Genomic DNA, 112,445 nt, shown 5'->3' with positions numbered 1-112,445 from the left:
CTGAGGTTTTTCTATGCTAATGGCATTTGGCGCAATCATCGCCGGCCTGGTTCTGCTGGTCTGGAGTGCTGACAAGTTCGTGGAGGGCGCTGCGGCAACCGCCAAACACCTGGGCATGCCAACCCTGCTGATCGGCATGGTGATCATCGGTTTCGGAACCTCAGCCCCGGAACTGGCGGTTTCCGCCATGGCTGCCGCGGACGGTAATCCCGGCCTGGCCCTGGGTAATGGTTACGGCTCCAACATTACCAATATCGCCCTGATTGTCGGCCTGACCGCGATTATCGCGCCGATTGCCGTGCACTCTCAGGTCATTCGCAAGGAGTTGCCCCTGCTGGTGGTGTTGACGCTGATTGCCGGCGCCCAACTGCTCGACGGCGAACTATCGCGCCTGGACGGCTGGGTACTTCTGGGTGTCTTTGCTGCGGTAATGGGCTGGTCCATCTATCAGGGTATGAAAGGCAAGGCCGACGCGCTGGCCGGTGAGATCGATACCGAAATCGTCACCCACCCCATGCCTCTTAAGACAGCTGTCATCTGGCTGGTTATCGGCCTGATCCTGCTGGTCGTCAGCTCCCGTCTGCTGGTATGGGGCGCGGTGTTCATTGCCCAGAGCCTGGGCGTCAGCGATCTGGTGATCGGCCTGACCATCGTCGCCGTTGGTACATCACTGCCGGAACTCGCCTCGGCCCTCGCAGCCGTCAAGAAGAACGAGCACGACCTGATTCTTGGCAACATTCTGGGCTCGGGCATTTTCAACACCCTGGCCGTCGTCGGCCTGGCTGCGGTGATCCAGCCACTGGCTGTTGATCCGGAGGTCCTCTACCGGGACTGGACACTGATGCTGGCGTTAACGGTTGGCCTGTTCCTGATGGGCTATGGTCTGACCGGCTGGCGCAAACTGGTCAGCCGGGCTGATGGTACCATCCTGGTGCTGGTTTATGTCGCGTACACTGGCTACCTGCTCTCCACGGTGGTCGCCGCCGGAATCGCCTGAGCCGCCAAAAGTGAAGCCGGGCTGCCCGGCTTCACCAATACTCTAACTTCCCACTCTCAAGGTCCTCAGTCTCGCCAGCAGTACCTCCTGTCCCGAAAAACCCACAAAAATATTGCTCAATTATTGATCAGGATCTATAAATAATAAGGATATTCCCTGCTCATGTCAGCCGAGCAGATCATCACCGTCTAACGACAGGTCCAACAAGGAGAGAGGGATCATGAACCCCAAAACAGCCTTACAGCGAGGCCCGAATGATCCGGGCCTTGAGAACTCGACCCGTCGAAGCCTCCTTCTCGGGAGTGCCGGCGCCATGGCCGCCGTAAGCCTGCTCGGCTTCACGCCGCTGGCCAGGGCCGAAGAGCCGAAATCGCTACCCGATTACGCCGCGTGGAAAGAACGCAACGCCCTGATAGTGCACAGCGCAAACACCATGGAAACCCAGCGAGGCGCCATCGGAAACGGCATCATTACCTCCAGCAATCGCCTGTTCGTCCGCAATAACCTACCTGCGCCGCCGGCTTCGATAACCGAAAACCCGGACGCCTGGGAAGTCCGCATCGAAGGCGTCAAAAATCCTCGCACCCTGACGGTCGGGGATCTCAAAAAGCTGGGGGTAACCACCGTCGCGTCCGTTCTCCAATGCTCCGGTAACGGCCGCGCCTTCTTCCCGCACGGTGCCAGCGGCACCCAATGGTCTGTTGGCGCTGCAGGCTGCATCATGTGGACCGGCGTACCGCTGAAAGATGTAGTGGACGCCCTGGGGGGGCCGGCAGAAGGTACTCGCTATATCACCAGCACCGGCGGTGAATCACTGCCTGACGGGATTGACCCCAAGACAATCGTTGTGGAGCGCTCAGTTCCCACCCGGGCCATGCAAACTGCGTTGTTGGCCTGGGAGATGAATGACGAACCACTGCCCCGAACCCATGGCGGTCCACTGCGCATGGTGGTGCCGGGCTACTACGGCGTGAACAACGTCAAGTATGTCAAGAACATAACCTTTACCGAGAATCAGACCGATGCCAAGATCCAGGCCTCCGGCTACCGGATACGTGACGTCGGCGTAAAAGGCGCGCCGGACCAGCCGTCCATGTGGGAGATGAATGTCAAATCCTGGGTCACGGCGCCGCTGGAAACCGCCCGGGCTGGCCGGAACATGATCTACGGGGTGGCCTTTGGCGGCAACGCAGCCGTGGAAAAAGTGGACGTTTCCCTGGACGGCGGCGAAACCTGGAAACAGGCCCGCTTCCTGGGCCCGGATCTGGGCCCCTACGCTTGGCGCCCTTTCGTTCTGGCGGCAGACCTGTCATCCGGCGAACATCGCATTGTCAGCCGGGCAACGGATACCCAGGGCAACAGCCAGCCTGAAGGCCGGACTGATAACGAACGAGGCTATGGCCACAATGGCTGGAGTGACCACGGGGTGACGGTCGCCGTCAGTTGAGCGCCCACGGGGCTGGCCGGAAGAACGGCCACCCCAATTCTCCCGGAAGACAAGAAAATGAGAAAGGCGGCAGTACTGTTGGTGGTTTCCCTGGCTGGACTTTCGTGTCTGGCACAGGCCGATGATATAGAGAAGGGGAAAAAGGTTTTCACCCAGGAGGCCCAGCCTTCCTGCACTGTGTGTCACACCCTTTCAGACGCAAACTCTGCCGGCGCTATCGGCCCAAATCTGGACGAACTGAAACCGTCCCGGGAACGGGTTATCAAAGCGGTCAGCGGCGGCGTTGGCATCATGCCAGCGTTCAACGAATCTCTGTCGTCAGAACAAATTGAAGCAGTGGCAGATTATGTCGCCAGGGTTACCGGTGGGGATAAGTAACATCCCGGGACGGGACCGCCCCGGGATGTAAGGTTTAGCCGTTTTCCTTGAACACCATCGCGACCGAGTTCAGGCAGTAGCGCTGGCCGGTCGGTGGCGGGCCGTCCGGGAAGACGTGTCCCAGATGACTGTCGCACCGCGGGCACCGGATTTCAGTGCGGGTCATACCCATACTGTTGTCTTCGATGTAGCGTATGTGGTCAGAATCAAAAGGCTGAAAGAAACTTGGCCAGCCGGTTCCTGAATCAAACTTGGAGTTGGAACTGAACAGCGGCAGGTCACAGAGCCGGCAGTGGTAAACCCCGGCTTTCTTGTTGTCCAGCAAGGTGCCGCAGAACGGATGCTCAGTCCCATGGTCCAGCAGCACACGTCTTTCATCAGCCGTCAGATCCGCGGCTTTCTCCTCAACTTGAGCTTTGGTCAGTGGTGTCAGGTCATAACCTGCAGCGGAAACTCCCATTTGTGCCTCCTCAGGCCATGCTGTCTGTGTCGTTGTCCGTGAATTCCGGTTTCAGGCGGTCACCATAACTGTCTGCCAGTTTTTCCATCTTCGGCGCGGCAACGGCCATGATGTAGGGCTGGTACGGGTTCCGGGCGGCAAAATTCTGGTGGTACTCCTCCGCCGGGTAAAACGCCTCCAGCGGTTCCAGCGTGGTCACAATCGGGTCCGGATAGACGCCGGCCTGATTGAGCTGGTGGATATAGGCCTCGGTTACCTGTCTCTGTTCCGGCGTTTCGTAGAAAACGGCTGAACGGTACTGGGTGCCACGGTCATTGCCCTGACGGTTCAGCTGGGTAGGGTCATGGGCCACGGAGAAAAACACTTTGAGCAGCTCACCAAAACCGACCTTTGCCGGATCGTAGTGAACATCCACCACCTCGGCGTGCCCCGTGGTGCCGGTACACACGGCCTCGTAGTTGGCTGAGCTGGAATGCCCTCCGGCATAACCGGACTGCACGCTGGTTACCCCATCGATGGCCAGAAATACCGCTTCGACGCACCAGAAACAGCCGCCAGCCAGAACGATTCGCTGCTCACCCTCTGCCGCAGGCAGATCCCGCTCAGGATCCGGAAAACGGCTTCGGGGTACTTTCAGACCCGGGATACTGCACGATGTCGTCATGGTGACCTCTCCGTTCGGATTTGTCTGCCTGTAGGAAGTCGATTGTGGCTGGAAAACGGCCAGTTTGCCAACCATAATGACAACCAGGGTTTGCCATTTTGCGCCCCGGCCATGCCCGGCTCGGCATACAAAGGAAGAAAAATGACGGCAAGGGCTCGCACACCGGAAAATCAGGACCAACTCCTGGAATACCGCCTGAGCCTCAGACTTGGCCCCGTTCATGCCCGCCAGAGACTCGGTATCGAACGGGAGGCTGAAGCGAAGGTATTCGGGCAGGATCACAGCTCGTTCCATCTGGAAAACTGGACCACAGCGCCCGGTTTTATCCGCACCTGCCTGAGATCGGTGGGCATGTGGGGTCGTGGCCAGAGCAACAGCCGGCGCATTAGCACCGCATACAATCGCTTTCACCTGCCCAGCCTGCCTGACTCCTTTGAGGGTTACCGAATTCTGCACCTGACGGATCTGCATGTGGATATGGACGAAGCCAATCTGCAGGCCGTTCTGCGCGTGGTCGAGTCCCTGGAGTACGATCTTTGCGTGCTGACCGGTGACTACCGAAAACTCACTTGGGGACCCATTGAAGACGCTCTCGACGGCATGGCCCGACTACGCGATAGCATCAGAGGCAACGCTTACGCCGTGCTCGGCAATCACGACAGTGTGCGCATGGTGCCAGCGCTAGAGGACATGGGTTATCAGCTGCTAATGAACGAAATGGTCCCTCTTGAGCGTGAGGGGCAAAGCTTATATCTTGCGGGCGTGGACGACGCCCATTTCTACAAAGCGCACAATCTGCACCGGGCCGGCGATAACATTCCGGCGGGGGGAGCCAGCATTCTGCTCAGTCATACCCCGGAGATATGGCGGGAAGCCGCTCACGCCGGTTATGACGTCTTTCTGTGCGGCCACACCCATGGCGGCCAGATCTGCCTGCCAGGCGGCATTCCCATTACCTTGGATGCCGATTGCCCCCGCAGTCTCGGGCGCGGCTACTGGAGAATGAATGGCATGCAGGGTTACACCTCACCGGGTGCGGGTACCTCGGTGGTGAACGCCCGGTTGAATTGCCCTCCGGAGGTCACCCTCCACACCCTTACGCGAGGCCCGGACTGACAATGCAATTAGTGAGGGTGCCGGCGGATACCGATGCGATAGAGCAGCGGTGAGGCGAGAATGTTCGACAGGGTAAAGAATACCACCACACCAAGAACGACCCAGCCACTGACAGACAACCACCACATTGCCAGCAACATGGGCAATAGCGCCTCAGGGATTTGATCCAGACCAACCGCCCTGGCGCTCGAAGCCAGGCCCAGACGGCGCTTGATGAAGCTGCTCAGCATATCGCCTATGAGCCCGAGAACCCCGAACACCATCCCGAAAGTGAATCCCAGCCCGGTAATCAGTGAAAACAGCCCACAGACCAGGGTCCCGGACACCACCCCTCGCCAGGTCTTGCTGTTACCGAGAATGGGGCGGCCGTCTTTCCACAAGCGGCCACCATCAACCGGCGCCGACCAAAGTCCCTTGAGCAGACCAGCAGCAACTACTGGCGCGCCATTGGCAAGCACCAGCATGACAAACAGCTCCATGGATATCAGCAAGCGCGCGGGCTCCCTTTCATGCAATTGGCAATACCAACGGTCAGGCGATTCCGCCCCGGGTCAGCTTCAACGGATCCATGAGTTCTTCCAGTCTGTCGCGGCTCAAGCCGCTACGCTCCTCGGCAACGTCGATTACAGGGCGCCCGCTGCGGTAAGCCTCCTTCGCAATATCCGCCGCCAGGCTGTAACCGATTTCCGGATTCAGCGCTGTTACGAGCACCGGATTCCGGCCTACCCCGGCATTCAGGTTGTCAGCGTTGACTGTAAAATCGCGGATCGCCTTGTCCGCCAGCGTAATCGAGGCGTTGGCGAGAAGGTCTGTCATGTCCAGCAAGTTGCCGGCCACCAGTGGCAACATTACGTTGAGTTGAAAGTTTCCGGACTGGCCTGCAATGGCCACTGCACTGTCCAGGCCCACTACCTGGGCACTGACCATGGCCACCGCTTCCGGAATCACCGGGTTGACCTTGCCAGGCATGATGCTGCTACCCGGCTGCAGGGCCGGGAGACTGATTTCAGCCAGGCCATGAATAGGTCCGCTATTCATCCAGCGCAGGTCGTTGGCGATCTTGGTAAGCACAATCGCCAAACCCCGCAACTGAGCAGACAGAGCCACCGGACCATCCACCGCACTCTGGCCGGTAAACTTGTGTTCCAATGACGTAAAAGCGTAGCCGGTATTGGCCCGCAGGAACTTGATGAACTGGCCGGCAAATTCTGGCAACGCGTTGATCCCTGTACCTACCGCGGTACCGCCCTGGGGCACCGCCAGCAGCTCCTCCGCCGCCGCTTCCACCCGCTTTTCCGCAGCGAGCAGCTGTTGCCGCCAGGTTTTCAACTCCTGGCCGAGCGTAACCGGCATGGCATCCATGAGGTGGGTGCGGCCGGTTTTAACCTGGTTCGAAAAAGCGGCCTCCTGCTCATAGATCACGCCACGCAGGTGCGAGAGTGACGGCAACAGCTTTTCATGCACGGCGGTAATCGCGCTAACATGAATCGCGGTGGGTATCACATCATTGGAGCTCTGGCTCATGTTGACGTGATCGTTCGGGTGAACCTCCTCACCGGCATTGCTGGCGATGGTCGCAATCACCTCATTCACATTCATGTTTGTGCTGGTACCTGAACCGGTCTGGTACCGGTCGACCGGAAACTGGTCCGCGTAGTCACCGTCCACCAGACTTTGACAAGCCTCGGCAATCGCATCCCGAAGATCGTTATCCAGAAGCCCAAGACTGGTATTGGCCTCCGCTGCCGCACGTTTAATCTGCGCTACGGCGGCAATAAATGCCTGGGGCATCGGCTGGCCGCTGATCGGGAAATTTTCGACCGCGCGCTGGGTTTGTGCGCCCCAGAGTGCGGTTGCAGGAACCTGTACATCTCCGAGACTGTCGGATTCCGTTCTGTATTCGCTCATGCTCCCTCCTGTCCATCCGTTTACATTGTGAGCTCTCAAGCTTTTACGTAACGCTGCCGGCTGTGTCTCAGCCGCCGGTATGGGATCTCAGCCGGACATGGTCGCAAATGCCCGTTACCTGTTCAAAATTCAGAATCAGGGTGTGAACGGTATTGGTATAGGTATCGTGCAGGTGAAACTTGTACCGGCGCTGTTTTTCGCCCTGAAGGAAGCCATCATATTCACGTACCAGCTCTCGCACATCGCCCCCGGAATCCTGGCTCCAGGTGGCGTTGAACGGGCCCAGAACGGCGCCGCCGGCCAGGCATATGGTGACTTCGTGGTTGGTAAGGCTGTTCTCCGGAACACTCATGGCTAATCTCCCTTCAGATTTGCCTCAGGTAAGTTTAGTTAAGTGTAGTCCGGAGGATCTTTCTTTGTGTGGTAATGCCCTTCTTTGCAAGGAAGATGATCAGGCAGAGGTAAGCAGGCTGGTCATCAGGGCTCTGAGCCGGTTCGGCTTGACCGGTTTGTTCAGGATCGGAAGGTACTGGGCGCGCAGCAACTTGCGGGTGTCGTCACTGCGGTCTGCGGTGATGATGGCAGCGGGGATATCCTTGCCGAGGTAACGGCGAACGGCGTGCACCGCGTCGTAGCCGGTCAGCCCGCTGTCCAGATGGCAATCAGCAAGGATAATGGCCGGAATCTGGCCTGCGTGTTCCAGTACTTCAAGTGCTTGAACCTTACTGCCGGCGGTCAGTACCTCACAGCCCCAGCGTTCCAGCAATAGCTGCATGCTTTCGAGGACCGCCGGCTCATTGTCGATGACCAGAATGGAGATTCCGTCGAAGCCATCGGAGAATCCCTGAAACGCACCCCCACGGGGCATTTCCAGCCGGGTTTGCGCAGGCTCCAGTGGCAGAGTCAGTGCAAACCGGGAACCGCGCGCGGGTCTGGAGGACACATCAATGTTATAACCCAGAATCCGGACCATACGCTCAACGATCGCAAGCCCCAGGCCCACGCCCTGGCGGCCGCCGGTACCCTGGGGCAGCAACTGGTGAAATTCCGTGAAAATCTCCCTGAGCTTGTCTTCCTCTATACCCACCCCGGTATCCCAGACCTCAATCCGCAACTGGTTACCCCGTACTCTCAAGGCCATCACGACACCACCCGTTCGGGTGTAACGGAAGGCATTGCTTAGCAGGTTTCGCAGAATGCGCGTAAGCATTCGCTGGTCGGTTTTGACCACGACCGGAACAGTCCGGATCCGGAAGGCCAGTCCTTCACTGGTGGCGACCGCCTGAAATTCCTCTGCCAGGGACCGGGCCAGGGCGGCCACATCGGTATACGCCAGATCCGGCTTCATGGCTTGCTGATCGAGTTTCGAGATGTCCAGCAAGTCTGCCAGCAGGTCCTCAGCGCCCTCGAGCGCCCGGTGCACCTGATGCACCATACGGGTCTCCTGCTCCGGCAACTTGCTCTCCTGGAGCGCGGAAACCATCAACCGGGCGGCATTCAGCGGTTGCAGCAGGTCGTGGCTGGCCGCTGCCAGGTATTTATCCTTGCCACGGTTGGCTTCCTTGGCAGCTTCCATGGCCACCACCAGCTCCCGTTCGACCTTTTCGCGCTCCTCAATCTGGTAGCGCAGGCCGACGTTGGCGTTTTGAAGCGCCTCGGTGCGCTCTTCCACCCGCCGCTCAAGAGTGGCGTTCAGCTGCTCCAGTTTCTGCCGTGCCAACACCCGCTCAGTGATGTCCGCCACGAAGGCTTCCACCACTTCCGGCCCGAGGTCCGGGCGGCGCAACAGGGTGACGGCAACGTGCACCGGCTTGCGGTCCGCCCGCTGAAAGCGGGTTTCCCGGGCGCTCAGGCTGCCTTCATTCAAAAGCTCCTGACGAATAGCATCGAACTCACTGGCACTGCAGAACAGCTGTTCCCGCAATCGGATAACCCGCTGCGTCAGGGTCTCAGCATTGTCATAACCGCAAATTCGCGCCATGGCGGGGTTGCAGGCCAGAAAGCCACCCCGCAGGTTGGCCTGAAAGATGCCATGCAGAGCGTTCTCGAATAGCCACTTGTAGCGATTGCGTTCCTGCTCCAGCTCCTCAATCCGCTCTTGCAATGCCGGGTAATAGTTTTTGCGGACCGACTGGCTGCCGAGGCCCAGAAGATCGCCAATTCCGTAGCCACTGTCGTGTTCGTCGTCGTGAACGTCAGAGCGCTTCTTCATAGACAACCTGAACGTCCCGGAGCGATGACTTGCGGGGATTGGTGAGGATGCAGGGGTCCTGCAGGGCAAAACCGGACAGATGGGGAATATCGGAAACGCTGACGCCCAGCTGGGCCAGACGTGCTTCCAGACCCACTTTGCGTTTCAGCTCAACGATTCGCTGCATCAGCCGTTTTTTGATCTCTGGCTTGCTCATTCCCCGGGTGTCGATGTCCATGGCTTCGGCCACCCGGCGGAAACGGTCCTCTGCAGACTGGAAGTTGTAGGCCACCACATGCTCCAGCAACAGCGCGTTGCACAACCCGTGCGGCAAATCCAGAAACCCGCCGAGGCTGTGGGACATGGCATGTACCGCCCCCAGAATGGCATTGGAGAACGCCAGCCCGGCCTGCATTGAGGCCAGCATGATTTGCTCCCGGAGGTAAGGATTGGCGATGTTTTCCACCAGGGGCTCCAGGTTCCGGTTGATCAGCCGGATGGCTTCCAGAGCATGGGTGTCGGTCAGCGGTCCGCTGCCGGTGGACACGAACGCCTCAATGGCGTGAACCAGGGCATCCACACCGGTACAGGCGGTCAAGTAGGCGTCCATGGTTTCCGTGACTTCCGGATCAATCAGGGACACATCCGGCACCACGGCCTTGCTGATGATGGAAAACTTGAAACGGCGGTTCGGGTCGGAAATGATCGCGAACTGGGAAACATCGGCCGAGGTGCCGGCCGTGGTCGGGATCAGGATCAGGGGGGGTGACGGGTTGGTGATGGTGTCCACACCCTCGAACTCCAGAATGTTGCGGCCGTGCGTGGCCACGATGCCAATACCCTTGGCGCAGTCCATGGGGCTGCCGCCACCGATGGCAACAATGACGTCACACTCACTGGATTTGTATAGCTCGGCGCCGGTCATGACCTCATCGACCTTGGGATTTGGGGATACACCGGTAAATACGGTGGAGCGGATGCCTGCATCGGTCAGGAGCGTCACGATCTCGCTGACCCAACCTGCAGCAGCCACACCTGGATCAGACACCAGAAGGACATGCCGGGCACCAAAGTTACTGGCGAAGTTGGGCACCGACTTACGGGAGCCGGCGCCGAAGACAATTTCCGGTGAGACAAACTTTCGCAGGGTAGAGATATCGTGACTCATCAGGCTGCACTCGACCGCTTGTTGTTATAGGAATAGCCGAGAGTTTAACTCAAGTTCTCCGCCCGTTCATTGGCCTTTCGACTATGCTTCCGATAAAAGCTGAACATCCATTCAAGCATGCCCGCCTGGTTGGCCTGATGCCGGAAACCGTGGCCTTCCTGCTCAAACCAGTGCAGTTCGGGCGCTCGGCCTGCGGCCTTCATCGCATCAATCATCGCGCGGGTCTGTTCCGGCACCACGACCTTGTCCTGCCCCCCCTGAAAAAAGATCATGGGCGCGGCAATACGGTCGGCATGGTATAGCGGCGTTCGTTCCCGCCAGCGCTCGGGGTAAGTGTCTGGTGGCCCCAGCAACCAATCCAGATACCCGGATTCGAAACGGTGGGTGATGGCCCTCAATCGTAGCGGGTCCGTCACCCCGAACATGCTGGCGCCGGCGGCAAATTTCTGGCTCCGGATCATGGCCATCAAGGCGGTGTAACCTCCGGAGCTCCGCCCCTGGACAAACACCCGCTGGCCATCCACCAGGCCAAACGAAGCCAGATGATCTGCGGCCTGCTCCATATCCTCGACATCCACCTCACCCCAGCGACCCTCCAGGGCCAGGCGGAAGGCTCGCCCAAAACCGCTGCTGCCACGGTAGTTCACTTCCGCAACGGCGAAACCCCGCTGACACCAGTACTGTACCTGGGGATTGAATACCGGATAGGCGGCAGAGGTTGGCCCACCGTGAGCCACCAGAATCAGCGGCGGCAATTCGGAAGTGGCCAACCTTGGCGTGTACAAAAACCCATGGATGGGCTGTTCACCATGGTTGAAAGCCGGCACTTCGATATCCAGCGGCAGCGAGACACGGAGACCCGGCATGGGCTCTTCGCCGCCAGCCATGATCCGTTCCTGTCCGGTTTTCGGATCAATTTCCAGGACCGTATCCAGACGGGTTGCGGATCGAGCAATGCAATAGAAATAACCACCGGAGGCCCTGAGATAACGGAAGTCGCTGAAGTCCCGGGCAATACGCATGCCCTCATCGCCCAGAGATGGCACCAGCCATAGCTCTCCGGTTCCGTTGCAGTAACGCACTCTGGCCCAGGCACCTTTCCCCAGCGGGCAGTGGTGGGACTCTCCCAGTTGCCAGGGCGCATTGGCATGGTCCAGGTCCGGTGACTCGCAGGAATGCCATTGACCCTCATCAACTGTGGTATTGAGAGACCACGGCTGCCACCAGCCAGCGTGATCGGACAACACCCACAACCGGTTACCATCAAACAGCGGCTGTTGAACGGAGGCTTCTGCAGGTGTTGGCCAGCTCCGGCATTGGTAAAGGCTGCCATCTTCGTCGAGGCTCGCTGTCCAAAGCAGACTGCTTACCCAAGGCATATCGGGCAGCTGCCAGCTTGTCCAGGCCACCTCGCCGCCGTCCGCAGACACTGCCGGTGCGCTGTAAAAGTCCAGGCCGCAATGGAGCACACGGAGTTCACCGTCTGGCGAGATCGCCACCAGTTGCTGCTGGCCATCGGCTTCACGAACCGCCAGCACCCGCTTCCGGGTTGTGTCGGCAACCAAACCGCCAAAGGCCGCGTCGGGGTCGTCAGTAAGCCGGGTACAGGCGCCGGCGCCCAGGGTAATAAACCGGATCTGCTGATCATCCCCGACAACGAAAACGCCGTGGCCAGAAGCCGCCAACGCGCCACCACCATAGCCGTTCACCCGGCTGCGAATGCTCAGTCCCTCAGGTCCCAGCCGAACGGGTCCCTGATCGGAAAGGTGCCAGAGGGTGTTGAAGCCTTCAGCCGGATCGGTCTGCAACCAGTAAATGCCAGCTTCAGAAACCGCCAATTCGCACCGTTGGGTATGAGCAGCGCAAGCCTCGTAGGCACTCAACAGGGGGGTGTCAGGCGCAGACGTTGCCAGTAGGGGTTTCTGAGAGGGGCCTTCAGCCCCGAAAGAACAGCCGGGAGTTGTTCGCATTTCGATACACGAGTCCAGTAAGGCCGGCCGTGGCGTGATCCGCAGCTTTCCTGGCTGCCAATATTCGATCATGATACGACGATTTGCTGCATACTGGATCTGCGTTATCGGCATTGCCGGTCAAAAGATAGGCCTGACAGCGGCAACCGCCAAAGTCTTTTTCCTTCTCATCGCATGAGCGACAGGGCTCTGGCATCCAGCCATCACCCCGGTAGTGATTGAAGCCGGGGCTGTCATACCAGACGCTTTGCAGATCCATGTCTCGGACATTAGGGAAGTCGATAGGCAGTAGCCGGGCGCTGTGGCATGGCAGTGCGGTGCCGTCCGGGGCGACGGTCAGGAACAGGTTGCCCCAGCCATTCATACAGGCTTTCGGGCGCTCTTCGTAGTAATCCGGGGTGACAAAGATCAGCTTCATGGCGGAGCCGGATTTCTGCAGCCGTTCGCGGTACTGGTTCACTTCCAGCTCCGCCTGCACCAGCTGGGCTTTGGAGGGCATCAGCCCTTCCCGGTTCTCGAACGCCCAACCATAGTACTGGCAGGTGGCCAGCTCGACGTAGTCCGCCCCCAGCCGCTCACACAGGGCCATGATATCGTTCATCTGGTGGATGTTGTGGCGGTGAATCACGAAGTTGAGCACCATCGGGTAACCCGCTTCCTTAACCGCCCGGGCCATGGCCAATTTCTGGTCAAAGGCCTTGCGGGAGCCGGCCACCGCGTTGTTCAACTCGGGGTCGGAGGCCTGGAAGCTCACCTGAATATGGTCCAGCCCGGCCTTGGCAAAGGCATCCACCTTGGCCTCGGTCAGCCCCAGGCCGGACGTAATCAGGTTGGTGTAGTAACCCAGCTGCCGCGCCTCGGCGATCAGCACCGGCAGGTCCTGGCGTACCAGCGGCTCGCCCCCGGAAAAGCCCAGCTGGGCCGCACCCATTTTCCGGCCCTGACACAGCACACTCACCCACTCCTCGGTGGTCAGCTCCTGTTCGGTCTGGGCAAAGTCCAGCGGATTGGAACAGTACGGGCACTGCAGCGGGCACCGGTAGGTCAGCTCCGCCAACAGCCAGAGGGGCGGTCCCGCCTTATGGGGGTTGACCGGGTTGATCTGAGCGGGGGCTTCAGGGCGGCTCATGACAGTTCGATCCAGTGTTGTTGCTGGGCCTCCTGGAGGAAGTCACTCACGTCTTTCTCCAACGGGCCAGCGTTCGGGAATTGCTGTTCCAGGTTGCTAATAATCTCCGCGACACTGCGCTGACCATCCACCTCATTGAGAATGGCGCCGGCGCTGCCGTTCAGTTTCACCATACCTTCAGGATACAGCAGGACGTAACTTTCCTGCGCCGGTTCCCACTGGAAACGGAAGCCGCGGCGAAAACGCGGGATCTGGCACATGGCAACCTCCATTACAGTCCCCGATGCCAGACCGGCTGGTCGGTTACGGTATGGTACGGCGGCGTGCGGTGGCTGTAGGCCATGGTCATGGCATCCAGCATGGCCCAGAGGATGTCCAGCTTGAACTGCAGGATCTCCAGAGCCCGAGCCTGCTGGCTTTCGGTGGTGAAGTGATCGAGCGTAATGGTCAGGCCGTGCTCCACGTCTCTTCTGGCTTCCGACAGGCGCTTGCGGAAGTAGCTGTAGCCACCCTCTTCAATCCAGGGATAGTGGGCGGGCCAGCTGTCCAGGCGGGATTGGTGGATCTCCGGGGCAAACAGTTCGGTCAGCGAGGAGCAGGCCGCTTCCTGCCAGGTCGCCCGCCGCGCAAAATTCAGGTAGGCGTCGACCGCAAACCGGACACCCGGCAGCACGTGGCGCTGGTCAATCACTTCGTCCCGGGTCAGGCCTACCGCTTCGGCCAGGGACAGCCAGGCTTCAATGCCACCGACATCGCCATCATGACCGTCATGATCAAGAATACGCTGCAGCCAGAGCCGGCGGACGCTGGCGTCCGGGCAGTTGGCCATGATGGCGGCGTCCTTTTGGGGAATCTTGATCTGGTAATAATACCGGTTGGCCACCCAGCCACGGATCTGTTCCTGCGTACATTGCCCGCCGTACATGGCTTTATGGTAAGGATGATGGATGTGGTAGTACTGCCCCTTATTCCGCAGGGCCTGCTCAAAATCCGTTCGGTTCATGGCGGTGTTGGCTTTGGCGTTCATGGCGGCCCCGACAGGTCGATGTGCATTCCGTCCCAGGACACCTCAATACCGTGGCGGGTCAGTTCCGCCCGCTCCGGCGAGTCCTCGTTCAGGATCGGGTTGGTGTTGTTGATGTGAATCAGGATCTTGCGTTTCGCCTTCATCGTATCGAGCACGTCGATCATGCCACCCGGTCCGCTCTGGGCCAGATGGCCCATGGCCTGGCCGGTCTTGGTACCCACTTCCTGGCGGATCATTTCGTCGTCGTGCCAGACGGTACCGTCCACCAGTAACACATCGGCCTTTTGCATCCAGTCCAGAACACGCTGGTCGGGCCTGCCCAGACCCGGCGCATAGAGCACATTTTGCCCGCTGCGGGTGTCTCTCAGAAAGATACCAATGTTATCCCCCGGGTGCGGGTTGTCCCTGCGCGGTGAATAAGGGGGGGCGTTGCTCAGCAGCGGAATGGCCGTCAGTTCGATGGACGGCGCGCAGGGAATGACAAACGACCTCTGTTCTGACGCTTCCAGGCAGCGCCAGTTCAGGCCACCGTTCCAGTGCTTGAGCATGGTAAACAAAGGGAATCCCCCACTGAGATCCTCGTGCACCTGCTCGGTACACCAGACGTCCAGGGGCAACCCCTCACGAAGCGATAACAGACCGGTGGTGTGATCCACCTGGCTGTCCATCAGCAAAATGGCATCTATTCCGGTATCCCGTAGCGTTCTGGCCGGCTGCATGGCGTGAAAGGAGGCCAACTGCGCACGAATGTCCGGGGAGGCATTAAACAGAATCCAGTGTTCGCCGTCTTCGCTTACCGCAATCGACGACTGAGTGCGGGCCTGTGCGTTCAGGGTTCCCTTACGGAAGCCGTCGCAGTTGGCGCAGTTGCAGTTCCACTGAGGAAAGCCACCGCCAGCGGCGGAGCCCAGAACGTGAATAAACATGGCGGGTAACTCCGGAAGTAAAACGGCCAGCCTCTGGAGCTGGCCGCTTCAGCTCTCAGCGGTTGGCGAAGTACATAGTGACTTCGAAACCGATGCGCAGATCTTCGTAGGCTGGTTTGGTCCACATAATGCTTTCCTCTGTTGTCGTAATTGTTAGCGCATTGTTGGGTCATCAACGATATTGCCGATGACCCACTTCTCATCCTAGTCGACGGGGGTAGGAGGTCAATATGGTACTTTGGAACTGTTTTGGTGCCTCCCCAAGTTGTAGGAATTTCGCTGTCGAACTTAGCCATTGCCTGGAACGAAAAAAGGCCCTGGGAAGGGCCAAAAAATCAAGGTGCACATCCTGTGTGCTGACTCACAGGCGGGCCCGTGTGGAGAGGCCCGCTTACCGCTCAAGAAATCAGAAGAAACCCAGCGGGTTAATGTCGTAGCTGACCAACAGGTTCTTGGTCTGCTGGTAGTGGTCCAGCGCCATCTTGTGGTTTTCGCGACCAACACCTGATTTTTTGTAACCACCGAAGGCGGCGTGAGCCGGGTATTGGTGGTAACAGTTGGTCCACACACGGCCTGCCTCGATGGCACGCCCCATGCGATAGGCACGGTTGATGTCACGGGTCCAAAGGCCGGCGCCCAGGCCGAACTCGGTGTCGTTGGCGATAGCCAGAGCTTCTGCCTCATCCTTGAAGGTCGTTACACCCACTACCGGACCAAAGATCTCTTCCTGGAACACACGCATATCATTCCGGCCCTTCAGCAGCGTGGGCTGGACATAGAAACCGTTGTTATACTGACCTTCCATTTCCTCTCGGCCACCGCCGGTCAGCACTTCCGCACCTTCCTGCTTGCCGATTTCCAGGTACGACATGATCTTGTCGAACTGCTCCTTGCTGGCCTGGGCGCCCACCTGAACCTCGGTATCCAGAGGGTTGCCCCGCTTGATGGCCTTGGTACGTTCAATGACTTTAGCCATGAATTCGTCGTACATGTCTTCCTGAATCAGGGCTCGGGACGGACAGGTGCACACCTCACCCTGGTTGAAGAATGCCAGCACCAGGCCTTCCACACACTTGTCGATGAATTCCGGTTCAGCCTGCATCACGTCAGAGAAGTAGATGTTGGGGGACTTGCCACCCAGCTCGACGGTGGACGGGATGATGTTCTCGGCGGCACACTTGAGGATGTGCGAGCCCACCGGCGTAGAGCCAGTGAAGGCAATTTTGGCGATGCGCTTGCTGGTGGCCAGGGCCTGGCCGGCCTCAATGCCGTAACCGTTGACGATGTTAATCACACCCGGTGGCAACAGGTCGCCGATCAGCTCCATCAGAACCAGGATGCTGGCCGGGGTCTGCTCCGCTGGCTTCATTACGGTGCAGTTGCCCGCCGCCAGGCAGGGCGCCAGTTTCCACACCGCCATCAACAGCGGGAAGTTCCAGGGAATAATCTGACCCACAACACCCAGCGGCTCGTGGTAATGATAGGCCACGGTGTTGTTGTCGATGGCACTGGAGGTGTCTTCCTGGGCGCGGATACAGCCGGCAAAATAACGGAAGTGGTCCACCGCCAGGGGCAGGTCGGCGTTGATGGTTTCACGCACGGCCTTGCCGTTGTCCCAAGTTTCGGCAACCGCCAGCATCTCGATGTTCTGCTCAATGCGGTCGGCAATTTTCAGCAGAATGTTGGAGCGCTCGGTGGTCGAGGTCTTGCCCCAGGCCGGTGCAGCCTTGTGTGCCGCATCCAGGGCAAGATCGATGTCTTCAGCGCCGGAGCGGGGGATCTCACAGATAACATCGCCGGTTACCGGTGTGATGTTCTCGAAATACTGGCCCTTGACCGGGGCAACCCACTCGCCACCGATGAAGTTCTCGTAACGGGATTTGAAAGAAACGACGGAGCCATCCTTTCCTGGTTGTGCGTAGATCATGGTTTCGACCTCTTGTTGTGTTTGTCGCAGGGCAACGCAGCCTTTCGCGTTTACCCATACAATGTAGACGCCAAACCCGGATAGTTGAATGATGCGATGGAGGCGAAAGACTCCTCCCTTGGTAGTAGATGGCACAAGGGTCTTGCCAGCACTGCCTTCGAGCCGGTACACCGTGGCAAAAAGAGTTTGCAGCGCAAACACTTTTGCCAACGCACATAATTTGTGCGCTCGCCCCGCCAGGAAGCATCTGTCTTCAGCCTCGATATTTAAAGTTCAGAAGAAACAAGCGGTTATTAATTGGCATGGACTCTGCCGTAACTCTGTTACGCAGCGAGAAGTTACGGATTCCTTAGCGAGAACGCCGACTTTGCCCGGCGCTGCGATGCCGAGGGTGGGGTGTTACTCGGCCGCCCCTGGTCGCTCCTTATCAAGTAATTGCTGTTTTCGTTCCAGGCCCCAGCGGTACCCACCCAAGGAACCATCGCTTCGCAAAACCCGGTGGCAGGGAATCAGAACGGCAATGCGGTTTCGGCCACAGGCCGAGGCCACGGCGCGCACGGCTTTGGGTTCACCCAGTCGCTGAGCCAGTTCGGTGTAGCTGATCACCTCGCCTTCACGAACGCTTAGCAGAAGTTTCCAGACCCTTGTCTGGAAGGCTGTGCCCCGGATATCCAGAGGCACATCAGGGCTGGGCTGGTTCTGGCTTAGGTGGTCATCCAGCGCGGTCATCCAGGCATTCAGTTCCGGAGATTCGCTGGCCCCGGACGGGGCGAGTCGGGCTTTCGGGAATTCCTTTCTCAGTTGTTCCCACAGGGACTCTTCATCTACTCCGAATTCGGCGAAACACACACCATTATCCGTGGCGGCCATCATTAACAGGCCGAGGGCGGTTTTTCGGCAGGCATAGGCAACCAGCTCTCCATCTCCACCTTTACCGTAGCTCGATGGAGACATACCGACCTGTCGTTCCGGCTTACCATATACCCGGCTGACCGAACCAAAGCCGGCATCGTAGATGGCGTCTGTAACGGCCTGTCCAGTTCGCAGCGCCCGTTTGAAAGCACGCATCCGCAGGGCATCCTGATAGGCCTTGGGCGATACTCCGAAGGTGTCCTTGAACGACCGTTGGAGGTGGGAGACGGACAGCCCGGCAACCTCTGCGAGATCGGCCAGCCTGAGTGGCTTATCGGGATGCGCCTCGATGTAGCGGGCCAGGGCCACCATCCGGTCGGCAACCGGGGTTGCGGCCTTCGTGTTTCCGGAAACCGATAGCAGCGGGTGGTGCTGTGATCTGGGCATGGTTCGGGTCCTGTTTATCCGTCTCTCCACTCGCCCACACTATGCCGTGATCCACCGGGTGCTGCCATCCGTTTCTTGCTGCTCCCGGGCTCAGAACATTTTCAGGTAACGGTCGATTTCCCAGGACGACACGTGGTTCTGGTAACTCTCCCACTCGCCTTTCTTGTACTCGACAAAACTGCTGAACATAGCGTCGCCGAAGACTTCTTTCGTCAGCGGGTCCGCCTCGAAGGCCTCCACCGTTTCCCCCAGATTTCGGGGAAGGTACTCGATACCCTGCTCGGCGATTTCGGCGTCGGAGTAGTAGTTGTACATGTTCTCGTGATGGGGCGCGCCGCTATACGGCAAACTGCTGCTGAGGTTGTGGCAGGAAACCGCACGGCATCAGGCGGCCTGAACGCCCGAATAAGCGCGCCTGAAACAGAAAGGGGCCGCCCGCAGGCAGCCCCTTTCAGACCGGCAGAACACCGGTGCTTTCAAGGATCAGTTGCTGGCAACACGATCCTTCGGCAGTTTGAAAGTCCAGACCATCCCGCCCTGGTTGAACTCCTTCACCACCTTGGCAACTTCACCGCCCCAGAGTGGAACCGCACCACCCCAGCCGGAGGCCACGGAGACATACTGCTCGCCATCCATGATCCAGGTAACCGGGGTGCCAACCACACCGGAACCGGTGTTGAACTTGTACAGCTCCTCGCCGGTCTTGGCATCAAACGCCTTCAGGTAGCCTTCCGGCGTACCGGTGAAAACGAGGTTGCCAGCGGTGGTCATTACACCACCCCACAGCGGCGCAGTATTCTCATAACGCCAGACTTCTTTTCCGGTTTTCGGATCCATGGCGCGCAGAACGCCGATGTAGTCATCGTTAGCCGGTTTGATGGTGAAGCCGGCACCGAGGAAGGCCGCGCCTTTCTTGTAGGACACGGGTTCGTTCCAGATATCCATGGACCACTCGTTGGAGGGCACATAGAACAGGCCAGTGTCCTGGCTGTAGGCCATGGGCATCCAGTTCTTGCCACCCAGGAACGCGGGTTGTGCGAGCACGGGATTGCCTTTGGTCCCTGCGGTGACGGTGGGATCACCCGGGCGACCGCCCTCGGCGTAGATCGGGCGACCGGTCTCCGGATCCAGGCCTGTGGCCCAGGTGATCTTGTCCACGAATGGGAAACCACGAATGAAGTCACCATTCTCACGGTTCAACACATAGAAGAACCCGTTACGATCTGCGGTTGCCGCCGCTTTCACGGTCTTGCCGTTTTCCTGGTAGTCGAAGGAGATCAGCTCGTTGACACCGTCATAGTCCCAGCCGTCGTGGGGCGTCGTCTGGAAGTGCCACTTGATGCTGCCATCGTCCGGGTCGATGGCCAGACGGGAAGACGAGAACAGGTTGTCGCCCGGGCGCAGGTGCGAGTTCCAGGGCGCCGGGTTTCCGGTGCCGAAGAACAGGGAGTCGGTGTCCGGATCGTAGGTGCCGCCCAGCCAGGTGGCCGCACCGCCGTTTTTCCACATGTCGCCGGGCCAGGTGACGCCGGCCTTGCCGCCGGAAATGCCGTTCTCGATGGCCTTGCCATCCTTGTAGACATAGCCCATGTGACCTTCAACGGTGGGACGGGTCCACAGTAAATCACCGGTATTCGGGTCATAGGCTTCCACCTTGCCGACAATACCGAATTCACCCCCGGAAACACCGGTGATCAGTTTGCCTTTAACCACGATGGGCGCTGCGGTAATGGCGTATCCGGCCTGATAATCCGCCACCTTCTTGATCCACATCGGCTTGCCGGTGTCTTTGTTCAGGGCGACCAGCTTGGCGTCGAGGGTACCGAAAATGACCTTGTCGTCGTAGAGGGCAACGCCCCGGTTAACCACGTCACAGCAGGGCATGATGCCGTCTGGCAGGCGGGCGTCGTATTGCCAGATTTCCTCGCCGGTCATCGCATCAATGGCATAGACACGGGAATAGGAGGCGGTTACGTACATCACGCCGTCCTTGATCATCGGCTGCGATTCCTGGCCGCGCATTTTTTCGCTGCCGAACGAGAAGGCCCATACTGGCTGCAAGTACTGGATGTTGCCGGTATTCAGGTTGTCCAGGGTGCTGAAGCGCTGACCCTGGGTACCCATGCCGTAACTGACAATATCGCCCGGCGTTTTGTGATCATTCATGATGTCTTCGTCGGTGACCGCATGGGCCCCGTATGACACCGCCAACGCCAGGGTGCTGGCGGCAATGTGAATCCCGAACTTGTTCGATCTCATGGTTGCGCTCTCCAATTCTCTTGTTTTCGGTTCTCTTGTTTCCGTTTCCGGACGAACCGGGAACTTTTCCCGCCTCTGGTAAGATTCTTCGCCTTGGCGGGAAAACCAACAATTACCCCCCGGAACAGGTTTTCTCATCACTTGGTCGTACTACCTGAACGTCAGGGCCCGCCGGGGTTGGTGGGTGGCGGGATCAACGTTCGCCTTCAGCCCGGGCAATGGCCTGCGCATCCAGAAATTCCCGGTAGTAGGCGGGTACGCTGTAGCGCAGCTCCTGACCGGCAAACAGCGCATTCAGCTCGCCGCTCTTGACCAGCTTGTCGACAATGGCTTCCAGGGCATATCCCAGCTGCCGATGGGTGTGCTTGATGGCCATCCCCACATCCCACACCTGTTTGCCGATGCCGGGGAAGCCATTACCCGCAGCCTTGAAGTCCGCGTTTTCGGGCTTGGCCAGCTCATGATCGATTTCCGCCCGCATGCCCATCACGGCACTGACCTCGCCCTCTCGCATGGCCTGGAACGCCTGCCGCACGTTGGGGTAGTGCCGCACCTGCTCACGCATTCGCCCGCGCAGTCCGGACGAGAGGTAGAAATCCGGCAGGGTATCGATTTCCACGCCAATCGGGTGGTACTGGAACACAGCGACGGTTTCCACCGAGTCCAGCGTTTCCGGGTTAAAGGCTATTTGCCAGGTTTCCTGCTGATAGGGACCGAACAGCACCACCTGTTCGTTGATGTACTCTCCGGTGGAATCCTGCATGTAGGCGTATTGCTTGTCGTAGGGAACACGGAGCATGACATCGGCCAAGCGGCGCTTGGCCAGGTAATGACCTTTCCAGACGTTGTTACGTAGGTCATCCCCCAGGTTTTCGTCGGGAACGATCCAGTGAACGACGAAATCCACGCCCATTTCCTCGGCGATCCGCTGCCCGAGTTCAACATCAATTCCACGGGGCTCACCATCCATTTCATAGGAGTAAGGTGGAAAGTTCTCGTACAACCCCACTTTCAGATACCCGGACTCAAGAATGATGTCGTAGGTTCTTTCCGCGGGTCGGTTCAGGAGCGAGTCTCCGTCGTCGAACCCCTGGGCCAGGACGACCTGGGTGAACAGGAGCAGAGCAAGAATTCGAGGCAGTATTTTCATTGTTTTCTCCCAACGACGTCAGGCCGGCACAGGGCCGGCCCGGATTCAGGCGCAAAACCGTATCGGGTTGCTGCATTACTCCGGCTTGGGCAGTGATTCCACATAGCTACGGATCGCCCACATTGCGTTCTGGTCCAGGGTCTTTTCCCAGGACGGCATTCCCCGGTCGGTACCATTGCGAACACGGCCGATGTAGTACTCGTCATCCCATTCCGTCAGTTCCCGCAGGTCCGGTGTCAAACCGCCAGACATGGCCCGGATACCATGGCAGCCGGCGCAGTTACCTGCGTAGCCGCTCTCACCGATCTCGACCGCCTGGGCGTTGAACTCGCCGTATTCGTTGCCCTTGCGGAACGGATTCTCGGTAAGGACCTCATCGCCAAGCTCTGGAAGATTGCCCGTATCCACTTCCTGTGGTGTGACGTTGCCGTGCGCAAAAACGGAGCCGGTCAGGCCCAGCAGTGCTGAAGTCACAATTGCTTTGAGTGAAAAGGACGTTGCCATTGGTGCTACCTCTGCTTTTTAGATTCCCTATGGTTGGCTGTTGGATTTATCAGGTGCCAACTTGCTATCGCCCAGTCTAGGAATCCAGACGCCCGATCCGAATGCCACTTTGGGGGTTTTGGCCTAGTTCCTTGGTAGTAGATGGGAGGTCCCGGAGCTGAAATCTCATCCTTTGGTACTGGCTGATTCCTACTTTCTGAATATTCCCGGAGCTTTTGCCCTTCTCTAAGCTGAAACCACAACAACAAACGGAGAACCCAATGTCGATTCTGGCTCGGCTTGCTCGGCTGCCCCGGCTATCCAGGACAGTGGGCGCAACACTGATCACTCTGGTTGGCACAGCAGTGGGTGCAGCCCCACTCCAGGCTGGATCTCTGGACGTGCGGATCGGCTATCTGCAGTGGGTTCCGGACCGAGGCCCGGTTCTTTCCAATGTAATTCCCCAGCCGGAAGACGCCGGCCTGCGCGGTGCCGAGCTGGCCATCGGTGATAACAGCACCACCGGTAAGTTTCTGGACCAGACCTATTCGCTGCAGAGTGAGGTGGCAGAGTCGGAGGAGGCGGCCGTTGCCGCCTTTGAAGCCATGCGCCAGAAGGGCATCGAGCTATTTGTCGTGAACGCGCCGGCCCAGACACTGAAAGTCATGATGGACAAGGCCGGCGACAACACCCTGATCTTTAACGCCGGCGCCAAGGACGACGACCTGCGAACCGGGCAGTGCCACACCAACCTGCTGCACACCATGCCCAGCTATTCCATGCTGACCGACGCCCTCGGCCAGTGGCTCAGCCAGCGACGCTGGAAGGACGTGTTCCTGATTACCGGGCCGACCGAGGCTGACCAAGGCTGGGCGAATGCCTTCCGGCGCTCGGCCAAGCGCTTTGGCCTCAAGATTGTTGAGGACAAGCCCTGGACCTTTGACGCCGATCTTCGCCGCACCGCCTCCCAGGAATTACCCCTGTTTACCCAGGCCGATGACTATGATGCCGTGGTGGTGGCCGATGCGCGCGGTGATTTCGGTGAATACGTGCCGTTTAACACCTGGTTACCAAGGCCGGTAGTTGGCACCCAGGGCATGGAACCAGTTGCCTGGCACCGGGTAGTGGAAAGCTGGGGCGCGGCACAGTTGCAAAACCGGTTTCGGGAACTGGCCGGTCGTGACATGAACAGCGAGGATTACGCTGCCTGGACCGCCGTTCGCTCTATTGGCACCGCCGTAACTGATATTGATAGCGCGGCCCCTGCCAATATCCGCAATGTCCTGTTCAGCGACAACTTCCAGCTGGCTGCATTCAAGGGCCGCAAGCTCACCTACCGCGATTGGAACGGCCAGCTGCGCCAGCCGATCCCGCTGGTGCACCCGCATGGATTAGTGGCAAGAGCGCCGTTCGAGAGCTTCCTGCACCCCAATACCACCATGGACACCCTCGGCTTCGACAAGCCAGAGAGTGACTGCCGGATCAACGGTTGAACGCCTTGGCCGCACCCCTTTGAAAACAAAGAGGAATTACACCATGAAACCGCTGTTCAAACAGGCCGTCCTGGGCGCCATGATCGGCCTCTCGACCCCGGCACTGGCCAGCCTGGCCTACGTGTCCAACGAGAAAGACAACACACTTTCAATCATCGATACTGAGACCCAGGAAGTGGTTGATACCATTGATGTTGGCGCCCGCCCCCGGGGCATCCTCCTTTCCAGGGACTACACCAAGCTGTACATCTGTGCCAGCGACGACGACACCGTGCAGGTCCTCGACCTCGCCACCCGCACGATCGTCGATACCCTGCCCTCCGGTGAGGACCCCGAGCAATTTTCTCTGCACCCGAACAACACACACCTGTACATTGCCAACGAAGACGACGCCATCGTGACGGTGGTGGACGTGACCACCAAGGACGTTCTCGCCCAGATCGATGTCGGCATTGAGCCTGAGGGCATGGCCGTGAGTCCGGACGGGAAGTGGGCGGTCAACACCTCCGAAACCACCAGCATGCTGCACTGGATCAACACCGAGACGTTCAAGATCGAGAAGAACATTGTGGTCGGCCAGCGCCCGCGCCACGTGGAGTTCAGCAAGGACAGCAAGATTGCTTGGGCCTCGGCGGAAATCGGCGGCACCGTGCACATCATTGATGTGGATAACCTGAAGCAGATCCATGAGCTATCCTTCAGGGTGCCCGGGGTCAACCAGGACCGGGTGCAGCCGGTCGGTATCGAGTTGACCTCCGATGGCAAATACGCCTTCGTGGCCCTCGGTCCCTCCAACCATGTGGCCGTAGTGGACGCCAGGACCTATAAGGTGCTGGATTACCTGCTGGTCGGTGCCCGTGTCTGGCAGCTGGAGCTGGACAAGGACGAGAAGCACCTCTATACCACCAATGGTGTGTCCGGTGATGTCTCGGTGATTGATGTGGAGGACCTGAAGGTGATCAAATCCATCAAGGTAGGCCGCTACCCCTGGGGCGTGGTTATCGATCCGACTTCATGACTGCTTTATGACCATAGAAGCCCGCAACCTCAGCTTTCGCTACGGCGGCAAGCCTGTGCTCAAGGAGGTCAGCTTCGCGCTGACCCCTGGCCATTTCCACGCTCTGCTCGGGCCCAACGGCGCTGGCAAATCCACCCTGTTCGGTCTTTTGACCCGACTATTAGCGTTGCAGCAGGGGGATATCCTGCTGGCGGGCCAGTCCCTGAAAAAGCAGCCGGCCGAGGCCATGCGCAAGATTGGTGTGGTATTCCAGCAGAATGCGCTGGATCTGGACCTGACAGTACGCCAGAACCTCCAGTATCACGCCGCACTACACGGGCTGTCCCGCAAGGAAGCCCGCGCACGTGGCGATCGGGAGCTTGAACGTTTCGGGTTACTGGACAGGGCCAATGAGGCGGTCCGCCAGCTCAATGGTGGCCACCGCCGGCGGGTGGAAATTGCCCGGGCGCTGCTCCATGAACCTTCGCTGCTGTTGCTGGATGAACCGACCGTAGGCCTGGATGTCGCCAGCCGCAGGGGGCTGAACGATTATGTGCGCATACTTTGTGAGTCTGACGGTCTGACCGTGCTCTGGGCCACGCACCTCATCGAGGAGGTGCGTCAGGAAGACAGGGTGTTAATCCTGCATGAAGGAAAGCTGCTGGCAGACGGCTCGGGCCATGACATCTGCCAGGCCGAAGGCACCCGCGACCTGGCTGAAACCTTCCATTCCCTGACCGGAGCCGGATGATATGAAACCCGCTCATTACTGGCACTGTTTTGTGGGTATCCAGACCCGGGAATGGCTTCGCTTCTGGCAACAACGGACCCGGTTCGCCAGCGCCCTGGTACGACCACTGCTCTGGCTGGTGGTGTTCGCCGCCGGTTTCCGGGCGGTTCTGGGCATTTCCATCATCCCGCCCTACCAGACCTACATCACTTATGAGACCTATATTGCCCCGGGGCTGTGCGGGATGATCGTCCTGTTCAACAGTATGCAGGGGGCGCTTTCCATGGTGTACGACCGGGAGCTGGGGAGCATGCGGGTGTTACTGATGAGCCCGCTGCCCCGGCCTTTTTTGCTGGTGACCAAGCTGCTGGCGATGGGAGTGGTGTCGGTTGGGCAGGTGTATGTGTTCCTGTTACTGGCACTGCTGGTGGATGTGGAGCCTCCACTGTGGGGTTATCTCGCGGTATTTCCGGCGCTGGTGCTGGCCAGTCTTATGTTGGGGGCAATGGGGTTGCTGATCGCCACCTGGATCAAGCAGCTTGAGAACTTTGCCGGGGTGATGAACTTTGTCATTTTTCCGCTGTTCTTTATGTCCTCAGCGCTGTATCCATTATGGAAAATGAACGAAGCGAGTCCATGGTTGTACTGGGTGTGTCAGTTCAATCCGTTCACCCATGCGGTGGAGGCGATCCGCTTCTCCCTGTATCTGGAGTGGAACCCTGTAGCCTATGGCATTACTGCGGGGGTAACCGTGGTTCTGGTGATGCTTGCCACGGCGGGATTTCGGCCTCAGCGGACGAAGATACTGGGGACCACCACGCCTGCGTGATCCGGTGGTAGCGGGCCCTGAAAGAGGGGTCAGGGACCGGCCAAATCCAGGCTGCGAAGCCTGCCCAAAAGCTCGTCAATCAACCCCGGCTCACCAACCACATCATCCCACTGCAACCTCGCCGGACGGCCATCCAGGTACCAGAGACGGTTCGCCAGGAACTCTGCATCGGCGCCATCGTGGGTAACACAAATCATGGCCATGCCCGGATTGGCATCCAGGATGTCGGATATCAGTTTTTTCAGCCCGCCGGCCATCACCGGATCCAGCGATGCAAAAGGCTCGTCCAACAACAGCAAGTCCGGCTTCACCGCCAGGCAACGTGCCAAGGCAGCCCTTCGGGCCATTCCAAGAGAAAGCTGGTCCGGCAAGTAGTGGCCGTAACCGGGAAGGCCAACCTGGCCAAGCAGATTTTCGGCCTCCCGCTCGCTGGCACCGACCAGACGGAGGTTGGCATTGAGGGTCCGCCAAGGCAGTAAGCGGTGTTCCTGAAACAGGTAACCGACTCTGAGTTTGTCGCGTCCGATAATTGCGTCGTCTGGCACCGTTGGGTCGAGGCCGGCAATGGAATTCAACAACGTGGTTTTGCCGATGCCGGAAGGGCCCAACAGGCAGATGCGATCACCCCGTTCGATGGTGGCGAAGACTTCTCCGAGCACAGGCTGGCCGAAATCGCGGCCGGCGATTCTGAGCTCAAGCATGGGCGGCCTCCGGCCGGCGCCAGCGGCTGGAGCGGCGCTCAAGGGGCTGGAGGATGGCCAGTTCGATGAGTTGCACCACGGCGATGAATGCCAGGCTGTACGCGAGAATGGCAGCCACATCGAAGACCTGGAAGGCCATGTGCAGCTGGAAGCCAACGCCGCTGGAGCGGCCGAGTAGTTCGACCACCAGGACGATTTTCCAGATCAGGGCCAGGCCACCGCGGGTGGCAGCCATGAGGTAAGGAAACAGCTGCGGCACCCAGACTTCGCGGAATCGCTGCCAGGGGGTGAAGGCGTAGACAGTGGCCATTTCTTCAAGGCGATAATCCAGACTGCGGGCCCCTTCCCGGACGGTGACGGCGACGCTGGGGACCTTGTTGATAACCACTGCCATCACGGCGGCCACTTCCACCAGGCCGAACCAGACGTACATCAGGATGATGGTAACCAGTGCCGGCAGGTTGAGCATCAGCACCAGCAATGGATCGAACAGGGCGTTGGTAGTTCGCGAACGGCCCATAACGATGCCAATGGCGGTACCGAGAAACATGGCAAGAACAAAAGCCACAACAACCCGCCCGAGGGTGGCACCCAGGTGGTGCCAGAGTTCGCCGGAGGCGGACTCCCGGAGCAGAGTATCCAGCACGGTCAGGGGTGTGGGCAGAAGTGGCGACTCAATAAACCAGGCAATCAATGTCCAAAGCAGGACAAACGCCGGCAGAACCACCCAGTAACTCCAGGCCGGCGGGCGGCCGGAGCCGGTGTTCACGGTTGTCTCCGGTAGAACAGCTTCGCCGGCATCAGGTTGTCCGGGGCGGCCCCTGCCAGTGTCAGCAACCGGTGCAGATCGGCAATGCGTTTATCCGTGACCGGCGCGGGTATGCCGGCAACGAAACCTTGCCGCAATGCCTGGAACACGGCTGCTTCAGGACTTCCCATCAAGGGCCGTAACCGCCGCCAGTGGGATTCTTCGTTCACCAGATCCACTTTTGCCTGTCGCAGAGATGCGGCAAAGCGACGCATCAGCGGACCATGGTTATCCGCCCAGTCCGCCGAAAAGACATAACCAAGCATGGGCAGGCTATGGTCCAGATCCATGGCGGTGAGCAAGTCGGACATACCGAACGCGGAACGCCAGCCGCCCTCTCCCCTCAGGCGAGCCGCAAAATGCCAGTAGGTGACGATCACATCCACCTGGCCACGCTTCAGGGCCTGGCTCAGAAGCGGTGGCGCAGCGAACTGGACCTCGGCGGAATCCGCCAGGTTGATTCCCTTTCGGGCCGCAACCTTCTGCAGCAATATCCAGCCCTTGCTGTCGGGCCCGCCGGCCACGCCAATGCGCTTGCCGGCCAGATCCGCCACAGAGCCGATACCGGAGTCCTCGGCCACCACAATATCACCGACCTGGGACGAGAACGGCACATACAGGTAGGGCGTGCCGGCCTGAAATCGGGACTGCGCCCAAAGCAGGTCTGCAACCGCTCCGTTCACCGATCCGCTGGTGACCGCGAGGCGCGACGCCGGGAGGTTGGCGACGAGTTTCAGCTTGAGTCGGTAGCCGTGCTCACGGTCCAGCCCCCGGTGCAGGATATGATCCAGCTCCCAGTGAGCGGTGCCAAACTGTAGCACGCTGATGGACAGCACTGGGAGCTCTTCGGAGTTGCCGGTTCTGCCATGAGCGGGACTGACCAGCACGGACAGCAGCAATAGTGCGGCAACGACCACATGGACAAAACGGGGCGCAGGCAGAACGCATTGAAAAACTGGCTTTATTATTGGCTGTTGATTCATCCCTTCACGATACGAACCCGGCAGCCGGGCAAGAATAGTACTTTGGTGCCTGTTTTTTGGTGCGATGGTCGCATTCAACCCGGAAGCAAGATCGCGTGTAATGAAATCATCACAATAATAACCAGAGGATCGGCAGCGACTCCGTCGATTCCCTGCACAGGAGGCCGCCATGTTGGACGAGCTTGATGCCGCACTCTCTCCCGAAAACCGTTATCATGATTCGGAAGCCAACCCCGACAATGACAACAAACAGGTTGAAACACCCATGGAGCCGGCTTACAAGATTCTGATTGCCGACGACCACCCGCTCTTCCGGGAAGCCATCAGCAGCGTAATCGCTTCCGGTTTTGCGGGCAGCGAGATAATCGAAACCGCTGACCTTGACAGTGCCCTGGAAATCACCCGCCAAAACGACGATCTGGACCTGATCCTGCTGGATCTGAACATGCCCGGCATGCACGGTCTGACCGGCCTGATTACACTGCGTAATGAAGCACCCACCATTCCGGTGGTGATTGTTTCCGCGGAAGAAGACAAACAGGTGGTGTTGCAGGCCATAACCTACGGCGCCTGCGGCTTCATTACCAAATCCTCGCCCCGGGCCCAGATGACGGAAGCCATTCAGCAAATCCTGAACGGCAATGTGTACCTGCCCTCCGACATCATCCGCACCGGCAAGGAAAGTAACAACCGCCGCAGCCGGCATGAAGACAACCCGATCGCCCCGGAACTGCTGAACTCCCTCACCCGCCGGCAGTTACTGGTACTGGAGCGCATGTCCAAAGGTGAATCCAACAAACAGATTGCCTACAACCTGAACATCGCCGAGACCACGGTGAAGGCCCATGTCTCCGCCATCCTGCGCAAGCTTGGGGTGCATAACCGGGTGCAGGCAATTCTTTCGGCCAGTGACGTGGATTTCAGTCAGTATCTGAAGCGGTAATGCTCTTTCCAAGAGCTTGTTTGTCGGATTACGCCCTTGGCTAATCCGACATCCCCCAGTAACCTCAGCTTCTAAGCAGATGACTCAGCGCACTGCGCAACTTCAGGGGCTTCACCGGCTTGTTCATCAGCAGGTGACCCAGCTCACGAATACGCTGCTTGAGTTCATTGGTGTAGTTCGCCGTAATCATCACTACCGGCGCCGGGCACCGACGACGGCCGTTGATCTCCGCCACCACATCCACGCCGTTTTCATCATTATCCAGATGATAGTCCGCCAGAATCAGGTCCACCCTGGCCTTGGCCGGATCAAGCTGGCGCTCCAGGTCTTCCAGCGACACCGCTGTCACCACCCGGCAACCCCAGCCTTCCAGCAGGGTTTGCATGCCTCGGCAGATGAACTGGTCATTGTCGATCACCCAGATCCGCGCCCCACCCAGACCACTGTCAAAGGACACCGTGTGGTTCTGATCCGGCTCCGGTTGACTGGGCTGCAGCCGGCCAAGGGGAACCTTGACGCTGAACACTGAACCCTTGCCTTCGATGGACGATACCGTCACCTCGTGGCCGAGCATCCGGGAGATCTTGTCGACGATAGCCAGACCCAGACCGAGCCCTTTATCCGGCTGTGAGCCGGCGGGCCGAATACGCTTGAACTCCTGGAATATCTCGGTGAGCTTGTCTTCCGGGATACCCGGGCCGGTATCCCATACCTGCAACAGGATATGATCCCGGCGCCGGCGGCAGCCCAGCAGAATCCGGCCACTGCCAGTATAGCGAATGGCATTGGTCAGAAAATTCCTGAGAATCCGGGCCAGCAGCTGGGAATCCGATTCCACGGTGGCTGAGCTGGCAACAAAATCCAGCCTCAGGCCTTCGGCCATAGCCATTTGCCGGAACTCCCGGGCAATATTGTTGAGCAGATCCCGCAGATCAAAAGCGGTCACGTCCGGCTTGATGACGCCGGCATCCAGTTTGGAGATATCTACCAAAGTGCCCAGAAGATTCTCCACATCATCCAGTGAGGTACTCACCGAACGAACCAGGCCCTCAGCTTTGGGCCCGAACGATTGCTCCAGCAGCGCACTGGTGAACAGCCGCGCAGCATTCAGGGGTTGCAAAAGGTCATGGCTGACCGCAGCCAGGAACTTGGTTTTGGAAAGGTTGGCCCGCTCCGCTTCCAGCTTGGCATCCCGGAGCCGGGCCTCCACGGCTGCCCTTTCGGTGATTTCCTGGCGCAGTTGGCTGTTCAGGCCGGTGAGTGCGGAGGTACGCTCTTTCACCCGGCGCTCCAGGTTGTCGTAGGCCTGCTCCAGGGCCAGCGCGGTCTTACGGCGGTCGGTAATATCGCGAATCAGCACGAAGAAGCCGATGATGTCCCCCTGCTCGTCGAAATTGGGCACATAGGAGCGGAGCATGTAACGTACCTCGCCCTGCTCCCCGGCTTCCTCAAATTCAAAGGTCACGTTGTGGCCATCCATAACCTCCCGAATCTGGGGCAGAAGGCGCTGATAGAACTCTGGCGTATGCACATGATCCAGGCGCTTGCCCAGGGGCGACTCACCCATTCGGCAGTACCAGGCCTCATAGACCTTGTTGCAGAACTGGATAGTCATGTCGGCGCCGACGTAGGCGATCAGTGCTGGTACATGGTCGGTAACTACCCGGATCCAGCGCTCGCTTTCCTCCAGCGCCTTGATCCGCCGCGCCATTTCACTGTTCTTGACGTCGGTGATGTCGGAGTACAGAACCACCAGCCCCCCTTCCCTGGTGAGTCTCTCGGTCATCTGAACCCAGCGCCCGTTGGACAGCAGAAAAACCACACCTTCCGAGTCCGGATGACTGTGCTCCTCGACAATCAGCCCGGAGGTGACGGCCTGCTCCCTGACCTCATTAATGCTTGTGCCCGCCTCAGGCACCTCGACACCCGCCTGGCGCCAGTAGCTTCGGAACCGGCTGTTGCTCTGGATCAGGTGGTGCTGATTGTCAAACAGGACAAAACCGTCGGCGATGCTTTCGATGGCATCGCTGAGGCGTTGGCGGGTGGTTTCGGCTTCTTCCCGGGCACGGTTCAGTGCCTTGTTGCTGCCCTTAAGCTCTTCCATGGCCTGATTCAGGGCCTCGGTGCGCTCACGCACCTGCTCTGCCAGAACCACCGAATGTTCGAAGGCGGCATAGGGTTCCGGCTTGTGGGCGGATCCGGATTCAACCCGGACAATCAGGGCATCCCGGATTCGTTTGAGGCGTTCATTCTCGACCTCAAGCTCAGCAATGCGCCGGTCCCGGTCATCCTCCGCCGGGATATCAGTCTTGTCCGGAACGGACATCAGGCTGGCCAATGACCACCCCCGTAAATGTCTGGTTGATGTGCATGCCGTCAAACTGCTCGCCGTAGGTATTGAAGCCGATCACCTTATGATGGCGCAGGAATTCCGAGACGGCTTCCAATTCCCCGGTCAACTCCGCTTCAAGTCGGCGCAGGAAGCAATCGCAGCCGATGGTCACCAGCGGCGGTCCCACCACCCGCTCGGCGGCTTCAATCTGGGTGCGCACGCTGTGCAGCAAGGATTCCGGCTCCATCGCGGTCATCACGATTCCGGTTTCCACCGCACAGTAAAAGGTCAGGCTCTTGTCCGGATTCACCCTCTGCACCGAGCGCACGAAGTAATGCCCGCCGATCTTCACCCCCATCGGTCGGAGGGCGAAGATCTTGCGATCCAGGGCATCGACATCCACACCCACGGCACGAGCATAGGCATCGGCGGCAGGCTCGGCGTTGAGCTCGTAGACGGTTCGGCTTTCCGGACAAGCATCAGTCACCACCAGCTTTTCGCGGCGTTCAACCATGTGGTGAGTGGAAAACACCCGGAAATCCAGAGGCGTATTGACCAGCAAAACGGTGGCCGCACCGGTATGGAACTGGCCGTCATAAAATACATGGGTGTTGGCCAGGCGCTCATCGTCACCGGCAGAGCCGCCAAACTGGGGAATGGTGCCCAACGCTGCATTGAGCGTGGCCAGAACCAGTTCTTCACGGCTGGAAAGGCCGTCGAGAAGGGTTATCGCAAAGGTGTTTCCCTTGACCGGCGCCAGCTTCGCGTCTCGACAGGTGGATAAAAGCCCGTCGATCACACCTTGAGCGTCCTGCAGGGTAAACCGATCCAGCTCCCGAATCAGCGCACAGTCGATGGCAAAGTAGCGACTGTCGAAACCAATGGCGGTAATACACCCGCGTCCATAGCCCTCCGGCGTTATCTCCCCGGCGGACGTACAACCGCACACACGTACACCCTGGAAGGCATGCTCAAGGGCACTGCCGAGACGGCCAAGATCGTATTCCGCGGAACAGAAGAACAGCACACAATCCAGGTGCTCGTGACTAAGCTGACTGGCAAGATTGGTGGCGGCCAGTATCGGATCGCGAACACTGGAACTCGCCACCCGGACCGCAGGCAGGGTCGTCGCTGGCTTCATAAACGCGTATCTCGAAAACGGATGACTTTCCACCGATTCTACGGCATCCGTAAACGCAGCCAATGCGACTTCAGTGCTTTTAATGGGCGCGCCAAAATGATCGTAAGCCATTGATTAAAAACCCTCCTGAATCAATGCCTGGCGGCGCTGCCGGTTTCCAGAAAGGAAAACCAGCACTTTAGTCCTAGACAACCCGGAGCCGGGACGGGCTCTCCTGCCCATTCCGGCTCAGGTAACGGCTTAGAACATAACGATGGCGCCAAGAGCGATGGTGTCTGCCTCGGTGGTGGTTGCCCCTGTGGTGCGGTTGCGATCTTCGTACATGTTGTACTCGGCAACCAGCTTGAAGTTGCTGTTTACGTCATGGAAGAAACCTATGGTGGTGCTTTCCGTTTCCAGATTCAGGATTTCCGCATCGGTTTCACCGTACGACAGCACAACGCGGTTGGCACCAAAGGCATAGGACCCCTGGATCAGGAAGCCGTCGGCATCGTCTTCAGTCACGGCACCGTTACCAATCAGAACGGGGTTATCGCCTTTGGAGGTGAAGCCAGAAGCCGCCAGGGTGAGCCCGGCAACCGACGCCTTCACACCATAACCGAGGCCGGTGCTATCAACGGTGGTGCTACCATTTTCGGCAGACTGGTAGCGACCGTTCACCCAACCAGTCAGCGCCACGTCATTGAGATTGGCGTTGTAGGTTACCTCGGACTCAAAGCGGGGCGCGGAGTTTTCGTCATTGGCGCCGGTGACCGTATCGGCCGGATCCAGCGCACCTGCAGCCACCTTGAGTCCACTCATATCAGGCGAGCGGTAGGTTATCTGGGCGGAGGGCGTCGGGTACGGATAGCCGGCGCGAATGTTGCCGAATGACACACCGCCCGCCACACCCGGGGAACCGAACCCCATCAGGATCTCATCGAGGAAAATATTGGAACGGGCGTACAGGCCGAAATCCTTACCGATCAATACCTGGCCGAAATCACCGTTCACCGTGGCGTAAAACTGCCGAACATCGATGGCGGTATCTGTGGGTGAATCCAGGCTGTCATTGATGGTGGTCCAGAAAGAAGAACGTCCGCCGAGGGTCAGATCACCCATTTCCTTACTGAAGTTGAAGCCGATGGTGTTCGGCAGAAAGCCCATCTTGATGCGTGAATCGCCAATATCGTTCAGTTTGTCGTCACGATTTACGTAGAAAGCGTTGAAGTAACCGTCAACGGAAAAGCTGGTGCCATCCTGGTTATACAGTTCAACGGCTGCGTTGGCGCCGGCGCTGGCACCCATGGCCGCTGCCATGGCAATTGCTAACCCTGACTTTCTGAAGTTGTTGTTTTTCATAGTTCCCCCGGTTGTTTTTGGAAATCTGGGATCGGAGTTCCGGTTTATCCGGTAACTCCAGGCACGGTCTGTCGCCTGAATTCCATGGTCGGTTATGCCGGAGAGGGGGGGAATCCGCCTAGGGAGCAGGTTTTCTGCTTATTTGGGAGGCATTGGAAATGAAACTTTGGGATTAGTACTTGTCAGTAACCCCGTCAGAAAAACCCCCGGAAGGGCCACCAGGAAACTGTGCCAGCTCCTGCAGGCAATCGTTCAGGAAATCCTCGGGGTCTGCCATGACGGCTTCATCGGCGACCACGCCGAACTGCACCTGGCCAGCGTAGCTGACAATACTGATACCCAGACCGATATCCCCGGCCTGGGGTACCCAGAACATCTGCTCGGATATCCGGCAACCGGCAATGTAACGGGCCTCGGCGGTACCGGGCACATTGGAAACCACCGCACTGGCCTTGCGATAGAACACGTCGACAACCGGCTCCCGCCAGGGTTCGGGAATAACCGTGGCACTGGCCGCCAGCCCCCAGGCAATGCCGGGTTGCCAGCCTTTCTTGAGCCTGCGGGTTTCATGCTTGATTCGGTAGAGGCGCTCCAAAGGGCTTTCGCCATCCACCGGCAAAGGCACAAACACCGTTCCGAAATAATTTCCCAGCGCGCCCGGCGCCGGCTGTAATTCTTCAGGTAGCCGGCTGCGAATATCGACAGGTACTGCAGCGTGGAGAATAGCCTCGTCCAGATCTTCGCCTTCAATACCCAGACGAGTCCGGATCGCCGCTGCCACACAGCTGAGCAACACGTCATTGATGGTGGCGTTGGTGGCTCTGGCTATGGCCCGGAAACGTGCCAGCGGAACCGGATCAGACCAGCGACAGTGCCGACGCCCCAGAAGCGGACGCCTCAGATCCGTCGCAGTATCTTCCGGCTGAGCCAGGAATTCCGAGAATTCGTGCATCAGCTTCAGGCTCTTCTGGGCCACCCGCTCCAGCAACCGGCCTGCGTCCTGCCATTGGTTCCCGCTGGTATCGCCCGGCCCTGGACCGCCGCTGGCCCTCTCCGAAGACGGGTCCGTTGCCATCAACTGTCCAAACCAGGCCTTTGCCGCAGATGTCCAGCGTACCAATTCGGCGGTTTCAGGAGCGCCGTAAATAGCAGGGTGCTGCTGAGGAGATGGCGGACACAGACGATCAAAGATACCCAACAGGGACAGGCCATCGGCATAGCAATGGTGAATGCGCAGCAACAGCACGGCGCCGCCCTGAGCATTCGGGGCCAGCCAGAATTTCCAAAGCGGGCGGTACATGGGCAGAGGCTGATTCAGCCGGGCCGACACCCATTCCTGGAGCGTCGCCGGCGTAAAGCAGTCTACCACCACGTCAAGATGATGGCGGGTATCAAACATCGGGTCCGGCTCCCACCACCATGCTGGTGACCGCTTCACCGGCATGTAACGGAAACGCTCCCAAGCCATCCAGTAAACCCTGAGAAAATCCCGGAAGCGCGGCGCAGTCAGACCATCAGCCCGCAGCATCACGGTGATGGTCATGGGGTTTTCCGGGCGCTCCAGAGCCAGCCAGGCCGAATCCGCAGGTAGCAGAAGGTGCGATTGCTCGTGACTCAAACCCGAACGTCCCTGGAAGAATGGTGATGGTAAGTAAAAACCGAACCCCGCATTGTGCCAGACAAGCCCCGCCGGCTCCATAGAAGGCACGGGCTAGCGGCGTTACAAAAAATTACACGTAAGTAACTATTCAGCCCTATACTGGTTATAAGCCTAAATGCAATGGTTATTAAATACTCGCATCAGTCATCGATTGGCTCCGGGAGACCGTAAGACCGGTATCCAGCACCAATAACCTGGAGCCCCAATCGAGGTACTGTTTGGGTATTGGTACAAGGCATACCAGCACACTGAAGTTTCAATTACAGGCCATTGCCGTGCTGGGGGAGAGCAGTTATGAAAGCGAGCCATGTTCGCAAGCTGATAAAACCGATTGAAAGCGCCTACTCGGAAATGTTCTCGGGGCAGGTCTATCGCGTCGGAAAAGGCGCTGTTTCCGTGCGCAATCACAGCGGCAAGGCGGAACAGACAGTTGTCGGCGTGCATGGATTTCTGGAAAACCACTGCTACTTCACCCAGGCCTACGAAGCGCCCACCACCGAACTGATTCTCCTGACCTGCAGCAATTACCATATCCCGGTGAATGGCATTACGCCGGAAGCCCCGGACTGGGAAGTGCCGATCAAGCATCTTGAAGGCACCATCGAGTACGATGCCTGCATTCTGAACCAGGCGCTGTCTAACCTCCCCACCACCCAGAATGTTCGAGTGCACGGCCACTCCCGGGGCGGGGCGGTGATTCTGGAGGCAATCAAACAATGGCCAGAACTTTTTGAAGATATTGAGGTAGTACTGGAAGCCCCGGTATTGCCTCAGGGTAAACTTCATGCCCTGGTTACCACTGTGCTGGAACCCGTCAGCCACGGAATGTGGCCTTGGCTGATCCGCCTGATCAACAGCGCACCTTCTTCTGCCTATGGCCAGACCTTCTTCGGCAAGATGAACCCGCGCAAGAAACAACTGCTGAGTAAGTTGTTCTCTGCCACCAAAGACCATCTGACCATTGTTCGCAATATCGAGAACATCATGGACTGGATGGCGCGCACCGATACCGGCATCTATAACCATGTCCGCCACGGCACCTTCCTGATCCCGGCCGTGGACCGCATTCTCGATCGCTCCTCCATGCTGGCCAGTGCCCGCCAGAGCCCGACCACCATGAGAATCGTGGAAACCGAAGCTCCGAGCCATTTCATCACCCTGGACAGCCAGGAGTGGGTACCTGGTTTTGAAACGCTGCCGGCGGCCGCCCAAGGGTAAAGCGGCCTAACCGACCTTGCTGCAAGACCTGGACGGCTCCGCTAAACTACGCCACTTTCTCCTTCATCAGGTTTAGTGGAGCCACCCCCATGTACCGTGAGCGCCTTGTCGCTACCGAAGCCCGCTCTGAAAGCGCTCGCCGGCTGCAACAGCTGTTGCTGGATTATCATGATTTCCGGCAGTTGAAAGCGGCGCATCCACTACTGGAAAACACCTTTCGGGTGGCCGACTGGCAGGCAGAGCGCCTGAAAGCGACCCACCTCGATCTCTACCAGCACCCCGGCTACCACCATGGTCTGGAATTTCTGCTGACCGATCTCTACGCGCCGGCCGGCATGACCCGCCGGGATGACAACATCGACCGGGTATTCCCCAAGATGGTTACCTGGTTGCCGGATAACCTGCTGGACACCTTTGCCAGCCTGGTCGAGCTGAACCTGATCACCCAGCAGCTGGATCTGGAGCTGGCAGTGCTTTTTCATCAACAGGGCATATCCACTGATTCACTAACCATCGAGCGCTATTGCACTGCCTACCGGGACAGCGAACGCCTGGATCAGAGGAAAAAGCAGATCACTCTGGTTGCGGACGTCGGTCAGCAGCTGAACCGTTACGTCCGCAACCGCACTCTTGGCTGGTTGCTGTCCATGAGCCGCGCCCCGGCCGAAATGGCTGACCTCACCGATCTGCACAGCTTTCTACAGCGGGGCTACTCGGCATTCCGGAAGATGGATGATGTAAATTCACTGATCGACCGACTAGTCACCCGGGAGCAGCAGGTGATGCGCAACATCCTGAACGGTTACCCTGAGCCTTTCAGCCTGCCGGACGACCTGTAGCCCGACAAACCTTTTGCTCAGACCTTAATGATCTGGTCCAGCTGGGAGTGAATTTCCTGCTCGATTCGCGATTTGAAGGGGCGCAGCATCATGCCGAGTTCCAGATGGATATGCAGATCCGTCGGGGTGATGTTCAGGTGGCCCTTGACGCCGCTGCGCTTGAATTTCAGATGGTCGCCTTCCCACTCATAATGCACATCGAACTGACTGGACAGATCCTGTGCAAGGGTTTCGGCAGCCTGCCTTGCGTGGTCTTTATCCAGGGCATGGGGGCGGTGTACATCAATAACAGACATGAATCAGTTTTCTCTTAGTTTTGGACGGATTTACAGTTTAGGGTGCTATTAAACTTACCGCCACTCTTGTAGCAACCCCGTCAGCGGTTAGAATACGGGGTTCAGATTCTGACAGGACCTCCCCCATGAGCGAGCAGCAAACGCCAGCCAGCCAGGCCGGACACAGCAACGGCCAGGACGACGTTACCCACTTCGGCTTCCGAAATGTGCCCAAGAGCCAGAAGGCAAGTCAGGTGGCAGAGGTTTTCCACAGCGTGGCCGGCAAGTACGACCTCATGAACGATCTGATGTCCATGGGCATCCACAGGCTCTGGAAACGCTTCACCATCGAACTCTCCGGTGTACGGCCAGGCCATCAGGTGCTCGACATTGCCGGCGGAACCGGCGATCTCACCATGAAGTTTTCGGATCTGGTGGGGCCTTCAGGCAGAGTTGTACTGGCCGACATCAACGCCTCCATGCTCCAGGTGGGCCGCAGCCGGCTGACAGACCGCGGTTACGCCGGCAACATCGAGTATGTCCAGGCGGATGCCGAATACCTGCCCTTTCCGGACAACAACTTCAACGCGGTGTCCATTGCGTTCGGGCTGCGTAACGTGACTGACAAGGATCAGGCTCTTCGGGACATGACCCGGGTTCTAAAACCTGGCGGAAAGCTGATGATCCTGGAATTTTCCAAACCTACCAATCCGCTGTTGAGCAAGGCCTACGACACCTATTCCTTTTCTGCCCTGCCACTGATGGGCCAGCTCATTGCCGGTGACAGCGAAAGCTACAAATACCTGGCGGAATCCATCCGAATGCACCCAAACCAGGAAACCCTGAAGGGCATGATGGAGGAAGCCGGCCTGGTAAACTGCAAGTACTACAATATGACCGGCGGCATTGTCGCTCTGCACGTGGGAATCAAGCCCTGATGTTTCCCGGCCCCACCCTTCTCTCTGCCATCACCGGCATCCTTGAGAGTGCCCTTAACCGGGCACTGGAACTGGATCCGGCCGGACATCAGGCACTGACGGAAGCATTGGCGGGGCCGGTACAGCTCAACGTCACCGATCCGTTTGCCTTCACCTGTTCCCTGGACCGGGCCGGCAACCGGGTCCGGGTTGGCAGCCAGCCGGCGGAACAGCCGGCCCTGGAGATAACTGGCAAAGCCATTGCCTTTGCTGCCCTGGCAACCGGTGACGACCGCGTCTTCGCCGATGGCCGCCTTCAAGTCTCCGGCGACGCAGCGTTGGCCCACCAGCTTCAGAGCGCGCTGAACCAGCTGGAGCCGGACTGGGAAGCAGCCATGGCCCGCCACATCGGTGATGTCCCCGCCCACTTTCTCGGCCAGCGCATTCGCGGTGCCGTGCGCTGGAGCCGGCAGGCGTTTCACTCCCTCAATGCCAATATCGAAGAGTATGTGCACGAAGAAAGTCGCAGCCTGCCGGGGCGGCGGGAACTGGAAGCTACCTTCGAGGATATTGATGAGCTCAGCCTGCGTACGGAACGGCTGGAGGCCCGACTGAGCCTGCTTGAAAGCCGCGGCACCACTGACAAACTGGAGAGCCTGTGACCCGTCTGCAACGCCTGTTCCGAATTGCCTGGGTATTCTGCCGTTACCGGCTGGACACGTTTCTTCCCCTTTCCGAGCTGCCCGCGCCACTGAAGGTATTTTTCCTGCTGGCGCCCTGGCACCTTTTTCCCCGACCCAAGCTCAGCCGCGGGGACCGCTTGCGCCTGGCACTGGAGGAGCTGGGACCGGTATTCGTCAAGTTTGGCCAGATACTCTCGACACGACGGGACCTGCTGCCGGATGACATGGCCGAATCCCTGAAAACGCTCCAGGACCGGGTTCCGCCCTTTCCCAGCGACGTTGCCCGAGGCATCATCGAAACCTCCCTCGGCGCGCCGGTAGCCGACCTGTTTGCGGAATTCAGCCCGGACCCGATGGCCTCGGCGTCCGTCGCCCAGGTCCACGCCGCGACACTGCGCAACGGCCAGAAGGTAGTGGTCAAGGTATTGCGACCCGGCATCGAAAAAATCATTCGCCAGGATCTGGCCCTGATGTACCTGATGGCCGGGTTGCTGGAAAGATACTGGTCCGAAGGCAAACGCCTGCATCCGGTGGAAGTGGTGGAGGACTACGACTCCACCATCCACGACGAACTTGATCTGCAGCGGGAAGCTGCCAACGCCAGCCAGCTGCGCCGGAATTTCGAGAACTCCTCACTGATTTATATTCCCTTCATTGACTGGGACTACACCCGCAAAACAGTCCTGGTGATGGAGCGCATTCATGGGATTCCCATCGCCGATACCGCCGCTCTAAAGGCAGCCGGAGCGGACATGAAGGTTCTGGCAGAGAAAGGAGTCGAGATCTTTTTTACCCAGGTGTTCCGGGACAGCTTCTTCCATGCCGACATGCACCCGGGCAATATATTCGTGGACGTTTCCAATCCGGCTGACCCTCGCTACATCGCCATCGATTTCGGCATTGTCGGCACCCTGGCGCCGGATGACCAGAGCTACCTTGCCCGCAACCTGCTGGCCTTTTTCCGCCGGGACTATCGCCAGGTGGCGCAACTGCATATCCAGTCCGGCTGGGTACCACCGGACACGCGGGTTAATGAGTTTGAGGCTGCCATTCGTACCGTTTGCGAGCCGATTTTCGAGAAACCGCTGAAAGATATTTCGTTCGGCCACTTCCTGCTGCGACTGTTCCAGACTGCACGACGCTTCAACATGGAAGTGCAGCCCCAGCTGGTGCTGCTGCAGAAAACCCTGCTGAACGTCGAAGGCTTGGGCCGCCAGCTCTACCCGGAACTGGACCTCTGGAGCACGGCTCAGCCGTTCCTGGAAACCTGGATGCGCAAGCGCATTGGCCCGTCTGGACTGATCAAGTCACTCCAGTCGCATCTGCCCGCCTGGCTCGAACAATCGCCAGAAATGCCTCAGCTGGTACACGATGCACTACTACAGCTGCGGCATTCCGGGCCCACAGAGCAGCAGAATCGGGCTACACTTGAGCTGCTCCGGGAGCAGCAGAAACGTACCGAGCGACGGTGGCGCAGAATCGCTCTGGCCGCAATACTGGTTGCCGGAGCGCTGCTCGGCACCCAACCCGAGTCCCGGCAATGGGTTGACGAACTGCCCGCCTGGGGGTGGGCACTGTTCGCTGTTGCCGGCGGGCTAGTGCTCCGGGGTGGCCGGTAACCCATAAAGAACTCAGGATTCACAATAATGCAAGATTGCTCCGATAACCTCGAGACTCCTGACTGGCTGGATACTGTCCGCTGGACACCGGACGGCCTGGTGCCGGCCATTGCCCAGGACGCCGAAACCGGTGACATCCTGATGATGGCCTGGATGAACCGGGAATCTCTCAAGCTGACCGCCGAAGAAGGCCATGCTGTGTATTGGTCCCGCTCCAGGGGCAAGCTCTGGCGCAAGGGCGAAACCTCCGGCCATGAACAGGTGGTCCGGGACATCCGACTGGACTGCGACGAGGATGTGATTCTGCTGAGAGTGGAACAAAAAGGTGGAATCGCCTGCCATACTGGCAGACGCAGCTGCTTTTACCGGTCCCTGAAGGACGGTCAATGGGTCAGCGTTGATCCGGTCATTAAAGACCCGGACGCTATTTATGGCAGCAATTAAGTAAGGAGCATGGACAGTGAATGATGTACTGGAAAACCTGGCACGGGTCCTGGAAGCCCGGAAAGAAGCAGACCCGGAAACGTCCTACGTAGCCAGCCTTCATGCCAAGGGCCTGAACAAGATCCTGGAAAAGGTTGGAGAGGAGTGCACTGAAACCCTTTTGGCGGCCAAGGACGCAGAACAGTCCGGTGAAACCCGGGATGTGGTCTATGAAACCGCAGACCTGTGGTTCCATAGCCTGGTGATGCTGTCCAGTCTCGGGCTCGGCCCAAAGGATATTCTGGACGAGCTGGCCAGCCGGTTCGACCTGTCAGGGTTAGAGGAAAAAGCGTCACGGAACAAGTGACCGGGAATACCCATAAAGGGGTTTCCGCGAACCGGTTCTGGTAACGTACAATGTCATCGAACAGAAACATTAAAACGAGGACCCCGTAATGGGTATCAGCATCTGGCAATTACTTATTGTACTCGGCATTGTCATTCTGTTGTTCGGAACCAAGAAACTTCGCAACATCGGCAGCGACTTGGGTGGCGCCATTCGCGGCTTCAAGAAGTCCATGAGTGACGAGGACTCAAAGGCCGAGGACAAGGAAACCCTGGAAGGCAAAGCCGACGAGCAGCCGCAACCGGCGGCTGAAGAAAAGCCCCGGGACAAGTCCCACAGCTGAGACCAGGCTGAATGTTCGATATCGGCTTTCTTGAGCTGCTGATCTGTGGCGTCATTGCGCTGTTAGTGCTTGGCCCCGAGCGTCTGCCTACGGCAGCCCGCGCTGCCGGGCGCTGGGTAAGTGGTGCCCGACGCATGGTCAGCCAGTTCACCTCGGAACTGGACCGGCAGCTGAAAGCTGACGAACTCCGTGAAGAACTTCGCAAGGCGGGGGATGTGGGTCTGGACGACGTTCAGAAGACCGTGCGCGGCGCCCTGGATGAAGCCAAAAAATATGAGCATATGATCCTGCCCGAGAACGAAACCAAAAAGCCCAGGCCCGCTCCGGCGACCCGACGGGCGGCCGGAGGCCAGGCGCACAGCGCTTCCAGTGAACCCGATCCGCACGATGCCGGCGATGCATCCCCGGTCCGGGGGCCCACCGCCGAAAACACCACCGATCAACCTGAAACTCCGCAAAGTCCGCCGGAAAAACGTTCATGAATGCAAAGCCAGACGACAATCAGATGCCTCCAGAACACCAGGAAATGCCTCTGATTGAGCACTTGCTGGAACTCCGCAACCGCCTGCTGAAAATGGTTCTGGCGGTAGTCATCTGCTTTGCCGCGATCTACCCGTTCGCCAACGAACTGTATCTGTGGCTGTCCGAACCCATCCGTTCGCTGCTGCCGGTCGGCCAGACCATGATCGCAACTGACGTCACCTCGCCATTCTTCGCGCCGCTGAAGCTGGCGCTGGTACTGTCGGTGTTCGCCGCGATCCCCATTATTCTCTACCAGCTCTGGAGCTTTATAGCCCCGGGGCTTTATGCCCATGAGAAGCGGCTGGCCTTCCCGCTGCTGTTCACCTCGGTGCTGTTGTTTTACCTGGGCGCGGCTTTCGCCTATTACGTGGTGTTCCCGCTGGTGTTCGGTTTCTTCACCGCCGTCGGGCCGGAAGGCATTGTTGAGCTGCCCGATATCAGCAGCTACCTGAACTTTGTGCTGAAGATGTTCTTCGCCTTCGGAGTCGCCTTCGAGATACCCATCGCCACGGTGTTGCTAGTTCTGACGGGTGCCACCACTCCGGATGATCTGGCTGCGAAGCGCCCCTACGTTGTGGTTGGCTGCTTTGTCATCGGCATGCTACTGACGCCGCCGGACATCATCTCCCAGACCCTGCTGGCTGTCCCCATGTGGATCCTGTTCGAGATCGGCATCCTGTTTGGCCGTCTGGTAAGGCGCGAAGTAGAGGAACCGGAAACCGACGAGCCTGCCGGCGAATGAACCTGGCGTTGCTGTTCGACGAAGACTTCGCCGGTCCTGACCGGGTTATCCTGCGCGGACGCCGCCTCACCCATTTACAGTCCGTGATCAAAGTAGCTGCAGGAGACACCATTTCCGTCGGCCGGGTTGAGGGCAACATGGGCATGGGAGAGGTTCTGAGACTCACCGATACCGAAGCAGAACTCCGGGTGACACTGGATCTGACTCCGCCTGCCCCCCTTCCTCTCACGCTGATTCTCGCCATGCCCCGGCCAAAGATGTTTCGTCGGATCCTGCAAACCTGCGCCGCCCTGGGCGTAAAGGATATCTGGCTGATAAACAGCTACAAGGTGGAAAAAAGCTTCTGGCAAACCCCCTGGTTGTCTGAAGAACAGGTACGGGAAAACCTCACCCTGGGGCTGGAGCAGGCAAAAGATACCCGAATGCCACACCTGCAAAGCCGCAAGCTGTTCAAGCCGTTCGTGGAGGATGAATTGCCTGCTCTACTGCAGGGCAAGCAAGCGCTGGTGGCTCACCCCGGAACCAGCACCCCCTGCCCGGTTCACCTGAATCAACCCACCGTCCTGTGCATCGGACCGGAAGGCGGGTTTACGCCCTACGAAGTTGGTAAACTGGAAGAAGCCGGTTGCCGGGGCGTCCATCTTGGCCCCCGCATCCTGCGAATGGAAACTGCGGTACCGGTTCTGGTCAGCCGGCTGTTCGACGCCTGCTTGTCAGGCTGATCGCGCTTGCCACCAGCGGGCCAGTGGAGTGATAAGCGCAACCAGAATCGCCCCGGCCAGAACACCGAACAGGCCATTCCCAACGGTGGGAATCAGTGTCGCTACCATGCCGCTGAAGCCCTCAGCAAAGTGATGAATGGCATCGTAAATCGGCGTAAAACCATGGGTGAGGATACCACCGCCCACCAGGAACATGGCCAGAGTGCCGAGCACGGACAGCGTTTTCATCAGATACGGCGCCAACCACACTATCCCTCCCCCCAGTCGCTGCAGTAAGTCATTGTCTTTCTGGCTGAGATACAGCCCTGCATCGTCCAGCTTGACAATACCCGCAACCAGACCATAAACGGCAACTGTGATCATGATGGCAACCACCGCCAGCACCATGAACTGCATCCCGATGGTCTGGGTGGTTACGGTGCCCAAGGTAATGGCAATAATCTCTGCGGAGAGAATGAAATCGGTCCGGATGGCGCCTTTTATTTTGTCCTTCTCAACCGCTCGAAGATCAACCTCCGGGCTTTTCAGGGCTTCGTGCAGTTCCGCCTTATGCTTCCGGTCTTCTTCGCGGTGAAGAAACTTGTGCACCAGCTTCTCGAAGCCTTCGAAACACAGAAACGCACCACCCAACATCAGCAGGGGTGTAACCAGCCAAGGCACGAAAAAGCTGATCGCCAGGGCGGCGGGCACCAGTATGGCCTTGTTGATCAGCGAGCCCCGGGCCACTGCCCACACCACCGGCAGTTCCCGGGCGGGCTTTACCCCGGTTACCTGCTGGGCATTCAATGCCAGGTCGTCACCCAGGACACCCGCCGTTTTTTTCGTGGCGGCTTTGGTCATCAGGGCGACATCGTCCAGTACGGTGGCGATATCATCGATCAGTACGAGTAGGCTGCTTCCTGCCATGGGACATTCCTTGGTTGAGAGGTTTCAGGTGATCAGGCGCTGCGCTCAGGGATTCAGCCCCATGGCCTGCGCAGCAATACGGTTCTTGACCGGTCCCAGCTGATTGAGCCAGCGCAGGCCGGTGTTGCGTAACCAGCGGACCGGCAGCTCGTCGCGGCCAAACAGCTGCTTGAAGCCCTCCATGGCCGCCATCATAGTGAGATTCTCGCCTTTGCGGCGACGCTGGTACCGCTCCAGAACCAGCTCGTTGGCCGGAGACAGGCCAGCCTTCCGAGCCCGTGACAGCTCGTCAAGAAGGGCGCGGACATCGCCATAGCCAAGATTGGCGCCCTGCCCGGCCAGCGGGTGGATGGTGTGGGCGGCGTCCCCCACCAAGGCAAAGCCGGGTGCAATGTAATCCTTGGCGTGGCGCTGGCGAAGCGGAAACGCAAACCGGCGGGAAACCGCCTCAACCGCTCCCAGCTCCTGCTCAATGGCCCGCTCAAGCTCGGCGGCAAATTCACTGTCTCCCTGCGCCATCAGTCGCCGGGCCTCGTCCGTGTCCTGGGACCAGACGATGGAGCAGAAATGCTCATCGCCGGATTCTGCCAGCAGCGGCAGGAACGCCAATGGCCCGGTCAGGGAAAACCGCTGCCAGGCAGTAAACCGGTGGCTCTGGCTGGTTCGCACCGTGCACACAATGGCCTGCTGATCGTAGTCCCATTCCCGGGTTGGCAAGCCCACCCACTGACGCAAGCGCGAATTCGCGCCATCGCAGCCCACCACCAGCTCGGCCGCGAGTTTGCGGCCATCGTCAAGTTCCAAACGGCAACCACCGGAAGCCCGCTGACATCCGGTAATGCTCGCACCATCGATCACTTCAACAGGGCTTTCGGCCAGGGCAGAAAACAGGGCCCCCACAATACTGCGGTTCTCGATAATGGTCCCCAGGGCCCGGGCCTGGAGTTCGGACGCGTCAAACTCTATACGCCCAGTACCGTCACCATCCCAAACGGTCATAATCTGGTACGGACAATGGCGGCCGGCGGTAATATCCGTCCACACCCCGAGTTGCTCCAGCAGCTGCTGGCTGGCAAGCGAAATGGCACTGACCCGGGGCTCAAAATCCGCCACGGTTGCCGCCGGTTCGGGTGCCTGAACCAGAGTTCTATGCTCCGCCACCTCAACGAGGCCCACATGCCAGCCCTGGCGCGAAAGGCCCAGCGCCAGCGCCGACCCGATCATGCCGCCCCCGGCCACCAGTACATCGAAACGTCTTGACTCAGTCATTGCGCGTCCCTTCCCTGTTTGGCTTGCCCGGCCGGTCTATTACCGCCCGACGGCCACCCAGACCCATGGCCTTACGGGCAAACCAGCGCTTCGCACCAGGCAGAAGATCCAGGCCCACCAATCCCGCATCACGAGCAGCGGTGATCGGCGGCATGGACTGTCCGAACAGCCGCACCAGCGAATCGGAGAACCGGACCGTCTGCTGCCAGTCCTGCCGGTGCAGGGACTGGTACCGCTTGAGCACAGTCAGGTCACCAATGGATTTGCCCTGCTCTGTCGCCAGCCGGAACTGCTCTACCAATGTCATCAACCCCCTCAGGGCCAGGTTGAAACCTTGACCCGCCACCGGGTGAAGCGCATGGGCCGCGTTGCCCACCAGAGCAACTCCGTACCGGACGGGCTCGTCCACCGTGGTCAGCGTTAGTGGATAGTGATGACAGGTGCCGATTCGGGTGAACCGCCCGAGGCGCCAGCCAAACCGTTCCTGGAGCCGACGGCATTTGTCCTCATCCGACAGTTCGAGAACCTCCGCCAGTGCCGCGTCGGTCAGTGTCCATACCAATGCGGATTGGTGTCCCGCGCGGGCTGGGGGGCCATGTGGCAGCAGAGCCATGGGGCCGGCCTCGGTGAAACGCTCAAAGGCACTAAACCCATGACTGTCACTGGTGGAGACGTTGGCGATCAGGGCATTCTGACCATAACTGTGGTGACTGGGCTGGAAGCCCAGTTTCTCGCGCAATCCGGAGCGGCCGCCATCCGCCACCACCAGGCAGTGGGCGGTCAATTCCCGGGTGCCGTTATCATCGGTGGTCAGCTCCACCCGGACGCCATCGGAAATTGGCGTCATATCCGTGACTTCTGCTGGTGCCTGCCACTGCACGCCGGTTTCCAGCAACTCCCGCATCAGGCACAGGCCCATCCAGCGATTGTCGGCCACGTAACCCAGCGCTTCCTGCCCGTGCTCGGAGGCATGCAGCCGGGCTGCCCCGAAATGACCCCGGTCAGACACATGGATGTGATGAATCGGCGTTGCATGTTCTGCCAGCCGTTGCCAGAGCCCAAGTTCCTCGAAGATCAGCCGGGAGCCCCAGGCCAGCGCCGTGGAACGGGCATCGTAACTGGGCTGGTAACTCTCGGGCAGGGCATCAGGTGAGAGCGGAAAAGCCTCCACGACGGTCACCCGGAGCGAGGGCACCATCCGGGCCACCGCCAGAGCAAGAGTCGCCCCGGCGAGGCCGCCGCCGGCAATGATCAGATCAGTATCGGGCTTGGTCACAGGTTGTCATTCCGCCATCAGGGCTTCAATGTCGGCGATGGTTTTGGGAACAGCATCGGTCAAAACCCGGCAACCGTCTTTGGTCACCACCACGTCGTCTTCAATACGGATTCCAATACCTCGCCACTTCTCATCCACATTGGCATTGTCCGGCGCAATGTAGAGCCCGGGCTCGACCGTCAGCACCATCCCGGGCTCAAGCTGTCGCCAGGCGTCACCCACCTTGTAATCTCCCACATCATGCACATCCAGGCCCAGCCAGTGGCCGGTGCGGTGCATGAAGAAGGGTTTATAGGCCTCGTTGGCGATGGCGTCTTCCACCGTGCCGGACAAAAGCCCCAGATCGATCAGGCCCTGGGTCAGGACCTTCAGGGCCGCCTCATGGGGACGGTTCCAATGGTTTTCCGGAGAAACCGCCTCAATCGCCTGGTATTGCGCCGCCAGGACCACCTCATAGAGGGCACGCTGCTCGGGGCTGAATTTGCCGCTGACCGGGAAGGTCCGGGTGATGTCGGAGGCGTAGCACTGGTACTCGCAACCGGCATCAATCAATACCAGATCGCCCTCTTTCAGCGGTGCGCTGTTTTCGATGTAGTGGAGGATGCAGCCATTGGCCCCTCCGCCGACAATCGAAGGATACGCCGTTGAACGGGCCCCATGTTCCATGAAGGTGTGGATCAGTTCAGCTTCCAGATTGTATTCGAAGCCGCCCTTACGGGCGCGCTTCATGGCCCGACAGTGAGCCTCAGCACTTATCTCGCCAGCCTTCGCCATGAGTTTGATTTCATTGACGCTTTTGTAAAGCCTCAGATCGTGAAGCAGATGCTCCAGAGCCACAAACTCACCCGGTGGGTGGGCGCCACTGCGGACCTTACTGCGAATCAGCTTCACCCAGTCCATAACCCGGGCGTCAAAATGATCGTCCTTGCCGAGCGGGTAGTAGACCCGGCTTCGGCCTTCGATCATGCCGGGCAGGATGTCATCAATGTCTGAAATCGGAAACGCATCGTCCAGACCATAACGCTCAATAGCTCCGTCTGGGCCCACCAGAAAGCCGTCCCAAAGCTCTTTTTCCGGATGCCGCTCCTTGCAGAACAGGACTGACTCGCCGTGCTCCCGTCCCGGAATAAGAGCCAGTACCGCCTCTGGCTCACCAAAACCGGACAGGTAATGGAAATCACTGTCCTGGCGAAACGGATGCAGCACGTCCCGATTGCGAACACGCTCCGGCGCCGCGGGAATAATCGCAATGCTGTCCGGCGCCATACGCTCCATCAGCTTGCGACGGCGATCGGCAAACTCCTTCACGGGTATCATGGAGGTCATACATTCTCCTGCAGTGGTTGCCTGCTCAGTGCAAGGTCGGCGATTCAGACGCCGGCTTCTCCGGGGCATTGAATTCGGTAAACACCGCCAGCGCCCCCAGCCGGATGTATTCGGTAATCTCCACGAGCTGCTGCTCGCTTTCGTTGTCAGCTTCCTCTTCGTCCGAGAGCTGGCTGATCGCCACCATATCCTCAATCATTTCGCGGATCTCGTCCGGAGCCTGCCCCAGAGACTCGCCGGCAGACAGGGCCATACCTTCCAGAAACCCGCGGACCCAGGCAATGAGAGCCTCGAGGCGCTGCTCTATGGCGTAGTCGTCGTCAGGCAGTAGAGGATGAAAGCTCATGTCTGCCGATTTCAAAAGATTCAGGGTCTGCTCGTAAGCTCTATTCATAAACGGGGCGAGGTCGTCGGACTCCTCGGAAGCGCTTTCAGGCAATCCCATGTGCTCACACACCATCGCCAACCAGTCCAGCTCCTCAATACGGGATCCGGCAGCAAGTCGACCGCACAGAGCTCCATGCAGTTCGGAGGGGTGGCTAAACGCCTTGTGGGCAGCAAAGACATTGGCCCAGCGCTCAAATTCAGCGGCGCGGGCAGCACCGGAAGTGTCGGTTTCTGACATGAAACAGGCGAATCCTGTGTTGTTGAATGAGGTCTCTATCCTAGCATTCAGCGGATCCCAAGGCACTTTTTAGAGAGCCAATAGACATGCGCATCTCCCTTCACCAGGTATCAATAGTTGCTTTTAAAATCGGAAATGAACAAAATGTTATAACATATCGTTTTAACCGTGAGACAAAACCATGCTCCCGAAAAAATTACCTGCCCAGATCCTGGCGGCGGCCACGATCCTGACTACCGCCCCCTTGTCCGCCAATGCCACCAATAACCCGGGCACTCACCAGCACGGTCACGCCGAATTACAGCTGGCCATCAGTAACAACCAGATTGACCTGATCTTCATCTCCCCCGCCTACAACCTGCTCGGATTCGAACACGAAGCCCGCACCGGGGAACAAAAAGCCAGTGTGAAAGAAACCATCGCCTGGTTAGGAGCCACCCCCCTCGTGAACACACCTGAATCCAGCTGCAGAGTCCAGGATGCGAATGTGCCCTACGAAGCGAGTGCCGGCGATGGCGACCAACGCGATCATGGGCATGACCACAACGAAGAGCCCGCCGGCCACTCTGATATCGAAGTCATCCAGTCGCTGACCTGTTCAGGGCTTGAAGATTCGAACCAACTTACGACACCGCTGACCGCCCGCTTCCCGGAGCTAGAACATCTCAGCCTGGAGTGGGTCTGGTCCGAAGGACAAGGCTCAGGCCGTTTGGCTCAAGGGGAAAGCCTGTTCAAGCTTACCACCCAGTGATGGGGCGCGCGTCACTCGTCGTAAGGCTCAACCCCGGCAGCAACCATGGAATAAGAAGAGGCGCCAAGGTCATTCTCAGTGCGCTCAATCACCAGCTTACCCTCAATCCAGACCGGATCGTACAAGGCCTCCAGGGTAAAGCCCTCTTTGTATTTAACGTGAATAATCTGATTGGGAGGCGGTGGCGGCACATGAATACAAGCTCCGTAGTAGGGCACCAGGAAGAACTCCAGAATACGCATGTCCTGAGTGGTTTTCAGGGGCACCACAAATCCGGGAATACGCCCTTCGACGCCACCCATTTCCGGCACTACCCGACCGGTCATGATCTCGTCCGGCAACAGGGGGGCGCCATCGCCATCATGCTCAATTTCTGGCATATTCTCCAGCAGCGCCAAATCCTCGGCTGGCATCAACTCCAGCCAATCAATCTCTCGGGGTTCAGCCCGGCCTGCCGCAGGGATCAATATCACAAGAGCCATCACTGTGGCGAAAGATAGAGAGCATCTTGCCAATGCAGGGAAAAGCGTCATCGGGTAAAACACTCCTGGGATCGGATTCCGGTAAAACGCCATCATACACCGGGCAGACAGCAACCAACATGACCAGCAAGACAGAATCAGGCAGTAACAGCTCCCCGGGGCCGGAGACTGCCATCGAGGTTTACGGCCTTAATTTCTCCTGGCACCCCGAACAACCCTCCCTCGCTTTTCCGGATTTCACCCTGATTCGGGGCGAACACCTGTTCCTGCACGGACCCAGTGGCAGCGGCAAAAGCACATTACTGAGCCTCCTCGCTGGCATGCTACGACCCGGCAACGGTTCTGTCCGCATCCTCGGCACCGACCTTTATAAGCTCGGAGCCGGCGCCCGGGATCAGTTCCGGGCCGATCACATCGGTGTAATTTTCCAGCAGTTCAATCTGGTGCCCTATCTGACCACCCTGGCCAATGTCACCCTGCCCTGCCGCCTGTCCTCACCTCGGCGAAAAAATACCGAGCCCTCAGTGGCGGAAGAAGCGGAGGGTCTGCTCCGAGCCCTCGCCATTCCCGAAGACCACTGGCAGCGTATGGTCACGAAACTGAGCATTGGTCAGCAGCAACGGATCGCCGCTGCGCGGGCACTGATCGGCGCTCCCGGCCTGATTCTGGCGGATGAGCCTACTTCAGCACTGGACACCGACAACCGGGACCGCTTCCTGGAGCTTTTGCTGAGCCTCGCTCATCGGTACAACACCTCGGTTCTGTTCGTCAGCCACGACCGGTCCCTGGCCAGCTATTTCCATCACCAGCTTGAACTGCGGAGTACCGGGGAATGAAAACACGCCTCGCTGTATCACTGGCCCTGGCCAGCCTCTGGCACCGGAAGAAGATTCTGGCACTGGTGTGCCTGACCCTGACCCTGAGCGTTTCATTGCTTCTCGGGATCCAATACCTGCGCACGGAGGTCAAACAGTCTTTCACCAGCACTATCAGTGGCACGGATCTGATCGTTGGCGCCCGCAGCGGCCAGCTGAACCTGTTGCTATACACGGTGTTCCATATTGGCGACGCCACCAACAACGTTCGCTGGTCCACCTTCCAATCCCTCAAGAACGACAGCCGCCTGAACTGGCTGATTCCCATCTCTCTGGGAGACAGCTATCGGGGTTACCGGGTGGTCGCCACCGACGAGAACTTCCTGAAGCATTTCCGTTATGGCCGCGACCTGCCGCTGGCGTTGGCTGAGGGAAACTGGTTTGCAGGTGTATTTGAGGTTGTCCTCGGGGCCGGCGTTGCCCGAGAGCTCGGACACCAGACAGGCGAAGAACTGGTAATGTCCCACGGTGGCGGACGGACCAGCTTTTCCAACCATGAAGACACCCCATTTACCGTAGCCGGTATTCTTGAACCTACGGGCACACCGGTGGACCAGGCGGTCTATATCGGACTGGATGGCATGGAGGCCATGCACGTGGGATGGGAGTCGGGCGTTGCCCTACCCGGTCGTACAATGACACTAGAAAAGGCGCAAGGACGCGACTTCACACCCGAGGCCATAACCGCTGCATTTGTCGGCATTGACCGCAAGATCCTGACGTTCCGACTGCAGCGGGAGATAAACCAGTTTGCCGCAGAGCCCCTTACTGCCATCCTTCCCGGCGTTGCCCTGAGCGAACTCTGGCGCCTGATGGGCCAGTTCGAGAGGGCACTGCTTGGCATTACCGGCTTTGTCGTGATTACCAGCCTGATCGGGTTGATTGCCGTTTTGCTTACTCTGCAGGCCCAGCGGGCTCAAGAAATAGCCGTGCTTCGGGCAACCGGCGCCTCGCCGGCACTGATTGCCTCTCTGTACATTCTCGAATGCATTTCGCTTGCCCTTCTTGCCTGCCTGCTGGCCGTGGTTATCGGGGCAGCAGGCATATTGCTGGCAAGCCCCTGGCTGCTGACCAATTACGGCCTGCAGGTAACCCTGCGCCCACTGACGGCACCAGAATGGGGATTGCTGGCATCAGTGCCCGTCGCTGCTGCTCTGGTATCGCTGATACCGGCACTCAGCACCTGGCACCAGAGCAGAAGGCTCGGATTCGGGGAGGTGGCCGATCAGTGATCTGCATCACGCAGGCGCTGCAATGACAACCCTGTAAATTGACCGACTTAGCGTCCACACTTATAGTTAGTTGCAATTACCTCAAACCACTGCTGGGCGAGTCATGGAACAGTCCGAAGTACAGGCATTAGCGGACAAGCTGGACAGGCTGATAGAGCACTGTCAGAAACTTGAGCGGGACAACGCTACACTGCGGGAGCTTCAGGATGACTGGAACCGGGAACGGGCCCAGCTGATGCACAAAAACGATCACGCGAAGCACAAGATTGAAGCCATGATCGGCCGCCTTCGGGCACTGGAGCACCACTGATGGCACAGAAACCCACCACCGTTGAGGTAAAAATCCTCGACAAGGAATACCTGGTCGCCTGTCCTGAGGAAGAACAGGACGCGCTGATCAGGGCCGCAAGGCATCTGGACAGCAAGATGCGGGAAATCCGCGCTGGTGGCAAGGTATTCGGCACCGAACGCATTGCTGTTATGGCTGCCCTGAACACCACCCATGAATTGCTGGAACGCGACACCATGTCCGACGCCACCAGCACACTGCTCAGGGCCATGGACAATAAACTCGATGGTGCCCTCGGTGATAGCTCGGGCCGTTAAAATCCGCACAGAATGCACTACAGGTGTTGCAATCGGCCCCGACCCTGACCGTATAATGAGATCAACTTCCTGGGCTGTTCGCTATGGTCGGATACGTCCTCGAGCCGATGCGCATTACCCAGGTGGCTACTTCAGGGCATTGTGAGCACGTCCCCGTCAGGGGAAAGCCTAATATGTCACAGCGGCCACCGACCTTGAACTCTGGGTTCAAGGGCAACATCCGATAACGGCAGCCCGGGAAGCTTTATTTTGAGCCAGTTTATTACCCCCCAACCGTTTGAGTCCCACCCAGACACCCTGCCACGCAATGAACTTCGCGAACGCCTCCGGCAGCAACGTCGCGACCTGAGCGTTGAGCAACAGCAGCAAGCCGCAGAATACCTGGCCCTGAACCTACTGAAAAACCCGGACCTGCACCGCGCCCGCCACGTGGCCATCTATCTGCCCAACGACGGCGAAATCGATCCGCATGTCTACCTGGACATCGCCCGGCGCAAGGGAGTCCGATTCTATCTTCCCGTACTGCACCCGATTCACGAAGGCAGACTGGTGTTCAGCCCTTACGACGACGATGTTGAACTGATCGCCAACCGCTTCGGCATTCCCGAACCGGCATTCAGCAAAGGCCTGCGGCGGCCGCCATGGGCTCTGGATGCGGTACTGTTTCCGTTAGTGGGCTTTGACGAGCAGGGTGGACGCCTGGGTATGGGGGGTGGCTTCTATGACAGAACGTTCGCTTTCAGCCGGATACGGCCGAGGTTGGCCCCCAAACTGATTGGGCTGGCCCATGACTTCCAGAAGGTGAGAAAGCTGCCTGTGGAGCCCTGGGACGTGTCCCTGCACAGCGTGGTGACGGATAAACAGCGTTACCGGTTCAGGGGCTGATTTACTTCCTGAACGGAGCTAACAACGACGTCATTTCTCGCCGCCTTGTCTTCAGAGGCGTGGATGGATGTGAAACCGGTTATCACAAGGCCGACCGCAAAAATCAGCACGATAGCGCGAATAATGTCCGGCTTGCCGCCCATGACGTATATTCCTGTTTCAGGTAGAGGTAAATCTCAGGTAAATCAGAGAGCTATTCTTGTTATCAAGAATCAGACGAAAGACTAACACCTATATCGAGTTTTACAATTTTTGACAGATTAAATTTAAGTAATTCTTCTCCGAACTTGCTGAACCGGGGAGGCTGGCCCCTCCCGGAACTGTGCGGAGCCATGGATGGCGGAGCCCAAGCGTCACATGGATGTGCCGCAAGGAGCGTGTTCCGGGAGGGGCCAGCCTCCCCGGTTCTCGCACCCAACTAAGATGACCGAGCGTTCCCCTGCCCCAGAAACAGCTGATAAGCCTCATTATCCGTCATGTTCTCGTAGCGGAAGCCAACCTTGTCGAGCATCTTCTCGAAATCAGCCACTTCGTCATCCTCAACCTGGGCACCCAACAGGACACGACTGTAAGCCGCGCCATGGTTTCGGTAATGGAACATGGAGATATTCCAGCGGGTGCCGAGTGACATCAGGAACTTCAGCAGCGCCCCCGGACGCTCCGGGAACTCAAACTGGAAGACCTTTTCGTTGGTGATGCTCGGGGCGTGGCCACCGACCATGTGGCGGATATGCTGCTTGGCCAAATCGCTGTCGGTCAGGTCGACCACCGAATAACCGGTTTCGCGCAGGTCTTGAACCAGCTCCTCACGGCCATGGCCTCCTGCTGCAATTTGTATTCCGACAAAAATGGTGGCGTTGGTAGCATCAGCATAGCGGTAGTTGAACTCGGTGATGCTGCGCTTGTGCAAGGCATTGATAAAGCTCTTGAACGCCCCCGGCTTCTCCGGAATGGTCACAGCCAGGATGGCCTCACGCTTTTCACCGACTTCCGTGCGCTCGGAAATGTAACGCAGGCGATCGAAATTCATATTGGCACCGCTCAGGGTGGCAATCAGATTTTCATCCTCAATCTGCTCCCGCTCAATGTATTTCTTGATGCCCGCAACGCCCAGCGCACCAGCTGGTTCAGCAATGGAGCGGGTGTCTTCGAACACATCCTTGATGGCAGCGCAGATTTCATCGGTGGATACGGTGATCACCTCATCCACGTGATCCTTGCAGATCTCCCACGGGTACTTGCCGATCTGCTTTACCGCCACGCCGTCGGCGAAAATGCCGACCTCGTCCAGCACCACCCTCTTACCAGCCTTCAAGGCCGCCTGGAGGCAGTTGGAATCCTCAGGCTCAACACCGATCACCTTGACCTCCGGGCGGAGATACTTGATGTACGCTGCCATACCGGCAATCAGTCCGCCACCGCCAACGCAGATAAAGATGGCGTGGATCGGCTTACTGAACTGCCACATGATTTCCATGGCGACAGTGCCCTGACCGGCGATCACATCCGGGTCGTCGTAGGGAGGGATGTAGGTATAGCCGTGCTTCTGGATCAACTCCTGGGCATGGGTAGCGGCTTCATCAAAGGCATCGCCTCGAAGAACCACCTTTGCACCGTGATCCCGCACCGAGCGCACCTTGATTTCCGGCGTGGTCTGCGGCATCACAATGACGGCCTTGATACCAAGCTTTTTCGCCGCCAGCGCGACACCCTGGGCATGGTTGCCAGCCGAGGCACAAATCACGCCCTTGGCCTTCTGCTCTTCGGACAACTGGGCTATGCGGTTATACGCACCACGAATCTTGAAGGAAAACACCGGCTGAAGGTCTTCACGCTTGAGCAAAATATTGTTGCCAAAGCGCTTTGAAAGACTGCGGGCTTCAGTGAGCGGCGTTTCGATGGCAACGTCATAGACGCGCGCATCGAGAATCTTCTTGATGTAGCGTTGCGGCATAGTGATTCCAGTTGTTGCTGGTGGATGGCTGGGAAAAAACCAACAGTGTAGAAAGTTTGCACGGCAGCCGTCTATAAGCAGAGGTCCCTTAAGCGCTATAATACGCGCAAAGCCAATTTGATTTGCAGCCGGAGCCTCCCATGACCCAGGACGAACTGAAAAAAGCCGTTGCCAAAGCCGCACTTGATTACATTGCCCCTCGCCTTGATAGCGAGAGCATCATCGGCGTTGGCACCGGGAGCACAGCCAACTTGTTTATCGACATGCTTGCCGAGCTGAAGAATGAATTTGACGGTGCCGTTGCCAGCTCTGAAGTCACCGCCGAGCGTCTGAAAAGCCATGGCATCCCGGTTTATGATCTCAATAGCGCCGGCGACCTGGAGTTCTATGTGGATGGCGCTGACGAAACCAACGAACGCCTGGAGCTGATCAAGGGCGGCGGCGCCGCACTGACCCGGGAAAAGATCGTGGCGGCCGTTGCCAAAACCTTCATCTGCATAGTCGACGACTCCAAAATGGTTGGAGTTCTGGGCAAGTTCCCGCTGCCGGTAGAAGTCATCCCCATGGCCCGAAGCCATGTTGGCCGGGAAATCGTCAAGCTGGGCGGTGACCCGGTTTACCGAGAAGGCGTGGTGACCGACAACGGCAACATCATTCTCGATGTCCACAACATGGATATTTCCCAACCGATCCGGGTTGAGGAAAGACTCAACAACATTGTAGGCGTGGTGACTAACGGCCTGTTTGCCCGGCGCCGGGCCGACCTGCTACTTCTGGGCACCAAAGATGGCGTGAAGAGCATCAGCGCTGAAGGCGCCTGACCCCGCCATGTCGCACGAAGCAGAGCTGGCCTTTCGGGCCAGTTTTTTATTGCCTGAAGATACCAAAACCAAGCGCTTGCTTGGTGCCGAAAATTGCGCGACACTGCCTCCCATTGATTCCGATCATAGGGAGCTTCACCGTGTCCGATTACTTCAACGAAACTCACGAACAGGTGCGTCAGACAGCCCGAAAGTTCATCAATACCCACGTTCTGCCCCACATTGATGACTGGGAAGAAGCCGGTGAATTCCCGCGGGAGCTTTATCAAAAAGCCGGCCATGCGGGCCTGCTGGGCATTGGTTTTCCGGAAGCCCTGGGAGGCGTTGGCGAAGGCGATATCTTTCTGAAGGTGGCCGCTTCCGAAGAACTCATGCGCTCCACTTCCGGGGGCCTCGTTGCCGGCCTTGGCTCGCTGGATATCGGTCTGCCCCCGGTCGCCAAATGGGCAAAAAAGGACATCCGTGAACAGATCGTTCCGCCCGTGCTGCGGGGCGAAAAGATCGCCGCCCTCGCCGTTACCGAGCCCGGCGGTGGTTCCGATGTCGCCAACATTAAAACCAGGGCTGTCAGGGACGGTGACCACTACATCGTCAACGGCAGCAAAACTTTCATAACCAGCGGCATGCGCGCCGATCACTACACCGTCGCCGTCCGCACCGGGGGCGAAGGCCATGGCGGAATCAGCCTGCTGCTCGTTGACCGGGACATGCCCGGGTTCTCCACTGGCAGGAAGCTCCTCAAAATGGGCTGGTGGGCCAGCGATACCGCTGAGCTCTTCTTCGAGGACTGTCGTGTTCCTGCCGATCGGTTGATCGGCGCTGAAAACGCCGGTTTCCTTGTCATCATGAGCAATTTCCTGGCCGAGCGCTTGAGCCTCTCCATCATGGCCTACATGACCGCCCAACTCGCCTACGAAGCTGCCATCGACTACACCAAACAACGCCAGGCTTTCGGCCGCAGTATTGCGGGCTTTCAGGTGACGCGGCACAAACTGGTGGATATGGCCATCCAGATCGACGTGGCCCGGGAATACACCTACCGCTGCGCCGCCCTGATGCAGGCCGGCAAGAACCCGATCAAACAGGTGGCCATGGCCAAGAATTTCTCGGTGGATGTCTGCGAAAAAGTCACCCGGGAAGCGGTTCAACTGTTCGGAGGCATGGGCTACATGCGGGAAACCGTCGTGGAGCGCCTTTATCGGGACGCGAAGATTCTCTCCATCGGCGGCGGCACCACCGAAATCATGAAGGAGCTCATTGCCAAGCAGATCAAGCTCTGAGCTATCGGTTCCACGTTCGCCCTCTTGTCCTGACCCAGCCTGCCAGTTTTGGGGGCGGGCCGTATCAGTGGCTGTTCCAAAACACGCTACAAGCACGTCCATGTGCGCTTGTTTCGGGCCATCCATGGCCCTCTACAGTTTTGGAACAGCCACTGACACGCCCCGTTCGAGCCCTGAGCGATCAGCTTTCTATTGATCTCCCTTATCTATCAGGGATTGCTTTTGAGTGTTGCTCAGAGGCCGGGGCGGGTATCTGGCAGGGCTTTCCGAAAACGTGGAGCGCCAGGGATGGCGCGACCGAGCCCTACATGGACGTATTCACGGGCGTTTTTCGGAAAGCCCTGCCAGATAGCCGCTTGCAACCAACTCAACGACCAAGGTTTAGTTTCGAACTGCAGGCGACTCCCGTATAATTGCGTCCACTTTTTAATCGCAGTTAAACGTACCTTTAACGTATCAGGAAGGATCGCACATGCAATTCGAAAACATCCCCGCCGGCAAGAACCCGCCTGAAGACATCTACGTTGCCATCGAAATCCCGTCCAACAGCTCCCCGGTGAAGTATGAACTGGACAAAGACATGGGCGCCCTGCTGGTAGATCGCTTCATGGCCACCCCGATGTTCTACCCGGCCAACTACGGCTTCATCCCGCACACCCTGGCCGACGACGGCGACCCTCTGGACGTGCTGGTTGTTACTCCCTACCCCGTCCAGGCTGGCTCTGTGATTCGCTGCCGCCCGGTTGGTGTTCTGAATATGGAAGACGAGGCCGGCGGAGACGCCAAGCTGGTGGCTGTACCTCACGACAAGCTGACCACGACATACCACAACGTGCGGGAAATCACCGATCTGCCCGAGCTGCTACGTGACCAGATCCGGCACTTCTTCGAGAACTACAAGACGCTTGAGCCCGGCAAGTGGGTCAAGGTTCAGGGTTGGGACAACGCTGACGCGGCCAGAAAAGCCATCGTGGATTCCGTGAACGCCTACAAGGGCTAATTCGGAAATTCCAGGGCATAAAAAAACCGGGCATGCATCACGCCCGGTTTTTTTATTTCTGCCAACCTGGGTTGGGGCTTCAGCCCCGAGACAGCAGATCCCGCATATCACTGATGGCCGCGCTGGCCCTTGAGAGATAGGCCGCCATGGTCAGCGAGTGGTTTGCAAGTACGCCAAAGCCGCTGCCGTTCAGTACCACCGGGCTCCACATAGGGCCCTGGGCACCCTCCAGCTCAATGATCACCTGCTTCACACTGGACAGGGCATTTTTGTCCTGCAGCACCTTCCGGAAGTCGACTTCAATAGCACGGAAGATATGCAACAGGGCCCAGGAGCTCCCCCGGGCTTCGTATAAAACATTATCAATCTGGGTCCAGGGCGTTTTCACATCAACACCCCCAGTTTCTTCCTGTAGCGGGTTGTCAATGTCCACGTTGGCCACTGCATCGGATACCGAGGCCTTGCCGACACTCTCACCCAGTGTTCTTGAGAGGCTGCCGATTCTGGTTTCCAAGTCTGCCAACCAGTTTGCCAGATTGTCCGCCCGGGCGTAGAACTGGGCGTTGGCCTGTTCCGGATTGGACAAGCGGTTGAGGTAGCGTTTCAGCGCTACAATGCCGCGGCGGTACTCCGCTTCAGTGGAGGGAATTGCCCAGCTCCCACTGTCAAAATGGAACTGCGGCTCTGCAATGGTCAGGTCCGGATCCTCCGCGGACTGGCTCTGGGAGCGGGCGATATCCCTACGCATGGCCCGGGACAGGTCCCGGAGCTGCACCAGTACGCCGAATTCCCAGCTGGGCATGTTATCCAGCCAGACACCAGGCGGAAATATATCGTTGGAGATGTAGCCACCGGGCTTTTCAAGCAGGGTTTCCGCGATCCGGATCATCGTCACCGTGGTCGCGAAACCGGTGACGGGCTCACGCTCCATTGAATTGGCTACAGAGCGGGTATGCTCACGCACCGAAAACGAATCCGGTTCGCTGCTCCAGTACATGCCGAGGACGACCGACACCAAGAGATAGACCGCCAGCAACACCAGAATGAGTTTGCCAATAACACCGCTGCCCCCGGCATAATCCTGAACATCGTCTTTCTTGTCCCTGAAGTACTGTCTGATTTTGCCTGGCATAAGACTTTTAATCCCCTGTCTGTTGGTTGTCAGCGGCAAACGGCCGACCAAGATGGTAACCCATGGCTCCGTCTATACCCAGCGTACAGAGTACCGAGTATTCCGCCGCAGTTTCCACTCCTGTGGCAAACACCTTTACCCCGCGGCTGTGGGCGATGGCGACCACCGACTCCAGATAAAACCGGTTATCCTCGTGAGTATCAATGTCATGAATGAAGCTGTTATCGATACGCACGCCCTGAAATCTCAGATTTCTCAGGTAACTGAATGGCACGCCCCCGACACCGAAGCGATCAACCAGAACGGGCACGCCGAGTCGTCCTAGCGCCCTGACCAACAAGCCCACTGCAGTTCGATGATGATGAATTGTGTGTTCGGAAATCCCGACCCAGAGATTACGGGCCAGCGAACTGGCCTGTTGAAGCTGTGTTATCAGATCCGAGCGAAACGTTTCGCTGGCAACAGAGGCGTTGCCCAGAGAAATTGCCAGTGGCTGATCCGGCAATTCTGCCAGTCGCTCCAGCACCCGCCGGATCAGCACACGGTCGAGATCCGCAATCAGGCCAAATCGCTCCGCCAGAGGCACAAAGGTGCCTGCTCTCAGGGCGCCTTCTACAGACTCGATTCGGGAAAACACCTGATAATAGACGGGCATCAGCCGACCTTCATTCACCATGGGCTGAAGCCAGAGTGACAGATTCTGCTGATGAATGGCCTCACTGATAATGACCCGCCAGGTTTCCAGATTGTGGTGGCCATCCTTTTCCGGGTCTGCAAGATGGCAGCCGGACTCGGCCCTGCCTTGGGCATTGCGCAGTGCTTCATCGGCCGTGGCCAGTAAATCCCGCGCGCCACGGCCCTCGCGGGTTTTCGCCAGGCCCGCGTGCACCTTGGTATCCATCGTCGGCGCCAGGTCGGCGTATATCCCATCCAGTTCGGCAACCAGTTGCCGGCACCAGACGCCTCCATCGGCGGGCATTACGCCGGGCAGGAACACGACAAACTCGGCACCGGCTCTTCTCCCCGCAAAAGCGCCTGCATGGAGCGTGACGAAATCGGCAAGCACACTTGCGACACGCAGAAGCAGCCGGTCCGCCTCGTCTCTGCCGAAAGACTGGTTGTAGTCGGCGAAGTCGGCCAACTGAATGAGCATCAAAACCCCCGTCGCTGCCTTTTCCTCGGATTCCACTTCCACTTTCAGGCGCTGATCAAACGCACTCCGGCTGGCCAGGCCGGTGACCGGGTCTTCGTTATTGACCCGGCGCAAATGCTGGATGAGCCGAGCCTGCCCCTCAAATAATTGACCGAGGTCATCCGCCATCTGGTTGATGGCATCAGTTACCCGATTGATTTCCCGGGTCGACTTGATCGCTACCCGTTTGCGGAAATCTCTCTGCCCAAGCGCCTGCGCCTGGACTTCCAGGGCATGAAGGGGACTCAGGGAACGACGAAGCAGAACAAACAGCGCAAACAGACCGATGCCGCCAATAACAGCTGTAGTCGTCGTCAGACCCACGGTTATTCTCCAGAGGTCCTGGTAGGCACGGCCGGGGTGACTAATAACCTGCACGGTTCCCAGCCGGCTCCAGCCACGGACAACTTCCGCTTCGGCGACTGGCAATGGAAGATCCGCAAGCACCCGGAACCAGGAGGGCACACCGACATCACTAAGGGTCATGGCCCGGCCAGCGACCTGCTCATCCTGAAGGTTCAGATAAGTGATCGACAGGTACCGCCCGCTGTCGAAAACGGCATCAATCAGTGATGCGGAGGCGACCGGGTCACGTCCATCAATGGCGTTGGAAAGAGACAGACCGATCGCCGTTGCCCCGTCCCGGGCATGGCCCGCCAGCTGATCCGAAACATAACCCCGAAAATAGCCAATACTGGTAATAAACACCGCCACCAGAAGCAATACCAGCAAACTGCCAGTAAACACCAGAAGGATTGTCCGCAGAGTAACCGCACCCTGCTGCTTCCTGTTTATGGTGATTTGCTTCCTTGCCATGAGGAGCTGCTCCGGATTGGCTGTGAGCCAGCCGGCCAGGTGATTGTGACCTGCACCGCAGAGTTGACAAACATTTACAGTGCACAACCTACGCCGACAACATTAAACACTATAGACTCTGCAAAAGGACTAAGGTTGAAAAATTGCCCGCACCGGGGAAGGACGCCCAATAATGAAAAAGAGACAGGCCGGAGCAACATGAACGACGAAAGCCAGAAAGAAAAACTCAGGCAGCATTTCGCACGCCGTGTAACAACCCAGGCCCGGGTTGTTCTGGATACCTGGCAAAAGATTCACGAGGACCGTGAAAAGGCGGCGGCCCACCGCGGGGAATTCGCCGCCGCAACAGACAAATTGGTCCGTTACGCCCAGCGTTTTGAAATGGTCAGCCACGCTGAAGCGGGTCAGACCATCCTTGAACTGATCAACCACTGGGAGACTGGCTCGGCGCTGGAGGAGACCATGGAACGGAAACTCCAGGATGCCATTGAAGCCCTCTCCCAGAGCACCCTGCGCCGGACAGACCGCAACAATTCCGAAGCACCTCACCAGTTCCGTCGCACCCCGGTTTACATTGCCCTGGCCAATCAGGAGATGGCAGGCCGCCTGATCCGTCAGCTCGAATTTTTTGGCTTCCGGGCCTCAGCCTTTGCCAGCGCTGAAGATCTGACCGAAGCCTGCGCCCTCCACAAGCCGGAAACCATTCTGGTAGACGTTAACTTCGGCGGTACTCCCAGTGCGGGCATCGCCACCATTGAACATCTGCAGGAACGTCACGACACGCCCATTCCGATCATCTTCATGAGTGACGAGGACGGTTCCATCGAGACACGCCTGCAGGCTTCCCGCTGTGGCGGCGAGGAATTCTTCTATCCGGCGGTTGATCCGGGCCAACTGATCGAGAAGATCGAAACCTACACCCATGGCAATACAGTGGAGCCCTACAAGGTACTGGTGCTGGACGACTCCCGGGCCCAGGCCAAATACATGGAGACGGTGCTGAAAAAGGCGGGCATGACCGCCCACATCATCACTGACCCGATGCAGATCATTCATGCCCTGGAGGAGTTTTCTCCGGAGATCATTATCCTGGACATGTACATGCCAGGCTGCACAGGCATGGAAATCGCCCGGGTTATCCGTCAGCAGGACCGGTTCCACAGCGTCCCGATCATTTACCTGTCGGCGGAAGAAGATGTCAGCAAGCAGCTCCACGCCATGAGCCTGGGCGGTGACGACTTCCTCACCAAACCGATCGACCCCAAACACCTGATCGCCACTATTCATAACCGCGGACGGCGGGCACGCTCGCTGCTGGCACTGATGATCCGCGACAGCTTGACCGGGCTGTTCAACCACACGCACACCCTGCACCTGCTGGATCAGGAAATAGTCCGGGCGCGGCAGAAAGGGCAGCCTCTGTGCTTTGCGATGATCGACATCGATTATTTTAAGAAGGTGAACGACACATTTGGCCACCCGATTGGGGACCGCGTGCTGAGGAGCCTGTCGATGTTCCTCAAGCAGCGCCTGCGCAAAACCGACCACATCGGCCGCTATGGTGGTGAGGAATTCGCCATCATTCTGCCCAACACCCGCCCAAGCGATGCGCGGAATGTGCTCAACGAAATTCGCGAACGCTTCTCGGAACTTCAGCAACCCGCGGGGGACAGGGAATTCAATGTCACCTTCAGTTGTGGTATCGCAGACTGGAATGAAGAGACCTCCCAGGCCCTTTGCGAGCGTGCAGACCGAGCTCTATACAGCGCCAAGGAAGTTGGTCGCAACTGCGTCACTCTGGCGGACTGATATTCCCGTCCTCCCGGGTAAGGCCCAGCCCTTGCCCGGCGCCCGCCATTTATGAAACCAACGTCGTATAGAAGTTCCTGCCATCGTTCACGACAATGATTGTCATCAACGGAAAGATCCCGTTTCGCTTCATTTGCCGTCTTTTTACGACCAATGGACAACAGGGAAGATTGTCAAAAAGTGTTGATCTGAGGGAAACAAGCACGCACCATTGGGGGAACTTGCCGTTAATTTCGGCGATCCTGTTATGAAAGACATTAAGGCAGACAGAACCATGTCGACAATTCTCGTGCTCCATGGCCCCAACCTCAACATGCTCGGCAGCCGCGAGCCAGAGGTCTATGGTTACGAGACACTGGCGGATATCGACGACCGGCTGCGGACGTTGGCGGCAGAGAAAGGCCATCACCTGTTGCACCTGCAGTCAAACGCCGAATACGAATTGATTGAGCGGGTTCACGAAGCCCGGGCGGAAGGCGTGGATTTCATTATTATCAATCCTGCGGCTTTCACTCACACCAGCGTTGCCCTGCGGGATGCCATGCTGGCTTCGGGGATTCCCTTTATCGAAGTGCATCTTTCCAACGTGCATGCGCGGGAACCGTTCCGGCATCACTCGTATTTCTCGGATATCGCCGAAGGCGTTATCTGTGGGCTGGGCAGCCAGGGGTACGACCTCGCACTTCAGGCCGCCCTGAAACGCATTCACCGATAGACTTGACCAAACGGGACTGGACTGACTATGGATATTCGCAAAATCAAGAAACTGATCGAGCTGCTCGAGGAATCTGATGTCGAGGAGCTGGAGATTCATGAAGCCGACGATTCGGTGCGCATCTCGCGTCGCCGCGAACCGGCCCCTGCCCCCCAGTACATGAGCCATTATCCGGCGCCGCAAGCGGCACCTGCCCCGGCCGCGTCGGCTCCGGCCGCTGAAGAATCGTCAGCGCCAGCAGCTCCGACCGTCCACACCCTCAAATCCCCGATGGTGGGCACCTTCTATCGCTCCCCTTCTCCCACAGCCAAAGCGTTTGTGGAAGTCGGTCAGACCGTCAATGTGGGTGATGTGGTCTGCATCGTGGAAGCCATGAAGATGATGAACCAGATCGAGGCTGACAAGAGCGGAACGATCACCGAAATTCTGGTCGAGAATGGCCAGCCGGTAGAGTTTGACCAGCCCCTGGTCGCCATTTCCTGAACGGGGTGATAGTTACTCATGGCCATGTTAGAGAAAGTACTGATCGCAAACCGGGGTGAAATTGCCCTCCGGATTCTGCGCGCCTGTAAGGAGCTGGGTATCAAGACTGTGGCAGTGCACTCACAGGTCGATCGTGATCTGATGCACGTACGCCTGGCAGACGAGTCGGTCTGTATTGGCCCCAACAGTCCAACCGACAGCTACCTGAACATCCCGACCATCATCAGCGCGGCAGAGGTTACCGACTCCGTGGGCATTCACCCCGGCTACGGCTTTCTTGCAGAGAACGCCGATTTTGCCGAACAGGTTGAAAAAAGCGGATTTCGTTTTATCGGACCGAAGGCCGAGACCATTCGCCTGATGGGCAACAAGGTGTCTGCCATCAACGCCATGATCAAGGCCGGTGTTCCCACTGTGCCTGGATCAGACGGCCCACTCGACGACGATGAAGAGCGGACACTCCGTATTGCCCGGGAAATCGGCTATCCGGTAATGATCAAGGCCGCGTCCGGCGGTGGTGGTCGCGGCATGCAGGTGGTTCACTCGGAAGCGGCTCTGCTCAAGGGCGTCCAGATTACCCAGAGCGAAGCCAAGAATGCCTTTGGCGATCCGACGGTGTACCTGGAGAAATTCCTGGAAACACCCCGGCACGTAGAAGTTCAGGTGCTGGCTGACATGCACGGCAACTGCATTCACCTGGGTGACCGCGACTGTTCCATGCAGCGCCGCAACCAGAAAGTTATTGAGGAAGCCCCGGCCCCGAACATCAACCAGGAATCCCGGGAGCGCACCCTCAAGGCCTGCACCGATGCCTGCAAGGAAATTGGCTACGTTGGCGCCGGTACCTTTGAGTTCCTGTACCAGGACGGGGAGTTCTTCTTCATTGAAATGAACACCCGGGTCCAGGTGGAACACCCGGTCTCCGAAATGGTGACGGGCGTGGATATTGTCCGCGAACAGCTGCGCATTGCCAGCGGTCTTCCCCTGCAATACACCCAGGATGATATCCGCATTTCCGGGCACGCCATCGAATGCCGGATCAACGCGGAAGACCCGAAAACCTTCGTGCCGAGCCCGGGCAAGGTCACACACTTCCACGCACCTGGCGGTAACGGTGTACGGGTCGATTCCCATCTGTACAGTGGTTACACGGTACCCCCCTTCTACGACTCCCTGATCGCCAAATTGATCACCTGGGGTGATGATCGTGAGATAGCACGGCGGCGCATGAAAAATGCGCTGGACGAACTGGTGGTCGAGGGCATCAAGACCAACCAGCCCCTGCATCGAAGATTGGTACGCGATGGCGGCTTTAAACAGGTAGACTTCACCATCCACTACCTCGAGAAACTGATGCGGGATTAATCATGCCCTGGATACAACTCCAGATCCCGGCTGATCCGGATAACGCGGATCAGCTGGAGGATCTGCTCATGGAGATGGGCTCTGACGCCGTCTCCATGGAAGATGCCGCCGACCAGCCCCTGTACGAGCCGGACCCCGGCACCACGCCTCTCTGGAGCCAGACGACTGTCACCGGCCTGTTTGACTCCGACCGTGACATTGAGCAGCTGTGCGCCGATGTTCGGGATGCCTGGCACCAACGAACCCAGCAGGCTCTCCCGGAAATCGAAGTGACACTGGTTGAAGACAAGGACTGGGCACGGGCCTGGATGGACGATTTCCACCCCCTGAAATTTGGTGAACGGCTCTGGATTGTCCCCAGCTGGCACGACGCTCCGGACCCGGACGCCGCCAATCTGATACTGGACCCCGGCCTCGCCTTTGGGACCGGCACCCATCCCACGACCGCCCTCTGCCTGGAATGGCTGGATAGGCAGGACGTGCAGGGCAAGCAGGTCATCGACTATGGCTGCGGCTCAGGCATTCTTGGCTTGGCGGCCCTGCTACTGGGCGCAGACCATGTCATTGGTGTCGATACTGATCCCCAGGCCCTGGAAGCCAGTCGGGAAAACGCCCGCCGGAATGGCGTCGATGAGAGCAAGCTGGACCTCTTTTTGCCAGAGGATGAGCCCAATGTTCAGGCAGACGTGATGCTGGCAAACATCCTGGCCCAGCCATTAATCGGCCTAGCGCCCCATCTTGCGGCACGGACCAGGCAGGGCGGTGACCTCGTGCTGTCTGGCATTCTGTCTCATCAGGCCCGGGACGTGATGGCGGCCTACGAGCCCTGGTTCGTTATGGACGAACCCGAACAGCGTGAAGAATGGATACGCCTCACAGGACGGCGCAACGACAGATGACGAATACGGTCTTAACGACTAAACTCCGACACTTGTAGCCCAGTCGCTTTCAGGAAGAAGCATGACCCAAAGCAGCCTGCAGACACAGTGCCCGAATTGCCAAACCCGCTTCCGGGTAACCGACGAACAGCTTGGCATTGCCAAGGGCAAGGTCCGCTGCGGGAGCTGCATGAGCGTATTCAACGCCATCGAGCACCAGGTCATTCCCGCCTCCGGTCAGAAAGCAGGGACGTCAACCGCCTCAGAAAGACCGTCACCCCAGTCACCAGCATCGGACTCCTCCGGAGTCAGCGAGGAAGATTTCGTCTTCGCCGACAACCCTGAAGAAGACGCAGCGGAAGGCCGTTATGCCGGCACCAAACTGACCTTTTCCGACGACGAGCTCAGCGATAGTTTCCGGAGCTTCGACGAACGCGAAGCAACGGATTACAAGGATGCCGACACCGACACCTCGAACGAGGACGTGGATGAAAGCTGGGCAGAAGCCATCCTGAAAGAAGACGAACCGGCATCCCGGAAACAGGCACCTGCTCCGCGCTCCGCACCAGCACCTAAACCCGAACCCGAGCTTCGGGTCGAGCAAGAGCCCGTGCCCGATATCGCACCATCGCCGGCTGCCGCCGCTCCGGAGCCCGCAAAAACGGATGACCCCTTTGACGACTTTGTTGACGAGTCCGGTTTTGATTTCGATGAGCCAGATCGCCCCGGGGGCTCGTTTCATGCCGAGCCGCCCTTCAGAGATCTGCGACGAGACCCGATTGGCGCTGAACCCGGCAAAGGTGGTGGCATCCGGACTCTGGTCTGGAGCCTGATTGTTCTGTCTCTGGTGGGGGTTCTCGTCGCCCAGGTTACCTGGTTTCAGTTTGATCGCCTGTCGGCCATTCCGGAACTACGACCGTTTTACGAGAAAGGCTGCGAGCTGGCAGGCTGCAAACTCAAACCACTGATTAACGTCGACGCTATCCAGAGCAGAAAGCTGGTGGTAAGGACCGACCCGGATAACCGATCCCAGCTCGTTGTTGATGCGGTCATCATCAATCGCGCCGACTTTGAACAGCCATTCCCGGCCATTGCCCTGACGTTCTCCAACCTCAACGGCGATGTGGTTGCACAGAGCGTGTTCACACCCGATGAATACCTCGCCGGGGAAGGCAAAGAGCTGAACGCCATGCCGACTGATACGCCCGTGCGAATTGCGATCAGCATCCGGGACCCGGGCCGCGATGCGGTGAACTACAACATTCTGTTCCGCCCCCATTCACCCTGATTCAGCGGGCACGCATCTTCTCAACAGGCACCGCCGACGGCCATTGCGCAGAACAAAAGTCAACCAGAAAGAGCGAAAAATAATCAGTTTTTTCGCCCTTCAGCCCCTTCAATCAAAGTGCCCCCGGCGGTATCATTAGCGCCCTTCGGATACTGGATCGGTTATTTATTGAACAACCGCTCAGATCCGGCCTTGCTTAACCCGCTGTGACACGGACTCAGATCATGCTGCCAACGGCAAAAATCGGGCCGTACACGTTGCCCAATCCCTTGATTGTTGCGCCCATGGCTGGCGTAACAGACCGTCCATTCCGGCTATTGTGTCGAAGACTCGGTGCCGGCCTGGCAGTGTCGGAAATGGTTATAGCGGATAGCAAGCTCTGGCATACGCGCAAGTCCAGGACACGCCTGAACCACGAAGGCGAACCGGAGCCCCGCTCGGTGCAGATCGCCGGCGGTGATCCGCAAATGCTGGCCGACGCCGCGCGACAGAACGCCGAGTTCGGGGCCCAGATCATCGACATCAATATGGGCTGTCCGGCCAAGAAGGTTTGCAACAAAGCGGCGGGCTCAGCACTGATGAAAGATGAAGCCCTGGTGCGCGAAATTCTTGAGGCGGTGGTCAGCGCGGTCAAGGTTCCCGTGACCCTGAAAATGCGTACCGGCTGGGACCGGGACAACCGCAATGCGCTGGTTGTTGCCCGGATGGCTGAGGATGCCGGCATACAAGCCGTGGCCATCCACGGCCGGACCCGGGCGGACAAATACGAAGGAGCGGCGGAATACGACACCATTGCCGATGTAAAATCCCGCGTAGGGATTCCGGTGTTTGCCAACGGTGACATCACATCCCCGGAAAAAGCCCGGGAAGTACTCCGTCACACCGGCGCCGACGGTTTGCTGATCGGCCGCGCGGCCCAGGGCAGCCCCTGGATCTTCCGGGAAATCCACCATTTCCTGGAAACCGGCCGCCACATGCCTGCCGCGGCGCTGGACGAAGTGGAGGAGATCCTGAGCGAACATCTGCAGGCCCTGCACAGCTTCTATGGCGAAATCATGGGTGTGCGTATTGCCAGAAAACACGTGGGCTGGTACCTGCAGTCCCATGACCCAGGCAAACAGTTCCGTAAACGCTTCAACGCCATCAACGAGGCGCTGGAGCAGCGAGACACGATTCAACAGTATTTTGCAGGCTTACGAAATGGAGAGGTATTCGCAGCATGAGCGCTGAGACTTTGGCAAACGATAACCTGAGCACCCCGGCAAACGATGATGTCCATCAGTTGCAGACGGTGAACAGCAGCGGCAATAGCGTCACTTTGCGTGACAGCGTTGAGGTTGCCCTGAAAAACTACTTCGCCCAACTGGATGGTGCTCCGGTCACCGAGGTCTATCAGCTGGTTCTTTCCGAAGTGGAAGCGCCGTTGCTGGAACAGGTGATGAAGTACACCCGCAACAACCAGACCAAGGCTTCCACCATGCTTGGGCTGAACCGCGGAACCTTGCGCAAGAAGTTGAAGCAGTACGGTCTGCTATAATCCAGACACCCTGACTAAGATGAGGGCCTCCCGGACACCATTCGCGAGGCCCTTATTCGTTCATCTCCAGCGAAGAAAGTGACCCATGGCAAATCAGGCTAACACCTCCGTCCGTCGCGCACTGATCAGCGTGAGTGATAAAACCGGCATCGTCGATTTCGGACGTGCCTTGACCGAACGCGGCGTTGAGCTGCTCTCTACCGGTGGAACCTACCGCCTTCTCAAGGAAAACAAGGTGCCGGTAACGGAAGTCTCCGATTACACCGGCTTCCCGGAGATGATGGATGGCCGGGTAAAAACTCTGCACCCTAAGATCCACGGCGGCATTCTTGGCCGACGGGGCACTGACGATGCCGTGATGTCCGAGCACGGCATCAGTCCCATCGATATGGTCGTGGTCAATCTTTACCCCTTCGAGGAAACTGTGGCCAATCCGGATTGCGATCTGGCAACAGCCATCGAGAATATTGATATCGGGGGCCCGACCATGGTTCGCGCGGCCGCCAAAAACCACAACGACGTCGCCATTGTGGTGAACGCGTCCGATTACAGCCGGGTTCTGAAGGAGCTGGATGCCAACGATGGCCAGTTGGGCTACAGCACCCGTTTTGATCTGGCGGTCAAGGCGTTCGAGCACACCGCGGGTTATGACGGCGCTATCGCCAACTACCTCGGTGGCCGCACCCCGGACAACGACAACGCCGACTTCCCGCGAACCTTCAATGCCCAGTTCGTAAAAGTTCAGGATATGCGTTACGGCGAGAACCCGCACCAGCGGGCCGCCTTCTATACTGAACGGAATCCGAAGGAAGCCTGCGTTGCCACCGCGAAACAACTGCAGGGTAAGGAGCTGAGCTACAACAATGTGGCGGATACCGACGCGGCTCTCGAATGCGTAAAGCCCTTTGCGGACCCCGCCTGCGTGATCGTCAAGCATGCCAATCCCTGTGGTGTCGCGATCGGTGCTGACATCCACCAGGCTTACGATCTGGCCTTTGCTACCGACCCCACGTCCGCGTTTGGAGGCATCATCGCCTTCAACCGTGAGCTGGACGCTGAAACTGCTAAAGCCATCATCGACCGCCAGTTCGTGGAAGTCATCATTGCACCCACCATTACCCCCGATGCCGTGGAACTGGTCTCTGCCAAGAAGAACGTGCGTCTGCTGGCCTGTGGCGAGTTGGACAGCGAGCGTGCCCGCTCCATGGATTACAAGCGGGTGACCGGCGGCCTGCTGGTGCAGGACCGGGACCTGGGCATGGTGGCCATGGAAGACGTTAAAGTAGTGACCGAGCGGCAGCCCTCCGAACAGCAACTCAACGACCTGCTGTTTGCCTGGGAAGTGGCAAAATACGTCAAATCCAACGCCATCGTTTACGCCAAAGCCGGACGCACCATCGGTGTCGGCGCTGGCCAGATGAGCCGCGTTTACAGCGCCAAAATTGCTGGCATCAAGGCCGCCGATGAAGGCCTGGAAGTGAAGGGCTCGGTCATGGCCTCCGATGCCTTCTTCCCGTTCCGGGACGGCATTGACGCCGCTGCAGCAGCAGGCATCACCGCGGTTATCCAGCCCGGTGGTTCCATGCGTGACCAGGAAGTGATCGATGCGGCCAACGAGCACGGCATTGCCATGGTCTTCACCGGCATGCGCCATTTCCGGCATTAAGGGATTACAACCATGAATATTCTAGTGATAGGGAATGGCGGACGCGAACACGCCCTGGCCTGGAAAGCCGCCCAATCCCCCGAGGCAGATCGCGTGTTTGTGGCTCCAGGCAATGCGGGCACCGCGCGTGAACCGGGTCTGGAAAATGTCGACATCGACGTCATGGATCTGGACGGCCTCGCCAGTTTCGCGGCAGCCAACAACGTGGGACTGACCATTGTCGGGCCGGAAGCACCGCTGGTCGCCGGCATCGTCGACAAATTCGAGGACCGGGGCCTGCGGGTCTTCGGCCCCAGCGCCGGTGCGGCCCAGCTGGAAGGCTCAAAAGCCTTTACCAAGGATTTTCTGGCTCGGCACAAGATCCCAACTGCAGGCTACGGTAATTTTACCGATGTTGGCGAAGCCTTGGCCTATGTGCGTGAACAGGGTGCCCCGATTGTGGTCAAGGCCGATGGCCTGGCCGCCGGCAAGGGCGTGATCGTTGCCATGACGCTCGCGGAAGCCGAAGACGCGATCCGCGACATGCTGGCAGGGAATGCCTTTGGCGAGGCCGGCAGCCGGGTGGTGATTGAGGAGTTCCTCGAAGGCGAAGAAGCCAGCTTCATCGTGATGGTGGACGGTAAGCACGTGCTGGCCATGGCCACCTCCCAGGATCACAAACGGGTTGGCGATGGCGACACCGGCCCCAATACCGGTGGTATGGGGGCGTATTCTCCGGCACCGGTGGTGACTGCCGATGTGCACCAGCGCATCATGGATGAAGTAATCTATCCAACCGTCCGTGGCATGGCATCCGAAGGTCACCCTTACAAAGGCTTCCTGTACGCCGGCCTGATGATTGACAACAGCGGCGCTCCGAAAGTCATCGAGTTCAACTGCCGCTTCGGAGACCCGGAAACCCAGCCGATCATGCTGCGAATGAAGTCCGATCTGGTGGCACTGTGCAGTGCCGCGATTGATGGCAAGCTCGACCAATGCCCTTCAGAATGGGACGACCGTGCCTCTGTCGGTATCGTTCTGGCGGCCGGCGGCTACCCGGGCAGCTACAACAAGGGCGATGTCATCTCCGGCCTGCCCGGGACCGATGTCGACGGCGAGAAGGTGTTCCACGCCGGAACCCGCCTCAAAGGCGATCAGGTCGTTACCAACGGCGGGCGGGTGCTGTGTGCCACCGCCCTTGGCGAGAGCGTCACCGAAGCCCAGAAACGCGCCTACAAACTGGCGGCCCGCATCCATTGGGATGGCGCATTCTATCGCACGGACATTGCCTATCGGGCCATTGCGCGGGAGAAATCCGGGCAGACCTGACCAGGGAATCCCATCAAAAAGTCCGGTGCCACCGGGCTTTTTGATGGTTGGTATTCAAGGATGCAGGGCCCGCGTCAGGACACAAGGATGCGGACAAGCGCCGCACGAATCTTTTCCGGGATCGCAACAGAACGCTCCTGCTCACGATCAACAAACACATGGACAACCTGACCAAAGGCAACCGGGTCCAGATTGCCTTTCTTAAACACGCCAATCTCGTATGTCACTGAGCTGGTTCCAAGCTTTATCACCCTGAGCCCCGCCTCCAGTGCATCCGGATAGGCCACCGGTTTTTGGAACTGGCAGCTGGAGCTGACAACGTATCCAACCACCGGCGCATTATTGATATCCAGCCCACCAACCTCAATCAGGTATCGATTAATGGTCGTGTCAAAGTAGGAGTAGTAGGTCACGTTATTCACATGCCCGTAGACATCATTATCCATCCACCGGGTGGTGATGGGGTACAGAACGTCAAACTCATCTCGTCCCACTGATTTCTCCGTTTACCAGTTTTATGGTGTTATGGCTTAATCAAACAAAACCACCTGACGAACGGCCTTGCCAGAGGCCAGCTTCTCAAACCCTTCATTGATCTCGTCTAGCGTCAGAGTGTCGCTCAGCAATTTGTCCACCGGCAGTTTTCCCTGGCGGAACAGGGTGACATAACGGGCAAGATCACGAACCGGTACACAGCTGCCCACATAGCTCCCCTTGAGAGTACGTTCCTCCGCCACGAGGCTGACCTGCTGGATAGACACCTTCTTTTCCGGGTGGGCCAGGCCACCAGTGACGGTGGTTCCGCCACGGCGAGTGATCTGGTAGGCGAATTCCAGGGCCTTTTCCGACCCGGCCATTTCAATGGCACAGTCGACGCCGCCGCTGGTCAGTGCCTTGATCCTGTCGACACAACCCTCTTCCCCGGAATTAAAGACGTAGGTGGCACCGAGCTCTTTGGCCAGTGCCAGCTTGCTGTCATCCAGATCAATGGCAATCACCTCGCCCGCACCAGCCACCAGGGCTCCAAGCACGCTGTTGAGGCCAACACCACCGAGACCGACCACAGCGACAGTCTGGCCCGCACGGATATCTGCCGAGTTAATCGCAGCGCCCACACCTGTCAGCACGGCACAGCCAAACAACGCGGCGTGGTGCAGGGGCAGATCGGCGTCTACCTTGACCAGCGAATCCCGCGACACCACCGCGTGGTCTGCAAAGGCGGATACCCCCAAGTGGTGGTTCACCGCGGTGCCGTCCGCCCGATGCAACCGGTGCTCACCGCTGACCAGGGTTCCGGCGTTGTTGGTTTTTGCCGCCGGCTCACACAGGGCCGGGCGGCCTTCTGCACAGGGTGCACAGTGACCGCAGCTGGGTACAAACACTGCAACTACATGGTCGCCTTCCTTCAGGTCGCGGACACCGTTGCCCACTGCCTTGACGATACCGGCCGCTTCGTGGCCCAGTGCCATGGGCACAGGCCGCGGGCGGTTTCCATCAATAACCGAAAGATCCGAGTGGCACAGGCCGGCTGCCTTGATCTGGACCAACACTTCATTGTCACCGGGCGGAGACAGTTCCAGCTCCTCAATCACCAGGGGCTTTGTGTCCTGGTACGGACGCTCCGCCCCGATGGCTTGCAATACTGCGGCTCGAATTTTCATGGCGTATTTCCTCAGTCGGTTTCTGTTCTATGGTCAGGTCAGTGGCGCAGACGGATCCTTTCGACCAGCGGATACGGATCCGCGCTCAATGCGCCAGGTGGCGTCGACCAGATCAGCGGAGTGACTATCATCGGATTCCGCGATCAGTACCGTCAGGCCCTCTGCGCCCAGGTCGGCAATGACCTCGGACAAACGCCGGGCCAGGACCGGTGCGACGCCTTCAAACGGCTCATCCAGCAGAATCAGTTCCCGACCCGGAATCAGCGCCCGGCCCAGGGCCACCAGTTTCTGCTGGCCGCCAGACAACTGCAGGGCCTTTCGCTCACCGAAGTCGGCAATTTCGGGCATCAGCGAATAAACCCATTTCAGGCGTTCTTCACCATCATTGATTTTATTGGCCCAGGCCGGCATCAGCATGTTCTCCGACACAGTCAGGTCCGGTATCAGCCTACGGTCCTCCGGCATATAACTGATGCGTAGATTGGCCCGTCGGTGGGACGGCAGTTTGCTGATGTCCTGGCCCTTGAAGGTGATGGATCCCCGGGTCGCAGGCAGAAGACCCATAATGGCACGGATCAGCGTGGTCTTGCCGGCGCCATTATGGCCGATCAGGCCTGCCATCTGACCTTCCGGAATACTCAGGTTAATATCCCGGAGAATTCTGATACCCTCAATGGAAACGTCGAGATTGGCAATTTCAAGGCTCATTTCAGGCGTCTCCTTCGGTTTTGGGCGTCTTCGGCTTGCCGGTCACAAGTTCCTGTACCTTCTCATCCGCCAGCACTTCGTCCACCGGGCCGTCCTTGATCACAATGCCACTGGCAAAGGCCAATACCCGCGTAACGTATCGCTGAACAATTTCCATGTCATGCTCCACGAATAAGACTGTCAAGCCACGCTGGCGAACCGCCTCCATCACGGTATCCATCAGGGCATATTTCTCTTCCATGCTGACACCGCTGGTGGGCTCATCCAGCAGCAGCATCCGCGGGCTCCCCAGCATGGCGATGGCAATATCCAGCAGTTTGCGTGCTCCCTGAGGCATGGCGGTAACCATTTCGTCACGGTAGTGGGAGATGTTCATCTGGGCCAGAATTTCTTCGGCCGCTTCCAGCCGCTTTGGCGTGCGCACTGGCCGAATCATCTGGAACTGTTGGTGGTCCGCCGCCGCCAGGGCAATGGCCAGGTTGTCGACAACCGGAAGTTCCAGAAACAATTGCGGAATCTGGAACGACCGGGTCAATCCCTTTCTCATCAATTTGCGTGGCCCCAGGCCCTTGATAGCCTTACCCCCGAAATCAATGGTGCCGCTGGACGGTGGCAGGTAACCGGTCACCATATTGATGAAGGTGGTCTTCCCGGCGCCATTGGCGCCGATTACCCCGACAATTTCCCCCTCGGTGACGGTTACATTGATGTCTTCAGCAGCTGTCACCGCGCCAAAATACCGCGACAATCCAACGGTTTTGAGAATCTCAGTCATGAGGCCACCCCTTTCTTGCGGGTAAACAGGCTCCAAATGCCTTTGGGTAGGAAGAGAATGATCAGCAGCAGCACAATACCCAGGATCATTTGCCAGGCGTTGGGCGCCAGCTCAATGGCATAGGTTCTTACCAGGGTGAAGATCAACGCGGCGATAAAGGGTGCCGCCACGTGTCCTGTACCACCGAGGATGGCGATGAACACGAACTCGCCGGAAATAGTCCAATAGGCCATGGTGGGATCGACATGGCCAGCGGCCAGGGCAGTCATTGAGCCGCCGATAGAGCCGACCGCAGCCGCAATCACATAGTTGATATAGAGCACCTGCTTGCGCGACACGCCCATGTACTCAACCCGCACTTCGTTTTCCCGGATCGCCTCACAGGCCAGGCCGAGACTGGAGCGGAAATAACGATTGAGAAACAGGGCAACCCCCAGAGCCAATCCGAGGGCCAGCAGCAGGGCGATCCTGGAACTGCTCTCACCCGAACCAGGCGAGAAGCCTAGAATGGTCCAGTCCACAACACCGAAACCGTCTGTACTTCCCAGCCAGTGGCTTTTCACCAGAAGCCCGTACAGAATCATTGAAAATGCCAGGGACAACATGGCGAAGAATATTTCCCGATAGCGCGTAACAAGCAGTCCCAGAATCATGGCAACGCCAACCGTCACCGCCACACCCAGAACAATCAACAGCAAAGCATCTGTTATACCCAGATAACGGCCGCCCAAGCCCACTGCGTAGCCGCCAAGACAGTAGAACAGCCCCTGACCAAACGACACCAGGCCCGCTCGCATAAGCATGACCACCCCCATCACCACCAGAGCGGTGGAAATAGCCAGAGTGGCGGTAAAAATAAGCCAGTTCGGAACCACCAGTGAGGCCAAGGCAATGGCGACGGCGGCACCTATCAGGGAAATTTCGCTTTTTTCCAGGATCATCAGATTTTCCTCGCAATCACCTGGCCAAACAGGCCATGGGGTCGGAAGATCAACACTCCAGCCATCACGGCGTAAATGATGAAGAGTTCCAATTCGGGCATGGTGTGGATGGACGTCGCTCGCGCCAGACCGACGATGACAGCCCCCACGGCCGCACCGGTGATGCTACCCAGGCCGCCGGTCACCACGACTGCAAAGGCCAGAACGATAACTTCAATCCCGAGCCCCGGTACCACGGAGATAATGGGAGCCGTAATACCACCGGCGATGGCGCCCAGAGTTGCCCCGATCATGAAGGTGATAGTGAACATGCGACGCACGTTAACACCCATGGCTTCGGATACTTCCCGATCGTGGATGATGGAACGCAGGATCTTGCCGATCCTTGTACGCTCAAGCCAGAACCACAAGCCCACGCCAATGACTACCGAGACCGCCAACACCAGCAGGTCGTAACGGGATACGGTCAGTACATCAATGTTGATTCGGCCGAGAGCGGCATAGGGTTGGTACGCAAAGTAAGGTGTCGTGCCCCAGATCAGCTTCATTACGTCTTCGAGAATCAACAGCACGGCAAACGTAATGAGCAGCATCAGGATCTCATCGCGACCATACATCAGCTTCAGTATGCCTCGCTCAATGGCCAGCCCGGTCAGCGCGCCAATCAATATCGCAGAGGCTGCGATAATGGCAAAAGCCATAACCAGATTCTCTCCGCCCCCGGCGTAATACCAACCCAGTGCCGAAGCGGCGGCATAGGCCCCGAGAGCATAAAGGCTGCCGTGAGCCATGTTCAGAATTCTCATAACGCCGTAGATGACTGTCAAACCTGCCGCCACCAGAAATAACCAGGACGCGTAGATGAAGCCGTCGATCAATATTGCCCAGACCGTTAACATCAGTGTGTACTCCTGTTATCGAACCACCGACAGCTCTGAAGGCTGCCGGTGGTTGATCAATGGATCAGTTACAGTCGACTCCCGGGAAGCCTTCCTTGATCCATTGCTGGGCATCATACCCATCCGGAGCTGACACACACTCGCCAGGGTAAGACCGGATGTTGCGCAGTTCAGCCTTACCATTCTCGAAGTGGTATTCACCGTACGACATGGGCTGCAGGGCTTGATGACCACCCGCCAGGGCCATGCGCACGGTGCCGCTGACGGATTCGAATTCGGCACCTTTGAGCGCTTTTGCCAGCTGCTCTGAACTGGGCACACCATCGGCGCCAGAACTATCGGCGGCGAACTTCAGGGCCAGAATGGCTTGAGCGGCCTTGGAGGCAGGGTAGCTTGGAGGTGTTCCATGCTCAGCAACATAAGCTTTGGTAAACCATTCGCTCAAGTCATTCTTCGGCATGAAGCCGCCGAAGGGACCGCGACCACCCAGGATCGTGCCATTGGGCGCCTGGCCGTCAAAGCGGTGCAGGCCGGACTCTCCGGTAGTAAGAATAGCCGTCGCTTGCGAAAGCAGGCCACGCACGTTTGCCTGAGCGGTGAAGGACTCCATATCCCCACCCCACATGGACGAGTGGACGATGTCCGGACGCTGGGTCTGAAGTGCAGAAATTTCAGTGCTATAGCTGCCCTGGAAAAGCTGCGGCGTCTGGTTATTGACGATCTCAGCCTCTGGCATCAGCTGCGCCATGGCCAGGGTAAAATCCTGCCAGGAATCCTGGCCCCAGGCGTAGTTCTGCTGGATACCGGCAATCCGCACAGCATCAGGGTGGGTTTCCGCCAGATACCGTGCCGCACCCACGTTATCCGCGACTGCGTCGAGGCCGGTACGGAACATGTACTGGGGATCTTCAATCTCCTGGAACAGGCGTGAAGTGCCGCAGTCGAAGGCGATGGTGAACATCTTCATTTCTTCCGCCACCGGCCCGATCGCCAGACAGTCGCCTGACGAGATATAACCGATCACCGCATCGACATCCTGGCGCTGAACCAGATTCCGGTACTCTTCAACCTGCTTGGTAGGACCACCGGCCTCATCGACGACGACAGATTCGAGTGTCAGGCCATTAACGCCCTTGGTGTTATAAGGCGCTGGCAGACTGCCTTCGTTGATCGCCTTGATAACAATATCCGCGCCCTGGGCAGCAGGCACACCGAACGGGCCCGAGGCCCCCCCCGAGAGGAAGGTTACGAACCCTAACTTGAACGATTCCTGGGCACTGGCGGTTGCCGCCATACCCATGACACCGGCTGAAACCATGGCCACCGACGTTGCGGTGCCCAGAAGCGTCTTTTGCCAGACCGGACGTTGACTTGAACTTTTCATATTGTTCTCCTTGATTGTTGTTATCTGTCGTACTTCAGGTTGTTCTTTTGTTTTGCCTTCTTTGGGTTGAGCAGCTGCCAATAACGGTCAGCCACCGGATTCACCGCGTCGCTTTTTCACCAAAGCGGGGGACGGTTTCAGGGATTCAGCGTCGTAGACAACCCAGTTGCCCAACATGACCCGGGCAGGTGGGTATTGATCATTGGCCACCGGCGTTCCAATGGCCTGGGCCTGAACGATCTGATGGGTGTCCGGATCGATGTAGGAAACGTAACCCTCGGGATCTTTAGGCAGGGGGATTTCGAGCCCTTCCAGGGCCTCGATCATGGCGTCGGTATCAGTCACATCGCCGGCAATACGGATCGCCCGCGCTATGGCCAACATGCCAGCGTAGGCCCCCTGGGCGGAATAGCTCGGGTAACGGCCGGATAACTCGTGAAACCGGGTAACGAAGCGCCGGTTTCGCTCCGTATCCGGCCAGTTCACGTGATGACGTGCAGACAGAATAAGCCCTTGAGGTGGATCATCCTTCAGGCTTACCAGGGTTTCGTAATCTCCGCCGGCATCAAAATTGGCCACACGCATGCGGCTGAACAATTGCGTGGTACGGGCCTGCTCCAGGAAAGCAATAAAATCACCACCCCAGAGCGAGACCACCAGTACATCCGGCGGGGACTCCAACAATGACTGGATGAAAAGCGAGTAGTCCGGCTCGTACAGTTTTGGCCAGTAGGTACCGGTTTCCTCGTAGGTGGTACCGTTCTGATTCAGGGCTTGCCTGAGATCCCGCCAGGCAACCCGGCCATACTCATAATCAGGCCCCAGAAAGGCAAGCTTCTGCCAACCGGTTTTCTCCTGCAGTTCTGCCAGGTAACGGGCACCGGCTGCGTGTGAATACCAAGTATCACTCGACACCCGGAAATAGTAGCGATGCCCTTCCTCAAGAGAGGCTCGTGACGACGCATGGTCAGTCCCCACCATAATGGTCTTTCGCTGTTTCGCGATTCTGCTGACCGCCATACCCACGCCGGAACTGACCATGCCGCAGAGAATGTTTGCGTCATCCTGCTGAATGAAATCTTCGGCCATCCGCACTGCGAAGGATGCTTTGGAGCGGGAGTCGTCCACGATCACTCGCAGACGCGGAGCGTCGGGGTCGGAGGCTAGTTCTTCAAGAGCGAGCTGGATGGCAACGATGCTGTCACGACCAAAACTGGCCGAACGGCCCGTCATCGGATACATGCAGGCAACCGTGGCGTCGGCGTGACGTTCTTCTGCTCCCAGCTCGACCCTGCCCACTGGCGGAGCCGATGGCTGGGCCACTGTATCGGCGAGAGGCGCACCACTGACCAGCAGCACGATCGCTGCAACCCAGGTGCGCCACGGCCGCGGGTACAGCCAGAAACAAGGCAACAGGGTCGGCACTGCCTGATACAGGCGGGTGTTCGGTCCCGGCAAGTCAGCCTCCCGAGCCGGTCGAGTCCGGCGTGTGGTTCTGAATTATTTTTGTAAACCAGTTATCAGGATGGTGAGCAAAACCGGGGCCAATGCACCAAAAAAAGGCTGGGAGCTGGCCTGAGAGGTCCTCCGGTTAGCCGATGCGCGATACATATACGGAATCATGAGCGGAATCCGCTCATTAACGGCTGGGATGATGAGCGGAACCCGCTCACTAGCCCAACCCCAATCTCTGCAAACGGCGTTTGAACGCGTGCCGGGACAACCCCAAGTTCTCGGCGGCCTTTCCTTTGCGACCGCCGGCTTTCTCGAGGGCACCCAGCAACAGCTGGCGCTCGGTCTGCTGCACATGCTGGTCGAAGGACCCACCGGCCTGATCCTGACCTGCCGATGGCGCAGGGTTTGTGGCCAGGAATTCGCCTGGCAGTTGATGGGGGCGGATCAAATGCCCCGGATAGAGAATGGTTAGCCGCTCCACCAGGTTACGCAGCTCCCGTACGTTGCCCGGCCAGCTGTAGGCGCTCAGACAGGCCAGTGTTTCCGGCAGCATGGTGATGGGCCGGCAACCCTCTTCCCGGGCCTGGGATTCGATGAACATTTCCAGCAACTCACTGACATCATCCTCCCGATCCCGCAAGGGTGGAATGGTAAGCTCGATGACGTTCAGCCGGAAATACAGGTCCTCCCGGAAGTGCCCGTTGCGGACCTCCGCTTCCAGCGACCGATTGGTCGCAGCTATCACCCGGACATCCGCGGTAGCACTGGCGCCACCCCCCACGGGTCTGTAGTCGCCGTTTTCCAGGAAATGCAGGAACTTGGCCTGCAGGGAGAGCGGTAACTCTCCAATCTCATCCAGAAACAGCGTGCCGTTATGCGCCAGAGCCACCAGACCGGTTCGCTTCTGGTGAGCACCCGTATACGCGCCTTTTTCAGCACCGAAAAGTTCCGCCTCAATTAGCTGCTCAGGCAGAGCCGCGCAGTTGATCTCCACAAAGGCTTCGAGGGCTCGGGGGCTATGTTCGTGAATGGCCCGCGCCACCAGCGCCTTCCCGGTGCCAGACTCCCCCAGTAACAGAACCCGGCCAGCGCTGCTCGCCGATATCCGTTGGACCTTCTGCCAGAGTTCCTGCATGGGGTTGCTGACGCCCATCAGGCCGGAGGACGAAGCGGCCCTGCTGCGATGGTAGGCCAACTCATCGCGCATCCGGGTCCGCTCAGCCACTGAATCAACCAGATGAAGCAATTCATCCAGGGCAAATGGCTTGGTCAGGTAATCTGTGGCGCCGGCTTTTACTGCCTGCACCGCCGCCCGCGTATCACCATGAGCCGAAATCATCACCACCGGCAAATCCGGGTAAAGACGGGCGGTTTCATTCAGAACGTCCATGCCACTCATACCTGGCAGCCGCAAATCCAGCAGCATCAGATCGGGGAGACCCCGTTCAAGCATTGACAAGGCATCCTCACCGGTATGAGCACAAACGGCGCCATACCCGGCTTCCTGAAGCGCAAAGGTCAAAGACCGTACAAAACTCTTTTCATCATCAACGATCAGAATGTTCAAGCGCATAATGGTTTGCAGGGTCTCACTTTTTTATTGGTCTGTTGTCAGGTTACCACTCTTGCCGGCAGGCAAGGTGACTAACACCGTTGTTCCCTGGCCGGGCATGCTGCGAATATCCATCTCTCCTCCGTTTAGCTCGATAAGCTGACGGCTTATGCTGAGGCCGAGCCCGGTGCCGTCGGAGCGTGTTGTGAAGAATGGTTCTGCTACGCGGCTGAGGGTTTCCTCAGACATGCCACTACCGTTATCGGTTATTTCGACGGTCAGACAGTTATCATTTCGATAGGCTCTCAGCTGAACTATCCCACCTGGTTCACAGGCCTGAATTGCATTGGCCACAAGATTGACGAGGCATTGAATGATCTGGTCCGGACTGGCATGAATGGTAAGGCTTGAATCTCCAGTGGCACTGACGGTCACCTGACGACTGTCCGCCAGCCCGGAAGTAAGTACCCTGGCATGGCGGAAAACTCTGCGAATCTCCACCTGCTGGGCCTCACCCGGCACCGGCCGGCCGTAATCCAGAAGATCCCCGACTACACGATTAAGACGGTCAATTTCATCCTCAACCGAAATCAGCAACTCCCTGCGCTGTTTGTCAGGCTCGCGCTTCTCCAGTGCCTGAACCGTCAATTTTATTGTGGCCAACGGGTTACGAACCTCATGAGCAACACCAGTCGCAAATTCACCCAGCACTGCCATTTTCTCAGCTTGAACGGTGCGCTGTATCATCTCCTGCAACCGGTCTGCCATTGCGTTGAAGGCGTGCGCCAGGACGTCGATTTCGTCGTTGTCATTTCTGGGGGCCTGTAAGCGAAAGTGCAGGTCGCCGGTGGCAAAAGCTTCCGCCCCTTCCGTCAACCGGGCGACCCGACGGCGCAGGCTCCGGGCAAGCGCCCAAAACAGAATGACGGTACCCAGGACCAAAACGCCGGCTAAGGCATAGAGGCCCAATTGGGCGTTGCGCAATGGACTCAGGATCTCACCGGCAGAAACCACATAATCAATACGCCACCCCGGCAACACTTCCGGGCCGGCGCGAAGGTCTTTGGGCACCGCTGGCTGGAGATTACCCGTAGCATCCAGCAGCGCACCGGTGGGCGTGCGCAAGAACGGCCGCAACACTCCGGCCAGGTTTTCTGTGCGCATCAGTTCAGTCAGGGATGCAAGCCGCACATGCAGGGCAATCGCACCCCGCCCGGCCTGCTCTGCTCCCGCTTGCAGGGGCTGGCGTATGAGCAACCAGGCCGGGCCGCCGCTGTCCGGTAACGATGGCCCAATGATTTCACTGATACCAAAATCAACGACCGGCAACCCCGCCAGTGACCAGCCGTCACGGTTCCAGTAGGGGGTTCCGGAAGCGGCCTGGCCCGGAACCACTTCCAGCAGGTTATTGTTGCTATCAAAAAACAGAATGCCATAAAGGTCCGGCGAATCGGCCTCGACCCGCACCAGTTCCCTGACACCTTCTGGGACTGCCTCGCCGTAGGCCAGATACAAAGGCATGGACGGGTGGGTAGACAATGTTTCCAGTTGATAAACCCGATTTTCGATGAAATTTGTAAGCCGGTTAGCGTTACCTGCAACCTGGGCTTCAAGATGCTCGCCAGCGAGCCGTTCGTTAACCGAGTCTGACACCGCGGTATAGAGCGCACTCAGCACCGCGACAGATCCAATCATCAGGGCCAGGGAAATGAACGAATAACGGCCAACCAGACTGAATCTGGGCTTCATGACAACCTCGTGATGATCGTTATTGCAAACGATAAACAGAGTAAATGTTGTAGTAGATTTCATAAACACTTATTACGCCATGAGCCAGTGAGGCAATTCCCATCCCCCGAGTCGATAGTGATGTAAACTCCATACTCAAAAAGCCGATGATACTGCCCAAAAGGACGCCTCAATGTATGGCCACCCCCCCAGGAACCTGATGTTCCTGCTCATTGTTTCCCTGCTGATGACCGCCTGCTCCCGCCAGGCCATCTACGAGACCGCCATTGACCTTGAACGATCATCGGCAGGTCTGGAGCCGGCCACGGTGGAAGTCGGCAATCTCGATATCACCTACCTGAGGAACCAGCAGGCGGTTACTGGCGACACCATCGTCATGATTCATGGTTTCGGTGCCAACAAAGACAACTGGACCCGCTTGGCCAAGCACCTGACCGACGACTTCAACGTCTACGCGATCGACCTGCCCGGCCATGGCGACAGCAGCAAACCCCTGAATATTGGCTATGGCCTCCAAGACCAGGCCGGTTACGTTGCCCGGATTCTCGAGGCGCTTTCCATCGATGAGACCCATATCATGGGCAACTCCATGGGCGGGGCAATTACCGCGCTCTACGCCGCCAATTACCCGGGCAAGGTAAAATCTGCGGTGCTATTCGATCCCGCCGGCATCGTCGAATACGAGAGCCCGCTGGTAGAACTGGTAAAGGAAGGAGACAACCCTCTGATCCCGAAACGGCCTGGGGACTTTGAGCGGCTGATGGACTTCGCCCTGGAGAAGGAGCCGTTTGTGCCCTGGCCCATACTGGACGTCATGGAGCAGCGAGCCATTGCCAACCGGGAAGTCAACGAGGTGATCTTTGCCGCCATCCGGGATGCCGGTTTCGAGGCGGATTTCCGGAATGCCATCACCCGGATCAAGGCGCCGGTTCTGGTGGTCTGGGGCAAGGAAGATCGGGTCATCAACTACCGTAACGGCGAGATATTTGTGGCGGCAATACCCGATGCCTGGCTCGAAGTGATGGAAGGCATTGGCCACGCACCCATGATTGAAGCACCCGAGGCCTCCGCAGAGCTGTTCCTGAAGTTTATCGGCCACGACCGCTGACAACCGGGTGCCACCTTCAGCGACTACAAGGGCACACCAAAACACGGTAGCCTAGAAGCCCTTGTGCCCTTTACCTCTGAACCGATGACTCATGCCTGAAGCGATATGGATTTCCTTTGCCTTTGGTCTTGGCCTGCTGGTCTCAACCGTTGGCCTACCGCCCCTGGTCGGCTATCTGGCCGCCGGCTTCGTGCTCAGCGGGCTCTCGACCGCCACCGGCATCACCATTGAGGCCACCGACGCGCTCGACCATATCGCCCATCTGGGCGTGTTACTGCTGCTTTTCACTGTCGGTCTGAAGCTCAAGCTGCGCTCCATCGTCAGCCCTGAAGTCATTGGTGGCAGCCTTCTTCACTTTGCCATCACCTGCGCCATCATTACGCCGGGCATTTACCTGCTCCTGGAGTTGCCCTGGAAAACGGCCCTGATGCTGGCCATCGCGCTCTCGTTCTCCTCCACCGTCCTGGCCGCCAAGGTACTGGAGACCAAAAGGGAGCTACGGGCCTTCCATGGCCGCGTCGCCATCGGCATTCTGATCATGCAGGACCTGATTGCCCTGGTGGTCATGAGCCTGGCCGCCGGCCAGACACCGTCGCAGTGGGCCCTGATCGTCTTTGGTCTGCCCCTTATGCGCCCCCTGCTGTTCCGCTTGCTGGATGCCAGCGGACACGATGAGCTCCTGGTACTTCTGGGCCTGTTGCTGGCACTGGTGCTTGGCGGCCTGGGCTTCGAGTCCGTTGGTCTGAGCTCCGAACTCGGCGCCCTGGTTTTCGGCGCCATGCTGGCCAACCATCCGCGTTCCCAGGAGCTTTCCAAGTCGCTGTGGAGTGTGAAGGAAGTCTTCCTGGTGGGCTTCTTCCTGCAAATTGGCATTGGCGGTTTGCCGGACGGCGATGCACTGATGTTTGCGGTTATTGCCGGCCTGATTTTGCCCTTGAAAGGCATCCTGTTTTTCTTCCTGCTGCTGGTATTCCGGTTACGGGCCCGCAGCGGGTTCCTGAGCTCCCTGGCTCTGACCAATTACAGCGAGTTCGGGTTAATTGTCGCCAGCATCGCTCTGCCCGAGTGGCTGGTTCCGCTGGCAATTTCGGTCTCACTGTCCTTCCTGTTCTCGGCGCCCCTCAACCGGTTCTCACACACGCTTTACGAGCGCTTCGCCCACGGCCTGAGCCGCTTTGAGGGCAGCAAACACCATCCGGATGAACAGCCACTGTCTCTGGGAGATACCCGGGTCATGATTATGGGCATGGGACGAACGGGCACTGCCGCCTATGACTGGCTGAGTGACGAGCAGCCGAAACTGATGGGCCTGGATTCTGACCCGGCAAAGGCCACCCAACACCAGAAAGAAGGACGAAACGTGGTATTCGCAGATGCCGAGGATGCCTCCTTCTGGAATGGGCTTCACATGCCCGCCGTAGAATCGGTCATCCTGGCCATGGGCGACATAGAGGGCAAGCTGATTGCCGCCCGGATGCTCAGGAAAATGGGCTTCAAGGGCTTCATTGTGGCCCATACCATGTATGAAGACGAGGCCAGGCAGATCCGCGAAGCCGGTGCTGACGAAGCCTACCTGACCATGAGCGAGACCGGTGTCGCCCTGGCCAGCCACCTGATGGACAAGACACCAGCGATACCCTCCGTGGTTGCAGGCAACTCAGAGTAGCCTGCACATTCAGAGGGCCCCTCGAATTACTTTTCCTCAAGGGAGCAGGTGCGGAACCCGGTGTAGACATCGTTGCGCAACGGCAGGTATGCCTGGCGATAGGTACCACGAATCAGACAAGACGAGGTTGCGCAGCTGCCACCTCGGGTCACCTTGTGGTCACCGAACTGCAGGGTGGACATGAATGGGTACATGTCCACCCTGAAGCCGTCATAGGGAAAGAACTGGCTATTGGTCCATTCCCAGACAGAGCCGATCATCTGACGGCAACCAAAGGGGCTGTCACCCTCCGGAAAGTCAAACACTGGGTTCTGGGCCATTGAGCGGCTGTTCATATCGGCACACTGTTCATCCGGTGCCGCATTGCCCCAGGGAAAGCGGCGGAAGGACTCGCCCGGACGGTTGCCCAGGGCAGCAACTTCCCATTCAAACTCCGTGGGCAGCCGACGTCCCGCCCAGTGACACCAGGCTTCAGCCTCCCAAAAAGTGACATGGGTCACCGGCGCATCTGGCGCCAAAGACTGCCAGCGATCGAATAGTCGCTCCTGCCACTGCTCCTCGTGCCAGCGCCAGTACAGGGGATGTCTGGGCATGCGGTAAAGCGGCTCGCCACTGCCATGCACCAAGGCAACGTCGGATTCGGTCTGTAGCCATTTCCGCCCGCCGAAAGACCAGAGCTCGGGCCGCCGATAACCACCATCCTCAATAAACGCCATGAACTGGCGATTGCTGACCAGACATTTGGAAATGGCGAACTGATCCAGTTTCACCGTAAATCTGGGTTTCTCATTGTCGAACGCAAAATCTTCCCGGGCATAGCGCTCGGATTCCCCGGGCATGCCGATCAGCCACTCGCCTGCGGGAATCACTGCGTCGCCAGCCTGATTATTTCCCGGCGCGGGGCGATATAGATCCGTTCCGGGAGGCGCCGGATAACCCACGGTCTGCCGGCACCAGATCAGGGACTCAACATGCATATTCTGGTGGTAGATCGCATAGCGATATAGGTACAGCGCCTGGTCGGTCAACGGCTTCGTTCTTATCCGCTCGGCCACCCGGTCGTATATGGTATTGAAGTACTCAAGGGTTTTCTCGCGCCCCGGGAACAGGTCCCGATTCCAGCGATCCCGGTGTTCGACATGGAAGGAATCCCAGAGGTCATCCATGGACGGGTCATAACTGGGCGTTCCGTCCAGGAGGTTGAACACAAATACCTCGTAGAAAAACGCGGCGTGCCCCATTTCCCAGAGTGGTGGGTTCACCCCCGGGTGCCAGGGAACATCGAGCAGCGCTGCGGGCAGGGAACACACCAGGTTCTCCGTGCACTTGCGTGTCCATTCCAGCTGTTCCAGCAATTCTGCCCTGGTCTGATCGGTGCTTTCAGTCGTTGTCATGTTGCCCATCACTCGCCTAAACCCTTGCAGCCGTCAGAATACCAGACAAAAACCATTCAGACTTGTATCAGGCCTGTCATGGTTGTGTCGGCAAACTTTACAAAATATTCGCCACAAAAAGTGGCCCGGGTTGCAACCTTCTGAAACGGCTACAAGTCTTAAAACTGGCATGCAACCTGAATGTGGACCAACAGGAGTTTCGCCTGTTTCCCCGAGCCGTTTGCGGTCACAGGGCAGTGATCGGATCGAGCAGTTCCGGTTTTACCAGCATGTACTGAACGTTTCGCAGTTCGTTTTCCGAGCAGTTTCTCAGGAGAGTCGCCATGCAGGAAAAACGACCGCTCGTTTGGCTGTCGGCGGTGTACCCGGCTTTTATCGCTAGTGAGCCCTTATTCAGGGACTGGCAGCTGATTCATGTCTCCCTGTCAAACCACTCGTTTACGAGCGCGAAAACCGGTACTGATGCGAGGGTCGGCGTGTTTGATCTTGGCTCATTGACGGCGGATCAACTGGCTCATCTGCCCGAATGGCTGGATGCCATCCCGGTCCAACACTGGGTCGCCATTCTGGAATCTCAACAGATTCACGATCCCGAGATCTGCGCGCTGATAAACCGCTATTGCAAGGACTATCACTCGCTGCCGATTCAGGCAGATCGGCTTCATGCCATCCTCGGCCACTTGTGGGGCATGTCCGAATTGCAGTCCAGGGCCTCCCTGAAAAAACAGCGCAGCTACCATGACTTTGCCCTGGAGGGTGAGTCATTGGCGATCCAGCAGGTCAGGACGCTATTGAAGAAATTCGCCCGCACCGAAGAGCCGGTGCTCATCTACGGCGAGAACGGAACCGGCAAGGAAGCCGCTGCCATGTTTATTCACGACAACTCATCACGCAAGAACAAACCGCTGGTCGTCGTGAATTGTGCAGCCTTACCCCCCTCCCTCACCCAGAACGAGCTGTTCGGTCATGAAAAGGGCGCGTTCACCCATGCCATGAGTGCCCAAAAAGGCAGAATTGAAGCGGCCAATGGCGGCACTCTCTTGCTGATCGGTGTCGACGAGCTGTCCCTGGAACAGCAATCGGCCATTCTGCGTTTCCTTCAGGAGGGCATGATAGAACGCCTGGGCTCCAACCACTCCATCAGCATCGACACCCGACTCATCGCCACAAGCACAAGACCGCTCGAGCAACTGGTGAACATTGGTGCTTTTCGCAGTGACGTATTTTACCGGCTTGGAAGTCTGAATGTGCTTTTGCCGCCACTGCGGGACCGGAAGGAGGACATTCCCATACTGGCGAACCGGATCCTCTCGGTTACACCCTCGGCCGAGGGGCCCCGGCGTCTCAGTGAAGACGCCATTATTTGCCTGGCTGAGCATCCCTGGCCGGGCAACCTCAGGGAACTGCAGAACCGGTTGCGTCAGGCCCTGTTGCTGGGTGAAAGCCCACAGATTGAAGCGGAAGATATGGGCTTCACCGTGAACCCCGAAGACAGTTACCGCCGCAGCCGCGAGCTGTCCCTGAATGCTTTTCGCTCCAGAGCGGATCGTCAGGCGATTTCGGTAAGTCTTGCACTGGCACACAACAACGTGTCGGCAGCCGCCAGGCTGCTGAACATTTCAAGGGTTTCGTTGTACAGGTTGATGGACAAGTATCAGTTTCCCCACGGTGCCCACCAGGCGCGGCCACCGAAGAATAACTGAAGGAGATGCCTCATGAATAAGAAAACACGCTGGATTATCCCGATACTCACCCTGGCCACGCCAATTTTTGCCGCGGCGGCACAGGCCGACAGGGATAGCACGCCGGTATCCTCTGATGCGACTGGCCAGACCGAGTCGAACGACAACCCGGCTACCGACATTGCATCAATCACTGCTGACCGGGGCATCGTCACCCGCCCGGGCCGCTTCACGATCGAGCCTTCTTTCTCCCATGCCCACAGCAACTCAACGGCGGTCGCGGTGGAAGGATACACGGTGATACCTGCCCTGCTCATCGGGCTGATTAATATTTCGGAAGTCCAGCGCGATATTTTCGTCGGCGCAATGTCACTCAAATACGGCTTTACCAGCAAGTTTGAAGCGGCGGTTCGTGTACCCTACCTCAGCATCAATGAGGACCTGAGAGAACGTGAGGTCTTCAAGGGCACGCCGGTGGATACATTGCGTGAGTCCTCGGGCGAAGGCCTCGGTGATGTTGAACTCTCGGCTCGCTACCAGCTAACCGATGGGTTGGGTGGCTGGCCCTACGTTATTGGTGCGATGCGAGTGAAAGCACCAACCGGAGAAGGACCCTACGATGTAGATCGGAGAGCTATCCTGGATGACCAGGGCAACCCGATTGGTATTGAGCTGGAGGATCGGCCGACAGGCTCCGGTTTCTGGGCGTTCGAGCCAGGTCTCACATTCATCTACCCGTCAGACCCAGCCGTGCTATTCGGAAATCTGAGTTATGTCTGGACCCTGAAAGAAGAGCAGGGCTTCGAAAATGGAGGCACGGTCGACCCAGGTGACATAGTGCGTTTCGGCTTCGGAATGGGGTTTGCCTTTAACGACCGCACGTCCTTTAGCCTGGGCTACGACCACTCGATCATCCGGAAAACAACGCTCGAGAGGAATAACGACATTTTTGCATCCAACTTCGATCGTATTCAGATCGGGTCACTGTCGTTCGGCTTGTCCCAGCGCCTGACGCAGGCCACAAGTCTGAGCCTGACGGTCAGCATAGGGGTTACGGAAAATGCGCCCAACAGCGAACTTACTCTGAAGCTCCCTATCAGTCTCTAGTGCACTGCCTGGTAGCTTAGCGGCCAAGCAACTGGATCAACTGATCACTGAACCGTGCCGGGAACTGATTCCCGGCACCCAGATTGTTCAGCTCAATATTCAGTTGATGCATATTCTGTATCACAGTGCTATCGAGGTTGTTCTGAACCACCGTCATCCAGCCGTTGGGCCCTGACATATTACTGGATACGCGCGCGCTTCCACTCTGGTTCGCGCTGATAACCTCAAGCACGGTTTCCGTATGATGGTCCACTAAACGGTCGTTGACGGCCTGGTTTAGGTTGGGAATGGTCAAACGATTGATCACCATGGTGTCACCGTTAATACCGACAATCTGCTCAAGACCAATACTGATCTCCAGATTATCCATCAGGAAGCCGCCCCGGTACTCAGACAACTCCAGATCACTCAGGGGCTCAACACCAAGCCTTAGTTCTGCCTGGACATACGGCGATAAGGTTGCAAATGATATCGCCAAAAACGCTATAGCTGGCATCCGGACTATCATGATCGTCACCATTCCCTTGAGGAGGGCCAGTAGGGCAATGTGTGCCCGAGGGAAGGACCTACCAGGCCTTCCTGTGTCGGCGCCCTGGCCACTTGGGGCCATTGTCCATCGCCGAGAAAGCCGTCTCGCCCTTGCTTGAGATGGCTTCGAATAACAAAGGCAGTGCCGTTCCAGTACTCGCTGAATTGTGCATAGGAATAAACCTTAAGCCCCCGGGCCGGGTCCCCCACCAGGACCTCGTTATCACTGATCCCCTTGATCAGCACAAAATGCCGGAAGCCATCAATGTTCAATAACACAATCGTGGGCAATCGCACCTGCTCCTTGAGGCCGGTCAACGGCATCCGGAAACCATCGGCCTGGTACCCTCTGGACTCAAGGTAGTGCTTCATGTCGAGCATCGAGAAACCTTCCTGGCGCACCTTCTTTTCATCTGCCAAGGCAAGCATTTCGATAAAGACATCGTGCTCTGTGACCTCGTCTTCGTAGTGAAAGGACAACAACGAAGCAACGGCTGCAGAGCCGCAACTGAAGTCGTATTGCTGGCGCATCACACTGTCAAACCGCCGGTTCTCGAAACTGTTTACCTTTAGCCGGAAATCTCCACCAATACCCGGCACCATGACCGAGCCTGCGAAGGCAGTGGACCATAGCAGCCCGGCACTCGCGCAGATCGCAACAAGAACCTTTCTGGCCATGGCCCACCTCCGTTATTGATTGATCAGTATGTTGATCTGGGTACTGTCCTGAATAACCACCTGGTTACCGGTGTTCTGGATAACCGTCGCGACCCCACTCATGTTCCCGAACGCGTTGTCGGAAATACTGTTATCACCCGTGACAACATTACCCGACAGCAGGTTACCGGACACATTCGCGTTTTGCTGGTTATCGTTAATCTGCAACTGCAGCGGGATTCCCTGGCGACCACTTGAATCCGCCAACTCACCGGCCGACAAAGGCGCGGCATCCATCCATTCCTCGGCGGACACCAACGCTGTTGCCCCAAGCATTAACGCCAGCAAGGCAGCCTTCAGTTTCCATCTGATGACGCAACCCATGGCAGTTCTCCCGGAATAACCGGGCCGCACCCGTTAAGGCGCGGCCAGGATTCCTTATTCGGTGCCGCCACCGCTGCCGGTGGACAGGTTGGACATCACACTGACGTTCGCCTGTGTGACGCTGCCATTGCCTGCATTCTGGGCAAAGGCCCCGACACCGGTGTAATTCGCTGAGCCACCGGAGATTTCATTGCTGTTGCGAACCTCGGTGTAGGAAGCTCTGCCATTAGCATCGCCATATGTGGTTGCAGTACCAGTTACGCTGCCCTCCAGATCCGCGTTATTGAGGAACACGTCCAGATCGAGCGCCAAGGAGTTATCGGAACTGTCATTACCGCTGTCGGATACAGTGGTGTTACCACTGTCCGCAACGTTAGTGGAATTGTCCGAACTGTCATTTCCGCTATCGGCAACGTTGATGGAGTTGTCGGAGTTGTCGGAATTGTCCGAGTTATCCGAGTTATCCGAGTTGTCATTGCCACTGTCAGCGATCTTGAACGAATCAGCCACGTCGGTGCTGTTGTCCGAGTTGTCGGAATTGTCCGAGTTGTCAGAGTTGTCAGACATATCGTTGCCGCTGTCAGCAATCTTGAACGAATCAGCAACATCGGTGCTGTTGTCCGAATTATCCGAGTTGTCGGAGTTATCCGAATTGTCCGAATTGTCATTTGCAGTGTCGGCAATCTTGAACGAGTCGGCGACATCGGTGCTGTTGTCCGAATTGTCCGAGTTGTTTGAATTGTCGGTGTTCGTGGAATTGTCGTTACCGGAGTCGGTGTTTCCGGATTGGTCATTGTTGGCCGTGGAGGTGTTATCCGCGTTGGTATTCGGATCTCCGTCCCCTCCCTGTTGCGCGAAGGCATAACCGGAAACACCCAGACTCATTGCGATGGCAGCTGCTAGCAAACTTTTTTTGGCATTCATAATATCGCTTCCTTTTCGATTATTGGCTTTTAAGGGATCCGACCCAACCCGCTAGCCTTGGGGTAAGCCAAGGTCCAGACCCGCCAGATTAAGGAAGCGATTCTCGTGCCACAATTGATAACCAATTCCTAAGACACTATTTTAAATAGCCTTTTTTTTTAGCGCCAAACAAGGCAGCTTTCACCAGAGGACAAACTGTTCCAGCTCTGAAACAGTTGAAGAGAGGGGGGAAACACCAAAACGGAGGTTTATGCCCCAGTTTCAGATACATGCGTCGAAACAGCGGTGTCAAAGAAACAAAACCCCGCACAGGGCGGGGTTTTGGATGTTGAAGCGAGCCTTAAAGCTCGCTTCAAACCAACATCGGAACGTTCGATTAACCGAACTGGTTCATGGTGTTGTCTTTACCACCGGCCTTCAGGGCCGCTTCACCGGCAAAGAACTCCTTGTGGTCGTCACCGATGTTGGAGCCAGCCATATCCTGGTGCTTCACGGTGGCGATACCCTGGCGAATTTCCTTGCGCTGCACGCCTGCAACATAGGCCAGCATGCCTTCGTCACCGAAGTAGCCCTTGGCCAGGTTGTCGGTAGACAGGGCCGCAGTGTGGTAGGTCGGCAGGGTGATCAGGTGGTGGAAGATACCTGCTTCGCGTGAACTGTCGCGCTGGAAGTTACGGCACCACTCGTCGGCCAGCTGGCCCAGCTCGGTGTTGTCGTACTCTTCGCCCATCAGCTTGGCGCGGTCGTAAGCCGATACATCCTTACCCTCTTCCTTCCATGCATCGAACACCTGCTGACGGAAGTTCAGGGTCCAGTTGAAGGACGGGCTGTTGTTGTAGACCAGCTTGGCGTCGGGCACCACTTCCTTAATGCGGTTAACCATGGCAGCGATCTGGCCAACGTGGGGCTTCTCGGTTTCGATCCACAGCAGGTCAGCACCGTTCTGCAAGCTGGTAATACAGTCGAGAACCACACGGTCTTCGCCAGAACCCGCCTTGAACTGGAACAGGCCGGAAGCCAGACGCTTGGGCTTGACCAGCTGGCCGTTCTGCTTGATCACAACGTCACCGTTGTTGATGTCTTCCGCCTTGGCGATGACGTCGCCGTCGATAAAGCTGTTGTACTGGTCACCCAGGTCGCCCGGCTCTTCGGTCACGGCAATCTTCTGAGTCAGGCCAGCGCCCAGGGAGTCGGTACGGGCAACGATCACACCGTCATCCACACCCAGCTCCAGGAACGCCAGGCGAACAGCGTTGATCTTGGACAGGAAGTCAGCGTGAGGAACGGTTACTTTACCGTCCTGGTGACCACACTGCTTCTCGTCGGAAACCTGGTTCTCGATCTGGATGCAGCAAGCACCGGCTTCGATCATCTTCTTGGCCAGCAGGTAAGTGGCTTCGGCGTTACCGAAACCAGCGTCGATGTCGGCAATAATCGGCACGATGTGAGTCTCGTGGTTGTCGATCTGCTTGATCAGTTCGTCAGCCTTGGCGTTGTCACCGGCATTCTCGGCTTCTTCCAGGGCACGGAACAGGTGGTTCAGCTCCCATGCGTCGGCCTGACGCAAGAAGGTGTACAGCTCTTCGATCAGGCCGGAAACGGCGGTCTTCTCGTGCATGGACTGGTCCGGCAGCGGACCGAACTCCGAACGCAGGGCGGCAACCATCCAGCCAGAGAGGTACAGGTAACGACGCTTGGTGGTGCCGAAATGCTTCTTGATGGACAGCATCTTCTGCTGACCAATGAAACCGTGCCAGCAGCCCAGAGACTGGGTGTACTGGGAAGTGTCCTTGTCGTAGTTCGCCATGTCTTCGCGCATGATCTTGGCGGTGTACTTGGCGATGTCCAGACCGGTCTTGAACTTGTTCTGGGCGCGCATGCGAGCGGCGTGCTTCGGGTTGATGGCGTTCCAGGTCGGGTTTTGCTTCAGCAAGGAAGCAATCTGGTCAACGTCTTTTGCGTAGGGCATGGTCTCAATCCTTTCTACGTTGGTTTTCTAAGTAGTGTGGAGAAGCGTACTGCAACTTCCGAAGCCAACAATCTGCTCACTTTTTGAGCTAAGCGCTGACGTTGGTGGTTACTTTAGTGGTTTCGAATTTATAATTGAAATTTATATAATCTATTTTCGGCATTTTTCTGGTGAATACCAGCCGGCCGGCAACGAAGGTCGCTAACCTGCCCTCAATCCGCCAACCGGGAAGCCACCTCAGGTCAGGCAAAGCACCACCAACCGGTCGCCGGGCTGTAGCTCAAGATACTGTTTACGGGGCGGGTTCAGCTGCAAATGTCGGCCACGGTCGTCGGGTTGATTCCTGTAGACACCCAGCGCCAGCTCACCCTCCACCGCAAGGCTCTTTTCCAATAACTGGAAGGTGACACTGGCGGGCAATGGGTAGTCCCGGGGATCCCGGAACTGGATCTCGGCTCCGCCAACAGTGAACAGTTCGTCCAGAACCACGCGAAGCTCACGCCTCAGGGCGACCTGCGCCAGCACATGGCTCAGGATCATCGGGCTGATGAGCATTTCACTCCGGTGACCATACAGAAGGTGCCGGTTGTCCGGGTCGCTCAACTCCATGATCAGCTGCGGCCGTTTCGGTGAGTCGGCCAGAATGTCCTCAAGCTGCAGATACCCGACCATGGCCCGGGCATCAGCCTCCTCTCCCGAAGCCAGTCGATCGCTGCTCAGAAGGATGATGGTATCGTAGCTGGCTGGTTGAATCCGGCGAAGCTCCCCCTCCACCATGTAGTCCGCCTCGATATGGCTACAGGCAACCCGGCTTCGATCTTCAACATACCGGGCAATAGCCTGTTCCCGCTCGTCTTTCGGTACGACGGAAACAAGGTTCAGTTCGAAGCTGCGATGGCCGTAACTTTCAAACTCAGCCACCAGGCTCGGAACCCGCCGATTCCAGCCAAGTACCAGCACACGGTGATTCTTCTGGTCCGCCGGACGCGCCACGCGGACTGCCTTGGGCCGGGCAATTGCCGGTATTGCCGGCTTTTTCGGGTCGGGTTCGGTCTCGGCGTAATCCCGGGCCATCATCACCACCCGGTCCTCTTTGTCGATCCGCGTGTCGGACGGCGCCAGCAGGCAAACCTCCCACCCAGCCACGCCATGCTTCAGCACGCCCAGCACAATCACCTCAGGCCGTGCTGCCGCCAGCTCTTCGAGGGTAAGCCCTGCCACTGACTCGCCACCCCGGATATAGATTTCATTGCCGTCACCGGCGGTAAGCAACTCGTTATAGATTTCCGACAGGCCCGGATGAAGGATGTTCTGAACCATCAACCGGCTGATGGTGGCATCGCCGGCAACCACTTCCACCGCCCCTGGGTACGCCCGCTCAATCACCGGCAGTTTTCTGACATCCTGGATCTCTGCCACCACGAACGGTAACGAAGTCTGCAGATACCGGGCCTGTGCGGCAATGGAGAGCAATGCCTTGACTGTTTCCACGTCGGATGTCACCAGACTGCCCGCCTCATGAGTCGCGCTGGGTACAATCACCGCTGCGGCATCCAGACAGGCCACCCGATGAAGGGCATCCGGCTGAATCGCGGACCCTGAGCGCAGAATGATCTGCCGGGCCCGGCGGCCAATGCCGGGCTCGTTGCGCAATTCGTGAACCTGTGTTGCCGAAGCTTCTTCAGACAGCACAACCAGATTCAGCCTCTGGGTAGCGTGCTTTTCCAGAAACCGGCGCATGCGACCGCTTGAGCCCAGTAATTCCGACAACAACGGCAGGGTCTGGCTGGTCCAGCCCAGCACCACCACATGGTTTTTCAGGGTCACCGGCGTGAGTCCGCGCTCGAGGTCTGCCATTTTGGCAATCAACCACCGAGTCAGGATCGCCACCAGGGTACCCATGAACACCACATAGCCGCTGATGGTCAGCAGGGTTGAGACAAACCGCTGCCAGGTACCCACATCGTCACCCAGGTAGCCGGGATCAGTCAGTCGCAGGAACGCCCACCAGATGGCCGAGCCCGGGTCCTCAAAGTCCCCGCCCTGAGGCACCACCAGCAGGCCGCCGACGAGTGAGATCAGGCCGATAAACACACCAACGACCAGGAGCTGAAACCCGGCTCCTTTGACCAGTTGGCGCTCTAGAATGAATTTCAGGCGGTCGATCAACCGAAAAGGCAACATGGCATTCCTCTTGTCCACGATGTGTTGGTCGCCTAAGGGTAAACCATCGGGAGCCTTTGGGAATCAACGATTTGCCTTGTGATCCGATCAGGCTGGCGACGGGCTGTTGCTGATCAGTCGCAATGCCTCTTCCAGCGAGGGGGTGAATCGGCTGACACCTGCTACTGGCTTGACCCCAGCCCGGGCCAGGGTCCTCAGTGGCTGGAACTGCAGATCAGCAATTATGATCTGGGTTCCGTCCCGCTGGCAGGTGGTGATCAACTTGTTCAGGGCAGACAGGCCACCGGCATCGAGAATGGTGACACCGTCCATGTACAGGATCAGGCCGCGGGCATTTCGGGACAGCTCTGCCAGCTCTCCGAAAATCCGGTCGGCGGCCGCAAAGAACAGGGGGCCGTTGATCTTGAACACCTGCCAGCCTTCAGGCAGATCCGCATCCGCTATACGCCTGTTCGGGGTGATATCCGTCACCTTGGTCATCTGGGCCATTTCACGCATGAACAGCACCGCTGCCAGCAGGATTCCGGTGGTAATCGCGATCACCATGTCGAGCGCCACTGTGAGCGAAAAGCAGGTCAGAAAAACAAGGATATCGCTGCGAGGAGCGGTTTTCAGCAGATGAATGGACTTGGGCGCCTCACTCATATTCCAGGCCACCATCATCAGCAGAGCAGCCATGGCCGGCATGGGCAAATAGGCCAGCAGGCCGGCGAGGGATACCAGCGCCAGCAACACCACCAGAGAATGAACCATCGCGGAAACCGGGGATTCGGCACCGGCCCGGTAATTGGCCGCGGAACGCGCAATAGCAGCAGTAGCGGTAATTCCACCAAAAAAAGGCGTAATGATGTTGCCGAGGCCCTGCCCCATCAATTCACTGTTGGCACTGTGGCGTTTGCCGGTCATGCCATCGAGTACCACCGCGCACAGCAGGGATTCGATCGCACCGAGCATGGCGATGGCGAATGCCGCAGGCAGTAGTTCCCGGACCAGGGTCCAGGACAGCCCGATCGGTTCGCCGGAGGCCCCCATCTGCTGCCACGGCCAGGCGAACTCGGGCAAAAAGGGCGGAATGCCGGCCCCCGTACTTCCATCCGGCAACAGATAACTGAACCTTGAGCCGATGGTTTCGATAGATGCGCCGTTGGCATTGAACCAAAGGGCGAGCAGGCTACCGACAATGACAGCCGGGAGGTGCGGCGGCACCGGGGTTTTCAGTCGGGACCAGAGCAACATCACCGCAAGGGTTACGCCGGCCACCAGGGTGCTCATCCCATCCAGTTCCGGCAGTGCGCTGGCCAGCACCGCCAGCTTATCCCAGTAGTATTCCGGCATATCGCCAACCGGCAGGCCAAAAAAATCCCCAACCTGAAGCGTGGCGATCACCACCGCAATGCCACCGGTGAACCCCAGGGTGACGGATTCGGGAATGTACTCAATAAACCGACCCAGACGCATCAAGGCCATAATGATCAGCAACACGCCCGACATCAGCGTTGCCAGCAGCAAACCGCCCAGACCGTAGGTCTGGGCGATCGGGTATAAAATGACAACAAAGGCAGCGGTGGGGCCCGATATACTGAAGCGGCTGCCGCCTGTCAGGGCAATCACAAAGCCACCAATGATCGCGGTATAAAGCCCGTATTGCGGCGCAACACCACTTGCGATAGCCAGAGCCATCGCCAGCGGAATGGCAATAACCCCCACCGTGACACCGGCCATTACATCCCGGAGCAAGCGGCGTCCGCTGTAGCGCTCGTCGATGCAGGCTTCGCGAAGGGCGTGGGCCAGGCGTAATGAAAACAGGTGCGCGCGGTGAGGCATGAAGGTCTCGTTTATTGCAACATATCAGGTTACATTATATGCTCACTTAATCCACATTCAATGTTAATCTGATTAACATACGTGAGACATATCAACGTGACCTTTGAGAGAGAAATGAGTTTCCCATGGAAAACCGCACTGCCCGTCTCACACTGCTGATCGACCCGGACAAAAAGGCCGTATTTGAAGAACTCTGCAAGCAGGAGGACGTAACGCCGTCCCAGAAAGTCCGACAGTTTATCCGGGAATACGTCGAGGAAAGGCTGGGACCAGACTGGCGCGAAGATCGCAAAAACAGATCCTGATGAAAGCCGGAGCGTACTGATTGCAATGAAACCTCTCGCGCCCACCCTGTTATTCACCACCCTGTTTGTCCTGAACGGTTGCACCGCCATGCCCTCGACCAGCAGTCCGAAAAATCTCACCATGCCGCAAACCCTTTACGACGCCCGGATCGTTGAACCGGAAAGCGGCGCCGTTCTCACTCCGGAACAGCTGGCTCGGCGCCTCGCTGAAACGGATGTCGTGATCGTAGGCGAATATCACGGGCACCAGGGTTCGCATTTGCTGCAATCCCGGCTTCAGACGGCGCTCTATCGGCAGCAGCCCAGGCAGATCCTGTCCATGGAACAGTTCAATCTGGACCATCAGCCTGAACTGGACCGGTACCTGCAGGGCGAGACAGGAGAAACGGAAATGATTGAAGACGCCGCGGCCTGGGACAATTACCGGGCGTCCTACCGGCCCCTGGTGGAATTTGCCCGCCAGAAGAACCTGCCAGTCATTGCTGCCAATGCCCCGGCGGATGTTGTCCGCTGTGTCGGGCGCAAGGGGCCCTCCTATCTCGACAAGGTTCCCGAGAGCATCCGGCAGGGAATGCCCTCAGAGCCATTCATGGACACTCCCGCTTACCGTGAGAAGTTTGCAGATGCCATTGGCGCAAGCCACCGGGGCGACAGCACCATGAACGAACGTATGGAGAACACCTACAAGGCCCAGTTGCTGCGGGATAACACTATGGCTGAGCGTATTCTCGAGGCCAGAACCCGGTTTCCTGGGCATCAGATACTCCACCTGACCGGCACCTTCCATAGTGAAGACGGGCTGGGAACCGTGGCATTACTTAAACAGCGGGCGCCAACGCTTTCCGTTGCCGTCATCAGCCCGGCGTTCTGGCCGGCAATCGATACCCGCCCTCCCCTGGACCAGAATCGGTCGAAAGGCGATTTCCTCTATTTTATCCAGCCACTGCCCGACGAATTCAAGGATTCGGGGCGTGAACGCGAAGCCATGATGGCCCGCTTTCAGCGCTCCACCAGCAAAACCTGTGACTGACGAGCGATCACTGCTATTAATCTGATAGCGCTGACTCTAGCGCTTCCTGAAACACCGACAGATCCTGATCACTGAACAGGACAAACCGTATCAGGCGCACGGAGCCGAGGGATGGGAGGGTATCGGCCAACGCTTTCATCGCTACGGAGGCCGCATCGGCCAACGGATACCCGAACACTCCGGTGGAAATGGCGGGAAAAGCAACCGACGCGAGGCCGTTATGATCAGCAAGTAGCAGTGCGTTCCGATAACATTCCGCCAGCAACCGGTCCGAAGGCTCATCCACGCCATACACCGGCCCCAGGCAATGAATCACATGGCGATTCGGCAGGTTATGGGCGGAGCTGATCACCGCTTCGCCGGGACTGATCGGTGCCAGGGCCCGGCATTCCTCCGCCAGCCCCGGTCCGGCGGCACCGTGGATCGCTCCGGCAACGCCACTGCCCGGCAAAAGTTGCGCATTGGCGGCATTGACCACAGCATCCATATCGGGCTGCACGGCTATGTTGCCCTTTACACACTCAACCCTCACACCTGTCATCATTTTCCCCTTTTCGCCGCTACCGCGAAACGCTAGTCTTGACCCTGATCTTCAGGATAGCAACCGGCCAACAGGCTTGCCGGTGATACGACACAGGGACACCCTCATGAAAGTTCTTGCCTCTCTGATCCTTGGCATCAGCGCCATCATCTCGGCTTCACTGATCAGCAATGGCCTCACCGACCTGCGCACCGGCGACCGGTATGTGACCGTCAAGGGCGTGGCCGAGCGGGAAGTGAATGCCAATCTGGCGCTGTGGCCCATCCGGTTCGTCGCCACCGGGGACTCCCTGAGCGAGGTCCAGAACAAGGCCAGGAGCAGCCGCGATGCCATCATGGCGTTCCTGAAACTGCAGGCCATTGATGAGAGTGCCGTTGAGCTTCAGCGCCTGGACGTGACTGACACCCGGGCGAATCCCTACCAGGGCAACAACGGCGAACAGCAATTCATTATCAGTCAGACCCTGATGGTGCGCAGCACCGATATCGACAAGATCCGCCAGGCCGCTCAGGGTGTCAGTGAGCTGGTGGACTCGGGCGTGGTCCTGTCCTCGGATTATGGCCCCTCCGGCCCCACCTACCTGTTTAACGGGCTGAATAACATCAAGCCAGACATGATTGCCGAGGCCACCGCCTCCGCCCGGGAGGCCGCAGACCAGTTCGCCAAAGACGCCACCGCGGAGCTCGGTGGCCTGCGCCGGGCCAATCAGGGCGTGTTCCAGATACTTGCCCGGGATCAGGCACCGGGCGTCATGGAAGGGCAACAGCCGATCAAAACGGTCCGGGTGGTGTCAACGGTGGAGTATTACCTCCGATAGCCGGCAGGATTACTGGGTCGCTACCATTTCATCGGTTACCTGATATTCCCCGGCCAACCAGCGCAGAATCTCATTGGCTGCGGGGTGGTCAAACGCATCGTAGGTATGCTGCAGGCTCTGCCGCTTCTCGTCGGAGATCCGGCTCAGGCCGGCATCCTGGAGCACCAGCAAATCGGCATGAATCTGCGCCGCCAGCTCCCTTCCGAGCACCTCCCGGGCCGCGTGACGAAACGCCTGGCCATACTGGTAAAAGGGCCCCAGACGGTAGGACTCAGCGAGCGTGATCGCCGGGATGGCGGTCAGGGTTGGCTGCAGGGCCGGATTGATACCATGGCCAGCCAGGTGGGCCGCATTGGCTGCCGGTCTTCCGGTGAAGGCGCGCAGGTGCAGATGTTGCGACATCCGGTCGCCGTCATTGACCGGGTAATTGTCCCAGAGCACCGGCTTGCGCCGGAGCAGATCGCCGATCCGTTTCAGGTGGCCGGGGGAAACCTCCCGGGAACAGACCTCCTCCCCGGTCCAGAATACGTTGACCGAATGGTCCAGCTTGCGCCCCAGAGTTTCGAGGTAGTCCGCCGGGCGCTCACCGAACACCCGGTCCAGTACCGGATCGTCGGAATAATAACTTGGACAAACGCTCAGTTGCTTGACAGTTGTGCGCTCTCGAATCCAGTCCACAATGTCGACCTGGGTGCCCGCGAGATCCGGCGTATCCGCCCGCATGTCGTCAAACAGGATGGCCAGCTCATCGATACCTAGACGCTCCAGAAGCTCAAGTTTATGAGCCAGGGCCGTGCGGGCCTCGTCGTCAAACCGGTTGAAGATTTCGAATGGGCTCAGGCCCACACCGAAGCGGACACCTTCCTGCCGGCAAAACCGGGCAAACTCAGCCAGCTCCGAGGAAATGGCGGGCGGATGCGGCTGCTGCCACTTGCGGCGCAGAAAAACATCGGCTTTCGGAGCATACAGATAGAAACCGTAACCGTGGGGCGCCAGGGTGTGAACCAGTTGTCGGCGTTCCTGCCACGTCCACAGGGGACCGTAGAATCCTTCAATAATTCCCAGTGTCGTTGTCATGGTGCTGCCCCGCTTCTTCTGTTGCCCGGACCTCAAGCATCCATTCCACGTATCCAATAATCAACAATTTTGACTAGACTATAAGTTACCATCGACTATTGGGCCCACCTTCCTGCCTGGAGTAATGCAATGGAGATAAAAACCTTCGAAGATCTGATCGACTGGACCCGACAGCTTCACGCGCACCTGGCCCGGTGCCTGCACGAGTCCGCCGGCCGGAACAAGGACGAACGGGCCAGTGCTCTGCTGGACTATCTTTCCAGCCATGAAAGCTTGCTGGAAAAAGCCGTCAGTGAGTTCGAAAAACAGGCCGACCCGAAGGCGATGAAGACCCGCCTTTACGATTATTTGAATCACAAACCGATCAAGGCAAACCAGGCCTGTGACATCCGGTACGCAGACCTGGATTTCAAAGACATCGCCCGGGAAATCTTCCAGTTCCATGATCAGGTAATGGACCTCTACGACTCGCTGATCGGCAAAGCAGAAATCCCTGAGGCCAAGTCACTCCTGGAGGATTTGCTGGCCCTTGAGGAACATGAAGCCATGCGGCTCGCCAGCCAGATTGGCCGGATGGACGACCTCTAGCCCGCTGTACGACCTAGGTCGTACAGCGGGCGGTTTTGATTTCGTTTTTCAACGATAATTGCTAACGTAATCGGGAATCCGGAGTTGTTTTGCCCCACGAGGGGAAACGCTCGACCCACAAAAACGATAAGAGGATTGAAGAGCAATGAAGATCCGTTCTGTTCTTTCCGCGGCTGTGTTGGCTGTGGCTGCAACCTTTGCCTCCACACAGGCGCTCGCCCAAGATACCTTTACTCTCCGCCTCGCAGAAACCTGGGGGCCAAACTTCCCGATTTTCGGTGACACCACCAAGCGCATGGCCGAACTGGCCGAAGAGATGTCCGATGGTCGCCTGCGCATCCGCATCGATTCCGCCAACAAGCACAAAGCACCTCTGGGTGTGTTTGACATGGTCAAAGCCGGCCAGTATGACATGGGCCACTCTGCATCCTACTACTGGAAAGGCAAGGTTCCGGAAACCCTGTTTTTCACCAGCATGCCCTTTGGGATGACTGCCATTGAGCAGTATGCCTGGTTCTACCATGGCGAAGGCATGGAGCTGATGCAGGAAGTCTACGCACCCCACAAAATGCTCTCTTTCCCGGGTGGCAACACCGGCGTTCAGATGGGTGGCTGGTTCCGCAAAGAAATCAAATCTCTGGAAGACCTGCAGGGCCTCAAGATGCGTATCCCCGGCTTTGCGGGTGAAGTCTTCGCCGAAGTGGGTGTCAGCCCGACCAACATCCCCCCAGGCGAGCTTTACACCGCGCTTGAGCGCAACACTATTGATGCGGTTGAGTGGGTAGGCCCAGCCCTGGATCTTCGTCTGGGCTTCCAGCAGATCGCTGACTACTACTACACCGGTTGGCACGAGCCTGCCACCGAGCTGCAGTTCCTGGTCAACAAGGATACCTGGGACAAGCTGCCTGCCGACCTCCAGGCAATTCTGAAGACTGCCATGCGCGTATCAGCCTACGACATGCTGGTCCAATCCCAGCACGCCAATGCGGACGCCTGGGCAAACATCAAGGAAGAGCATCCGAATGTCCAGATCAAGCAGTTCCCCAAGGACGTTTTCCAGGCCATGTACAAGGCCAACAAAAAACTGCTGAAAGAAACTGCTGAAGGTAGCGAGCAGGCGGCACGCATCATCGAGTCCCAGGAAGAGTATCTCCAAAAGACTCGCGCCTACACGGACATCTCTACCCGCGCCTATCTCAACACGATGGCCGAAGTCGAGTAAGATATCGACTGAAAAGGAGCCGGGATCGCTCTCAGAGTGGTCCCGGTTTTGTTGTTTATAGCAATTGAAAATCGCCAACCCGGTTGGCGGAGGACCTGTAATGCGCTGGATTATCAAACTGGATGAGGGCCTGGCCCGCCTCTCCAATCTCTGCGGCTGGGTGGCCTGTGTGGCCATGATACTGATGGCCGCCAACGTATTTTTCGACGTCGTGGCTCGCTACGCGTTCAATGAAGTGTCCATCGGTATGCAGGAGATGGAGTGGCACCTGTACTCGGTGGTCTTCATGTTGGGCATTCCCTACGCTCTGCGCACCGACGGCCACGTCCGGGTGGATGTTCTCTACACCAAATGGAGCAACAAGACCAAAGCCTGGGTCAATCTGGTGGGGGCATTCATCTTCGTGATTCCGTTTGCCTATCTGATCGGCATTTACGGCTACGATTATGCCCTCGATTCCTACAGCATGGGTGAAGGGAGCGGTGACCCGGGCGGCCTGCCCTATCGCTGGATAATTAAATCAGTGATCCCGCTTACGGCGTTTTTCATCGCCGCCTCTGGTCTGAACATGGCGACTTTCGCTCTGCGCGTCATGTCGGGCGAAAAATCCTACGAAGTGGAGCACAGTGCGGGAGGTCTGGCATGATCGGCATGATTATGTTCGTCGTGGCCCTCTTCATGCTGATGGTGGGCTTCCCGGTAGCCTTTACCTTTGGTGGTGTTGCGCTGTTCTTCGGAGTGTTCGCCGAAGGTATGGATCTGTTTGCCTTCATGCCGTTCCGGATCATGAGCGTCATGCAGAACAAAGTGCTCATGGCCGTGCCTCTGTTTATTTTCATGGGCGTGGTGCTGCAGCGTACGCGGCTGGCGGAACAGCTGTTGACCTCCATGGGGCGTCTGTTTGGCGGCCTGCCGGGTGGCCTGGCCATTTCCACCATCCTAGTCGGTGCTTTGCTGGCAGCCTCTACCGGCGTCGTCGGTGCCAGTGTGGTGGCCATGGGCCTGATCTCCTTGCCGGTCATGCTGGCGCATAAATATGACAAGCGCCTGAGCACCGGAACCATCTGCGCCTCCGGCACCCTGGGGCAGATCGTGCCGCCATCCATTATCCTGATCATACTCGGCGACGTGCTCGGCCTGCCGGTGGGTGATCTGTTCAGGGCAGCCGTCATTCCCGGCATCGTACTGGTGGGACTCTATATTGCCTATATCCTCATCCTCACCCGCCTGAAGCCGGAGATGGCTCCAGCCATGCCCGAGATCGCCGGGGTCAGCCGCAAGAAAGAAGTCCTGAATGCGCTGCTGGCCATCATCCCGCCCCTGGCGCTGATTGTGGTGGTTCTCGGCTCTATTTTTACCGGCATCGCAACACCGACCGAATCCTCGGCCCTCGGCGGCGTGGGCGCAGTGGTTCTGGCCATTATTTACCGGCAGTTTTCCTTCCAGATGGTCTGGGACGCCTCCAAGGATACCGTGAAGGTGACCGCCATGGTGTTCGCCATCCTGATCGGCGCTACCGCCTTCTCCATGGTGTTCAGCTACACTGGCGGTGATTACCTGCTGGAGGACTGGCTGCACATGCTGCCCGGTGGGCATTGGGGCTTTATTATCCTCGCCATGCTGGTGATTCTGATCCTCGGCTTCTTCATCGATTTTGTGGAGATTTCGTTCATCATCGTGCCAATCCTGGCGCCGGTGGCCGAAGCCATGGGCATCAACATGCTCTGGTTTGCCATTCTGATCGCCATGAACCTGCAGACGAGCTTCCTGACCCCGCCGTTCGGGTTCGCGCTGTTCTACCTGAAAGGTGTGGCACCACCGGAAGTCCGAACCATCGATATCTATCGGGGTATCATTCCCTTTATCCTGATCCAGATATTGGTGCTGGCCCTGATCGTGGTGTTCCCCGGCTGGTTCGGGATGAGTGCCACCTACTGATCCGCAGTCCGATGCCGGGCCCCACGGGGCCCGGCAATATTGACCAGATACTCCCCCGCTTTTCTGGCACTATTCTCCCCGATAACTCTGTTCCATACCTCTCCCACCTGACAAATCCCGACAATTTTCTATACTGAATACACAACCGGCGATTCTCAGACTGGTTTTCGGGAACCCTGGCGCACGAACGTCGTCGAAAAACATTGATGTTGAGGTTATCAAGGGAGAGCGGAGTCCATGAACCAGAGCACAGCCCGGAAAGTCCCCGACTCGGGGCAAGAAACCAAAAACCATGTCCTGACACTGCCACTGCAAAACACTCATGTTGACCGGTCACCCCATACCTATGAGCGCTGGCTGATTGCCAAGCTCATGCGCATGGCCGGTACTCCGCCGGTTCGGTTCCAGCTCTGGAATGGAGATGTCATCGAACCGGAGGGGCAGCATGCCAGATTCACCCTGTACCTGACCGATCCCAAAGCTCTGTATGCACTGGTCACCAACCCCAATCTGGCCTTTGGTGATTTATACAGTGCCGGGCGGCTGGAAGTGGAAGGGGATTTGCCAGAACTGATGGAGGCCCTTTACCGATCCGTTCACAAGGCCCGTCAGAAATGGCCGAAATGGCTGGAGGCCCTGTGGCGCAATCACACCCCGCGATCCACCGGAATCTCCGAAGCCCGGGAAAACATCCATCACCATTACGACCTGGGGAACGAGTTCTACCAACTCTGGCTCGACAATGCCGAAATGCAATACACCTGCGCCTATTACGAAACCCCGAATCTCAGCCTGGAGCAGGCCCAGCTAGCCAAGCTGGAACACGTCTGCCGCAAACTCCGGCTCAAACCCGGCATGACCGTTGTCGAGGCCGGCTGCGGCTGGGGCGGGCTGGCGCGCTATATGGCCCGTCACTACGGGGTAAAAGTCCACTCCTACAACATCTCCCGGGAACAACTGGACTATGCCCGAAAGGAGGCCCACAAACAGGGGCTTGATCATCTTGTCGAGTATGTTGAGGACGACTACCGCAACATCAGCGGCCAATATGATGCCTTTGTGTCCATCGGCATGCTTGAGCATGTGGGCAAGGAAAACTACGAGACCATGTCCGAGTTGATTAAACGGAGCCTCAAACCCGACGGCATTGCCTTGCTACACAGCATCGGCCGTAATCGCCCGATGCTGATGAATGCCTGGATCGAAAAGCGCATCTTCCCCGGGGCCTACCCTCCGAGCATCGGCGAATTCATGCAGATTTGTGAACACAGCGATTTCTCGGTGCTGGACGTGGAAAACCTGCGCTTGCACTACGCCCAGACCCTCAGCCACTGGATGGAGCGCTTTACCGAAAACGAGGACAAGGTAACGGCCATGTACGATGGGCACTTTACCCGAGCATGGCGTATGTACCTGGCCGGCTCAATGGCGGCGTTCCGTGCAGGTAACCTGCAACTGTTCCAGGTGGTCTTCACCCACAGTGACAATAACCGGCTGCCTCAAAGCCGGCAGGATCTCTACAACTTTCCCGCCGCACCTGAGGAGGGCTGATGGACTATTACGACCTGATCATCGTCGGGGCCGGACCGGCCGGCTCAACCTTGGCCAGCGCTCTGGAAAACAGCGGCAAAAAAGCACTGATCATCGACAAGCAGGACTTTCCGCGGGACAAGACCTGTGCAGGCTGGGTGACCCCGGCAGTGATGGAAACCCTTAACATCGACCTGCGGGAATACGAAACCGGCCGAACCCTGCAGCCCATCCGACGTTTCCGCATTGGCATGATGGGGCAAGCGGCCGTGGAAAACGATCACGGTGATGTGGTTAGTTATGGTATTCGCCGGTGCGAGTTTGACGACTACCTGCTCAGTCGGGTGACCTGTCCGAAGCAACTTGCCACGCCCGTAAAATCGATTGTCCGCAGGGAGGGCAACTGGGTGATTAATGACACCTGGGAAGCGCCCCTGATCGTTGGAGCCGGCGGCCACTTCTGCCCGGTGGCGCGACTGCTAGGCGAGGGGCCCGGGCGCCACGAAACTGTCGTTGCCGCCAAAGAAGTTGAATTCCAGATGACACCGGAGCAGGCCTCGGCCTGCAAGGCCCGGGGTGACACGCCGGAGCTCTGGTTCTGCCGGGACCTCAAAGGCTACGCCTGGGTGTTCCGCAAAGGCAATTACCTCAATGTCGGCCTGGGCCGGGAAGACAACCACAAACTGAGCGACCACCTGCAGGCGTTTGTGGAGGAAATGAAATCAACCGGGCGAATCCCCGCGGACCTGCCCGGACGATTCAAGGGCCACGCCTATCTGCTCTATGCCCATGCCGGGCGGCCATTGGTGGATGATGGCATTTTGCTGATCGGTGACTCGGCCGGCCTTGCCTACACCCAGAGCGGTGAAGGTATCCGCCCGGCCATTGAATCCGCCCTGATGGCAGCCGATGTGATTCGCCACGCCACCGACTATTCTGCCTCTTCGCTGCAGGTCTACGGCGATGCCATTGCCGAACGATTCGGTAACCGTGCGGCCGAAACTGAGCATGCCTGGCAGGCACCCGACTGGGTCAAGACGCCGTTGGCCAGCACGCTGATGCGCTCACACTGGTTTACCCGCAAGGTGGTGACAGAGAAGTGGTTCCTGCATCAGGAAGTGCCGCCTCTGAACATCGCCGTCTGATTCTGCCAACAATAAAAAGCCGGGTGCTGCCAACGGTGACGGCCTCAGGCTCCATATCCTGTGCCAGTGTCGCACCGGCAATACCCGCTGACAGGTCAATACTGCTGACCGAGCCGACCGTGTCATTGGTATAGTCATCGCTGGGCTCCCCTTCATTGGCGACCAGCACTTTCATGCCGTCCCGGGTGAAGGTGACCATATCCGGCAGCGCGCCAAGTGCAACTTCTCCCACATTGCCCAGGTCGGTGGCGTTGTAGGATACGACCTTGCTGCTGTCCTGTTACGCTACAGTGAAAAAAATGGCGGCCTCCGGGGCCGCCATTCAATTGACTGTTTCAGCCAGCTTAGTGACCAAGATAACTGCGATACATCCACACTGTTTTTTCCTGCTGTGAGATATAGTCACTCATCAGCGCCACGGTGCCTTCGTCTTCTGCTTCGCCCGCAAGACTGAGCAGTGCTCGTTGCTTGCCGATCAGTTTGGCAAAGCTCTCTACGATGTTTTCCATGGCTTCCTTACCGTCAGAAACGTCCTTGCGTTCGGGCACCTCGGAGCGCTCAATATAGGTGCTGTAGGCATGCGCAGGACGATGGCCCAGAGTGAGCACCCGCTCAGCGATCTCATCAATCTTCAGCAGCAGGTCGTCGTAGAGTTCTTCAAATTTCACATGCAGCTCGAAAAAGTTGTCACCCTTGATGTTCCAGTGATAGCCGCGAACGTTCATGTAAAAAATCTGATAATTGGACAACAGCTCATTGAGCGAGTCGGCAAGTTTTGCAGTCTTTTCGGTATCCAAACCAATAAAGTTCTTACCCATAGCGTGTCTCCTTCACAGCGAATGAATTCTTCATACGATGAGGTTACGCCAGCTCACTGAAATTTGTGAAGTTTAGTTCGCCAATGCCCACGATAGTAGTGCTTTATCCGTACCGGAGTCAGATCAGACCCCCGGTCCGCACTCGGTGCAACCTTCTTCCGGTGCCGGGCCAATGCTGAGGTTGCGGTTCAGGTCTTTCAAGGCGGTCCTCAGGCCCTCCTCGATCACCGGATGATAAAACGGCATTTCCAGCATTTCGCTCACCGTCAGGCGTCGTTGAGCCGACCATGCCAGCAGGTG

General features: G+C 58.1%; 112 protein-coding genes, 1 other RNA gene and 1 pseudogene (2 of these 114 cut by a window edge). 54 read left to right on the top strand and 60 right to left on the bottom strand.

Features of this window, described 5'->3' with window-relative positions:
• From nhaD to ACN0XM_RS13115, 4 genes are all read left to right on the top strand, one after another.
• Positions 1 to 4: the 3' end of a sodium:proton antiporter NhaD gene (nhaD, locus tag ACN0XM_RS13130; RefSeq protein WP_417567385.1), read on the top strand. It extends 1,247 nt beyond the left edge of the window; 4 of the gene's 1,251 nt are visible here — the last part of the coding sequence; its start codon lies off the left edge, out of view; its stop codon occupies positions 2 to 4.
• Between the two features lie 9 nt (positions 5 to 13).
• On the top strand, positions 14 to 997 hold the full coding sequence (locus tag ACN0XM_RS13125; protein WP_417567384.1) for a calcium/sodium antiporter: 984 nt from the start codon (positions 14 to 16) through the stop codon (positions 995 to 997).
• Positions 998 to 1,217: 220 nt separating this feature from the next.
• Positions 1,218 to 2,444: a sulfite oxidase gene (locus ACN0XM_RS13120; RefSeq protein WP_417567383.1), complete on the top strand. Its 1,227-nt coding sequence runs from the start codon at positions 1,218 to 1,220 to the stop codon at positions 2,442 to 2,444.
• Between the two features lie 57 nt (positions 2,445 to 2,501).
• Positions 2,502 to 2,822 carry a c-type cytochrome gene (locus tag ACN0XM_RS13115; RefSeq protein WP_417567382.1) on the top strand — a complete coding sequence of 107 codons (321 nt, stop codon included), beginning with the start codon at positions 2,502 to 2,504 and terminating at the stop codon, positions 2,820 to 2,822.
• Between the two features lie 34 nt (positions 2,823 to 2,856).
• Here the strand turns inward: ACN0XM_RS13115 and msrB are convergent, their stop codons facing one another.
• Positions 2,857 to 3,282 carry a peptide-methionine (R)-S-oxide reductase MsrB gene (msrB, locus tag ACN0XM_RS13110; protein ID WP_417567381.1) on the bottom strand — a complete coding sequence of 142 codons (426 nt, stop codon included), beginning with the start codon at positions 3,280 to 3,282 and terminating at the stop codon, positions 2,857 to 2,859.
• Between the two features lie 10 nt (positions 3,283 to 3,292).
• Positions 3,293 to 3,946 carry a peptide-methionine (S)-S-oxide reductase MsrA gene (gene msrA, locus ACN0XM_RS13105; protein WP_417567380.1) on the bottom strand — a complete coding sequence of 218 codons (654 nt, stop codon included), beginning with the start codon at positions 3,944 to 3,946 and terminating at the stop codon, positions 3,293 to 3,295.
• Between the two features lie 141 nt (positions 3,947 to 4,087).
• Between msrA and ACN0XM_RS13100 the strand changes: the two genes are divergently transcribed.
• Positions 4,088 to 5,062, top strand: coding sequence for a metallophosphoesterase (locus tag ACN0XM_RS13100; RefSeq protein ID WP_417567379.1), 975 nt, complete (start codon positions 4,088 to 4,090; stop codon positions 5,060 to 5,062).
• 8 nt (positions 5,063 to 5,070) lie between these two features.
• Here ACN0XM_RS13100 and ACN0XM_RS13095 read toward each other — a convergent pair whose 3' ends face one another.
• From ACN0XM_RS13095 to pedF, 17 genes are all read right to left on the bottom strand, one after another.
• Positions 5,071 to 5,553 carry a CDP-archaeol synthase gene (locus ACN0XM_RS13095; protein WP_417567378.1) on the bottom strand — a complete coding sequence of 161 codons (483 nt, stop codon included), beginning with the start codon at positions 5,551 to 5,553 and terminating at the stop codon, positions 5,071 to 5,073.
• Between the two features lie 40 nt (positions 5,554 to 5,593).
• Entirely contained in the window at positions 5,594 to 6,970 is a 1,377-nt protein-coding gene (locus ACN0XM_RS13090; RefSeq protein ID WP_417567377.1) for a class II fumarate hydratase, read from the bottom strand.
• Positions 6,971 to 7,037: 67 nt separating this feature from the next.
• Positions 7,038 to 7,322 (bottom strand): hypothetical protein, encoded by a 285-nt coding sequence (locus ACN0XM_RS13085; RefSeq protein ID WP_417567376.1) that lies wholly within the window; start codon positions 7,320 to 7,322, stop codon positions 7,038 to 7,040.
• Positions 7,323 to 7,421: 99 nt separating this feature from the next.
• Positions 7,422 to 9,182, bottom strand: coding sequence for a NahK/ErcS family hybrid sensor histidine kinase/response regulator (locus tag ACN0XM_RS13080; RefSeq protein ID WP_417567375.1), 1,761 nt, complete (start codon positions 9,180 to 9,182; stop codon positions 7,422 to 7,424).
• The gene (gene ercA / locus ACN0XM_RS13075; protein ID WP_417567374.1) at positions 9,166 to 10,329 is read right to left on the bottom strand and encodes an alcohol dehydrogenase-like regulatory protein ErcA; all 1,164 of its coding nucleotides are present in this window, start codon (positions 10,327 to 10,329) and stop codon (positions 9,166 to 9,168) included. The genes ACN0XM_RS13080 and ercA overlap by 17 nt, the downstream gene beginning before the upstream one ends.
• A gap of 44 nt (positions 10,330 to 10,373) precedes the next feature.
• A complete protein-coding gene (locus ACN0XM_RS13070; RefSeq protein ID WP_417567373.1) occupies positions 10,374 to 12,167 on the bottom strand; it encodes a prolyl oligopeptidase family serine peptidase in 1,794 nt (597 codons plus the stop codon).
• A gap of 97 nt (positions 12,168 to 12,264) precedes the next feature.
• A complete protein-coding gene (gene pqqE, locus ACN0XM_RS13065; protein WP_417567372.1) occupies positions 12,265 to 13,428 on the bottom strand; it encodes a pyrroloquinoline quinone biosynthesis protein PqqE in 1,164 nt (387 codons plus the stop codon).
• A complete protein-coding gene (pqqD, locus tag ACN0XM_RS13060; protein WP_417567371.1) occupies positions 13,425 to 13,700 on the bottom strand; it encodes a pyrroloquinoline quinone biosynthesis peptide chaperone PqqD in 276 nt (91 codons plus the stop codon). Before pqqD ends, pqqE begins: the two co-directional genes overlap by 4 nt.
• Positions 13,700 to 14,455, bottom strand: a complete 756-nt coding sequence (gene pqqC / locus ACN0XM_RS13055; protein ID WP_417567370.1) for a pyrroloquinoline-quinone synthase PqqC — start codon at positions 14,453 to 14,455, stop codon at positions 13,700 to 13,702. The genes pqqD and pqqC overlap by 1 nt, the downstream gene beginning before the upstream one ends.
• A complete protein-coding gene (gene pqqB, locus ACN0XM_RS13050; protein WP_417567369.1) occupies positions 14,452 to 15,381 on the bottom strand; it encodes a pyrroloquinoline quinone biosynthesis protein PqqB in 930 nt (309 codons plus the stop codon). The genes pqqC and pqqB overlap by 4 nt, the downstream gene beginning before the upstream one ends.
• A gap of 55 nt (positions 15,382 to 15,436) precedes the next feature.
• On the bottom strand, positions 15,437 to 15,508 hold the full coding sequence (gene pqqA, locus ACN0XM_RS13045) for a pyrroloquinoline quinone precursor peptide PqqA (RefSeq protein ID WP_007153157.1): 72 nt from the start codon (positions 15,506 to 15,508) through the stop codon (positions 15,437 to 15,439).
• 279 nt (positions 15,509 to 15,787) lie between these two features.
• Positions 15,788 to 17,308 (bottom strand): aldehyde dehydrogenase family protein, encoded by a 1,521-nt coding sequence (locus ACN0XM_RS13040; protein WP_417567368.1) that lies wholly within the window; start codon positions 17,306 to 17,308, stop codon positions 15,788 to 15,790.
• 399 nt (positions 17,309 to 17,707) lie between these two features.
• Positions 17,708 to 18,607: a bifunctional transcriptional activator/DNA repair enzyme AdaA gene (locus tag ACN0XM_RS13035; RefSeq protein WP_417567367.1), complete on the bottom strand. Its 900-nt coding sequence runs from the start codon at positions 18,605 to 18,607 to the stop codon at positions 17,708 to 17,710.
• Between the two features lie 90 nt (positions 18,608 to 18,697).
• On the bottom strand, positions 18,698 to 18,955 hold the full coding sequence (locus ACN0XM_RS13030; RefSeq protein WP_417567366.1) for a hypothetical protein: 258 nt from the start codon (positions 18,953 to 18,955) through the stop codon (positions 18,698 to 18,700).
• Positions 18,956 to 19,090: 135 nt separating this feature from the next.
• Entirely contained in the window at positions 19,091 to 20,866 is a 1,776-nt protein-coding gene (locus ACN0XM_RS13025; RefSeq protein WP_417567365.1) for a PQQ-dependent methanol/ethanol family dehydrogenase, read from the bottom strand.
• Between the two features lie 193 nt (positions 20,867 to 21,059).
• Positions 21,060 to 22,016: a substrate-binding periplasmic protein gene (locus ACN0XM_RS13020; protein WP_417567364.1), complete on the bottom strand. Its 957-nt coding sequence runs from the start codon at positions 22,014 to 22,016 to the stop codon at positions 21,060 to 21,062.
• A 75-nt stretch (positions 22,017 to 22,091) separates the two neighbouring features.
• Positions 22,092 to 22,520: a cytochrome c-550 PedF gene (gene pedF / locus ACN0XM_RS13015; RefSeq protein ID WP_417567363.1), complete on the bottom strand. Its 429-nt coding sequence runs from the start codon at positions 22,518 to 22,520 to the stop codon at positions 22,092 to 22,094.
• 260 nt (positions 22,521 to 22,780) lie between these two features.
• Between pedF and ACN0XM_RS13010 the strand changes: the two genes are divergently transcribed.
• Genes ACN0XM_RS13010 through ACN0XM_RS12995 form a run of 4 tightly spaced genes read left to right on the top strand, consistent with a single transcriptional unit; the run spans position 22,781 to position 26,548 of the window.
• A complete protein-coding gene (locus tag ACN0XM_RS13010) occupies positions 22,781 to 23,992 on the top strand; it encodes an ABC transporter substrate-binding protein (RefSeq protein WP_417567362.1) in 1,212 nt (403 codons plus the stop codon).
• 43 nt (positions 23,993 to 24,035) lie between these two features.
• Entirely contained in the window at positions 24,036 to 25,010 is a 975-nt protein-coding gene (locus tag ACN0XM_RS13005) for a YVTN family beta-propeller repeat protein (RefSeq protein WP_417567361.1), read from the top strand.
• Positions 25,011 to 25,017: 7 nt separating this feature from the next.
• Positions 25,018 to 25,740, top strand: coding sequence for an ABC transporter ATP-binding protein (locus ACN0XM_RS13000; protein WP_417567360.1), 723 nt, complete (start codon positions 25,018 to 25,020; stop codon positions 25,738 to 25,740).
• 1 nt (position 25,741) lies between these two features.
• Positions 25,742 to 26,548 (top strand): ABC transporter permease, encoded by an 807-nt coding sequence (locus tag ACN0XM_RS12995; protein WP_417567359.1) that lies wholly within the window; start codon positions 25,742 to 25,744, stop codon positions 26,546 to 26,548.
• A gap of 29 nt (positions 26,549 to 26,577) precedes the next feature.
• On the opposite strand, the gene ACN0XM_RS12990 is transcribed toward ACN0XM_RS12995, so the two are convergent.
• From ACN0XM_RS12990 to ACN0XM_RS12980, 3 genes are read right to left on the bottom strand one after another with little or no spacing between them, the layout of a single operon-like run.
• Positions 26,578 to 27,249 carry an ATP-binding cassette domain-containing protein gene (locus tag ACN0XM_RS12990; RefSeq protein ID WP_417567358.1) on the bottom strand — a complete coding sequence of 224 codons (672 nt, stop codon included), beginning with the start codon at positions 27,247 to 27,249 and terminating at the stop codon, positions 26,578 to 26,580.
• A complete protein-coding gene (locus ACN0XM_RS12985) occupies positions 27,242 to 28,018 on the bottom strand; it encodes an ABC transporter permease (protein ID WP_417567357.1) in 777 nt (258 codons plus the stop codon). The genes ACN0XM_RS12990 and ACN0XM_RS12985 overlap by 8 nt, the downstream gene beginning before the upstream one ends.
• Positions 28,015 to 28,893 (bottom strand): ABC transporter substrate-binding protein, encoded by an 879-nt coding sequence (locus ACN0XM_RS12980; protein ID WP_417567356.1) that lies wholly within the window; start codon positions 28,891 to 28,893, stop codon positions 28,015 to 28,017. The genes ACN0XM_RS12985 and ACN0XM_RS12980 overlap by 4 nt, the downstream gene beginning before the upstream one ends.
• Positions 28,894 to 29,305: 412 nt before the next feature.
• On the opposite strand from ACN0XM_RS12980, the gene ACN0XM_RS12975 reads away from it, so the two are divergent.
• Entirely contained in the window at positions 29,306 to 29,983 is a 678-nt protein-coding gene (locus tag ACN0XM_RS12975) for a response regulator (protein WP_417567423.1), read from the top strand.
• A gap of 64 nt (positions 29,984 to 30,047) precedes the next feature.
• On the opposite strand, the gene ACN0XM_RS12970 is transcribed toward ACN0XM_RS12975, so the two are convergent.
• The 4 genes from ACN0XM_RS12970 to ACN0XM_RS12955 form a co-directional block, all read right to left on the bottom strand.
• Entirely contained in the window at positions 30,048 to 32,309 is a 2,262-nt protein-coding gene (locus ACN0XM_RS12970) for a NahK/ErcS family hybrid sensor histidine kinase/response regulator (RefSeq protein WP_417567422.1), read from the bottom strand.
• Positions 32,287 to 33,456 (bottom strand): nitric oxide-sensing protein NosP, encoded by a 1,170-nt coding sequence (gene nosP / locus ACN0XM_RS12965; RefSeq protein WP_417567421.1) that lies wholly within the window; start codon positions 33,454 to 33,456, stop codon positions 32,287 to 32,289. Before nosP ends, ACN0XM_RS12970 begins: the two co-directional genes overlap by 23 nt.
• Positions 33,457 to 33,696: 240 nt before the next feature.
• A complete protein-coding gene (locus tag ACN0XM_RS12960; protein WP_417567355.1) occupies positions 33,697 to 34,797 on the bottom strand; it encodes a porin in 1,101 nt (366 codons plus the stop codon).
• 172 nt (positions 34,798 to 34,969) lie between these two features.
• The gene (locus ACN0XM_RS12955) at positions 34,970 to 36,415 is read right to left on the bottom strand and encodes a WS/DGAT domain-containing protein (RefSeq protein WP_417567354.1); all 1,446 of its coding nucleotides are present in this window, start codon (positions 36,413 to 36,415) and stop codon (positions 34,970 to 34,972) included.
• Between the two features lie 336 nt (positions 36,416 to 36,751).
• Between ACN0XM_RS12955 and ACN0XM_RS12950 the strand changes: the two genes are divergently transcribed.
• Together ACN0XM_RS12950 and ACN0XM_RS12945 are read left to right on the top strand one after the other, a co-directional pair.
• Positions 36,752 to 37,675, top strand: coding sequence for an alpha/beta hydrolase (locus tag ACN0XM_RS12950; protein ID WP_417567353.1), 924 nt, complete (start codon positions 36,752 to 36,754; stop codon positions 37,673 to 37,675).
• 89 nt (positions 37,676 to 37,764) lie between these two features.
• Positions 37,765 to 38,514 (top strand): FFLEELY motif protein, encoded by a 750-nt coding sequence (locus ACN0XM_RS12945; protein ID WP_417567352.1) that lies wholly within the window; start codon positions 37,765 to 37,767, stop codon positions 38,512 to 38,514.
• Positions 38,515 to 38,531: 17 nt separating this feature from the next.
• On the opposite strand, the gene ACN0XM_RS12940 is transcribed toward ACN0XM_RS12945, so the two are convergent.
• Entirely contained in the window at positions 38,532 to 38,810 is a 279-nt protein-coding gene (locus tag ACN0XM_RS12940) for a polyhydroxyalkanoic acid system family protein (protein ID WP_417567351.1), read from the bottom strand.
• Between the two features lie 125 nt (positions 38,811 to 38,935).
• Between ACN0XM_RS12940 and ubiE the strand changes: the two genes are divergently transcribed.
• From ubiE to ACN0XM_RS12895, 9 genes are all read left to right on the top strand, one after another.
• A complete protein-coding gene (gene ubiE, locus ACN0XM_RS12935; protein WP_417567350.1) occupies positions 38,936 to 39,727 on the top strand; it encodes a bifunctional demethylmenaquinone methyltransferase/2-methoxy-6-polyprenyl-1,4-benzoquinol methylase UbiE in 792 nt (263 codons plus the stop codon).
• Complete coding sequence (locus tag ACN0XM_RS12930; protein WP_417567349.1) at positions 39,727 to 40,368, top strand: ubiquinone biosynthesis accessory factor UbiJ; 642 nt, start codon at positions 39,727 to 39,729, stop codon at positions 40,366 to 40,368. The genes ubiE and ACN0XM_RS12930 overlap by 1 nt, the downstream gene beginning before the upstream one ends.
• Positions 40,365 to 42,008, top strand: a complete 1,644-nt coding sequence (gene ubiB / locus ACN0XM_RS12925; RefSeq protein WP_417567348.1) for a ubiquinone biosynthesis regulatory protein kinase UbiB — start codon at positions 40,365 to 40,367, stop codon at positions 42,006 to 42,008. The genes ACN0XM_RS12930 and ubiB overlap by 4 nt, the downstream gene beginning before the upstream one ends.
• A gap of 27 nt (positions 42,009 to 42,035) precedes the next feature.
• A complete protein-coding gene (gene hisI / locus ACN0XM_RS12920; RefSeq protein WP_417567347.1) occupies positions 42,036 to 42,452 on the top strand; it encodes a phosphoribosyl-AMP cyclohydrolase in 417 nt (138 codons plus the stop codon).
• 16 nt (positions 42,453 to 42,468) lie between these two features.
• Positions 42,469 to 42,798: a phosphoribosyl-ATP diphosphatase gene (locus ACN0XM_RS12915; protein ID WP_417567346.1), complete on the top strand. Its 330-nt coding sequence runs from the start codon at positions 42,469 to 42,471 to the stop codon at positions 42,796 to 42,798.
• An 88-nt stretch (positions 42,799 to 42,886) separates the two neighbouring features.
• Complete coding sequence (gene tatA / locus ACN0XM_RS12910) at positions 42,887 to 43,120, top strand: Sec-independent protein translocase subunit TatA (RefSeq protein WP_417567345.1); 234 nt, start codon at positions 42,887 to 42,889, stop codon at positions 43,118 to 43,120.
• An 11-nt stretch (positions 43,121 to 43,131) separates the two neighbouring features.
• Complete coding sequence (gene tatB / locus ACN0XM_RS12905) at positions 43,132 to 43,602, top strand: Sec-independent protein translocase protein TatB (protein ID WP_417567344.1); 471 nt, start codon at positions 43,132 to 43,134, stop codon at positions 43,600 to 43,602.
• Positions 43,599 to 44,384: a twin-arginine translocase subunit TatC gene (gene tatC / locus ACN0XM_RS12900; protein WP_417567343.1), complete on the top strand. Its 786-nt coding sequence runs from the start codon at positions 43,599 to 43,601 to the stop codon at positions 44,382 to 44,384. Before tatB ends, tatC begins: the two co-directional genes overlap by 4 nt.
• Positions 44,381 to 45,106 (top strand): 16S rRNA (uracil(1498)-N(3))-methyltransferase, encoded by a 726-nt coding sequence (locus ACN0XM_RS12895; protein ID WP_417567342.1) that lies wholly within the window; start codon positions 44,381 to 44,383, stop codon positions 45,104 to 45,106. Before tatC ends, ACN0XM_RS12895 begins: the two co-directional genes overlap by 4 nt.
• On the opposite strand, the gene ACN0XM_RS12890 is transcribed toward ACN0XM_RS12895, so the two are convergent.
• Genes ACN0XM_RS12890 through ACN0XM_RS12870 form a run of 5 tightly spaced genes read right to left on the bottom strand, consistent with a single transcriptional unit; the run spans position 45,098 to position 50,508 of the window.
• Positions 45,098 to 46,012 (bottom strand): DUF808 domain-containing protein, encoded by a 915-nt coding sequence (locus ACN0XM_RS12890; RefSeq protein WP_417567341.1) that lies wholly within the window; start codon positions 46,010 to 46,012, stop codon positions 45,098 to 45,100. The genes ACN0XM_RS12895 and ACN0XM_RS12890 overlap by 9 nt on opposite strands.
• Positions 46,013 to 46,057: 45 nt before the next feature.
• Positions 46,058 to 47,281, bottom strand: a complete 1,224-nt coding sequence (locus tag ACN0XM_RS12885; protein WP_417567340.1) for a UbiH/UbiF/VisC/COQ6 family ubiquinone biosynthesis hydroxylase — start codon at positions 47,279 to 47,281, stop codon at positions 46,058 to 46,060.
• Entirely contained in the window at positions 47,274 to 48,557 is a 1,284-nt protein-coding gene (gene ubiH / locus ACN0XM_RS12880; RefSeq protein WP_417567339.1) for a 2-octaprenyl-6-methoxyphenyl hydroxylase, read from the bottom strand. The genes ACN0XM_RS12885 and ubiH overlap by 8 nt, the downstream gene beginning before the upstream one ends.
• Positions 48,558 to 48,563: 6 nt before the next feature.
• Positions 48,564 to 49,883 (bottom strand): Xaa-Pro aminopeptidase, encoded by a 1,320-nt coding sequence (gene pepP, locus ACN0XM_RS12875; RefSeq protein WP_417567338.1) that lies wholly within the window; start codon positions 49,881 to 49,883, stop codon positions 48,564 to 48,566.
• 25 nt (positions 49,884 to 49,908) lie between these two features.
• The gene (locus tag ACN0XM_RS12870; RefSeq protein WP_417567337.1) at positions 49,909 to 50,508 is read right to left on the bottom strand and encodes a UPF0149 family protein; all 600 of its coding nucleotides are present in this window, start codon (positions 50,506 to 50,508) and stop codon (positions 49,909 to 49,911) included.
• A 181-nt stretch (positions 50,509 to 50,689) separates the two neighbouring features.
• Here ACN0XM_RS12870 and ACN0XM_RS12865 point away from each other — a divergent pair, with 181 nt between their 5' ends.
• Positions 50,690 to 51,259 (top strand): ZrgA family zinc uptake protein, encoded by a 570-nt coding sequence (locus ACN0XM_RS12865; RefSeq protein WP_417567336.1) that lies wholly within the window; start codon positions 50,690 to 50,692, stop codon positions 51,257 to 51,259.
• Positions 51,260 to 51,270: 11 nt separating this feature from the next.
• Here ACN0XM_RS12865 and ACN0XM_RS12860 read toward each other — a convergent pair whose 3' ends face one another.
• Positions 51,271 to 51,741: a DUF3299 domain-containing protein gene (locus ACN0XM_RS12860; protein WP_417567420.1), complete on the bottom strand. Its 471-nt coding sequence runs from the start codon at positions 51,739 to 51,741 to the stop codon at positions 51,271 to 51,273.
• Between the two features lie 119 nt (positions 51,742 to 51,860).
• On the opposite strand from ACN0XM_RS12860, the gene ACN0XM_RS12855 reads away from it, so the two are divergent.
• The 6 genes from ACN0XM_RS12855 (at position 51,861) to ACN0XM_RS12830 (ending at position 55,339) form a co-directional block, all read left to right on the top strand.
• The gene (locus tag ACN0XM_RS12855) at positions 51,861 to 52,577 is read left to right on the top strand and encodes an ABC transporter ATP-binding protein (protein ID WP_417567335.1); all 717 of its coding nucleotides are present in this window, start codon (positions 51,861 to 51,863) and stop codon (positions 52,575 to 52,577) included.
• A complete protein-coding gene (locus tag ACN0XM_RS12850; RefSeq protein ID WP_417567334.1) occupies positions 52,574 to 53,848 on the top strand; it encodes an ABC transporter permease in 1,275 nt (424 codons plus the stop codon). The genes ACN0XM_RS12855 and ACN0XM_RS12850 overlap by 4 nt, the downstream gene beginning before the upstream one ends.
• 103 nt (positions 53,849 to 53,951) lie before the next feature.
• Positions 53,952 to 54,158, top strand: coding sequence for a TIGR02449 family protein (locus tag ACN0XM_RS12845; protein WP_417567333.1), 207 nt, complete (start codon positions 53,952 to 53,954; stop codon positions 54,156 to 54,158).
• The gene (locus tag ACN0XM_RS12840) at positions 54,158 to 54,454 is read left to right on the top strand and encodes a cell division protein ZapA (RefSeq protein ID WP_417567332.1); all 297 of its coding nucleotides are present in this window, start codon (positions 54,158 to 54,160) and stop codon (positions 54,452 to 54,454) included. The genes ACN0XM_RS12845 and ACN0XM_RS12840 overlap by 1 nt, the downstream gene beginning before the upstream one ends.
• 63 nt (positions 54,455 to 54,517) lie before the next feature.
• Positions 54,518 to 54,699, top strand: a non-coding RNA gene (ssrS, locus tag ACN0XM_RS12835) — 6S RNA.
• Positions 54,700 to 54,703: 4 nt separating this feature from the next.
• Positions 54,704 to 55,339: a 5-formyltetrahydrofolate cyclo-ligase gene (locus ACN0XM_RS12830; RefSeq protein ID WP_417567331.1), complete on the top strand. Its 636-nt coding sequence runs from the start codon at positions 54,704 to 54,706 to the stop codon at positions 55,337 to 55,339.
• Here ACN0XM_RS12830 and ACN0XM_RS12825 read toward each other — a convergent pair.
• Together ACN0XM_RS12825 and ilvA are read right to left on the bottom strand one after the other, a co-directional pair.
• Positions 55,321 to 55,482: a hypothetical protein gene (locus tag ACN0XM_RS12825; protein ID WP_417567330.1), complete on the bottom strand. Its 162-nt coding sequence runs from the start codon at positions 55,480 to 55,482 to the stop codon at positions 55,321 to 55,323. The genes ACN0XM_RS12830 and ACN0XM_RS12825 overlap by 19 nt on opposite strands.
• A 275-nt stretch (positions 55,483 to 55,757) precedes the next feature.
• Positions 55,758 to 57,293 carry a threonine ammonia-lyase, biosynthetic gene (ilvA, locus tag ACN0XM_RS12820; protein ID WP_417567329.1) on the bottom strand — a complete coding sequence of 512 codons (1,536 nt, stop codon included), beginning with the start codon at positions 57,291 to 57,293 and terminating at the stop codon, positions 55,758 to 55,760.
• 140 nt (positions 57,294 to 57,433) lie between these two features.
• Here ilvA and rpiA point away from each other — a divergent pair, with 140 nt between their 5' ends.
• The 3 genes from rpiA to ppa all read left to right on the top strand — a co-directional run bounded on the left by rpiA (position 57,434) and on the right by ppa (position 60,394).
• Entirely contained in the window at positions 57,434 to 58,114 is a 681-nt protein-coding gene (gene rpiA, locus ACN0XM_RS12815) for a ribose-5-phosphate isomerase RpiA (RefSeq protein ID WP_417567328.1), read from the top strand.
• Between the two features lie 140 nt (positions 58,115 to 58,254).
• Positions 58,255 to 59,394, top strand: coding sequence for an acyl-CoA dehydrogenase family protein (locus ACN0XM_RS12810; RefSeq protein WP_417567327.1), 1,140 nt, complete (start codon positions 58,255 to 58,257; stop codon positions 59,392 to 59,394).
• A gap of 472 nt (positions 59,395 to 59,866) precedes the next feature.
• Entirely contained in the window at positions 59,867 to 60,394 is a 528-nt protein-coding gene (gene ppa, locus ACN0XM_RS12805; protein ID WP_417567326.1) for an inorganic diphosphatase, read from the top strand.
• A gap of 79 nt (positions 60,395 to 60,473) precedes the next feature.
• Here the strand turns inward: ppa and ACN0XM_RS12800 are convergent, their stop codons facing one another.
• Together ACN0XM_RS12800 and ACN0XM_RS12795 are read right to left on the bottom strand one after the other, a co-directional pair.
• Complete coding sequence (locus ACN0XM_RS12800) at positions 60,474 to 61,526, bottom strand: DUF2333 family protein (protein ID WP_417567325.1); 1,053 nt, start codon at positions 61,524 to 61,526, stop codon at positions 60,474 to 60,476.
• 7 nt (positions 61,527 to 61,533) lie between these two features.
• Complete coding sequence (locus ACN0XM_RS12795; protein ID WP_417567324.1) at positions 61,534 to 63,534, bottom strand: EAL domain-containing protein; 2,001 nt, start codon at positions 63,532 to 63,534, stop codon at positions 61,534 to 61,536.
• A gap of 198 nt (positions 63,535 to 63,732) precedes the next feature.
• Between ACN0XM_RS12795 and ACN0XM_RS12790 the strand changes: the two genes are divergently transcribed.
• The 10 genes from ACN0XM_RS12790 (at position 63,733) to purD (ending at position 74,583) form a co-directional block, all read left to right on the top strand.
• Positions 63,733 to 65,343: a diguanylate cyclase gene (locus ACN0XM_RS12790; protein ID WP_417567323.1), complete on the top strand. Its 1,611-nt coding sequence runs from the start codon at positions 63,733 to 63,735 to the stop codon at positions 65,341 to 65,343.
• A 274-nt stretch (positions 65,344 to 65,617) separates the two neighbouring features.
• Positions 65,618 to 66,058, top strand: a complete 441-nt coding sequence (aroQ, locus tag ACN0XM_RS12785) for a type II 3-dehydroquinate dehydratase (RefSeq protein ID WP_417567419.1) — start codon at positions 65,618 to 65,620, stop codon at positions 66,056 to 66,058.
• A 27-nt stretch (positions 66,059 to 66,085) separates the two neighbouring features.
• Positions 66,086 to 66,541, top strand: coding sequence for an acetyl-CoA carboxylase biotin carboxyl carrier protein (gene accB / locus ACN0XM_RS12780; RefSeq protein WP_417567322.1), 456 nt, complete (start codon positions 66,086 to 66,088; stop codon positions 66,539 to 66,541).
• Between the two features lie 18 nt (positions 66,542 to 66,559).
• Positions 66,560 to 67,906, top strand: a complete 1,347-nt coding sequence (gene accC, locus ACN0XM_RS12775) for an acetyl-CoA carboxylase biotin carboxylase subunit (protein WP_099618703.1) — start codon at positions 66,560 to 66,562, stop codon at positions 67,904 to 67,906.
• Between the two features lie 2 nt (positions 67,907 to 67,908).
• Positions 67,909 to 68,805 (top strand): 50S ribosomal protein L11 methyltransferase, encoded by an 897-nt coding sequence (prmA, locus tag ACN0XM_RS12770; protein WP_417567321.1) that lies wholly within the window; start codon positions 67,909 to 67,911, stop codon positions 68,803 to 68,805.
• 61 nt (positions 68,806 to 68,866) lie between these two features.
• Complete coding sequence (locus ACN0XM_RS12765) at positions 68,867 to 70,072, top strand: DUF3426 domain-containing protein (protein ID WP_417567320.1); 1,206 nt, start codon at positions 68,867 to 68,869, stop codon at positions 70,070 to 70,072.
• 224 nt (positions 70,073 to 70,296) lie between these two features.
• Complete coding sequence (gene dusB / locus ACN0XM_RS12760) at positions 70,297 to 71,295, top strand: tRNA dihydrouridine synthase DusB (protein WP_417567319.1); 999 nt, start codon at positions 70,297 to 70,299, stop codon at positions 71,293 to 71,295.
• Positions 71,292 to 71,609 carry a DNA-binding transcriptional regulator Fis gene (gene fis, locus ACN0XM_RS12755; protein ID WP_417567318.1) on the top strand — a complete coding sequence of 106 codons (318 nt, stop codon included), beginning with the start codon at positions 71,292 to 71,294 and terminating at the stop codon, positions 71,607 to 71,609. The genes dusB and fis overlap by 4 nt, the downstream gene beginning before the upstream one ends.
• Positions 71,610 to 71,694: 85 nt before the next feature.
• Positions 71,695 to 73,275 (top strand): bifunctional phosphoribosylaminoimidazolecarboxamide formyltransferase/IMP cyclohydrolase, encoded by a 1,581-nt coding sequence (purH, locus tag ACN0XM_RS12750; protein WP_417567317.1) that lies wholly within the window; start codon positions 71,695 to 71,697, stop codon positions 73,273 to 73,275.
• Between the two features lie 12 nt (positions 73,276 to 73,287).
• Positions 73,288 to 74,583: a phosphoribosylamine--glycine ligase gene (gene purD, locus ACN0XM_RS12745; protein ID WP_417567316.1), complete on the top strand. Its 1,296-nt coding sequence runs from the start codon at positions 73,288 to 73,290 to the stop codon at positions 74,581 to 74,583.
• 74 nt (positions 74,584 to 74,657) lie between these two features.
• On the opposite strand, the gene ACN0XM_RS12740 is transcribed toward purD, so the two are convergent.
• The 10 genes from ACN0XM_RS12740 to ACN0XM_RS12695 form a co-directional block, all read right to left on the bottom strand.
• Positions 74,658 to 75,029: an acyl-CoA thioesterase gene (locus ACN0XM_RS12740; RefSeq protein ID WP_417567418.1), complete on the bottom strand. Its 372-nt coding sequence runs from the start codon at positions 75,027 to 75,029 to the stop codon at positions 74,658 to 74,660.
• Positions 75,030 to 75,113: 84 nt separating this feature from the next.
• Entirely contained in the window at positions 75,114 to 76,244 is a 1,131-nt protein-coding gene (locus tag ACN0XM_RS12735) for a zinc-dependent alcohol dehydrogenase family protein (RefSeq protein WP_417567315.1), read from the bottom strand.
• A 33-nt stretch (positions 76,245 to 76,277) separates the two neighbouring features.
• Positions 76,278 to 76,952, bottom strand: coding sequence for an ABC transporter ATP-binding protein (locus ACN0XM_RS12730; protein ID WP_417567314.1), 675 nt, complete (start codon positions 76,950 to 76,952; stop codon positions 76,278 to 76,280).
• A 1-nt stretch (position 76,953) separates the two neighbouring features.
• Positions 76,954 to 77,727, bottom strand: a complete 774-nt coding sequence (locus ACN0XM_RS12725) for an ABC transporter ATP-binding protein (protein WP_417567313.1) — start codon at positions 77,725 to 77,727, stop codon at positions 76,954 to 76,956.
• Positions 77,724 to 78,668: a branched-chain amino acid ABC transporter permease gene (locus tag ACN0XM_RS12720; protein ID WP_417567312.1), complete on the bottom strand. Its 945-nt coding sequence runs from the start codon at positions 78,666 to 78,668 to the stop codon at positions 77,724 to 77,726. The genes ACN0XM_RS12725 and ACN0XM_RS12720 overlap by 4 nt, the downstream gene beginning before the upstream one ends.
• Positions 78,668 to 79,567 (bottom strand): branched-chain amino acid ABC transporter permease, encoded by a 900-nt coding sequence (locus ACN0XM_RS12715; RefSeq protein WP_368422857.1) that lies wholly within the window; start codon positions 79,565 to 79,567, stop codon positions 78,668 to 78,670. The genes ACN0XM_RS12720 and ACN0XM_RS12715 overlap by 1 nt, the downstream gene beginning before the upstream one ends.
• A gap of 64 nt (positions 79,568 to 79,631) precedes the next feature.
• Positions 79,632 to 80,951: an ABC transporter substrate-binding protein gene (locus ACN0XM_RS12710; protein ID WP_417567311.1), complete on the bottom strand. Its 1,320-nt coding sequence runs from the start codon at positions 80,949 to 80,951 to the stop codon at positions 79,632 to 79,634.
• Positions 80,952 to 81,038: 87 nt separating this feature from the next.
• A complete protein-coding gene (locus ACN0XM_RS12705; RefSeq protein ID WP_417567310.1) occupies positions 81,039 to 82,409 on the bottom strand; it encodes an ABC transporter substrate-binding protein in 1,371 nt (456 codons plus the stop codon).
• Between the two features lie 214 nt (positions 82,410 to 82,623).
• Positions 82,624 to 83,979 (bottom strand): sigma-54-dependent transcriptional regulator, encoded by a 1,356-nt coding sequence (locus ACN0XM_RS12700; RefSeq protein ID WP_417567309.1) that lies wholly within the window; start codon positions 83,977 to 83,979, stop codon positions 82,624 to 82,626.
• A gap of 24 nt (positions 83,980 to 84,003) precedes the next feature.
• Positions 84,004 to 85,707 carry a sensor histidine kinase gene (locus ACN0XM_RS12695; RefSeq protein WP_417567308.1) on the bottom strand — a complete coding sequence of 568 codons (1,704 nt, stop codon included), beginning with the start codon at positions 85,705 to 85,707 and terminating at the stop codon, positions 84,004 to 84,006.
• A 172-nt stretch (positions 85,708 to 85,879) separates the two neighbouring features.
• Here ACN0XM_RS12695 and ACN0XM_RS12690 point away from each other — a divergent pair, with 172 nt between their 5' ends.
• Entirely contained in the window at positions 85,880 to 86,815 is a 936-nt protein-coding gene (locus ACN0XM_RS12690; RefSeq protein ID WP_417567307.1) for an alpha/beta fold hydrolase, read from the top strand.
• 91 nt (positions 86,816 to 86,906) lie between these two features.
• Positions 86,907 to 88,481: a cation:proton antiporter gene (locus ACN0XM_RS12685; protein WP_417567306.1), complete on the top strand. Its 1,575-nt coding sequence runs from the start codon at positions 86,907 to 86,909 to the stop codon at positions 88,479 to 88,481.
• 26 nt (positions 88,482 to 88,507) lie between these two features.
• Here the strand turns inward: ACN0XM_RS12685 and senA are convergent, their stop codons facing one another.
• A complete protein-coding gene (gene senA, locus ACN0XM_RS12680) occupies positions 88,508 to 89,875 on the bottom strand; it encodes a selenoneine synthase SenA (protein ID WP_417567305.1) in 1,368 nt (455 codons plus the stop codon).
• A 323-nt stretch (positions 89,876 to 90,198) separates the two neighbouring features.
• On the opposite strand from senA, the gene ACN0XM_RS12675 reads away from it, so the two are divergent.
• Together ACN0XM_RS12675 and ACN0XM_RS12670 are read left to right on the top strand one after the other, a co-directional pair.
• On the top strand, positions 90,199 to 91,578 hold the full coding sequence (locus ACN0XM_RS12675; protein ID WP_417567304.1) for a sigma 54-interacting transcriptional regulator: 1,380 nt from the start codon (positions 90,199 to 90,201) through the stop codon (positions 91,576 to 91,578).
• A 12-nt stretch (positions 91,579 to 91,590) separates the two neighbouring features.
• The gene (locus tag ACN0XM_RS12670) at positions 91,591 to 92,664 is read left to right on the top strand and encodes a transporter (protein WP_417567303.1); all 1,074 of its coding nucleotides are present in this window, start codon (positions 91,591 to 91,593) and stop codon (positions 92,662 to 92,664) included.
• A gap of 16 nt (positions 92,665 to 92,680) precedes the next feature.
• Here the strand turns inward: ACN0XM_RS12670 and ACN0XM_RS12665 are convergent, their stop codons facing one another.
• The 7 genes from ACN0XM_RS12665 to dauA all read right to left on the bottom strand — a co-directional run bounded on the left by ACN0XM_RS12665 (position 92,681) and on the right by dauA (position 101,134).
• Positions 92,681 to 93,160 (bottom strand): hypothetical protein, encoded by a 480-nt coding sequence (locus ACN0XM_RS12665; RefSeq protein ID WP_417567302.1) that lies wholly within the window; start codon positions 93,158 to 93,160, stop codon positions 92,681 to 92,683.
• Between the two features lie 17 nt (positions 93,161 to 93,177).
• Positions 93,178 to 93,870, bottom strand: coding sequence for a C39 family peptidase (locus tag ACN0XM_RS12660; protein WP_417567301.1), 693 nt, complete (start codon positions 93,868 to 93,870; stop codon positions 93,178 to 93,180).
• A 12-nt stretch (positions 93,871 to 93,882) separates the two neighbouring features.
• On the bottom strand, positions 93,883 to 94,233 hold the full coding sequence (locus tag ACN0XM_RS12655; RefSeq protein ID WP_417567300.1) for a hypothetical protein: 351 nt from the start codon (positions 94,231 to 94,233) through the stop codon (positions 93,883 to 93,885).
• A gap of 54 nt (positions 94,234 to 94,287) precedes the next feature.
• Positions 94,288 to 95,157 (bottom strand): dentin sialophosphoprotein, encoded by an 870-nt coding sequence (locus ACN0XM_RS12650; RefSeq protein ID WP_417567299.1) that lies wholly within the window; start codon positions 95,155 to 95,157, stop codon positions 94,288 to 94,290.
• A gap of 376 nt (positions 95,158 to 95,533) precedes the next feature.
• Entirely contained in the window at positions 95,534 to 97,126 is a 1,593-nt protein-coding gene (locus ACN0XM_RS12645) for an isocitrate lyase (protein WP_417567298.1), read from the bottom strand.
• A gap of 237 nt (positions 97,127 to 97,363) precedes the next feature.
• A complete protein-coding gene (locus ACN0XM_RS12640) occupies positions 97,364 to 99,310 on the bottom strand; it encodes a CASTOR/POLLUX-related putative ion channel (RefSeq protein WP_417567297.1) in 1,947 nt (648 codons plus the stop codon).
• Positions 99,311 to 99,397: 87 nt separating this feature from the next.
• Positions 99,398 to 101,134 carry a C4-dicarboxylic acid transporter DauA gene (dauA, locus tag ACN0XM_RS12635; protein WP_417567296.1) on the bottom strand — a complete coding sequence of 579 codons (1,737 nt, stop codon included), beginning with the start codon at positions 101,132 to 101,134 and terminating at the stop codon, positions 99,398 to 99,400.
• Between the two features lie 125 nt (positions 101,135 to 101,259).
• On the opposite strand from dauA, the gene ACN0XM_RS12630 reads away from it, so the two are divergent.
• Positions 101,260 to 101,439, top strand: coding sequence for a CopG family transcriptional regulator (locus tag ACN0XM_RS12630; protein ID WP_417567295.1), 180 nt, complete (start codon positions 101,260 to 101,262; stop codon positions 101,437 to 101,439).
• A gap of 25 nt (positions 101,440 to 101,464) precedes the next feature.
• Positions 101,465 to 102,469: a ChaN family lipoprotein gene (locus ACN0XM_RS12625; protein ID WP_417567294.1), complete on the top strand. Its 1,005-nt coding sequence runs from the start codon at positions 101,465 to 101,467 to the stop codon at positions 102,467 to 102,469.
• Positions 102,470 to 102,485: 16 nt separating this feature from the next.
• Here the strand turns inward: ACN0XM_RS12625 and ACN0XM_RS12620 are convergent, their stop codons facing one another.
• Positions 102,486 to 103,010, bottom strand: a complete 525-nt coding sequence (locus ACN0XM_RS12620; protein ID WP_417567417.1) for a macro domain-containing protein — start codon at positions 103,008 to 103,010, stop codon at positions 102,486 to 102,488.
• 106 nt (positions 103,011 to 103,116) lie between these two features.
• Between ACN0XM_RS12620 and ACN0XM_RS12615 the strand changes: the two genes are divergently transcribed.
• A complete protein-coding gene (locus ACN0XM_RS12615; RefSeq protein ID WP_417567293.1) occupies positions 103,117 to 103,827 on the top strand; it encodes an SIMPL domain-containing protein in 711 nt (236 codons plus the stop codon).
• Between the two features lie 9 nt (positions 103,828 to 103,836).
• Here ACN0XM_RS12615 and ACN0XM_RS12610 read toward each other — a convergent pair whose 3' ends face one another.
• Positions 103,837 to 104,904, bottom strand: a complete 1,068-nt coding sequence (locus tag ACN0XM_RS12610) for a beta-N-acetylglucosaminidase domain-containing protein (protein ID WP_417567292.1) — start codon at positions 104,902 to 104,904, stop codon at positions 103,837 to 103,839.
• A 129-nt stretch (positions 104,905 to 105,033) separates the two neighbouring features.
• Here ACN0XM_RS12610 and ACN0XM_RS12605 point away from each other — a divergent pair, with 129 nt between their 5' ends.
• From ACN0XM_RS12605 to ACN0XM_RS12580, 6 genes are all read left to right on the top strand, one after another.
• Positions 105,034 to 105,492 carry an ATPase gene (locus ACN0XM_RS12605; RefSeq protein ID WP_417567291.1) on the top strand — a complete coding sequence of 153 codons (459 nt, stop codon included), beginning with the start codon at positions 105,034 to 105,036 and terminating at the stop codon, positions 105,490 to 105,492.
• Positions 105,493 to 105,637: 145 nt separating this feature from the next.
• A complete protein-coding gene (locus ACN0XM_RS12600) occupies positions 105,638 to 106,714 on the top strand; it encodes a TRAP transporter substrate-binding protein (RefSeq protein WP_417567290.1) in 1,077 nt (358 codons plus the stop codon).
• Between the two features lie 100 nt (positions 106,715 to 106,814).
• Positions 106,815 to 107,360 carry a TRAP transporter small permease subunit gene (locus ACN0XM_RS12595; RefSeq protein WP_417567289.1) on the top strand — a complete coding sequence of 182 codons (546 nt, stop codon included), beginning with the start codon at positions 106,815 to 106,817 and terminating at the stop codon, positions 107,358 to 107,360.
• Positions 107,357 to 108,652 (top strand): TRAP transporter large permease, encoded by a 1,296-nt coding sequence (locus tag ACN0XM_RS12590; protein WP_417567288.1) that lies wholly within the window; start codon positions 107,357 to 107,359, stop codon positions 108,650 to 108,652. Before ACN0XM_RS12595 ends, ACN0XM_RS12590 begins: the two co-directional genes overlap by 4 nt.
• Before the next feature lie 237 nt (positions 108,653 to 108,889).
• Positions 108,890 to 110,203 (top strand): class I SAM-dependent methyltransferase, encoded by a 1,314-nt coding sequence (locus tag ACN0XM_RS12585; RefSeq protein WP_417567287.1) that lies wholly within the window; start codon positions 108,890 to 108,892, stop codon positions 110,201 to 110,203.
• Positions 110,203 to 111,327, top strand: a complete 1,125-nt coding sequence (locus tag ACN0XM_RS12580; protein ID WP_417567286.1) for an NAD(P)/FAD-dependent oxidoreductase — start codon at positions 110,203 to 110,205, stop codon at positions 111,325 to 111,327. Before ACN0XM_RS12585 ends, ACN0XM_RS12580 begins: the two co-directional genes overlap by 1 nt.
• Here ACN0XM_RS12580 and ACN0XM_RS12575 read toward each other — a convergent pair.
• From ACN0XM_RS12575 to ACN0XM_RS12565, 3 genes and pseudogenes are all read right to left on the bottom strand, one after another.
• Positions 111,257 to 111,583: pseudogene (locus tag ACN0XM_RS12575) on the bottom strand (choice-of-anchor I domain-containing protein); the annotation flags it as partial. The gene ACN0XM_RS12580 and the pseudogene ACN0XM_RS12575 overlap by 71 nt on opposite strands.
• Before the next feature lie 88 nt (positions 111,584 to 111,671).
• Positions 111,672 to 112,145, bottom strand: coding sequence for a Dps family protein (locus tag ACN0XM_RS12570; protein WP_417567285.1), 474 nt, complete (start codon positions 112,143 to 112,145; stop codon positions 111,672 to 111,674).
• Positions 112,146 to 112,268: 123 nt separating this feature from the next.
• Positions 112,269 to 112,445, bottom strand: partial view of a dihydrolipoyl dehydrogenase gene (locus ACN0XM_RS12565; protein WP_417567284.1) — the end only. It continues 1,266 nt past the right edge of the window; the window shows 177 of its 1,443 coding nt (coding positions 1,267–1,443); its start codon lies beyond the right edge, outside the window; it ends in the stop codon at positions 112,269 to 112,271.

This window comes from Marinobacter sp. (assembly GCF_048269445.1).
In the GTDB taxonomy this organism is placed as follows: Bacteria; Pseudomonadota; Gammaproteobacteria; order Pseudomonadales; family Oleiphilaceae; genus Marinobacter.
Note: the sequence above shows the minus strand (reverse complement) of the source record. Positions and strands in the feature narration are given on the sequence as shown.

What these genes read in the sequence shown, in the direction of transcription:
- ACN0XM_RS13125 (WP_417567384.1), top strand. Translation starts at nt 14, where the DNA reads ATGCTAATGGCATTTGGCGCAATCATCGCCGGCCTGGTTCTGCTGGTC.
- ACN0XM_RS13120 (WP_417567383.1), top strand. Translation starts at nt 1,218, where the DNA reads ATGAACCCCAAAACAGCCTTACAGCGAGGCCCGAATGATCCGGGCCTT.
- ACN0XM_RS13115 (WP_417567382.1), top strand. Translation starts at nt 2,502, where the DNA reads ATGAGAAAGGCGGCAGTACTGTTGGTGGTTTCCCTGGCTGGACTTTCG.
- msrB (WP_417567381.1), bottom strand. Translation starts at nt 3,282, where the DNA reads ATGGGAGTTTCCGCTGCAGGTTATGACCTGACACCACTGACCAAAGCT.
- msrA (WP_417567380.1), bottom strand. Translation starts at nt 3,946, where the DNA reads ATGACGACATCGTGCAGTATCCCGGGTCTGAAAGTACCCCGAAGCCGT.
- ACN0XM_RS13100 (WP_417567379.1), top strand. Translation starts at nt 4,088, where the DNA reads ATGACGGCAAGGGCTCGCACACCGGAAAATCAGGACCAACTCCTGGAA.
- ACN0XM_RS13090 (WP_417567377.1), bottom strand. Translation starts at nt 6,970, where the DNA reads ATGAGCGAATACAGAACGGAATCCGACAGTCTCGGAGATGTACAGGTT.
- ACN0XM_RS13085 (WP_417567376.1), bottom strand. Translation starts at nt 7,322, where the DNA reads ATGAGTGTTCCGGAGAACAGCCTTACCAACCACGAAGTCACCATATGC.
- ACN0XM_RS13080 (WP_417567375.1), bottom strand. Translation starts at nt 9,182, where the DNA reads ATGAAGAAGCGCTCTGACGTTCACGACGACGAACACGACAGTGGCTAC.
- ercA (WP_417567374.1), bottom strand. Translation starts at nt 10,329, where the DNA reads ATGAGTCACGATATCTCTACCCTGCGAAAGTTTGTCTCACCGGAAATT.
- pqqE (WP_417567372.1), bottom strand. Translation starts at nt 13,428, where the DNA reads ATGAGCCGCCCTGAAGCCCCCGCTCAGATCAACCCGGTCAACCCCCAT.
- pqqD (WP_417567371.1), bottom strand. Translation starts at nt 13,700, where the DNA reads ATGGAGGTTGCCATGTGCCAGATCCCGCGTTTTCGCCGCGGCTTCCGT.
- pqqC (WP_417567370.1), bottom strand. Translation starts at nt 14,455, where the DNA reads ATGAACGCCAAAGCCAACACCGCCATGAACCGAACGGATTTTGAGCAG.
- pqqB (WP_417567369.1), bottom strand. Translation starts at nt 15,381, where the DNA reads ATGTTTATTCACGTTCTGGGCTCCGCCGCTGGCGGTGGCTTTCCTCAG.
- ACN0XM_RS13040 (WP_417567368.1), bottom strand. Translation starts at nt 17,308, where the DNA reads ATGATCTACGCACAACCAGGAAAGGATGGCTCCGTCGTTTCTTTCAAA.
- ACN0XM_RS13035 (WP_417567367.1), bottom strand. Translation starts at nt 18,607, where the DNA reads ATGCCCAGATCACAGCACCACCCGCTGCTATCGGTTTCCGGAAACACG.
- ACN0XM_RS13025 (WP_417567365.1), bottom strand. Translation starts at nt 20,866, where the DNA reads ATGAGATCGAACAAGTTCGGGATTCACATTGCCGCCAGCACCCTGGCG.
- ACN0XM_RS13020 (WP_417567364.1), bottom strand. Translation starts at nt 22,016, where the DNA reads ATGAAAATACTGCCTCGAATTCTTGCTCTGCTCCTGTTCACCCAGGTC.
- pedF (WP_417567363.1), bottom strand. Translation starts at nt 22,520, where the DNA reads ATGGCAACGTCCTTTTCACTCAAAGCAATTGTGACTTCAGCACTGCTG.
- ACN0XM_RS13010 (WP_417567362.1), top strand. Translation starts at nt 22,781, where the DNA reads ATGTCGATTCTGGCTCGGCTTGCTCGGCTGCCCCGGCTATCCAGGACA.
- ACN0XM_RS13005 (WP_417567361.1), top strand. Translation starts at nt 24,036, where the DNA reads ATGAAACCGCTGTTCAAACAGGCCGTCCTGGGCGCCATGATCGGCCTC.
- ACN0XM_RS13000 (WP_417567360.1), top strand. Translation starts at nt 25,018, where the DNA reads ATGACCATAGAAGCCCGCAACCTCAGCTTTCGCTACGGCGGCAAGCCT.
- ACN0XM_RS12995 (WP_417567359.1), top strand. Translation starts at nt 25,742, where the DNA reads ATGAAACCCGCTCATTACTGGCACTGTTTTGTGGGTATCCAGACCCGG.
- ACN0XM_RS12990 (WP_417567358.1), bottom strand. Translation starts at nt 27,249, where the DNA reads ATGCTTGAGCTCAGAATCGCCGGCCGCGATTTCGGCCAGCCTGTGCTC.
- ACN0XM_RS12975 (WP_417567423.1), top strand. Translation starts at nt 29,306, where the DNA reads ATGGAGCCGGCTTACAAGATTCTGATTGCCGACGACCACCCGCTCTTC.
- ACN0XM_RS12970 (WP_417567422.1), bottom strand. Translation starts at nt 32,309, where the DNA reads ATGTCCGTTCCGGACAAGACTGATATCCCGGCGGAGGATGACCGGGAC.
- nosP (WP_417567421.1), bottom strand. Translation starts at nt 33,456, where the DNA reads ATGAAGCCAGCGACGACCCTGCCTGCGGTCCGGGTGGCGAGTTCCAGT.
- ACN0XM_RS12960 (WP_417567355.1), bottom strand. Translation starts at nt 34,797, where the DNA reads ATGAAAAACAACAACTTCAGAAAGTCAGGGTTAGCAATTGCCATGGCA.
- ACN0XM_RS12950 (WP_417567353.1), top strand. Translation starts at nt 36,752, where the DNA reads ATGAAAGCGAGCCATGTTCGCAAGCTGATAAAACCGATTGAAAGCGCC.
- ACN0XM_RS12945 (WP_417567352.1), top strand. Translation starts at nt 37,765, where the DNA reads ATGTACCGTGAGCGCCTTGTCGCTACCGAAGCCCGCTCTGAAAGCGCT.
- ACN0XM_RS12940 (WP_417567351.1), bottom strand. Translation starts at nt 38,810, where the DNA reads ATGTCTGTTATTGATGTACACCGCCCCCATGCCCTGGATAAAGACCAC.
- ubiE (WP_417567350.1), top strand. Translation starts at nt 38,936, where the DNA reads ATGAGCGAGCAGCAAACGCCAGCCAGCCAGGCCGGACACAGCAACGGC.
- ACN0XM_RS12930 (WP_417567349.1), top strand. Translation starts at nt 39,727, where the DNA reads ATGTTTCCCGGCCCCACCCTTCTCTCTGCCATCACCGGCATCCTTGAG.
- hisI (WP_417567347.1), top strand. Translation starts at nt 42,036, where the DNA reads ATGCAAGATTGCTCCGATAACCTCGAGACTCCTGACTGGCTGGATACT.
- tatA (WP_417567345.1), top strand. Translation starts at nt 42,887, where the DNA reads ATGGGTATCAGCATCTGGCAATTACTTATTGTACTCGGCATTGTCATT.
- tatB (WP_417567344.1), top strand. Translation starts at nt 43,132, where the DNA reads ATGTTCGATATCGGCTTTCTTGAGCTGCTGATCTGTGGCGTCATTGCG.
- tatC (WP_417567343.1), top strand. Translation starts at nt 43,599, where the DNA reads ATGAATGCAAAGCCAGACGACAATCAGATGCCTCCAGAACACCAGGAA.
- ACN0XM_RS12895 (WP_417567342.1), top strand. Translation starts at nt 44,381, where the DNA reads ATGAACCTGGCGTTGCTGTTCGACGAAGACTTCGCCGGTCCTGACCGG.
- ACN0XM_RS12890 (WP_417567341.1), bottom strand. Translation starts at nt 46,012, where the DNA reads ATGGCAGGAAGCAGCCTACTCGTACTGATCGATGATATCGCCACCGTA.
- ACN0XM_RS12885 (WP_417567340.1), bottom strand. Translation starts at nt 47,281, where the DNA reads ATGACTGAGTCAAGACGTTTCGATGTACTGGTGGCCGGGGGCGGCATG.
- pepP (WP_417567338.1), bottom strand. Translation starts at nt 49,883, where the DNA reads ATGACCTCCATGATACCCGTGAAGGAGTTTGCCGATCGCCGTCGCAAG.
- ACN0XM_RS12870 (WP_417567337.1), bottom strand. Translation starts at nt 50,508, where the DNA reads ATGTCAGAAACCGACACTTCCGGTGCTGCCCGCGCCGCTGAATTTGAG.
- ACN0XM_RS12865 (WP_417567336.1), top strand. Translation starts at nt 50,690, where the DNA reads ATGCTCCCGAAAAAATTACCTGCCCAGATCCTGGCGGCGGCCACGATC.
- ACN0XM_RS12860 (WP_417567420.1), bottom strand. Translation starts at nt 51,741, where the DNA reads ATGGCTCTTGTGATATTGATCCCTGCGGCAGGCCGGGCTGAACCCCGA.
- ACN0XM_RS12855 (WP_417567335.1), top strand. Translation starts at nt 51,861, where the DNA reads ATGACCAGCAAGACAGAATCAGGCAGTAACAGCTCCCCGGGGCCGGAG.
- ACN0XM_RS12850 (WP_417567334.1), top strand. Translation starts at nt 52,574, where the DNA reads ATGAAAACACGCCTCGCTGTATCACTGGCCCTGGCCAGCCTCTGGCAC.
- ACN0XM_RS12845 (WP_417567333.1), top strand. Translation starts at nt 53,952, where the DNA reads ATGGAACAGTCCGAAGTACAGGCATTAGCGGACAAGCTGGACAGGCTG.
- ACN0XM_RS12840 (WP_417567332.1), top strand. Translation starts at nt 54,158, where the DNA reads ATGGCACAGAAACCCACCACCGTTGAGGTAAAAATCCTCGACAAGGAA.
- ACN0XM_RS12825 (WP_417567330.1), bottom strand. Translation starts at nt 55,482, where the DNA reads ATGGGCGGCAAGCCGGACATTATTCGCGCTATCGTGCTGATTTTTGCG.
- ilvA (WP_417567329.1), bottom strand. Translation starts at nt 57,293, where the DNA reads ATGCCGCAACGCTACATCAAGAAGATTCTCGATGCGCGCGTCTATGAC.
- rpiA (WP_417567328.1), top strand. Translation starts at nt 57,434, where the DNA reads ATGACCCAGGACGAACTGAAAAAAGCCGTTGCCAAAGCCGCACTTGAT.
- ppa (WP_417567326.1), top strand. Translation starts at nt 59,867, where the DNA reads ATGCAATTCGAAAACATCCCCGCCGGCAAGAACCCGCCTGAAGACATC.
- ACN0XM_RS12800 (WP_417567325.1), bottom strand. Translation starts at nt 61,526, where the DNA reads ATGCCAGGCAAAATCAGACAGTACTTCAGGGACAAGAAAGACGATGTT.
- ACN0XM_RS12795 (WP_417567324.1), bottom strand. Translation starts at nt 63,534, where the DNA reads ATGGCAAGGAAGCAAATCACCATAAACAGGAAGCAGCAGGGTGCGGTT.
- ACN0XM_RS12790 (WP_417567323.1), top strand. Translation starts at nt 63,733, where the DNA reads ATGAACGACGAAAGCCAGAAAGAAAAACTCAGGCAGCATTTCGCACGC.
- aroQ (WP_417567419.1), top strand. Translation starts at nt 65,618, where the DNA reads ATGTCGACAATTCTCGTGCTCCATGGCCCCAACCTCAACATGCTCGGC.
- accB (WP_417567322.1), top strand. Translation starts at nt 66,086, where the DNA reads ATGGATATTCGCAAAATCAAGAAACTGATCGAGCTGCTCGAGGAATCT.
- accC (WP_099618703.1), top strand. Translation starts at nt 66,560, where the DNA reads ATGGCCATGTTAGAGAAAGTACTGATCGCAAACCGGGGTGAAATTGCC.
- prmA (WP_417567321.1), top strand. Translation starts at nt 67,909, where the DNA reads ATGCCCTGGATACAACTCCAGATCCCGGCTGATCCGGATAACGCGGAT.
- ACN0XM_RS12765 (WP_417567320.1), top strand. Translation starts at nt 68,867, where the DNA reads ATGACCCAAAGCAGCCTGCAGACACAGTGCCCGAATTGCCAAACCCGC.
- dusB (WP_417567319.1), top strand. Translation starts at nt 70,297, where the DNA reads ATGCTGCCAACGGCAAAAATCGGGCCGTACACGTTGCCCAATCCCTTG.
- fis (WP_417567318.1), top strand. Translation starts at nt 71,292, where the DNA reads ATGAGCGCTGAGACTTTGGCAAACGATAACCTGAGCACCCCGGCAAAC.
- purH (WP_417567317.1), top strand. Translation starts at nt 71,695, where the DNA reads ATGGCAAATCAGGCTAACACCTCCGTCCGTCGCGCACTGATCAGCGTG.
- purD (WP_417567316.1), top strand. Translation starts at nt 73,288, where the DNA reads ATGAATATTCTAGTGATAGGGAATGGCGGACGCGAACACGCCCTGGCC.
- ACN0XM_RS12740 (WP_417567418.1), bottom strand. Translation starts at nt 75,029, where the DNA reads ATGGATAATGATGTCTACGGGCATGTGAATAACGTGACCTACTACTCC.
- ACN0XM_RS12735 (WP_417567315.1), bottom strand. Translation starts at nt 76,244, where the DNA reads ATGAAAATTCGAGCCGCAGTATTGCAAGCCATCGGGGCGGAGCGTCCG.
- ACN0XM_RS12730 (WP_417567314.1), bottom strand. Translation starts at nt 76,952, where the DNA reads ATGAGCCTTGAAATTGCCAATCTCGACGTTTCCATTGAGGGTATCAGA.
- ACN0XM_RS12725 (WP_417567313.1), bottom strand. Translation starts at nt 77,727, where the DNA reads ATGACTGAGATTCTCAAAACCGTTGGATTGTCGCGGTATTTTGGCGCG.
- ACN0XM_RS12720 (WP_417567312.1), bottom strand. Translation starts at nt 78,668, where the DNA reads ATGATCCTGGAAAAAAGCGAAATTTCCCTGATAGGTGCCGCCGTCGCC.
- ACN0XM_RS12715 (WP_368422857.1), bottom strand. Translation starts at nt 79,567, where the DNA reads ATGTTAACGGTCTGGGCAATATTGATCGACGGCTTCATCTACGCGTCC.
- ACN0XM_RS12710 (WP_417567311.1), bottom strand. Translation starts at nt 80,951, where the DNA reads ATGAAAAGTTCAAGTCAACGTCCGGTCTGGCAAAAGACGCTTCTGGGC.
- ACN0XM_RS12700 (WP_417567309.1), bottom strand. Translation starts at nt 83,979, where the DNA reads ATGCGCTTGAACATTCTGATCGTTGATGATGAAAAGAGTTTTGTACGG.
- ACN0XM_RS12695 (WP_417567308.1), bottom strand. Translation starts at nt 85,707, where the DNA reads ATGAAGCCCAGATTCAGTCTGGTTGGCCGTTATTCGTTCATTTCCCTG.
- ACN0XM_RS12690 (WP_417567307.1), top strand. Translation starts at nt 85,880, where the DNA reads ATGTATGGCCACCCCCCCAGGAACCTGATGTTCCTGCTCATTGTTTCC.
- ACN0XM_RS12685 (WP_417567306.1), top strand. Translation starts at nt 86,907, where the DNA reads ATGCCTGAAGCGATATGGATTTCCTTTGCCTTTGGTCTTGGCCTGCTG.
- senA (WP_417567305.1), bottom strand. Translation starts at nt 89,875, where the DNA reads ATGACAACGACTGAAAGCACCGATCAGACCAGGGCAGAATTGCTGGAA.
- ACN0XM_RS12675 (WP_417567304.1), top strand. Translation starts at nt 90,199, where the DNA reads ATGCAGGAAAAACGACCGCTCGTTTGGCTGTCGGCGGTGTACCCGGCT.
- ACN0XM_RS12670 (WP_417567303.1), top strand. Translation starts at nt 91,591, where the DNA reads ATGAATAAGAAAACACGCTGGATTATCCCGATACTCACCCTGGCCACG.
- ACN0XM_RS12665 (WP_417567302.1), bottom strand. Translation starts at nt 93,160, where the DNA reads ATGCCAGCTATAGCGTTTTTGGCGATATCATTTGCAACCTTATCGCCG.
- ACN0XM_RS12660 (WP_417567301.1), bottom strand. Translation starts at nt 93,870, where the DNA reads ATGGCCAGAAAGGTTCTTGTTGCGATCTGCGCGAGTGCCGGGCTGCTA.
- ACN0XM_RS12655 (WP_417567300.1), bottom strand. Translation starts at nt 94,233, where the DNA reads ATGGGTTGCGTCATCAGATGGAAACTGAAGGCTGCCTTGCTGGCGTTA.
- ACN0XM_RS12650 (WP_417567299.1), bottom strand. Translation starts at nt 95,157, where the DNA reads ATGAATGCCAAAAAAAGTTTGCTAGCAGCTGCCATCGCAATGAGTCTG.
- ACN0XM_RS12645 (WP_417567298.1), bottom strand. Translation starts at nt 97,126, where the DNA reads ATGCCCTACGCAAAAGACGTTGACCAGATTGCTTCCTTGCTGAAGCAA.
- ACN0XM_RS12640 (WP_417567297.1), bottom strand. Translation starts at nt 99,310, where the DNA reads ATGTTGCCTTTTCGGTTGATCGACCGCCTGAAATTCATTCTAGAGCGC.
- dauA (WP_417567296.1), bottom strand. Translation starts at nt 101,134, where the DNA reads ATGCCTCACCGCGCGCACCTGTTTTCATTACGCCTGGCCCACGCCCTT.
- ACN0XM_RS12630 (WP_417567295.1), top strand. Translation starts at nt 101,260, where the DNA reads ATGGAAAACCGCACTGCCCGTCTCACACTGCTGATCGACCCGGACAAA.
- ACN0XM_RS12625 (WP_417567294.1), top strand. Translation starts at nt 101,465, where the DNA reads ATGAAACCTCTCGCGCCCACCCTGTTATTCACCACCCTGTTTGTCCTG.
- ACN0XM_RS12620 (WP_417567417.1), bottom strand. Translation starts at nt 103,010, where the DNA reads ATGACAGGTGTGAGGGTTGAGTGTGTAAAGGGCAACATAGCCGTGCAG.
- ACN0XM_RS12615 (WP_417567293.1), top strand. Translation starts at nt 103,117, where the DNA reads ATGAAAGTTCTTGCCTCTCTGATCCTTGGCATCAGCGCCATCATCTCG.
- ACN0XM_RS12610 (WP_417567292.1), bottom strand. Translation starts at nt 104,904, where the DNA reads ATGACAACGACACTGGGAATTATTGAAGGATTCTACGGTCCCCTGTGG.
- ACN0XM_RS12605 (WP_417567291.1), top strand. Translation starts at nt 105,034, where the DNA reads ATGGAGATAAAAACCTTCGAAGATCTGATCGACTGGACCCGACAGCTT.
- ACN0XM_RS12600 (WP_417567290.1), top strand. Translation starts at nt 105,638, where the DNA reads ATGAAGATCCGTTCTGTTCTTTCCGCGGCTGTGTTGGCTGTGGCTGCA.
- ACN0XM_RS12595 (WP_417567289.1), top strand. Translation starts at nt 106,815, where the DNA reads ATGCGCTGGATTATCAAACTGGATGAGGGCCTGGCCCGCCTCTCCAAT.
- ACN0XM_RS12590 (WP_417567288.1), top strand. Translation starts at nt 107,357, where the DNA reads ATGATCGGCATGATTATGTTCGTCGTGGCCCTCTTCATGCTGATGGTG.
- ACN0XM_RS12585 (WP_417567287.1), top strand. Translation starts at nt 108,890, where the DNA reads ATGAACCAGAGCACAGCCCGGAAAGTCCCCGACTCGGGGCAAGAAACC.
- ACN0XM_RS12580 (WP_417567286.1), top strand. Translation starts at nt 110,203, where the DNA reads ATGGACTATTACGACCTGATCATCGTCGGGGCCGGACCGGCCGGCTCA.
- ACN0XM_RS12570 (WP_417567285.1), bottom strand. Translation starts at nt 112,145, where the DNA reads ATGGGTAAGAACTTTATTGGTTTGGATACCGAAAAGACTGCAAAACTT.